Annotated in this window: 87 protein-coding genes and 1 pseudogene; 38 read left to right on the plus strand and 50 right to left on the minus strand. The window is 64.1% G+C overall.

Going from position 1 to position 98,290, the window contains the following annotated elements; translation table 11 throughout:
* Nucleotides 1–54: 54 nt before the first annotated feature.
* The 3 genes and pseudogenes from BGI27_RS02360 to BGI27_RS02370 form a co-directional block, all read right to left on the minus strand.
* A pseudogene (locus BGI27_RS02360) lies at nt 55–321 on the minus strand (molybdate ABC transporter permease subunit); the annotation flags it as partial.
* Nucleotides 322–394: 73 nt separating this feature from the next.
* Nucleotides 395–1,138, minus strand: coding sequence for a molybdate ABC transporter substrate-binding protein (gene modA / locus BGI27_RS02365; protein WP_095523315.1), 744 nt, complete (start codon nt 1,136–1,138; stop codon nt 395–397).
* Between the two features lie 35 nt (nt 1,139–1,173).
* Complete coding sequence (locus tag BGI27_RS02370) at nt 1,174–1,989, minus strand: TOBE domain-containing protein (RefSeq protein WP_095523316.1); 816 nt, start codon at nt 1,987–1,989, stop codon at nt 1,174–1,176.
* A gap of 183 nt (nt 1,990–2,172) precedes the next feature.
* On the opposite strand from BGI27_RS02370, the gene BGI27_RS02375 reads away from it, so the two are divergent.
* The gene (locus tag BGI27_RS02375; protein ID WP_095523394.1) at nt 2,173–2,601 is read left to right on the plus strand and encodes a TOBE domain-containing protein; all 429 of its coding nucleotides are present in this window, start codon (nt 2,173–2,175) and stop codon (nt 2,599–2,601) included.
* Between the two features lie 59 nt (nt 2,602–2,660).
* On the opposite strand, the gene BGI27_RS02380 is transcribed toward BGI27_RS02375, so the two are convergent.
* The 6 genes from BGI27_RS02380 to BGI27_RS02405 form a co-directional block, all read right to left on the minus strand.
* A complete protein-coding gene (locus BGI27_RS02380) occupies nt 2,661–3,359 on the minus strand; it encodes a molybdate ABC transporter permease subunit (protein WP_095523317.1) in 699 nt (232 codons plus the stop codon).
* 16 nt (nt 3,360–3,375) lie between these two features.
* Entirely contained in the window at nt 3,376–4,131 is a 756-nt protein-coding gene (gene modA / locus BGI27_RS02385; RefSeq protein WP_095523318.1) for a molybdate ABC transporter substrate-binding protein, read from the minus strand.
* Nucleotides 4,128–4,523, minus strand: a complete 396-nt coding sequence (locus tag BGI27_RS02390; RefSeq protein ID WP_095523319.1) for a hypothetical protein — start codon at nt 4,521–4,523, stop codon at nt 4,128–4,130. Before BGI27_RS02390 ends, modA (BGI27_RS02385) begins: the two co-directional genes overlap by 4 nt.
* An 84-nt stretch (nt 4,524–4,607) precedes the next feature.
* Nucleotides 4,608–5,453 (minus strand): ModD protein, encoded by an 846-nt coding sequence (gene modD, locus BGI27_RS02395; RefSeq protein WP_095523320.1) that lies wholly within the window; start codon nt 5,451–5,453, stop codon nt 4,608–4,610.
* A gap of 2 nt (nt 5,454–5,455) precedes the next feature.
* A complete protein-coding gene (locus BGI27_RS02400; RefSeq protein WP_095523321.1) occupies nt 5,456–5,995 on the minus strand; it encodes a nitrogen fixation protein NifQ in 540 nt (179 codons plus the stop codon).
* A 269-nt stretch (nt 5,996–6,264) separates the two neighbouring features.
* Nucleotides 6,265–7,143: an NAD(+)--dinitrogen-reductase ADP-D-ribosyltransferase gene (locus BGI27_RS02405; RefSeq protein ID WP_095523322.1), complete on the minus strand. Its 879-nt coding sequence runs from the start codon at nt 7,141–7,143 to the stop codon at nt 6,265–6,267.
* 159 nt (nt 7,144–7,302) lie between these two features.
* On the opposite strand from BGI27_RS02405, the gene nifH reads away from it, so the two are divergent.
* From nifH to BGI27_RS02460, 11 genes are all read left to right on the plus strand, one after another.
* Entirely contained in the window at nt 7,303–8,178 is an 876-nt protein-coding gene (nifH, locus tag BGI27_RS02410; RefSeq protein WP_095523323.1) for a nitrogenase iron protein, read from the plus strand.
* 133 nt (nt 8,179–8,311) lie between these two features.
* Entirely contained in the window at nt 8,312–9,790 is a 1,479-nt protein-coding gene (nifD, locus tag BGI27_RS02415) for a nitrogenase molybdenum-iron protein alpha chain (RefSeq protein ID WP_095523324.1), read from the plus strand.
* A 165-nt stretch (nt 9,791–9,955) separates the two neighbouring features.
* On the plus strand, nt 9,956–11,518 hold the full coding sequence (nifK, locus tag BGI27_RS02420; protein WP_095523325.1) for a nitrogenase molybdenum-iron protein subunit beta: 1,563 nt from the start codon (nt 9,956–9,958) through the stop codon (nt 11,516–11,518).
* Between the two features lie 100 nt (nt 11,519–11,618).
* Complete coding sequence (gene nifT / locus BGI27_RS02425) at nt 11,619–11,843, plus strand: putative nitrogen fixation protein NifT (protein ID WP_095523326.1); 225 nt, start codon at nt 11,619–11,621, stop codon at nt 11,841–11,843.
* An 84-nt stretch (nt 11,844–11,927) separates the two neighbouring features.
* Nucleotides 11,928–12,125 carry a 4Fe-4S binding protein gene (locus BGI27_RS02430; RefSeq protein ID WP_095523327.1) on the plus strand — a complete coding sequence of 66 codons (198 nt, stop codon included), beginning with the start codon at nt 11,928–11,930 and terminating at the stop codon, nt 12,123–12,125.
* A gap of 88 nt (nt 12,126–12,213) precedes the next feature.
* On the plus strand, nt 12,214–12,927 hold the full coding sequence (locus BGI27_RS02435; protein WP_095523328.1) for a dinitrogenase iron-molybdenum cofactor biosynthesis protein: 714 nt from the start codon (nt 12,214–12,216) through the stop codon (nt 12,925–12,927).
* Nucleotides 12,924–13,235: a DUF6129 family protein gene (locus BGI27_RS02440; protein ID WP_095523329.1), complete on the plus strand. Its 312-nt coding sequence runs from the start codon at nt 12,924–12,926 to the stop codon at nt 13,233–13,235. The genes BGI27_RS02435 and BGI27_RS02440 overlap by 4 nt, the downstream gene beginning before the upstream one ends.
* Nucleotides 13,228–13,539 carry a N(2)-fixation sustaining protein CowN gene (cowN, locus tag BGI27_RS02445; RefSeq protein ID WP_170942877.1) on the plus strand — a complete coding sequence of 104 codons (312 nt, stop codon included), beginning with the start codon at nt 13,228–13,230 and terminating at the stop codon, nt 13,537–13,539. The genes BGI27_RS02440 and cowN overlap by 8 nt, the downstream gene beginning before the upstream one ends.
* Before the next feature lie 23 nt (nt 13,540–13,562).
* Entirely contained in the window at nt 13,563–13,763 is a 201-nt protein-coding gene (locus BGI27_RS02450; protein WP_141239686.1) for a hypothetical protein, read from the plus strand.
* 29 nt (nt 13,764–13,792) lie between these two features.
* Nucleotides 13,793–14,359, plus strand: coding sequence for a hypothetical protein (locus BGI27_RS02455; RefSeq protein ID WP_095523332.1), 567 nt, complete (start codon nt 13,793–13,795; stop codon nt 14,357–14,359).
* A gap of 233 nt (nt 14,360–14,592) precedes the next feature.
* Nucleotides 14,593–14,988, plus strand: coding sequence for a NifB/NifX family molybdenum-iron cluster-binding protein (locus BGI27_RS02460; protein WP_095523333.1), 396 nt, complete (start codon nt 14,593–14,595; stop codon nt 14,986–14,988).
* A 344-nt stretch (nt 14,989–15,332) separates the two neighbouring features.
* Here the strand turns inward: BGI27_RS02460 and nirK are convergent, their stop codons facing one another.
* The 10 genes from nirK to rsxA all read right to left on the minus strand — a co-directional run bounded on the left by nirK (nt 15,333) and on the right by rsxA (nt 23,209).
* Nucleotides 15,333–16,493 (minus strand): copper-containing nitrite reductase, encoded by a 1,161-nt coding sequence (gene nirK, locus BGI27_RS02465; protein ID WP_095523334.1) that lies wholly within the window; start codon nt 16,491–16,493, stop codon nt 15,333–15,335.
* 137 nt (nt 16,494–16,630) lie between these two features.
* Entirely contained in the window at nt 16,631–17,092 is a 462-nt protein-coding gene (gene azu, locus BGI27_RS02470) for an azurin (RefSeq protein ID WP_095523335.1), read from the minus strand.
* Between the two features lie 315 nt (nt 17,093–17,407).
* Nucleotides 17,408–17,872, minus strand: coding sequence for a GNAT family N-acetyltransferase (locus tag BGI27_RS02475; protein WP_095523336.1), 465 nt, complete (start codon nt 17,870–17,872; stop codon nt 17,408–17,410).
* On the minus strand, nt 17,872–18,156 hold the full coding sequence (locus tag BGI27_RS02480) for an RnfH family protein (protein ID WP_095523337.1): 285 nt from the start codon (nt 18,154–18,156) through the stop codon (nt 17,872–17,874). Before BGI27_RS02480 ends, BGI27_RS02475 begins: the two co-directional genes overlap by 1 nt.
* 18 nt (nt 18,157–18,174) lie before the next feature.
* A complete protein-coding gene (locus BGI27_RS02485) occupies nt 18,175–18,861 on the minus strand; it encodes an electron transport complex subunit E (protein WP_095523338.1) in 687 nt (228 codons plus the stop codon).
* Nucleotides 18,862–18,863: 2 nt separating this feature from the next.
* Nucleotides 18,864–19,475 carry an electron transport complex subunit RsxG gene (rsxG, locus tag BGI27_RS02490; RefSeq protein WP_095523339.1) on the minus strand — a complete coding sequence of 204 codons (612 nt, stop codon included), beginning with the start codon at nt 19,473–19,475 and terminating at the stop codon, nt 18,864–18,866.
* Between the two features lie 5 nt (nt 19,476–19,480).
* Nucleotides 19,481–20,548 carry an RnfABCDGE type electron transport complex subunit D gene (locus BGI27_RS02495; RefSeq protein ID WP_095523340.1) on the minus strand — a complete coding sequence of 356 codons (1,068 nt, stop codon included), beginning with the start codon at nt 20,546–20,548 and terminating at the stop codon, nt 19,481–19,483.
* Between the two features lie 26 nt (nt 20,549–20,574).
* A complete protein-coding gene (gene rsxC / locus BGI27_RS02500; RefSeq protein WP_095523341.1) occupies nt 20,575–22,074 on the minus strand; it encodes an electron transport complex subunit RsxC in 1,500 nt (499 codons plus the stop codon).
* Between the two features lie 12 nt (nt 22,075–22,086).
* Nucleotides 22,087–22,608 carry an RnfABCDGE type electron transport complex subunit B gene (locus BGI27_RS02505; RefSeq protein WP_095523342.1) on the minus strand — a complete coding sequence of 174 codons (522 nt, stop codon included), beginning with the start codon at nt 22,606–22,608 and terminating at the stop codon, nt 22,087–22,089.
* A 19-nt stretch (nt 22,609–22,627) separates the two neighbouring features.
* A complete protein-coding gene (rsxA, locus tag BGI27_RS02510; RefSeq protein WP_095523343.1) occupies nt 22,628–23,209 on the minus strand; it encodes an electron transport complex subunit RsxA in 582 nt (193 codons plus the stop codon).
* 298 nt (nt 23,210–23,507) lie between these two features.
* Between rsxA and nifL the strand changes: the two genes are divergently transcribed.
* The 10 genes from nifL (at nt 23,508) to BGI27_RS02560 (ending at nt 40,007) form a co-directional block, all read left to right on the plus strand.
* Nucleotides 23,508–25,043 carry a nitrogen fixation negative regulator NifL gene (gene nifL / locus BGI27_RS02515; protein ID WP_095523344.1) on the plus strand — a complete coding sequence of 512 codons (1,536 nt, stop codon included), beginning with the start codon at nt 23,508–23,510 and terminating at the stop codon, nt 25,041–25,043.
* A gap of 52 nt (nt 25,044–25,095) precedes the next feature.
* Nucleotides 25,096–26,631: a nif-specific transcriptional activator NifA gene (nifA, locus tag BGI27_RS02520; protein WP_095523345.1), complete on the plus strand. Its 1,536-nt coding sequence runs from the start codon at nt 25,096–25,098 to the stop codon at nt 26,629–26,631.
* Between the two features lie 277 nt (nt 26,632–26,908).
* A complete protein-coding gene (locus tag BGI27_RS02525; protein ID WP_095523346.1) occupies nt 26,909–28,417 on the plus strand; it encodes a pectate lyase family protein in 1,509 nt (502 codons plus the stop codon).
* A 266-nt stretch (nt 28,418–28,683) separates the two neighbouring features.
* Nucleotides 28,684–28,878 (plus strand): DUF3079 domain-containing protein, encoded by a 195-nt coding sequence (locus BGI27_RS02530; RefSeq protein WP_095523347.1) that lies wholly within the window; start codon nt 28,684–28,686, stop codon nt 28,876–28,878.
* 69 nt (nt 28,879–28,947) lie between these two features.
* Nucleotides 28,948–30,015 (plus strand): DUF475 domain-containing protein, encoded by a 1,068-nt coding sequence (locus tag BGI27_RS02535; protein ID WP_170942878.1) that lies wholly within the window; start codon nt 28,948–28,950, stop codon nt 30,013–30,015.
* 277 nt (nt 30,016–30,292) lie between these two features.
* Nucleotides 30,293–33,634 carry a transglutaminase family protein gene (locus BGI27_RS02540; RefSeq protein ID WP_095523349.1) on the plus strand — a complete coding sequence of 1,114 codons (3,342 nt, stop codon included), beginning with the start codon at nt 30,293–30,295 and terminating at the stop codon, nt 33,632–33,634.
* Nucleotides 33,635–33,767: 133 nt separating this feature from the next.
* Nucleotides 33,768–36,236: a circularly permuted type 2 ATP-grasp protein gene (locus tag BGI27_RS02545; protein WP_095523350.1), complete on the plus strand. Its 2,469-nt coding sequence runs from the start codon at nt 33,768–33,770 to the stop codon at nt 36,234–36,236.
* A complete protein-coding gene (locus tag BGI27_RS02550) occupies nt 36,233–37,198 on the plus strand; it encodes a transglutaminase family protein (protein ID WP_095523351.1) in 966 nt (321 codons plus the stop codon). The genes BGI27_RS02545 and BGI27_RS02550 overlap by 4 nt, the downstream gene beginning before the upstream one ends.
* Nucleotides 37,199–37,377: 179 nt before the next feature.
* Nucleotides 37,378–38,850, plus strand: coding sequence for an efflux transporter outer membrane subunit (locus tag BGI27_RS02555; protein WP_095523352.1), 1,473 nt, complete (start codon nt 37,378–37,380; stop codon nt 38,848–38,850).
* An 8-nt stretch (nt 38,851–38,858) separates the two neighbouring features.
* Nucleotides 38,859–40,007: an efflux RND transporter periplasmic adaptor subunit gene (locus BGI27_RS02560; RefSeq protein ID WP_170942880.1), complete on the plus strand. Its 1,149-nt coding sequence runs from the start codon at nt 38,859–38,861 to the stop codon at nt 40,005–40,007.
* A 55-nt stretch (nt 40,008–40,062) separates the two neighbouring features.
* Here the strand turns inward: BGI27_RS02560 and BGI27_RS02565 are convergent, their stop codons facing one another.
* Complete coding sequence (locus tag BGI27_RS02565; RefSeq protein ID WP_223871554.1) at nt 40,063–41,220, minus strand: dienelactone hydrolase family protein; 1,158 nt, start codon at nt 41,218–41,220, stop codon at nt 40,063–40,065.
* Nucleotides 41,221–41,437: 217 nt separating this feature from the next.
* Here BGI27_RS02565 and BGI27_RS02570 point away from each other — a divergent pair, with 217 nt between their 5' ends.
* The gene (locus BGI27_RS02570) at nt 41,438–42,184 is read left to right on the plus strand and encodes a rhamnogalacturonan acetylesterase (protein ID WP_095523354.1); all 747 of its coding nucleotides are present in this window, start codon (nt 41,438–41,440) and stop codon (nt 42,182–42,184) included.
* A 52-nt stretch (nt 42,185–42,236) separates the two neighbouring features.
* On the opposite strand, the gene putA is transcribed toward BGI27_RS02570, so the two are convergent.
* Complete coding sequence (gene putA / locus BGI27_RS02575; RefSeq protein WP_095523355.1) at nt 42,237–45,947, minus strand: trifunctional transcriptional regulator/proline dehydrogenase/L-glutamate gamma-semialdehyde dehydrogenase; 3,711 nt, start codon at nt 45,945–45,947, stop codon at nt 42,237–42,239.
* 106 nt (nt 45,948–46,053) lie between these two features.
* Between putA and BGI27_RS02580 the strand changes: the two genes are divergently transcribed.
* Complete coding sequence (locus BGI27_RS02580; protein ID WP_095523356.1) at nt 46,054–46,530, plus strand: Lrp/AsnC ligand binding domain-containing protein; 477 nt, start codon at nt 46,054–46,056, stop codon at nt 46,528–46,530.
* A gap of 248 nt (nt 46,531–46,778) precedes the next feature.
* On the opposite strand, the gene BGI27_RS02585 is transcribed toward BGI27_RS02580, so the two are convergent.
* Nucleotides 46,779–47,132 (minus strand): hypothetical protein, encoded by a 354-nt coding sequence (locus BGI27_RS02585; protein WP_095523357.1) that lies wholly within the window; start codon nt 47,130–47,132, stop codon nt 46,779–46,781.
* A 247-nt stretch (nt 47,133–47,379) separates the two neighbouring features.
* Between BGI27_RS02585 and BGI27_RS02590 the strand changes: the two genes are divergently transcribed.
* The 3 genes from BGI27_RS02590 (at nt 47,380) to BGI27_RS02600 (ending at nt 52,539) form a co-directional block, all read left to right on the plus strand.
* Complete coding sequence (locus BGI27_RS02590; RefSeq protein ID WP_095523358.1) at nt 47,380–48,309, plus strand: radical SAM protein; 930 nt, start codon at nt 47,380–47,382, stop codon at nt 48,307–48,309.
* A gap of 837 nt (nt 48,310–49,146) precedes the next feature.
* Nucleotides 49,147–50,403, plus strand: coding sequence for a XylR family transcriptional regulator (locus tag BGI27_RS02595; protein WP_095523359.1), 1,257 nt, complete (start codon nt 49,147–49,149; stop codon nt 50,401–50,403).
* 609 nt (nt 50,404–51,012) lie between these two features.
* Nucleotides 51,013–52,539: a glycoside hydrolase family 140 protein gene (locus BGI27_RS02600; protein ID WP_223871557.1), complete on the plus strand. Its 1,527-nt coding sequence runs from the start codon at nt 51,013–51,015 to the stop codon at nt 52,537–52,539.
* Between the two features lie 324 nt (nt 52,540–52,863).
* On the opposite strand, the gene BGI27_RS02605 is transcribed toward BGI27_RS02600, so the two are convergent.
* From BGI27_RS02605 to BGI27_RS02620, 4 genes are all read right to left on the minus strand, one after another.
* The gene (locus BGI27_RS02605; protein ID WP_095523361.1) at nt 52,864–53,649 is read right to left on the minus strand and encodes a transglutaminase family protein; all 786 of its coding nucleotides are present in this window, start codon (nt 53,647–53,649) and stop codon (nt 52,864–52,866) included.
* A gap of 95 nt (nt 53,650–53,744) precedes the next feature.
* A complete protein-coding gene (locus BGI27_RS02610; protein WP_095523362.1) occupies nt 53,745–54,692 on the minus strand; it encodes an alpha-E domain-containing protein in 948 nt (315 codons plus the stop codon).
* Between the two features lie 2 nt (nt 54,693–54,694).
* Nucleotides 54,695–56,086, minus strand: a complete 1,392-nt coding sequence (locus tag BGI27_RS02615) for a circularly permuted type 2 ATP-grasp protein (RefSeq protein WP_095523363.1) — start codon at nt 56,084–56,086, stop codon at nt 54,695–54,697.
* A 390-nt stretch (nt 56,087–56,476) separates the two neighbouring features.
* On the minus strand, nt 56,477–58,183 hold the full coding sequence (locus tag BGI27_RS02620; protein WP_095523364.1) for a choice-of-anchor I family protein: 1,707 nt from the start codon (nt 58,181–58,183) through the stop codon (nt 56,477–56,479).
* A 198-nt stretch (nt 58,184–58,381) separates the two neighbouring features.
* On the opposite strand from BGI27_RS02620, the gene trmA reads away from it, so the two are divergent.
* Entirely contained in the window at nt 58,382–59,470 is a 1,089-nt protein-coding gene (gene trmA, locus BGI27_RS02625) for a tRNA (uridine(54)-C5)-methyltransferase TrmA (RefSeq protein ID WP_095523365.1), read from the plus strand.
* A gap of 347 nt (nt 59,471–59,817) precedes the next feature.
* On the opposite strand, the gene BGI27_RS02630 is transcribed toward trmA, so the two are convergent.
* Nucleotides 59,818–60,843, minus strand: a complete 1,026-nt coding sequence (locus BGI27_RS02630; RefSeq protein ID WP_095523366.1) for a LacI family DNA-binding transcriptional regulator — start codon at nt 60,841–60,843, stop codon at nt 59,818–59,820.
* 225 nt (nt 60,844–61,068) lie between these two features.
* On the opposite strand from BGI27_RS02630, the gene BGI27_RS02635 reads away from it, so the two are divergent.
* The 4 genes from BGI27_RS02635 to BGI27_RS02650 all read left to right on the plus strand — a co-directional run bounded on the left by BGI27_RS02635 (nt 61,069) and on the right by BGI27_RS02650 (nt 68,689).
* Nucleotides 61,069–63,081, plus strand: a complete 2,013-nt coding sequence (locus BGI27_RS02635) for a hypothetical protein (protein WP_095523367.1) — start codon at nt 61,069–61,071, stop codon at nt 63,079–63,081.
* Nucleotides 63,082–63,217: 136 nt separating this feature from the next.
* Complete coding sequence (locus tag BGI27_RS02640; RefSeq protein WP_095523368.1) at nt 63,218–65,128, plus strand: ABC transporter substrate-binding protein; 1,911 nt, start codon at nt 63,218–63,220, stop codon at nt 65,126–65,128.
* A gap of 155 nt (nt 65,129–65,283) precedes the next feature.
* Entirely contained in the window at nt 65,284–67,197 is a 1,914-nt protein-coding gene (locus BGI27_RS02645; protein WP_095523369.1) for an ABC transporter substrate-binding protein, read from the plus strand.
* Nucleotides 67,198–67,333: 136 nt separating this feature from the next.
* Nucleotides 67,334–68,689, plus strand: a complete 1,356-nt coding sequence (locus tag BGI27_RS02650; protein ID WP_170942881.1) for a glycoside hydrolase family 28 protein — start codon at nt 67,334–67,336, stop codon at nt 68,687–68,689.
* Nucleotides 68,690–68,760: 71 nt separating this feature from the next.
* Here BGI27_RS02650 and BGI27_RS02655 read toward each other — a convergent pair whose 3' ends face one another.
* Complete coding sequence (locus tag BGI27_RS02655; RefSeq protein WP_170942882.1) at nt 68,761–69,873, minus strand: helix-turn-helix transcriptional regulator; 1,113 nt, start codon at nt 69,871–69,873, stop codon at nt 68,761–68,763.
* Nucleotides 69,874–69,914: 41 nt separating this feature from the next.
* Between BGI27_RS02655 and BGI27_RS02660 the strand changes: the two genes are divergently transcribed.
* Nucleotides 69,915–71,930: a TonB-dependent receptor domain-containing protein gene (locus BGI27_RS02660; RefSeq protein ID WP_095523372.1), complete on the plus strand. Its 2,016-nt coding sequence runs from the start codon at nt 69,915–69,917 to the stop codon at nt 71,928–71,930.
* A 37-nt stretch (nt 71,931–71,967) separates the two neighbouring features.
* Here BGI27_RS02660 and BGI27_RS02665 read toward each other — a convergent pair whose 3' ends face one another.
* Nucleotides 71,968–72,234 carry a DUF2917 domain-containing protein gene (locus BGI27_RS02665; protein WP_095523373.1) on the minus strand — a complete coding sequence of 89 codons (267 nt, stop codon included), beginning with the start codon at nt 72,232–72,234 and terminating at the stop codon, nt 71,968–71,970.
* 110 nt (nt 72,235–72,344) lie between these two features.
* Here BGI27_RS02665 and gcvA point away from each other — a divergent pair, with 110 nt between their 5' ends.
* The gene (gene gcvA, locus BGI27_RS02670) at nt 72,345–73,289 is read left to right on the plus strand and encodes a transcriptional regulator GcvA (protein WP_095523374.1); all 945 of its coding nucleotides are present in this window, start codon (nt 72,345–72,347) and stop codon (nt 73,287–73,289) included.
* Nucleotides 73,290–73,350: 61 nt separating this feature from the next.
* Here the strand turns inward: gcvA and BGI27_RS02675 are convergent, their stop codons facing one another.
* From BGI27_RS02675 to ftsY, 3 genes are all read right to left on the minus strand, one after another.
* A complete protein-coding gene (locus BGI27_RS02675) occupies nt 73,351–73,905 on the minus strand; it encodes a hypothetical protein (RefSeq protein WP_141239687.1) in 555 nt (184 codons plus the stop codon).
* Nucleotides 73,906–74,013: 108 nt separating this feature from the next.
* Nucleotides 74,014–75,084 (minus strand): dienelactone hydrolase family protein, encoded by a 1,071-nt coding sequence (locus BGI27_RS02680; protein ID WP_095523376.1) that lies wholly within the window; start codon nt 75,082–75,084, stop codon nt 74,014–74,016.
* The gene (gene ftsY / locus BGI27_RS02685; protein ID WP_095523377.1) at nt 75,074–76,123 is read right to left on the minus strand and encodes a signal recognition particle-docking protein FtsY; all 1,050 of its coding nucleotides are present in this window, start codon (nt 76,121–76,123) and stop codon (nt 75,074–75,076) included. Before ftsY ends, BGI27_RS02680 begins: the two co-directional genes overlap by 11 nt.
* A gap of 92 nt (nt 76,124–76,215) precedes the next feature.
* Between ftsY and BGI27_RS02690 the strand changes: the two genes are divergently transcribed.
* Nucleotides 76,216–77,598, plus strand: coding sequence for a M16 family metallopeptidase (locus tag BGI27_RS02690; RefSeq protein ID WP_095523378.1), 1,383 nt, complete (start codon nt 76,216–76,218; stop codon nt 77,596–77,598).
* 25 nt (nt 77,599–77,623) lie between these two features.
* Nucleotides 77,624–78,928, plus strand: a complete 1,305-nt coding sequence (locus BGI27_RS02695) for a M16 family metallopeptidase (RefSeq protein ID WP_095523379.1) — start codon at nt 77,624–77,626, stop codon at nt 78,926–78,928.
* A 153-nt stretch (nt 78,929–79,081) separates the two neighbouring features.
* On the opposite strand, the gene BGI27_RS02700 is transcribed toward BGI27_RS02695, so the two are convergent.
* From BGI27_RS02700 to BGI27_RS18615, 6 genes are all read right to left on the minus strand, one after another.
* On the minus strand, nt 79,082–80,188 hold the full coding sequence (locus tag BGI27_RS02700) for a beta-ketoacyl synthase N-terminal-like domain-containing protein (protein WP_141239688.1): 1,107 nt from the start codon (nt 80,186–80,188) through the stop codon (nt 79,082–79,084).
* On the minus strand, nt 80,185–80,445 hold the full coding sequence (locus BGI27_RS02705) for a phosphopantetheine-binding protein (protein ID WP_095523380.1): 261 nt from the start codon (nt 80,443–80,445) through the stop codon (nt 80,185–80,187). Before BGI27_RS02705 ends, BGI27_RS02700 begins: the two co-directional genes overlap by 4 nt.
* Nucleotides 80,446–80,467: 22 nt before the next feature.
* Entirely contained in the window at nt 80,468–81,625 is a 1,158-nt protein-coding gene (locus BGI27_RS02710; RefSeq protein WP_095523381.1) for an ABC transporter permease, read from the minus strand.
* 236 nt (nt 81,626–81,861) lie between these two features.
* Nucleotides 81,862–82,758, minus strand: coding sequence for a BtrH N-terminal domain-containing protein (locus BGI27_RS02715; RefSeq protein WP_095523382.1), 897 nt, complete (start codon nt 82,756–82,758; stop codon nt 81,862–81,864).
* A complete protein-coding gene (locus BGI27_RS18420; protein WP_263406596.1) occupies nt 82,755–82,877 on the minus strand; it encodes a hypothetical protein in 123 nt (40 codons plus the stop codon). Before BGI27_RS18420 ends, BGI27_RS02715 begins: the two co-directional genes overlap by 4 nt.
* Nucleotides 82,877–83,578, minus strand: a complete 702-nt coding sequence (locus BGI27_RS18615; RefSeq protein WP_317984272.1) for a 3-oxoacyl-[acyl-carrier-protein] synthase III C-terminal domain-containing protein — start codon at nt 83,576–83,578, stop codon at nt 82,877–82,879. Before BGI27_RS18615 ends, BGI27_RS18420 begins: the two co-directional genes overlap by 1 nt.
* An 8-nt stretch (nt 83,579–83,586) precedes the next feature.
* Between BGI27_RS18615 and BGI27_RS18620 the strand changes: the two genes are divergently transcribed.
* Complete coding sequence (locus tag BGI27_RS18620; RefSeq protein ID WP_317984273.1) at nt 83,587–84,069, plus strand: hypothetical protein; 483 nt, start codon at nt 83,587–83,589, stop codon at nt 84,067–84,069.
* On the opposite strand, the gene BGI27_RS02725 is transcribed toward BGI27_RS18620, so the two are convergent.
* From BGI27_RS02725 to BGI27_RS17815, 10 genes are all read right to left on the minus strand, one after another.
* Complete coding sequence (locus BGI27_RS02725) at nt 84,005–84,991, minus strand: hypothetical protein (protein WP_095523383.1); 987 nt, start codon at nt 84,989–84,991, stop codon at nt 84,005–84,007. The two genes, BGI27_RS18620 and BGI27_RS02725, sit on opposite strands and share 65 nt — an antisense overlap.
* A 106-nt stretch (nt 84,992–85,097) precedes the next feature.
* Nucleotides 85,098–85,595, minus strand: coding sequence for a WbuC family cupin fold metalloprotein (locus tag BGI27_RS02730; RefSeq protein WP_170942883.1), 498 nt, complete (start codon nt 85,593–85,595; stop codon nt 85,098–85,100).
* The gene (locus tag BGI27_RS02735) at nt 85,570–86,124 is read right to left on the minus strand and encodes a hypothetical protein (protein ID WP_095523385.1); all 555 of its coding nucleotides are present in this window, start codon (nt 86,122–86,124) and stop codon (nt 85,570–85,572) included. Before BGI27_RS02735 ends, BGI27_RS02730 begins: the two co-directional genes overlap by 26 nt.
* Before the next feature lie 162 nt (nt 86,125–86,286).
* Nucleotides 86,287–87,066 carry a DUF58 domain-containing protein gene (locus BGI27_RS02740; RefSeq protein ID WP_095523386.1) on the minus strand — a complete coding sequence of 260 codons (780 nt, stop codon included), beginning with the start codon at nt 87,064–87,066 and terminating at the stop codon, nt 86,287–86,289.
* Between the two features lie 528 nt (nt 87,067–87,594).
* A complete protein-coding gene (locus tag BGI27_RS02745; protein ID WP_095523387.1) occupies nt 87,595–88,566 on the minus strand; it encodes an AAA family ATPase in 972 nt (323 codons plus the stop codon).
* Nucleotides 88,563–89,939, minus strand: a complete 1,377-nt coding sequence (locus BGI27_RS02750; protein WP_095523388.1) for a DUF4350 domain-containing protein — start codon at nt 89,937–89,939, stop codon at nt 88,563–88,565. Before BGI27_RS02750 ends, BGI27_RS02745 begins: the two co-directional genes overlap by 4 nt.
* Nucleotides 89,929–91,443: a DUF4129 domain-containing protein gene (locus BGI27_RS02755; protein ID WP_095523389.1), complete on the minus strand. Its 1,515-nt coding sequence runs from the start codon at nt 91,441–91,443 to the stop codon at nt 89,929–89,931. The genes BGI27_RS02750 and BGI27_RS02755 overlap by 11 nt, the downstream gene beginning before the upstream one ends.
* Nucleotides 91,433–92,398, minus strand: a complete 966-nt coding sequence (locus BGI27_RS02760) for a stage II sporulation protein M (RefSeq protein WP_095523390.1) — start codon at nt 92,396–92,398, stop codon at nt 91,433–91,435. The genes BGI27_RS02755 and BGI27_RS02760 overlap by 11 nt, the downstream gene beginning before the upstream one ends.
* Complete coding sequence (locus BGI27_RS02765; protein WP_223871555.1) at nt 92,395–93,078, minus strand: RDD family protein; 684 nt, start codon at nt 93,076–93,078, stop codon at nt 92,395–92,397. The genes BGI27_RS02760 and BGI27_RS02765 overlap by 4 nt, the downstream gene beginning before the upstream one ends.
* 18 nt (nt 93,079–93,096) lie before the next feature.
* Nucleotides 93,097–93,339: a BPSS1780 family membrane protein gene (locus BGI27_RS17815; RefSeq protein WP_223871556.1), complete on the minus strand. Its 243-nt coding sequence runs from the start codon at nt 93,337–93,339 to the stop codon at nt 93,097–93,099.
* 127 nt (nt 93,340–93,466) lie between these two features.
* Here BGI27_RS17815 and BGI27_RS02770 point away from each other — a divergent pair, with 127 nt between their 5' ends.
* Nucleotides 93,467–93,838, plus strand: a complete 372-nt coding sequence (locus BGI27_RS02770) for a hypothetical protein (RefSeq protein WP_141239689.1) — start codon at nt 93,467–93,469, stop codon at nt 93,836–93,838.
* A 41-nt stretch (nt 93,839–93,879) separates the two neighbouring features.
* Here the strand turns inward: BGI27_RS02770 and dnaE are convergent, their stop codons facing one another.
* On the minus strand, nt 93,880–97,401 hold the full coding sequence (dnaE, locus tag BGI27_RS02775; RefSeq protein WP_095523392.1) for a DNA polymerase III subunit alpha: 3,522 nt from the start codon (nt 97,399–97,401) through the stop codon (nt 93,880–93,882).
* 32 nt (nt 97,402–97,433) lie between these two features.
* Complete coding sequence (locus tag BGI27_RS02780) at nt 97,434–97,787, minus strand: Hpt domain-containing protein (RefSeq protein WP_095523393.1); 354 nt, start codon at nt 97,785–97,787, stop codon at nt 97,434–97,436.
* Nucleotides 97,788–98,290: the final 503 nt, after the last annotated feature.

Here is a 98,290-nt window from a genome sequence, read left to right on the forward strand (position 1 = left end):
TGAAAAACAGTATTTCATGAAGCTCGGGGCTGTCTAGGAAACCCGGGGCGATTCAAAGGGCAGCACGCCCAGGCCGAGAGCCTGGGTGATCTTGCCGACCGGGCCGTTGGGGCCCATCAGCAGCAGCAGATAGAAGCCCAGCACCGTGGGGGGCAGCACCAGAGGCATGGAAACCAGGGCGCTGACCACGCCACGCCAGCGCGAGCGGGTATTGGCAAGCCACAGGGCGAGCGGCGTGCAGAAGACCAGCAGAAGGACCGTGACGGTCGTGGCCAGCTTCAGGGTCAGCCAGACGGCTGCAAGATCCTGTGATTCGAGCATCGTTGAATGGAAAGAACGAGAACGGGATGAAAAGGGAGGGGAGGCCCTCCCGCGTGCTTCTGCTGCCGGGCGATCAGTACTCGTAGCCGTAAGACTTGATGACCGCGCGTGCCTTGGCGCCCTTCAGGTATTCCAGGAATGCCTTGGCGGCGGGGTTGTTTTCACCCTTGGTGAGCAGCACGGCGTCCTGGCGGATGGGGTTGTAGTACTCCCCGGGCACGATCCAGGCCGAGCCGTCCTTAAGCTTGCCGTCCTGCCAGACCTGCGACAGTGCGACGAAGCCGATCTCGGCATTGCCGGTGGACACGAAATTCAGCGCCTGGGTGATGTCGGTGCCCTGCACGAACTTCGGTGCCAGCGTGTCATACAGCCCCAGCTTGTTCAGCGTTTCCACGGCAGCCAGACCATAGGGAGCCGCTTTCGGGTTGGCGTAGGAGAGCTTGTTGAAATTGCCCTTCTTCAGAATCTCGCCCTTGTCGTCCACCAGCCCGGGCTTGGCGCTCCACAGCACAAGCTTGCCGATGGCGTAGGTGAAAACGGTGCCCTTCACGCCCAGGCCTTCCTTTTCGGCCAGCGCGGGACGCTCGTCATCCGCCGCCAGGAAGACTTCGAACGGAGCGCCATTCTTGATCTGGGTGTAGAAGCCGCCGGTGGGGCCGGTGGAGATCACCGCCTTGTGGCCCGTGTCGGCTTCGAAATCGGCCGCGATCTTGTTGACCGGCGCGGTGAAGTTCGCCGCCACGGCCACCTTCACTTCGGCGGCGTGCACGGAGGAAATGAGACCGATCGCGGCCAGCAGGGATACCAGGACTTTCATCGCATTACTTTTCTGTATGGCTTAGGGAAGAAAAATCATTCGAAGGAGCACAGCATCACGCTGGAGGCCTTGAACACTGCGCAGGCGCGCGAGCCTTCGCGAAGGCCGAGTTCCTGCAGGGATTCACGGGTGATCAGGGCGGATACCGTGCGCCCTCCGGGCAGGGCCAGCACCACGTCGACCGACACCGGCCCTTCGTGGATGCGCAGGACTTCGCCCCACAACTGATTACGCGCAGAGATACGCAGGGATTCATCGGTCATCAGAATCACCGCCGAGGAATTCACCCAGGCATGCAGCTCGCGGCCCAGCGTGAGCTGCAACTGCTCAGCGCCCTCGCGCGAGATCTGGGCGACGATCTCGTTCATGCCATCGAAGCGGATGCCGACCTCGAAAGTGACTTCGCCCGCGCGCAGCGTGGTGACCGGACCGACAAACTGGTTGCGTGCCGAGGGGGTGATGCTGACGCTGCGCATCAGCCGACGCAGGGTCTGCGGGTTGCTGTCTTCCGCGTTGTCCAGGCTGGCCGCCACACGATCCAGCGCCTGCTGGTATTCCGCCTCCATCGCCCGATACAGCGCCACCACACGCTTGCCATAGGCGGTCAGCGTGGTGCCGCCGCCATGCTTGCCGCCCACCGCGCGTTCCACCAGGGGCGCTTCGGAGAGATTGTTCATGGCATCCACGGCATCCCAGGCGGCTTTGTAGGACAAAGGCACCTCGCGTGCGGCCTGTGAAATCGAGCCAGTGAGCTCGATGGCTTCGAGCAGGCGGATGCGTGTGTCGCCCAGGAAATTGCCAGCGGCGAGATCCATGCCGAAGCGGCCGATCAATCGTGTGCTTCTATTCATTTCTGGCGAATCCATTCATATGAAATTCGCTATATAAGTATTTATATAGCAATCCAGATTTAAAACGGAGTTGAATCGGCTGTCCACGGATTCCGTTATGGTTGTGATATCGCAATGAGCCCGGATAGGATTCAAACCATTATTTTTTCGTTGAAATACAACGGATATCTGAAAGGCCGCATCATGAAGATCAGTGCACGCAATGTTTTCGAAGGCAATATCAGCGCCATCACGGCGGGTCCGGTCAGCGCGGAGGTCGAACTCACCACGGTCGGTGGCGACCGCATCGTGGGCACCATCACCCAGGCCAGCGCCGCTTCGCTCGGGCTGGCCGTGGGCAAGCCGGCCGTGGCACTGGTGAAGGCCAGCAGCGTGATGGTGATGACCGATGGCAGCGATGTGCAGCTTTCCGCGCGCAACTGCCTGGCTGGCAGCGTGAAGAAATATGTGCCCGGTCCGGTCAGTGCCGAGGTGGTGATCGGCCTGCCCGGCGGCGCGGAGATCTTCGCCAGCATCACGCGTGAGGCTGCGGGCGATCTGGGCATCAAGGAGGGCTTGTCCGCCACGGCCGTGATCAAGGCTTCGTCCGTGATCATCGGCGCCAGGCGCTGAGACTTTCTCCGCCTGCCGGAAGCGGGTTTCACTTCCAGCTTTCCGTTGTTCCGGCGATTTCATGCGGGATTCCCCGCCCGCCGCATTGCCGCGAAGACCAGCGCCGAAACCAGACCTAGCAATACCGTCAGCACCATCGCACGGTCGAAATCCCCGCCGCTCACGGCGTTGAAGATCTCCAGCGACAGCGTATTGGTGCGGCCCACGATGTTGCCGCCCAGCATCAGCGTGATGCCCACCTCGCCTAGCGAGCGCCCCAGCCCCAGCGCGAGGCCGGCCAACAGGGCCTTCCTGACGTTGGGCAGCAGCACGAAGAGCAGGATTTCCCATTCGCGCTTGCCCAGCGTGCGTGCCACCTCCGCAAGCCGCGCGGAGAGCGTCTCCATCGCGGCCTGCACCGGTTTGACCACCAGCGGCAGGCCGGCGATGAAACTCGCGAGCACCACGGCCGGCTTGGTGAACACGAAGCCTTCCCCGGCGGCCGCCAGCCACCAGCGTCCCAGCCAGTCCTCGCGCCCCATCAGCAGCAACAGCACGAAACCCAGCGCCATCGGCGGGAACACCAGCGGCAGCGTGATGGCGATATCCAGCAGCGACCGCCCGCGCCAGCCCGGGCGCGACAGCGCGTAGCCCAGCAGCACGCCGGCAACGGCCTGCAGGCACAGCACGTAGAGCGCCACCTCGGCGGTGAGCCGTAGCGCCAGGCGTACGCCCGGATCGGACAGCGTCGTCTGGAACGTGGTGAGGAGGGCGCTCATCGCACGGCATCACGCATCACAGGCCGTAGCGCTTGAAGATCTCCTGCACGGCAGGTGTCCGCAGGTAATCCGCGAAGGCCGGCAGGGCGGGCGAGCTGTTGCCGGAGACGATGCCGGCGGCGATGTTGACCGGGGTGTAGCTCTCCTGCGGCAGTTCGACATAGCCGCCGATCTTGTCCAGCACACCCAGGGCTTCGGTGAGGTTGATGAAGCCGGCATCGATCTCGCCGCTCTGCAGCCAGGCCGCTACCTGAGGCACCGTTGGCGCGGTGATCAACCGGGGTTCCAGCCGGTCGAACAATGCAGCATGGGTGAGACTCTCCCGCGCGGCCTTGCCGAAGATCGCCTGTTTCATGTCTGGGATGCCGATGCGTTCCACACCGGCGGCGAGCAGATCCTGCGGCCCCTTGTAATTGCGGTTCTTCGGCCAGGCCAGAACCAGGCGACCGCGCCCCACGGGCAGCAGTTGCTCGAACCTGACGTTGGGATCCTTCTCCAGCACCGCCTGTTCGCCGAACACCACGGCCACCTTGCCGCTGACGCGCGCCTGGGTCATGACCATCCCCATGTGCCCGTATACGCGCTCCACATGGGCCTTGCCACCGGCTTCGAAGCCATTGGCGATCTCTTCGACCGGCCGCTTGTAGCCCGCGCCCGCAGCCACCAGCAAGGTGGCAGGCTCGGCATGGGCACCGAGGCTGGCGAGACAGCCCCCAGCGACCAGCAGAGACAGGAACAGGCGGCGCATGGAATTCGGGACAGCATGGTTCATCGCGGCATTTCTCCGGAGAAGGTGAAAAAGGATTGCGAGGCCTGACAGTCCTCGCCCTGGAAGATCTGGCGCCGGATCAGCCAGCGGTCGTCGATGAGGCGCCAGCCGGTGAGCTGCTCGCCGTAGAGCGGTGCCATGAACCAGGTTTCGTCGTCATCACTGCGTAGCTCGGTGATCAGCACGTCGTAATGGCAATAGCAGGGGCGATCTTCGTATTCGTAACCGGTGACCCGGGTGGCATCGACCTCGTAGTCACGGTGCGTGGAGAAGAAGACCGGCCGTACCACCTGCGTCAGCCACGCAAGGGGCAGGCCGGTGCGCCATTCGAAATGATCGTGCTTGCCGCATTGCCTGGGACGGAGTGTTTTTTCTTCCGCGCGGGCAGGATTCATGTCTGGATGCATGTTTCGCTCGTTTTCGTTATTTACAACGATATATAGCGAATACCGTGCCAAATTACGGCCGGCCTCCGGCGATCAGTGGGAGAGGAATGTCACCTTCACGTCGCGTGGCGGTGAGAAGTACGGTGCGGAACTGATCAGGAAATCCGCGCCGGCAGCGGCGTAGGCCAGTGCGTTGGCCAGCGTGACGCCCCCGGCCGGTGCCAGTTGTGCTCCCAGGCCCTGCCCGGCGAAGCGTTCCCGGCAGGCCTGCAGGGCTTCGGGGCTGAAACGCTCGAGCTGGATGATGTCGGCGCCGCACGTAGCCAGCCACAGCGCCTCGTCCGCATCGCCCGCTTCGGCCACGAGTTTCTTTTCCGGGTACTGGCGCCGAATCGTCGCGAAGCGTTCAGCCAATGTGGCCTTGTCGACAAACACCCGGTGATCGGGAAACACCAGCAGGGTTTCCGACAAACCCAGGCGGTGCGCCACGGCTCCGCCTGCCGCGACGGCCTTGGCCGCCAGTCTGCGGTTGCCGGGGAAATTCTTGCGTGTGCACGCCAGGGGCTGGCTGAAGCCGGCGTTGCGCAGGGCATCGACAATGGCTGCTGCGCCCGAGGCGAAGCCGGACAGGTATTCGACCAGTGTCTGCGCGGTCTTCCAGGCCAGATGCAGGGCTTCTACATCCCCCTGGGCACGCAGGAAGCGGGTGCCGGCGGCCAGCCGACTGCCGCTGGGCAGGCATTCCAGGATACGGGCGCCGGCCAGCTCGAAAAGGCGTGCGGCTTCTTCGCTGCCGCACAGGCACATGCCGCCACGCGCGGCCATGTCCAGGGTGCCCGGCAGTGCACCGATGCCGAGGGCGCGCGTGGTGAGGTCGCCGAAGGGGGCGTCCTCTTCCAGCATCGCGGTCAGTACCGCGTCGGGCACGCAGGGGCGCATGCTCAGTTCTCCGGTCCGAAGCAGACGGGGTGGTCTACGCAGTCCGTGCAGTTCGGGGATTTGCAGATCGGCACGCCCGCGCGTTCGCAGAGCTGGCGGTAGAAGAATTTCTTCCACTTCATGTCAGCGCTGTTGGCGGCGACAAGCCCGGGGAAGCGTTGACGCAGGATGGCATTGAGCTCGGTGCGCGAGGGCAGGCCCAGGTCCTGCCACAGATGGTTGTCGCGCTGCGCCGCGCTGGCGATGGCGGCGGCCAGCCATTTGGCCATGCGGTCGGCCGGTGTCGCGTATTCCATCAGCAGTTGGTAGAGCTCTTCGAATTCGTCGAAGGTCGTCGATTGCGCCTGCCCGCTGTTGTCCAGATCGATGCCGGCCAGTGTGGTGGCACAGAGTACGGCGAATGACGCTGCGCTGAGACCGCGGATCAGCGGCCGCGCGCCGACGCGTTGCGATTCGGCGAGCATGCAGGCCAGCACCTGGACTTCGAGCGAAGGCGCGCGGGCGGCCAGGCGTTGCAGCGGGGGCAGGTCAGGGGCATTCATGTCGATTCCTCCTGCCCTTGCCTTGCAAGCTTTGCGCCATGAGGCAAGGCCCTTGCCAGCGCTGGAAGTCGTGATTGCGGGTCTGTCGGCTTTGATACAAAGCGCCGTCCTGTCCGGCGGAAGCCGGACCCGGGCGTACGAACCGGCAGAGCGGTTTGCAGTCAGGGCACGCGCTTGCGGCGCGTCGTCCGGCCAAGGAGAGCCTTTGTTTGCGGGTGAATACCGTCCCTTTTCAAGAGGCTGCTGCGCTTCCCGTGCGCACCTCGTACTCAGACCCGCCGGACTGCGTACAGGCCACCGATGGCCAGGGCTTCGCCTTCGCCCTGCAGCTTGCCGGGGAAGACTTCGTCGCAACAGATGATCTTGGCCAGGGGCACGTCGGTGACGATCACCCGGTCGCCGAATTCGCTGGCGCGCTCCGGATCGGTGGAGAAGGAGTTCACGTTGTTGAACAGCACCAGCACCTGGCCATCGCGCTCGCCGAGGCGTTCGTGGGCCTCCCAGCGGTTGATGCCGCGATACAGGCTCAAGTGCTGTTGCTCGGGGTAGCGGCGTGCCAGTTCGATCTGCGTGAAGGTGTAGACCAGATCCAGCTGGGATTCGATGGCATTGGTGTTGTAGAGGCCAGTGGCGCGCTGCTCCAGATAGAGGCGATACGGTTCGCTGGAGAAATCGCGGATCGGTGCGCAGTGGTGGCGCGGCAGCAGGCCGAAGCGTGATTCCGCCCAGGCTTTCATCACCGCGCCCTCGACGCTGTCGGAGTTGAAATGCCAGCCCCGGATGAGCTTGAGGTAATTGAGCTTGCCCCGGTTCTTCGGCGTAGCCGTGCTCAGGCCCGCCTCTTCCAGTGCCTCCAGGCGGAAGCACAGATTCATGTAGCTGTAGAACATGGCCACACGTTCTTCGGCCTGCTGACGTTCGGCGAGCATGCGGAAGAAGTCGCGATGCAGCTCATGCACGCCATCGAGCAGCAGTGGCGAGGGGGATGCCTGGAAGCTGAGGCTGCCCAGGATGATGGCTGGCAGGTTGCAACGATTGATCGGCAATCGGGCCCACGCGGGCAGGGGCGGATTGGCTGCTGGCTTGTCGCCATCCTGACACTGCGTCTGGCCTTTGTCGCATGCCACACGGTTCGTTTGCTCCGGCATGTTTTTAATTTTCCTTGTTTTTCATAGAGTTATGTGTGCGTGCCAGATCCTGGCACAGGCGTTGCGATTAGAGCTGCGAGTTGTCAGGCGCTGCGCAGATGGATGCGTTGGTAGCACAGCTGCCTGACCCGAGCAACGTTCCCCTCAAGGAGAAGCACCATGGCAAAAATGCGTCAATGCGCAATTTACGGCAAGGGTGGCATCGGCAAGTCAACTACGACCCAGAACCTCGTGGCCGCGCTGGCCGAGGCTGGCAAGAAGGTGATGATCATCGGCTGCGACCCGAAGGCCGACTCCACCCGTCTGATCCTGCACAGCAAGGCTCAGAACACCGTGATGCAACTGGCGGCTGACGCCGGTTCGGTGGAAGACCTGGAACTGGATGACGTGCTGCAGGTGGGTTTTGGCGGCGTCAAGTGCGTGGAATCCGGTGGCCCGGAGCCCGGCGTGGGTTGCGCTGGCCGCGGCGTGATCACCGCGATCAACTTCCTCGAAGAGGAAGGCGCTTATGACGACGAACTGGACTTCGTGTTCTACGACGTGCTCGGTGACGTGGTGTGTGGCGGTTTCGCCATGCCGATCCGCGAAAACAAGGCGCAGGAGATCTACATCGTCTGCTCCGGCGAAATGATGACCATGTATGCCGCCAACAACATCGCCAAGGGCATCGTGAAGTACGCCAATTCGGGTGGCGTGCGTCTGGCCGGCCTGATCTGCAACAGCCGCAAGACTGACCGCGAAGACGAGCTGATCATGGCTCTGGCCGCCAAGCTGGGCACCCACATGATCCATTTCGTGCCGCGCGACAACGCCGTGCAGCACGCCGAGATCCGCCGCATGACCGTGATCGAGTACGACCCGAAGGCCAATCAGGCCGACGAATACCGCACGCTGGCACAGAAGGTTCTGAACAACACCAAGTTCGTGATCCCGACGCCGCTGGAAATGGAAGAGCTGGAAGACATCCTGATGGAGTTCGGCATCATGGACGTTGAAGACGAGTCCATCGTCGGCAAGTCCAAGGAAGCTGCCTGATCGATGCCTTTGGCATGGTTCGCCGGCGTTGCCGGCGTGCCATGCCGAGCCCGGCGGACGCCGGGTGCCGTGCGCAAGTCATTCAACATTCTGTGCGCCGTGGCGAGCTATAGCCCGGGGCAAGGAGAAGCTCATGTCCGAAGAACTCACCCGCGAGCGGGCTCAGGCACTCATTGAGGAAGTGCTTGAGGTCTATCCCGAGAAGGCCAAGAAGGATCGCGCCAAGCACCTGATGGTCAATGACAAGGCGATCACTCAATCGAAGAAGTGCATCACCTCCAACCGCAAGTCGCTGCCGGGCGTGATGACCCAGCGCGGCTGCGCCTACGCCGGCTCCAAGGGCGTGGTGTGGGGTCCGATCAAGGACATCATCGACATTTCGCACGGCCCCGTGGGCTGCGGTGCCTACTCGCGTGGTGGCCGCCGCAACTACTTCGCCGGCACTTCCGGCGTGGATTCCTTCTGCGACATCAACTTCACGTCCGACTTCCAGGAAAAGGACGTCGTGTTCGGCGGTGACAAGAAGCTCGCCAAGCTGATCGACGAACTGGAAATGTTGTTTCCGCTCTCCAAGGGGATCTCGGTGCAGTCCGAATGCCCGGTCGGCCTGATCGGTGACGATATCGAAGCCGTCTCGAAGAAGAAGGCGGCCGAAATCGGCAAGACCATCGTGCCGGTGCGCTGCGAAGGTTTCCGTGGGGTGTCCCAGTCGCTGGGTCACCACATCGCCAACGACGCCGTGCGCGACTGGATCCTTTCCGCCCGCGACGAGCAGCCGTTCGAAGGCACCCCGTACGACGTCTGCATTCTCGGTGACTACAACATCGGTGGCGACGCCTGGGCTTCGCGCATCCTGCTCGAGGAAATGGGCCTGCGCGTGGTCGCCCAGTGGTCCGGCGACGGCACGCTGACCGAAATGGAGAACACCCCCAAGGTCAAGCTGAACCTGCTGCACTGCTATCGCTCGATGAACTACATCGCGCGCCACATGGAAGAGAAGTACAACATCCCCTGGATGGAATACAACTTCTTCGGCCCGACCAAGATCAAGGAAAGCCTGCGCGAGATCGCTTCGCACTTTGACGAGAAGATCCAGGAAGGCGCCGAGCGCGTGATCGCCAAGTACACCCCGATCATGGATGCCGTGATCGCCAAGTACCGCCCGCGTCTGGAAGGCAAGAAGGTCATGCTCTACGTCGGTGGCCTGCGTCCGCGTCACACCGTCGGTGCCTATGAGGATCTGGGCATGGAAGTCGTTGGTGCCGGTTACGAGTTCGCCCACAACGACGACTATGACCGCACGATGAAGGACATGAAGGACGCCACGCTGATCTATGACGATGTCACTGGCTATGAGTTCGAGGAATTCGTCCGTCAGCTCAAGCCCGACCTGATCGGCTCCGGCATCAAGGAAAAGTACGCCTTCCACAAGATGGCCGTGCCCTTCCGCCAGCTGCACTCCTGGGACTACTCCGGTCCGTACCACGGCTTCGATGGCTTCGCCATCTTCGCCCGCGACATGGACATGACGGTCAACAACCCCTGCTGGAGCCTCTTCAAGGCCCCCTGGCAGAAGCCGGCCGCAGCCGAGCCAGAGCAGAAGGCTGCCTGACAGACGACGCAGACGTAGGGTGCGCCTTGCGCACCATTCGCCTCAAGCGCACGGATGGCAAGGTGCGCGCGGAGCTCCCTACGCATGACCCGTGGCGCGAAAGTGCCGCGATCGAACAACCTTCCCCCGCGTCCACGGCTGAGTGGCCGGGCAAGGAGATGCAAGATGCAAACCATCGACAAGATCAAGCCTTGTTTCCCGCTCTTCCAGGAGCCCGAGTACAAGGAACTCATGGCCAGCAAGCGTGCCAACTTCGAAGAAATGCCTTCGAAGGAAAAGGTCGCCGAGACTTTTGCCTGGACCACCACGCTGGAATACCAGGAACTGAACTTCAAGCGCGAAGCGCTCTCGATCAACCCGGCCAAGGTCTGCCAGCCTCTGGGCGGCGCCCTGTGCGGCCTGGGTTTCGAAAAGACCATGGTGTACATCCACGGCTCACAAGGCTGCGTGGCCTACTTCCGTACCTTCTTCAACCGCCACTTCAAGGAGCCGATTGCCTTCATCGCCGACTCGATGACGGAAGACGCGGCCGTGTTCGGCGGCCAGAAGAACGTGCATGAGGGTCTGCAGAACGCCACCAAGCTGTATGACGCGAAGATGATCGCCGTCTGCACCACGTGTATCGCAGAAGTGATCGGTGACGACCTGGGCGCCTTCATCGGCAACGCCCGCAAGGAAGGCTATCTGGACAAGGACTTCCCGGTCCCCTACGCCAACACTCCGTCCTTCGTCGGTTCGCACATCACCGGCTGGGACAACATGTGGGAAGGCATCGCCAAGTACTTCACCAGCATGGAAGGCAAGTCGGTCGGCTCCAACGGCAAGATCAACATCGTGCCGGGCTTCGAGACCTATCTTGGCAACTACCGTGTGATCAAGCGCATCCTCAACGAGATGGGCGTCGAGTATTCCATGCTCTGCGATCCGTCCGAAGTGCTCGACACCCCGGCCACCGGCGAATACAACATGTATGCCGGCGGCACCACCATCGACGAGATGAAGGATGCGCCGAACGCCATCACCACGCTCTTCATGCAGCCCACCACGCTCGAGAAGAGCCGCAAGTACGTGGAAGGCGTGTGGAACCACGAAGCGCCCAAGATCAACCCCCCGATGGGCGTGGAATGGACCGATGAATTCCTGATGAAGATTTCGGAACTCACCGGTAAGGCGATTCCCGAATCGCTGAACATCGAGCGCGGCCGCCTCATCGACATGATGACCGACTCGCACGCCTGGTTGCACGGCAAGAAGATGGCCGTCTTCGGCGACCCCGACTTCCTGCTGGGTCTGGTGAAGTTCATGATGGAACTGGGCATCGAGCCCACCCACATCGTCTGCACCAACAGCAACAAGCGTTGGGAAAAGGCGATGAAGAAGCTGCTCGAATCCTCGCCCTACGGTGTGCACGGCAAGACCTACGGTGGTGCCGACCTGTGGCACCTGCGCAGCCTCTGCTTCACCGACAAGCCTGACTTCGTCATCGGCTCCAGCTACGGCAAAACCATCCAGCGCGACACGCTGCACAAGGGCCCCGAGTTCGAAGTGCCGCTGATCCGCCTGGGCTTCCCGATCTTTGACCGTCATCACCTGCACCGCATGACCACCCTGGGTTATGAGGGCGCGATGTACATCCTCACCACGCTCACCAATGCCGTGCTCGAGCGCCTGGACGAGCAGACCAAGTACATGGGTGACACGGATTACAACTTTGATGTGGTGCGTTGAGAGCGGGCGCCACTGAGAGGGGCGAAGGGCGCCGGGGAAACCCGGTCGCCCGGTTGCTCTCCCGGCATCCCTGCTGTCTCCACCCTGAACGGAGCTGTCCATGGCCAACATCATGATTCGCAAGAACGCGGAAGGCGGGTTGGTGTTTTACCTGCCCAAGCGCGACATCGAAGACAACATCACCTCCATTGAATTCGACGCCCCGGAGAAATGGGGTGGCGAGCTCAAGCTGGCCAATGGCGGCGTGTATTACATCGATCCCATCCCCGCGCCTGCGCGCTTGCCCATCTCGCTGAGGGCAAAGCGCCTGGACGGGGTGGAGTAACACCCAGGCAACGGGAATCGGGTATCGGGGCGCACGCCCCGTATCCGTACCCCAGTACCCAAACCCGGTTCAAGGAGAACCATCATGGCAATGAAGATCCTCGTCGCCGAATGCAGCAGCTGTGGTGACTGCGTTTCGGTCTGTCCCACGCAGGCCATCTTTGAGAAGGGTGGCATCGTCAAGATCAAGGCAGATGTCTGCAATGAATGCGAGGACAAGGACGACGGCCCCACCTGCCAGTCCACCTGCCCCTCGGGCGACGGCTGCATCGTTTACATGTAATCAAGATCGTAGGGTGCGCACAGCGCACCGGCATCCGCATGGTGCGCTGTGCGCACCCTACTCCTGCCCCGCTCTTCAGGAGAAAACCATGAACACCTCCATCACCCGCGAAGCCGCTCTGCGCATCGGACTGGCCGCGCTGGAACTCAAGGTCGCCCCGCGCGAACTGACGCTCGCACTGGCCGAAAAGATCGAACTGCCGATCACCGAGGCCAAGCTTGTCGGCTGCTCGGTCGAGTTGCTGCGCGAAGCCATGGATGGTGATGGCGGCGGCATCTGCCAGATGGAGAAGGAAGACCTCAAGCGCGCGGTACGCATCCTCTGGGGCGAAGGCGTGGCCGGCAGCGATCTGCCGGTGCGGCAGCCCTATCAGGAAGGCGACATGCCCGGATCCATCCGCCTGGCCTGTGCCTCCAATGCCGGCGAGATGCTGGATGGCCATTTCGGCTCCTGCGAGCGCTTTCTGGTCTATCAGGTTTCGGCCACCGAGATGCGCTTGATCGAACTGCGCTCCACGCTGGAGGCCGAGTATGCCGAAGACAAGAATCTGGCACGCGCCGAGCTGATTGCCGATTGCGATGTGCTCTACGTCCAGTCCATCGGCGGCCCGGCTGCGGCCAAGGTGATCCGCGCCAACGTGCATCCGGTGAAGATCCCGACCTCCGGCCCCGCGCGCGACAGCGTTGCCCGGCTGCAGCGCTCGCTCGTCAGCCCGCCGCCCTGGCTGGCGCGCGTGATGGGGATCGCGCCCCCCTCGCTGGCGCAGTACGCCAGCGAACTCGCCGCCGAGGAAGAAGCATGAGCGAGGTCTGCGCACCGGATGCCGGCACGGTCACGCCGGCGCTCATCGAGCAGGTGTGCCAGGCATTGGCCGGTGGCAATGCGGCGCGCCCCGACATTGATGCCGAACTGCGTCAGGCCTTCCCCGGCTTCATCTTCTCGTGCTGTCTGGACAACGACATTCCCTCCCGGCTGCGGCCGCTGGCCGAAGGCAAGGGCTTCACGCTCTATGGCATCGCCACGGCGGGCCACTGTGCCCAGCTCACCCCGCATATCGAAGCGGCCACCGGCCTGACCATCGCCCTGAAAGACGACGATGACGATGAATGAACCGCCTTGCCTGTGCCAGGGCAAGACCGAGGAGCAGGACCGCTACGTCAGCTTCATCGGGCTCGACTGCGATGGTCAGGCTCGCCGGTTGGTCGGGATGCTGCGCCCTTACATGGAAGACGAAGCGCGCAGCAATGCCTTCTGGCAGCTTCTCGCGCGCAAGCTCAACCCCGTGAGCGGCCCCCGGCACGACGAGCTTTTCCTGATCCATGCCCACCTCAACATCCTGCGCGATCAGCTCGAAGCTGCGGACGATGTCGAGGCACTGCTGCTGCTCGACAAGATCGAGCTCGAATGCTGCTGATCATCCATCAAGGAGGCGTTGCCATGTGCCAGGGTCATCTCACCACCGAACCGCGCAACCTGCATGAGAAGTTCTGCCATGCCACCCAAGGCATCCCCTGTCGTGCGGCCCATGCGGTGCGCTCCTTGCTGGCATTGATCGTGGGCCGCAGTGCGCCGGCCCGGGATTGCTGCAGCGGCGAAGAGGGGCATTCCTGTGGCTGCGGCAGCGCCGAAAAGACCTGAAGATTCAAACACCACACAGGAAATACACCATGCTGCTCAAGAACTACGAACAGGCCGGTCTGTTCTTCAACATGAACTTCCTCGAAGCCACCGAGGATGCCAAGGCGGTGGCCTATCGCGGCGAGCTGATCGTCATCGAAGGCGAGATCGGGGATGCCTCCGGCCGCCGCAAGCCGCCGGTCAAGGTGCTCACCCAGGTCAATGCGCTGTCCGACGGCGAAGGCCTGGTTTTCCTGGCCGGTCTGGTGGACACGGTTGCCGACGTGCCGGACATCGTCGTGAAGTATGGTCAGGACATCCGCGCCGCGACCAGCGTGCTGCTGTTCGTGCCCGATATCACCCAGGCCACGGTGGTGGAAGCGAATGGCGCCCGTTTGGTGCTGCTGCCCATCGATGAGGGGCTGGTCTGGACAGAGCTGATGGACCTGGCCGCGCTGGAAAAAGGCGACCTGAAGAGCCTGTCGAGCGCCGACAAGATCCGCGCCGTGGCCGCCGAGCTCACCAGCTACCAGCCGCGCAAGTCGGCAGCCGCCGAGCTCTCCGGTCTGGCCGCGCTGAGCAACGGCAAGTTCCGCGAAACGCGCGGCGCGGTATGAGTGGCCGGGCCCGTTCTTGCGGCGATACCTCGGCACGAGCGGGTTCGTAGGGCGTCAATGAGCGAAGCGAATTGCGCCGGATGTTTCGTTTTGCCGCATCCAACCGGCGCAATTCGCTTCGCTCATTGTTCCCTGCGGCGCCCTACACATGGCCGACGCACTCCCCGGGCTGGGACACAGAATTCGTCGGGTGCGCAATGCGCACCAGCACCTGGAAAGCATCCGAGGTTTGCATGAAGATCGCCATTCCGACCCGTGATTTCGTCAGCCCCGCCGGGCATGCCGGCAAGTCCCGCAAATGGCTGGTGTATTCTCTGCTGGAGCCGCTCGATGCTTCCGCGCCCGTGCCTTCGCCCGAGCGCATCGAGCTCACCAACCAGCAGGTGATCCACAATTTCGAGGGGGATGGCCCGCATCCGCTGGATGGTGTGCAGCTGATCCTGACCTACAGTGCCGGCGACGGTTTTTTCCGCAAGATGCAGCAGCGCGGCTGTGAGGTGCTGCTGACCGGCGCTGCCGATCTGGCCGGGGCCGTGCGCGCTTGGCTTGCCGGCGAGCCGCAGCCCGAGCCGCCGTTCGATATCACCGCCAAATTCTGCTGGGTGCATGACCTCTTCTCGCGCCATTGAGCAGGCACGGCGGCGATCCCGCTCACGTCAGACAACGCTGTCATTCCGGCGCAAGCCGCAATGACGCAGATTTGAGAGGGCTAGGGCTTAATTGAACGGCATTACGGGCACGGCAGGATTGTCAAACCTGCGGTCAAATGACTGAAGCCCTGATTGGCCCACGCCTCGAATCCGCTGCGCGACGCTCAGTGTGAGCGGATTCTGGTGGGCAAGGGCGCATCGCCCCGACCCTCCAAAGCCACTCGTGCTGAGCCTGTCGAAGCATGGGCGGGTTCAATCCGGCGCGAACCGCCCTGTTTTTGCCCGGCCCGAATGGCTTGACCCGACACAGCTGCGCCTGCCGCTTACTTCTCCGCCGGCAGCGACAGGTCCGTCGACGGTCTGATCGGTCCGACAGGCGACGGCGTGGTCATCAGGTCGTGGTTCCACTGTTTGCCCTCGACCTGGATATGCGCGGCCGCGCCGAGCAGGATCGCCTCGATCAGGTTGTGGTTGAGATACACATGCAGACCGGGCTGGCGAAAGGTGTACAGCGCGGCGCCGGCGGAGCCGCCGCGGATGAACCACGTCTCCAGGTCGCGCAGCGGCGGGTTGTTGAACTTTCCTTCCTCCCACACGTAGTCGCCGTGGCCGCCGATCAGGTGCGGACGGCTGTCGCGGTTGGCCTGCGAATGCACCAGCAACACCGTTTCGCCGACCTTGCTGGTCAGTGCGCGCTCGCCGGTCAGTGCGCCGACCGCGCCGTTGAAGACAACGTGAGAGGGCGTCAGCCCGCGCATCGTTGCCAGGGTATCGGGCAGGGCTTCGGCATGCGAACCGTAGGATTTGAAATTGCCTTCCGCATCGCGCGGGATGTAGAACTCGGTTTCGCCGATGTAGTAGGCGCGGTCATAGCGCAGCGGCTTGCCGTTGCCATCCTTCAGACCGCCGCGCGGCAACACCATCACCGTGCCGTGCATGCCGGCCACCACGTGCCACGGCGTCATCGGGCCGGCCGGTGCGCAGTGATAGACGAAGGTGCCGGGCCGGGTGGCCTTCCAGCGCAGGGTGACTTCTTCACCGGGGGCCACGAGGGTGAGATCGCCACCGCCCAGGGCACCGGTCGCGGCATGGAAGTCGATGTTGTGCACCATGGTGTTGCCAGCTGGATTTACCAGGGTCAGCTCCACGTAATCGCCTTCATGCACCACCATCAGTGGCCCGGGGATGGAGCCGCCGAAGGTCATCGCGTGCATCTTCGTGCCCAGCTCGTCGATGACGATTTCCTTCTCCACGATCGGCAGCGTGAACTGCACGACCTTGGGCCCGCCTTTTGCCACCTGCTCATGTTCGTGTACGAAAGGCGGGCGTCTGAGCTTGACCTGCTGGCGGGGCAGTCTGGCGAGATCGGGAGCCTGTGCAAGGCTCTGGCCGACCAATTGCAGCGCGTCGGTGGCATGGGCTGGAACGGCCATGAGGCAGAGCACCGCAATGGCGGCGGACAGCGACCGGATGAAGGCATTCATGATTGTCTCCTTGTCTGTTCGTGTTGTGAGCCGGACCGCGCGCCGCATCGGCGCGTGCCGGCACCACCACGGACCGTCGTGGGCGGTCCGCGGGGGGTATTCCTGATGGGGCTGGATGCGCTTGTGCGGCTGCGCCGTCAGGGCGTGACGACGAGCTTGCCGCGCATCAGCATCGAATGACCGGGGAAGGAGCAGAAGAAGCTGTAGTCCTCACCGGCTTTCAGGGCCGTGCCTGCGAGCGTGGTACTGGTTGTCTGGCCGCCGCCGATCATCTTCGTCGCCGTCAGCACGCGCTTGTCGCCCGCTTGCAGATAACCGGCCACCGCGCCGGCCTTGAGGCCATCCCGCGCCACCGCGTCGGCGTCGGCCGTGCGGCTGATGACAACGTTGTGCCCCATCGCCGCCACCGGCAGCTTGCCGGTGTGCGTCAGTTTGAGGGTGATGCTCTCGCAGGCGGCAGATACGGTCAGGGTCTTCTGGCTGAATTGCATCTGGTCATTGGAACCAAGCCTGATCGTGCAGTCCGGCGCGGCCTGTGCCCATCCGGCGGTGCCGAGCAAGGCCAGTCCGAGGAAAATCGCGTGGGTCTTCATCTGCATGTACCTCCGTGACGGATCGGAAAGCTGCGTTGTGGCAGCATGATTCCGCGCGGGGTCCGGCCGGCGCCTTGATTTCGATCATTTTTCAAAAACCGTCCCCAATGCCGATGTCTGATCAGGCAGAGACCGATTTTTCAGAATGGACGTCATTCCGGCGAAGGCCGGAATCCAGCCCGGTAGGGTGCCGCAATACGCACCGCGTCCGGATGCAGGCAGGAGTTCGGGGCGTCTCCCCATGCAGCCCATTCGTGGATTCCGCGCCATCGATGCGCCTGCGGTCCGAGGAGGCCGGGATTGCGCGATCGTGGCTGCGCTTCAGCCGCGCAACCGTTTGCGCCAGTTGCCCAGTTGCGTTTCCTGCCAGCCGAGGTGGCGGTAGAAGGCGAGTGCCGGCGCATTGTCCTGATCGGCCAGCAGTTGCAGCCGCAGCATGCCGCGGCCAAGCGCCCAGGCTTCGGCCGCGGCGAGCAGCGCACGCGCGATGCCCTTGCCACGATGCGTAGCGGCCACCACCACATCCTCGATCACGCCTGCCGGGCCGCCTTCAGCCGTGGAGATCACGGTTTGCACCGAACAGAAGCCCACCACGGCGCCATCGAGTTCCGCCACCTGCAACAGGATGTCGGCCCGGTCCAGCATCTGGCTGAGCGCAGCCTGCTGGCGGGTGCTGTCAGCGCTGAAGTCGGATTCGATGGCGAACAGCGCAGCGAGCAAGCCGGCGATGGCCGGGATGTCCTCGGCGCGCGCCGGGCGCAGCAGGGGCAGGGCCGGTGCGGACATCAATCGTCGTCGCTGTCGAGCTCGAAGCCGGGGCGGCGTGGCACGCTCAGCGGATCGCAGGTGATCTGGCGGTAGATTTCCACGCGGTCTCCTTCGCGCAGGGCGACGTCCGGTTTGGTGGGCTTGCCGAAGATGCCGATGCGCTGGCTGGCGAGGTCGATATGGGGAAATTGCTGCAGCACGCCCGAGGCATCGATGGCCTCGCGGACGGTGACGCCCTCGGGCAGATCCAGCATCTTCCAGGCCTGTCGGCTGCCTTCGGTGTAGGCGACGGATACGCGCATGATGTTTTCTCTCGGGAATCAGACGGTACAGCAAGCGTTTTCGGTTTGGCTCGGGGCATTGCGTCTGGCCAGGCGGGCGTCGAGCTTGCGCTTGGCCACGAGCAGGAAGCCCAGCACGAGGAAGCCCCCCGGCGGCAGGATCATCATCAGCACGCCGCCATACTGGGGAATCACGGTGATCTCCAGGAAGGAGAAGGCCGGGCCGAGCAGCAGGCTGGCCTGGGCGAACAGCGTGCCGCTGCCGATCAGTTCGCGCATCAGGCCCATGACCGTCAGCGACAGCGTGAAGCCCAGGCCCATGGCGAGACCATCGAAGGCCGAAGCCACTACGCCATTCTTCGAGGCGAAGGCCTCGGCACGGCCGAGGATGGCGCAATTGACCACGATCAGCGCGATGAACAGGCCCAGCACCTTGTGCAGCTCGTGCAGCCAGGCGTTGAGCGACATGTCGACCAGGGTCACGACGGTGGCGATCACCACGATGAAAATGGGAATGCGGACCTGATCGGGCACCAGATGCCGGATGGCGGAGAGCAGGATGTTCGTCACCGTGAGCACGGCGGTGGTCGCCAGGCCCATGCCCAGGCCGTTGGTGCCGGAAGTGGTCACCGCCATGGTGGGGCAGAGTGCCAGCAATTGGGTGGTGACGACGTTCTGGTCCCACAGGCCGTCACGGAAGAGTTTGCGGATGTCCGGGCGGTTCATGGTCATTCTCCTGCGATCTCGTTGGCATGGGCGGCATAGAAATCCAGCCCCAGCTTGACGGCCTTGACCACTGCGTGCGGCGTGATGGTGGCGCCGGCGAACTGATCGAAGATGCCGCCGTCCTTCTTCACCGCCCAGCGCTCGGGTGCCAGGTTCTGTAGCGATTTGTGCTCGAAGCCGCGGATCCAGCCGGCCTTGGCGATCTCGATCTTGTCACCCAGGCCGGGGGTCTCGGCGTGCTTGAGGACGCGCACCCCCATCACCGTGCCGCCGGCGTCCACGCCGATCAGCACACGTATTTCACCGGCATAGCCGATGGCGCTGGATTCGAACACGGCCGCCGCGTATTGGCCGGCCTTGCTGCCGCGATATACGGTGACCGACGCGCCGTTCTCCGTCAGGATCTGGCGGGCATCGCGCAGCATGTCGTTATCCACCATGCCCTCGGGTAGCACCTGGGTCAGCGAGGATTGCAGGTCGGCCCGTGCGGCGCGCTCGATCGCGGGCGCCGTGAGCTGGTTGGAGAACACCAGCGCGGCGCTGGTAATCAGCAGGCAGGCGGCCAGTGTGCCGGCCTGGTAGGGAATCCGTTCGCGCAGGAGTGCAAGCTGCATGATGCTCAGTCCTTTTTCTGCAGGCGGGGGTTGCCGCGCCAGTCGCGGCCATAGATGCGCGGCTGGATGAAGCGGTCGATGGCGGGTGTCAGCGCGTTCATCAGCAGCACGGCGAAGGCCACGCCCTCGGGATAGCCGCCGTAACTGCGGATCACCCAGGTGAGGAAGCCGCAGCCGGCGCCGAACAGCAACTGGCCGGCGCGCGAGGCGGGCGAGGTGACGTAGTCCGTGGCGATGAAGAAGGCGCCCAGCACAGCGGCGCCCGAGAGCAGGTGCGTCGTCGGGTCCAGGTAGCGCGCGGGATTGAGCGCATGGCCGATGGCCGCCGGAATGGCGAGGGCGAGCAGCATCGCCAGCGGGATGTGCCAGCTGATCACGCCCATCAGGATCAGCGCGATGCCGCCGAGGGCGAGCAGCAGTACGGCGGTCTCGCCCAGGCTGCCGGGGCGCTCGCCCTGCCAGCTGGTGGGCAGCCCCTGGCTGAAGGCCTGGAACAGATCGGCGCCGCGCGCCAGCTCGGTCTTGGCGTGACCGAGCAAGGTGGCACTGGTATAGGCATCCGGCACCGGCGCGCCGAAGGTGATGCCGAGGCCTTCGCGCAGGCCGGGTTCGGCTTCGGGCGAAGCCCAGGCCGTCATCAGCACCGGGAAAGAGACCAGCAGTGCCACACGGGCCACCATGGCAGGGTTGAAGAGGTTGCAGCCCAGACCGCCGAACAGTTGCTTGGCGATCATGGTGGCGAACAGGCCTCCCAGCACGCCCAGCCACCAGGGTGCCCAGGGCGGCAGCGACATCGCCAGCAGCCAGCCGGTGAGCAGCGCCGAGCCATCGCGCAGCGTGGCGAGGATGGGCTTGCCCATCAGGCGCAGGCAGATCGCCTCGCCGGCCAGTGCGCTGGCGCAGGTCAGCACCCACAGCAGGACGGCCGGCAAACCGAAGAACCAGAAGCCGCACAGGGTGGCGGGGGTCAGCGCGGCGATCACCTTGAGCATGATGCTGCTGACGCTGTCCTGCCCGACGGCATGGGGAGAGGCGGCGACGCGTGTGAGGGTGGCGCTCAAGGGGGTGTTCATGCGGACTCCTTGTGATCTGCTGGCGCTCAGGCGCCTGTTTCCTGAGGTCTTGCGGCAGCGGCCTTTTCGGCGGCCAGCTGGGCGGCGCGTTCGGCCTTGCGCCGGGCGGCGGCTTCGGCGCGTTCGCGCGCTTCGCGCGCCTGACGCTCGATGCGTGCCTGCGCCAGCTGCTTGGTGAATTCGTTGCGTTTCTTCTGCTGCGCGCGTTTCCAGATCTCGCCCTTGGCATGCGAGAAGGCGTGAACCAAGGGCAGGTTGGAGGGGCAGACGTAGGCGCAGCAGCCGCAGGAGAGGCAATCGTCGAGCTGCAGCTTTTCCGCGCCGTCATAATCCCGCGCTGCCACGCGTGCGGCGATTTCCATCGGCAGCAGGCCCATCGGGCAGGCGCGTGCGCAGCTGCCGCAGCGCACGCAGGGCGAGGGCTCCGGCTTGGCGATCTCGGCGGCAGTGAGCGCGAGGATGCCGCCGCACCCCTTCACGGTCGGCACCGCGCCATGCGGCAGGGCTGCGCCCATCGTCGGGCCGCCCATCACCAGGCGCGCGGGTGTTTCCTTGAGGCCGACGAAGGCGAGCAGATCTTCCACCAGCGTGCCCACTGGCACCCGCACGTTGCCGGGCCGGGCCACGGCCCCGCCGTTGATGGTGACGATGCGGTGTATCAGGGGCTCGCCCAGGCGCAGCGCGCGATGGATAGCGGCGCAGGTGCTGACGTTGTTGACCAGCACGCCGATGCTTGCAGTGCGTGCGCCGGCAGGTACTTCGAGCCCGGTGAGCACTTGTACCAACTGCCGGTCGGAGCCCATCGGGTAGCGTGCCGGTACAGGGCAGACGCGGATTTGCTGAATACCTGTGGCAGCCGCCCGCATCGCGGCGATGGCTTCGGGCTTGTTGTCCTCGATGCCGATCAGGGCTTCGCTGGCACCCGTGGCATGCAGCAGGATGCGCACGCCATCCACCACCTCGTTGGAGTTGCTGCGCATCACGCAGTCATCGCTGGAGAGATAGGGCTCGCACTCGCCACCGTTGATCACCAGCGTGCGTACCGCATGTTTGCGCCCCAGCTGTGCCTTGGGCGCAGAAGGGAAGGTGGCGCCGCCGAGGCCGACGATGCCGGCTTCGGCAATGCGGCGGGTGACTTCCTCGGGCGCCAGCATCAGCGGATCTTCCACGGCCGTGAATTCGACGGCGCGGTCCTCGCCATCCAGATCGATCGTGATGGCGTCGAAATCCAGGCCGGATGGATGTGGCGCGGTGACCGGGCCGATGGCGCTCACCACGCCCGAGCTGGGTGCATGGATCGGCGCGGAGACGTTGCCCTGTGCAGCGGCGATCAACTGCCCGCGCAGCACCTGGTCGCCTACCGCCACCAGCGGCTTGGCCGGTGCGCCCACGTGCTGCAGCAGCGGCACGGCCAGGCGCTTGGGCAGGGGAAGCCCGCGCAACGGGACGTCGGCTGCCGGGCGCTTGTGATCCTCGTGCGGATGCACGCCCCAACTGGTCTTCAGGAATTTGTCCAGGATGCCCATGTCGATCTCCGGTCAGGCGGCGAGCGGATGCGCCCAGTTCCAGTTCTGCAGCGTCTGGGCCTGTGGTTGCAGCGCAATGGCCCCGGTGGGGCACAGGTCCAGACAGCCTCCACAACCGGTGCAGGCCTCGTCCAGTACGCCGTGGATCTGTTTGGCTGCGCCCAAGATGGCGTCGGTCGCACAGGCCTTGGCGCACTTGCTGCAGCCAATGCAGATGTCTTCGCTGATGGTGGCTACCTTGGGACCGCTGTCTTCCATCGCGCCGAGCGGGATACCCAGCCTGGCAGCGATGGCCTCGGCCAGTGCCGCGCCACCCCCGGGGCAGACGGTGGCCGGGGCCGTGCCCTCGATCAGTGCGTCGGCCGCCGCCTGGCAGCCGGCCAGGCCGCACTGACCGCAGTTGGTGCCCGGCATCATGGCTACGATTTCGGCGGTCACGCTGTCGCTCTCCACATGGAAGACGCGGGCGGCGATGCCGAGCAGGGTTCCCAGGATCAGGCCGAGCAGGGTGAGGCTGGTGATCGCGATGAACATGGCGTTCTCCTCGGTCCTTTCAGTGGAAGTTCAGGCCGGCGAAGCCCATGAAGGCCAGCGCCAGCAGACTGGCAAGGATGAAACTGGCGGGAACGCCATCGAAGGCGACCGGCACGCGGATCAGTGCCAGCCGCTCGCGCAGGCCGGCGAACATCACCATTGCCAGCGTGAAGCCGAGCGACGAGCCGAAGGCGTTCACCAGACTGGTGAGCAGGCTGCTGCCTTCCTGCACGTTGAGGAGGGCCAGCCCCAGCACCGCGCAATTGGTGGTGATCAGCGGCAGGTAGATGCCCAGGGCCTTGTAGAGGGCGGGCACGCTTTTCTTGATCACCGCTTCGATGAACTGCACGGTGGCTGCGATCACCACGATGAAGGTGAGGATGCGCAGGAAAGTGAGGTTCAGTGGGGTGAGCAGCAGGTAGTCGAGCAGCCAGCTGGCGCCTACGGCAACGGTGATCACGAAGGTGGTGGCCAGCCCCATGCCGACAGCGCTGTCGAGATCCCTGGAAACGCCCATGAATGGGCATAGGCCCAGGAACTTCACCATTACAACGTTATTGACCAGCGCGGTGGTCACGATCAGGGCCAGGTATTCAGTCATCAGGCATGTCCTCCTGACCCACTTTGTGCAGGGAATGTGCCAACTGCCCACAGGTCTGCCCCCCGACGGTGCCATCCGGGTTGTAAACACTCAGTAAATGAAGCGCAAACGGCATTTCATTGCGTCCGTCGTGGCAAGGCCTGTCGCCTTCGTGGCTTGTCACGAAGGCGACAAAGCCATGGCTACTTGCAACATTGCGGTACAGCGCATTTGTTGCAGATCAACGGGCTTTGTCGCTTGAATCCAGGGAGGCATGGTTGCTGCATGTATCTCCCCTGACCGCATAACGGAACCCGCCATGACCAGCACCAAGCCATCCGCCCGTGTCGCGCCGCTCTCAGCCGACCTTCTGGCCTCTTCGCTGTTCCGTGCCGCCGTGGAACAGGCCGATATCGCCATCTCGATCACCGATGCCCGCGCGGTGATCGAATACGTGAATCCTGCCTTCACGCGCACCACGGGCTACAGCGCCGCCGAAGCGGTGGGGCGCAACCAGTCCATCCTGTCCAACAAGACCACGCCGCCGGACGTCTATCAGGCGATGTGGCGACAGATCACCGCGTGTGAAACCTGGCATGGCCGTCTGGTTAACTGCCGGCGCGACGGTAGCCGCTATCTGGCGGACCTGACCGTCACTCCGGTGCTCGACGAGACCGGCGGAATCAGCCATTTCCTTGGCCTGCACCGAGACGTGACCGAGCTGCACGGCCTTGAATGCGCGGTGCGCAACCAGAAGGCGCTGATCGAATCGGTGGTCGACAGCGCCCCGCTGGTGATGGCGCTGCTCTCGCTGGAAGATCGCGTGGCGCTGGACAACCAGGCCTACAAGGCACTGATGGCGGATCTGGGCATGCAGGAGCCTGCGCCGGTGCTGCTGGAAGCCGTGCGCGATCAGCTCGGCAGCGGCTTCGGGCCTTTCCGCCCGGGCGCCTATGCCTTCGTCGAACAACAGGTGCGCCTGGACTGTCCGCTGTGGCACTCGCCGCGCTGGTACGCCTGCTCCGGTGTCTGGGTGGCGGCGGATCGCAGCGATGCCGATGCGTTCTACGAGGCCCGCAGCGAACCCTATCTGTTACTGGTGGCGAACGATGTGACGCGCCAGACCGTGGAGCAGGAGAAGGCCCGCGTGGCCGCGTTGCAGGCGGTGATGACCGAAGAGGTGCGCCAGCAGTCCCTGCGCGAAAGTCTGGCAGCGGCGGCGTATCAGATCGAGGGGCCGCTGAACGTGATCGATTCGGTGGTCACCCTGATGGGGCGGCGCGGCTGCGATCCTGCCCAGGCGGCGCTCACGGAAGCCCTGCGCGCCGGGCAGGCGGCCGTCGAGGCGCTCAAGTCCGCCTTGCCGCCACCGCCGCCGCAGCGTTCCACCTCGGTCAATCTCAACGAAGTGGTGCGTGACGTGCTGGATCTCTCTGCCTATGCCTGCCTGAACGCTGGCGTGACCGTCACCTGGCAGCCGCAACTGGTGCTGCTGATGCTCACCGGTGCGCCCACGCGGCTGCGTATCCTGCTCAAGGCGCTGGTCGACAACGCCATCGAGGCCATGAACACCAAGGGCTGGCGCCAGCGCGAACTCACCATCACCTCGCGCACCAGTGACGGCAGCATCGTCATCGATGTGGCCGACAGTGGCCCGGGGCTGGACACCACCTTGCGCTTGCGGGCCTTCGAGCCCTTCTTCACCACCAAGAAGGGGCGTGGCCAGCATCTGGGTACCGGGCTGGCCTCGGCGCAGCAGATCGCCGTGGAGCACGGAGGAGGAATCGAGTTGCTCGAGGCGCCGGGCGGAGGGTGCCTGGCGCGTGTGAGCCTGCCCTTGAGGCGGCAGGCCTGAGCCGGTGTTTTTTCCTCCGCAACCCGAATGGCAGCAAACAAGGTAAATCACCATGGCTCTCGATGCAGAAGGCGCCCTGAACCGCACCCTGATGGAAACGCTCTATTCCGTGAGCGTGATCCTTTCGCGTGCGCTGGACGTGAAGCAGGCGCCGCACGAAATCCTGCGCGTACTCGAAGAATCCGCCGGGCTGACGCGCGGCATGATCAGCGTGCTGGACCCGGAATCCGGCGAACTGGTCGTCAATGCGGTCCAGGGGATCGAACCCGAAGATTTTGAACCCGTGCGTTACCAGAGCGGCGAAGGCGTGCTCGGCCTGATCCTGGAGGAAGGCAAGACGCTTGCCCTGCCGGCGGTCAGCAGTGAGCCGCGCTTTCTCAACCGCTTGGGCATCTATGAGCGGCGCCTGCCTTTCGTGGCCGCGCCTATCCACGTAGGGGGGGCTCTGCAGGGGGTGCTGGCGGTGCAGCCGAACCGGCTTGATGACGGTCTGTTGCCGGTGCGTGCGCGTTTCGTCGAGATGGTGGCCAACCTCATCGGCCAGAGCGTGAAGCTGTCGCTGGACGTGGCCGAGGAGAAGAAGAACATCGCCGAGGAGCGCGATACCCTGAGGCGTACGGTGCGTGCGCAGCATGGTTTCGACAACATCGTCGGCCACTCGATGGGCATGCGTAAGATCTTCGAGCAGATCCGCATGGTGTCGAAATGGAACACCACGGTACTGATCCGCGGCGAGACCGGTACCGGCAAGGAACTGATCGCCAACGCCATCCACTACAACTCGCCGCGCGCGCGTGGTCCTTACGTGCGGCTGAACTGTGCCTCGCTGCCCGAGAATCTGCTCGAATCCGAGCTCTTCGGCCATGAGAAGGGGGCCTTCACGGGGGCCGTGGCGCAGCGGCGCGGGCGCTTCGAGATGGCCGATGGCGGCACGATCTTCCTTGACGAGATCGGCGAAATCTCACCGGCCTTCCAGGCCAAGCTGTTGCGCGTGCTGCAGGAAGGCGAGCTGGAACGCGTGGGTGGCGGGCGCACGCTGAAAGTGGATGTACGCGTGATCGCGGCAACCCACCGCGATCTGGAGGATGCGGTCGATGCGGGCAAGTTCCGCGAGGACCTGTATTTCCGGCTCAACGTGATGCCGATCAAGTTGCCGGCGCTACGCGAGCGTCTGGAGGATGTGCCCGAGATCGGGCGCCATCTGCTGGTGCGTATTGGCCAGATGCAGGGGCGTGCGCTGAATCTCACCGAAGCGGCGCTCACCCGCCTCACGCAATACACCTGGCCTGGCAACGTGCGGGAGCTGGAGAACTGTCTGGAGCGGGCTGCGGTGATGTCGGAATCCGGTCACATCGATGCCGATCTCATCCGCATCGACCGCCAGCGTGAGGTGGCGGGGGGCGCGATGAGCAGCGCGGCGAGCCGCATCGATCTGGAAGATCCCAGCCTGGACGAGCGCACACGCGTGATCGCGGCACTGGAGCAGGCGGGCTGGGTGCAGGCCAAGGCCGCACGTTTGTTGAACATGACGCCCCGGCAGATCGCCTACCGCATTCTGACTCTGGGAATCGAGGTCAAACAGTTCTGAAATTCATGAATCATACGGAGAAGCCTGTCCTGCAAGGGCTTCCGCGGCCAGCCCGGCGTGGTCAGTCAGACCCTGCTGACGGGGCGATTACAGCGGCAATTAGTTCGTAAGAAAAACACTCGTGCCGTCTGTAAGAACTACCGATGCAAACTGCCCAATCGGGTGCTAATGTGTTCCGGATGTCCTTCGAACGAGGGGCATCACGGAGGCAGGGTCCGGTTGTTCCATCCGGACGGCAGGGCTAGCCAAAACAATATGATTCATGGAGACAAACGTCATGCAATACCAACTCAAGGGTTCCGTTGCCGTGCTGGCAATGGCCCTCTGTGGCAGCGCTTTAGCTGCGCAAACCGGTGGTTTCGCCACTACCGACGGCGGCAATATTTCGGGAGCCCAGTCGTTTACGGCCTCGACCTATACCGAAATCAACACCATCATCGCCAACGCGTTTCTTGATCCGAGCACCGGCAAGAAAGTCAGCGGCGGCGCCTACCCGGTGATCATCACCTACACGGGGAACGAGGATTCGCTGATCAACCAGATCATCAAGGATCACACGGTCGACTCTTCCGGCAATTGCCCCAAGGCGCACTGGAACGATACCTACCGCGAAGTGCAGATCAAGGAGTTCACCAAGGGCATCACCATCCAGGGGGCTAATGGTTCCTCGGCAAACTTCGGCATCACGATGATCAAGAGCGCCAACATCATCGTCAAGAACATGAAGATCGGTGCGCTGGGCGGAGCCAACAACGATGCGGACATGCTGCGCATCGACAACAGCTCCAACATCTGGGTCGATCACAACGAGCTGTTCGCGGTCAATAACGAGTGCAACGGCTCCCCTGACGGTGACCTGACCTTCGAGAGCGTGATCGACATCAAGAAGGACGCGCAGAACATCACGGTTTCCTACAACGTGATCCGCGACAGCAAGAAAGTGGGCCTGATGGGCCACACCCAGAGTGGCGGCACGACTGACTACCAGCGCACCGTGACCTATCACCACAACATCTATCGCAACGTCAACGGCCGTCTGCCGTTGCAGCGCGGTGGTGTGGCCCACATGTACAACAACCTGTACGACCAGATCACGGGCTCGGGTATCAACGTGCGTGCCAGCGGCAAGGCGATCGTCGAACGCAACTGGTTCGAGAACTCCAAGAATCCGCTGACCTGCCGGTTCGATACCAACGGTTGCGGTACCTGGCACCTGATTGCCAACAACACGACCAGTTCTGCCAGCAATGCGACCTACGGCATCACCTGGGATGATCCGGGCTCGGGTGGCATCAACGCCGACACTTGGACCTCCACCCTGGCCGCCAAGCCCTCGCTGTCCTACACCTACGAGCCGGTGACGGCCCAGTGCGTGAAGGACAAGCTGGCAAGCTACGCCGGTGTGGGCAAGAACGGCGCACAACTGACGGCTTCCGTCTGCGGCAGCAGCGGCAGCTCGTCGAGCAGCAGTTCGTCCTCGAGCAGCAGTTCGAGTTCTTCGTCCAGCAGTTCCTCGTCGAGCAGCAGCTCCTCCAGCAGCTCGTCGTCGAGCTCCAGCGGCGCACCGACGCTGTCGGGGACCGGTAACTATCCGAGCGGTTTCTCGAAGTGTTCCGATGAAGGCAGCACCTGCTCTGTCACCAAGGGGACCGGTTGGGTGGCCTTCGGTCGCAAGGGTAGCTGGGTGGCCAAGTATGTGGGCGTGGGCAACAGCATCGCCTGTACCGTGGCAGCCTTCGGCTCCAATCCTGCGGGCAATCCCAACAAGTGCTCGTACCAGAACTGAGCTGTGCTGAAAGGCCGGCCTCTCCTCCGGCCTGACTGACCGAACCCCCGCTCCGTGCGGGGGTTTTTGTTTCCGGGGATCGTCCCGAGATTCCATCTGTATACTTGCAGGAGCGCGCCGCCAATCCAGCGGCATGTATCAGGGATGTTTTGGTTGACTGTCTGATACGGGAGTTGCTGGAGACCTTTCCTGTGGCTTTGCTGTGGCTTTGTTAGACTGCTTCCAGCAGCTGTCCGGTCCGGCGGCTGCATGCTGGAGTGATCCAAATGGCCAAGAAATTCCCCATCCATCCCAAGCATCCGGAGCGCATCTGCTGGGGTTGCGACAAGTACTGCGCCTCCACTGACATGTCCTGCAGCAATGGCTCTGAGCGCACGCCGCATCCCGTCGAAACCTTCGGTGACGACTGGTTCGAGTGGTTGCAGGCCTCCGAGGCGTCTGCCGGTTCCGTGGCGAACTGATCCGACGGGCAGCTCTCCGCGAGGAGTCATCCCGGCGCAGTCCGGATGAGGCAGACTAGGTGCGTCCAGGTGTCTGCACGCATCCGTCCGCCGATCATGCTGCTCAAGTACTTTGGTAGTTCCCTGCTGTTCTCGGCCGTCTGCCTGATACTGGCCGTGGTTGCCGGGGCCTTCTACGGCGGGCCCGTCACCGCGCTGGCCTACTTCATCAGCTGCCTGACCCTGGGCATCCTCGAAACCGCGGTGTCGCTGGACAATGCCGTGGTCAATGCGAAGTATCTCCAGCACATGAACGAGCGCTCACGCCGCTGGTTCATCACTTGGGGTATGGTGATCGCCGTGTTCGGCATGCGCCTGGTGTTCCCCGTGCTGATCGTTTGCCTGGCTGCCTGGACCGATCCGGTCAGTGCCGTGAGGATGGCGCTTTTCCAGCCGGATGAGTACGCGTACCACATGGAGGAATCGCACCACGAGGTGATGGCCTTCGGCGCGGCCTTCCTGTTGATGGTGGCGATTGACTTCTTCTTCGACCCTCGAAAGAAGATTCACTGGATTCCCGGCCTGGAGCACATCGCGGCCCTGATCGGCCGTTTTCCGCAGGCGGAAGTGCTCATTGCTACGCCGCTGATCCTCTTGGCCGCGCTGCTGGCGCCCACCGAGAATCGGGAGATCCTGCTTTCAGGATTCGGCGGCATGCTTTCCTTTTATCTGGTGCACGGCGTCAAGGATCTGCTGGAGGAGCTGGACGAGGGCATGAAGCAGGCCGTGCCGGACGCTGGCCGGCTGATGGTGGGCTCACTGCTGTTTCTCGAAGTACTGGATGCCAGTTTCTCTTTCGATGGCGTGGTCAGCGCTTTCGCGATCACCAACAACTTCATCCTCATCGCGTTAGGCCTGGGCATCGGTGCGATGTTCGTGCGATCGATGACGATCTATCTGGTGGACAGGAACACCATGTCCAAACTGCGCTTCATCGAGCATGGCGCTTTTTTCGGCATCGCCTGGCTGGTGGCCGCCATGACGCTAAGCCTGTACGGCGTAGCGTTGGGCGAGGTGATCGTGGCTGGAGTGGCAGCCACGATCATCGTCATCTCCGTGATCCATTCTCTGTTCCACCGCTCGCAGGTGGAGGGCTGACGCCTTGCGCCAGGCTGGTGCGCGATGTTTGGCCCCATGCTGGAGCATGCCCGCCACTGGTGCCGCTGTGGCGGTTTTCCGCCGGGTGATACGGCTAGGCGCGGGTTGCACGCTCCTTGCTAAGAACCCGCTCATAGTCTTGCTGCGCTGCTCGGCATCCTCATGTATTTGCATACACTCCGGTTTCCGTGCTGCTCTTCACCTGCTGAGAGCCTCTCGCGACAGACTTTGAACAGGTTCTAAGTGGCTCAGGTCTCCATTTGCCAGGAAACCGATAATGTCCATCCATGTTGCGCTGAACCACGTTACCCATTATCGCTATGACAGGCCGGTGACGCTGGGGCCGCAGGTGGTGCGGCTGCGGCCCGCACCACATTCGCGCACACGGGTGCTTGCCTATTCGCTGCGCGTGGCGCCGGAACAGCATTTCATCAACTGGCAGCAGGATCCCCAATCGAACTATCTCGCGCGGCTGGTCTTCCCGGAGAAGACACGTGAATTCCGCGTCGAGGTCGATCTGGTCGTCGAAATGGCGGTGCTCAACCCCTTCGACTTCTTTCTCGAACCCGAGGCGATGCACTACCCCTTCGCCTACAACGCCCAGCTCGCCACCGAACTCGCCCCCTATCTGGTCAAGCTGCCACTCGAGTCACGCTTCCGGACGCTGCTCGATTCGGTGCCGCGCGAGCAGGCGGCCACCATCGATTTCCTGGTCGCGCTGAATCAACGCCTGCAACGCGAGATCCGCTATCTGGTGCGGCTGGAGCCTGGCGTGCAGACGCCCGAGGAAACACTGCAGAAGGCTTCCGGCTCCTGCCGCGATTCGGCCTGGCTGCTGGTGCAGCTGTTGCGTCATCTGGGGCTGGCGGCGCGTTTCGTCTCCGGCTACCTGATCCAGCTGAAACCGGATGTGAAGTCGCTGGATGGCCCCTCCGGTACCGAAGTCGACTTCACCGACCTGCACGCCTGGTGCGAGGTCTACCTGCCCGGCGCCGGCTGGATCGGTCTGGATCCCACTTCGGGTCTGCTTGCCGGCGAAGGTCACATTCCGCTGGCTTGCTCGCCGGAGCCTTCGTCGGCCGCGCCCATCGAGGGCGGGCTGGAGCCATGCGAGGTCTCATTCGAGCATCACATGCGCGTCGACCGCATCTGGGAGGCCCCGCGCGTTACCCGGCCTTATACCGAGGAGCAATGGACGGCGATCAATCGGCTCGGCGAGCGTATCGACGGCGATTTGAAGGGCTGCGACGTCCGGCTCACCCAGGGGGGCGAGCCGACCTTCGTGTCGGTCGATGACCGCGATGGCGCCGAATGGAATACCGAGGCGCTGGGGCCTACCAAGCGTGGTCTTTCCGCCGAGTTGCTGGAAAAGCTCAAGGCGAAGTACGCACCGCAGGGTCTGCAGCATTTCGGCCAGGGCAAGTGGTATCCGGGCGAGCAGTTGCCGCGCTGGTCGCTGAACCTTTTCTGGCGCAAGGATGGCGAGCCACTCTGGGCCAATCCGGCGCTGTATGCCGACGAGAAACAGGATTACGGAATCTCCGAGGCGCAGGCGGGGGACTTTCTGCGTGCGGTAGCCGAGCGCTTGGGGCTGGCACCCCGATACGCTTTCCCGGCCTTCGAGGATGTCTGGTACTACCTGTGGCGCGAACGCAAGCTGCCGGCCAACGTCGATCCCCTCGATGCACGCCTGGAAGACCCGCTGGAGCGCGAGCGTCTGCGCCGCGTGTTTGCACGGGGGCTGGACAAGGTCGTCGGCTGGGTACTGCCGATCGCGCGCGATGCTGCCGGCCAGCAATGGCAGACCGGCCCCTGGTTCCTGCGCGATGAGCGCTGCTACCTGGTCCCGGGCGATTCGCCCCTGGGCTACCGTCTGCCGCTGGACAGCCAGCCCTGGGCCTCGGCTGGCGACTACCCCTGGCTGCATCCGGCAGACCCGTCGCAGCAGCGTGCGCCATTACCTGCCCATGCCGCCCTGCGGCACCAGGATGTGCGTGGCAGGGCCGCCTCTGTCGCGGCATCGAGACCGGAATCTGCGGGAAGCGAATCGGCGACGGATCGCCGTCCCGGTGCCTTCGAATCCGCAGGCTGGATCATGCGTACCGCAATGTGTGCACAGCCGCGCGAGGGCAAGCTCTATCTCTTCATGCCCCCCACGCGTGCGTTGGAAGACTACCTGGAGGTCGTTGCCGCCATCGAGGCCACGGCCGAGGCCATGCAGCTGCCCGTGGTGCTGGAAGGCTATGAGCCGCCCAGAGACCCACGTCTGCAGGTGTTGCGCGTCACGCCCGACCCTGGCGTGATCGAGGTGAACGTCCACCCGGCCTCGAGCTGGCCCGAGCTAGTCGAGCAGACCACGCACCTTTACGACATCGCTCACCACACGCGGCTATCCACCGAGAAATTCATGCTCGATGGCCGTCACACCGGCACTGGTGGCGGCAACCACTTCGTGCTTGGCGGGGCTACGCCAGCCGATTCGCCTTTCCTTCGGCGGCCGGATCTGCTTGCCAGCATGCTGGCCTACTGGCACAACCACCCCTCGCTGTCCTACCTCTTCAGCGGGCTCTTCATCGGTCCGACCAGCCAGGCCCCGCGCATCGACGAAGCACGTAACGACTCGGTCTACGAGATCGAAGTTGCGCTGCAGGAGATGCGTCGTCAGAACGAACGGTCCGGTTCGCGCCTGGGGGCCGTGCCGCCCTGGATGATTGACCGCCTGATGCGTAACCTGCTCATCGATGTCACCGGCAATACCCACCGCGCCGAGTTCTGCATCGACAAGCTGTACTCGCCCGATTCCGCTTCCGGCCGCCTCGGGCTACTGGAGATGCGCGGCTTCGAGATGCCGCCGCATGCCGAGATGAGTCTCGCGCAGCAACTGCTGATGCGGGCGCTGCTGTCGCGCTTCTGGCAGCAGCCCTACGCGCCGCGCCGCCTCAAGCGCTGGGGCACCGAACTGCACGACCGCTTCATGCTGCCACATTTCGTCGAGGATGATTTCCGCGACGTGATCGAGGAACTGCAGGATTTCGGCTACCCCATCGAAGCCGGCTGGTTCTCGCCGCACCTCGAATTCCGATTCCCCAAGCTGGGGGATTTCGCCGCGAAGAATGTCGACGTGGAGCTGCGGCTCGCGCTGGAGCCCTGGCATGTGATGGGCGAGGAGGGCATGACCGGTGGTACGGTACGTTTCGTCGATTCTTCGGTCGAACGTCTGCAGGTCAAGGTGCAGGGGCTGGTGGACGAGCGCCATGTGCTCACCTGCAATGGCCGTGCCGTGCCGCTGCAGCCCACCGGCAAGATCAGCGAGTTCGTTGGTGCGGTGCGTTACCGTGCCTGGCAGCCGCCTTCCTGCCTGCATCCCACCATTGGCGTGCACGCACCGTTGAGCTTCGACCTCGTCGATGGCTGGATGCAGCGCTCTCTGGGGGGCTGCCAGTACCACGTGGCGCATCCGGGCGGGCGCAATTACGCCACCTTCCCGGTGAATGCCTACGAGGCCGAAGCCCGGCGGCTGGCGCGTTTCTTCCGCTTCGGGCACACCCCTGGACGGATCGCTCCGCCGGACGAGGAGCGCAATCCGGATTTCCCGTTCACCCTGGATCTGCGCAAGTAACATGAGCCGCCCCCGGGCAGGGGAAGGGTCGTCAGCACCGCGCGACGTCGTATCATCGGCGTCGCGCAGGGTCGAGCGGGTGTGGTTTCCCCCTGACCGCGCGGTGTATCAAAGTCCAGAAAAACAGATATCCATGCCAAGACAGATCCTCGCCGAATACTCGGACGACGACGCCCGCTTCGACGAAATGTTTGCCGCGCGTGGCGAACCACGCCCGCATTACGGGGCGCTTTACGAACGTCTGCTGAAGCAGACCGCGCCCCAGTTGCGTGAGCTGTTCGACGATGTCGATCGCCAGATTCGCAACAACGGTGTGACCTACAACGTCTATGACGACGAGGAAGGCGCAGGTCGCCCCTGGGCCATGGACCCGCTGCCGCTGATCATCCCGGCGGCCGAGTGGGCCGGCGTCGAGCGTGGCGTGGCGCAGCGTGCAAAACTGCTCAACAGCCTGCTGGCGGATTTTTACGGGCCGCAGACGCTGTTTCAGAAAGGCCGGCTGCCGCCCGCGCTGATTCTCGGCCATCCCGGCTTCCAGCGCCCGGCTTTCGGCATCACGCCGCCCGGTGGCGTCTTCCTGCATGTCCTCGCCGTCGATCTGGCGCGCTCGCCCGACGGGCAATGGTGGGTCATCAACGACCGCAGCCAGTCGCCATCCGGCATGGGCTACGCGCTGGAGAACCGCCTCATCACCTCGCGCCTGTTTCCGGATCTTTTCTGTGAGCTGCGCGTTACCCGGCTGGCCAACTTCTTCGCCGCGCTGCGCGATGCCATCGCCACCTATGCGCCACGTGACGAAGGACGCACCAACACCGTGGTGCTCACGCCGGGGCCGTACAACGAAACCTATTTCGAGCATGCCTATCTGGCGCGCTACCTGGGTTTCCCGCTGGTCGAAGGGCAGGATCTGATCGTGCGCGATGGTTGCGTATGGCTGAAGACCCTCTCCGGCCTGCGCCGCGTACACGCCATCCTGCGCCGCATGGATGACGACTTCTGCGATCCGCTGGAGCTACGCGCCGATTCCGTGCTGGGCGTGCCCGGCCTGATGGATGTGGTGCGGCGCGGCAACGTGCTGCTGGCTAACGGCATCGGTGCCAGCGTGATCGAGACCGGCGCACTGGCGGGCTTCCTGCCCGGCCTGTGCCAGCATCTGCTGGGCGAGGAAATGCTGATGCCCAGCGTGGCCACCTGGTGGTGTGGCGAAGGGCCGGTGATGGAGGATGCGCTGGCAAAGGCCGACCATCTGGTGTTCAGGAGTGCGGTGCCACATCCGCAGGGGCGCCGAGTGGAGCCCGTGTTCGGCGAGGATCTGGACGAAGACGGCCTGGTCCGCCTGGCCGCCCGTGTGCGCGCCAATCCGCGTGACTGGTACGCGCAGGAACTGGTCGCCCTCTCGCGCGCCCCGCTGCTCGATCGTGGCCATGGCCGCAAGCTGCTGGGCCGCCCCGTGGGCCTGCGTGTGTATGCCGTGGCCACGCCCGAAGGCTATATGGTGATGCCCGGCGGGCTGGCGCGTACTGCCAGCGAGCGCGACGTGCGCATCCTTTCCAATCAGCGCGGCGGTGGCAGCAAGGACGTGTGGATCTGCGGCAGCGCCGTGGCGTCCAGCGTCTCCCTGTTGCGCCGGCCAGTGGATGCGGCCGACCTGGTGCGCAGTGGCTCGGGGCTTTCCAGCCGCGTGGCCGAGAATCTCTTCTGGTTCGGCCGCTATGCCGAACGTTGCGACAATCTGGCGCGTTATCTGCGAGTGACCCTCAATCGCCTCTCCGACAGCCTCGACAATCCCGGCGAATGGAAGGCCTTGTCGGCACTCGGGCGCACCATCGGCCTGCTGCCGGAGGACTGCAACGAGCGCGAAGCGGTGCGCCCGCTGCTGCGCGCCACCTTCGACGCGCAGCATCACGGCGGCCTCGCTTCGCATGTGCTGCATCTGTCGCGAACCGGTTTCCAGTTGCGCGAGCGGTTGTCGCTGGACAATTGGCGCACCCTCAACGCACTGGCGCAGCAGATCGGCAGCAAGCCTTTCGAGCGCGTGGGCATCTTCGAGGCGCTGGCGCAACTCGATGAGTACATCACCAGTTTCATGACGCTGGCGGGCTTCGCGCTTGACGGCATGACACGCGACCACGGTTGGCGCTTCCTGTCTCTGGGGCGGCGCATCGAGCGTCTGCAGTTCCAGACCGAGGCCATCGAAGCCGCCATGAAGATGGGCGTACGCGGCAACCCGGAATGGCTGCTCGAAGTCTCGGACTCCATCGTCACCTATCGCGCGCGCTACATGGCGCGCCCGGAGTGGATCGCCGTGCTGGATCTGCTGATCGCGGATGACACCAATCCGCGCGGCATCGTCTTTCAGACCACCGGCCTGTGCGACTACATCGAGCGCTTCAACGCCTCGCTGGGGGACATGCCTGACTGCGGCCTGGAAGCCCTGCACCGGCGCCTGCTGGCGCTGGACCCCGGGCTGGACTTCCATCCCGGCTCGCAGGCGCTGAGCGAGGCCCTGGGGACGTTGCGCACGGCGGCTGCCAGTCTTTCGGACCAGATCAGCGTGCATTACTTCAGCCACGCCGAGGAGCGGGCGAGGGTGATCGCATGAACGCTGCTGCCCAGGCTTCGGTGCGCTACCACGTCATCCACGAGACGCTGTACCGCTACGGCTCTCCGGTGAGCCTCTCGCAGCATCTGCTGCATCTGGCGCCACGCGAATGCAATTTCCAGCATGTCGAGAAGCATCAGATCGAGATCACGCCGGAGCCTTATCGCTGCGAGGCATTGACCGACTGGTTCGGTAATCCCGGGCGCTGGCTGGCCATCCGCCAGCCGCACGAGATGCTGCGCCTGATCGCGGCGAGCACTGTCGAGGTGCTGCCGCGCCCGGCGCAGTGGCGCGAGGCCTCCGGCCCGGCCTGGGAAACGGTGGCCGCGATGCTGACGGCCTTCCCTTCCTCCGCGCCGCTGGACGTGCAGGAGTTCGCGCTTGCCTCGCAACATGTACCGCTGCTCGAGGAACTGCGCGAATGGGCGCTGGTGAGCTTCTCGCCGCAGCGCCCCTTGCTCGAGGCTTGCCGCGCGCTGACGGCGCGTATCTTCAAGGAATTCGAATTCGATCCGAAGGCCAGCAGCATCGCCACGCCAGTGGTCAGGACTTTCGAGGCGCGGCGCGGCGTCTGCCAGGATTTTGCCCACCTGATGCTTTGCGCGCTGCGCTCGCTGGGGCTGCCCGCCCGCTACATGAGTGGCTACATCCTCACCCACCCCGCGCCCGGTAAACCGCGCCTGATCGGTGCCGATGCCTCCCATGCCTGGGTGGCGGTGTGGTGCCCCGAGAATGGCTGGGTCGGCTTCGACCCCACCAACAACCTGCAACCGCACCTGGAGCACGTGATCCTTGGCTGGGGGCGGGATTTCAACGACGTCAGCCCGATGCGCGGGGTGATCCTCGGTGGTGCTGCGCACGAGGTCGAGGTGCAGGTCACCATGATGCCGACCGGGCTGCGCTCGTTCGAGGATCTGCTGGCCGAGGTGCAGGCACGTTCGCTGGAAACCGAGGAAAAATAGACTGCGCGGTCAGCCGCCTCGTGGCATCGTGCGTTGCTGCCACGAGGGAACCGCCGTGCGGCTGTGCCGGTCCGAGGGGCTTGCGGACGGGCTTGACATGCCGGTGCCGCCGCCGCATCTTCTCCGGCCAGTGTTCCGGGTGCGGGCGCCCACACCCGTCCGGAAGAAAAGGATCAAGCATGTTCAGCTGTATCGTGCGCCAGCCAGTCTGGTGCGCGCTCTGTCTTCCCCTCCTCCTTTATGGATGCAAGGTCATGGGCCCGGATTACAAGGCGCCCGTGCTGTCGGAAACCGATGTACCGGCGCAATGGACTTCGCCTGCCAATGCCGGTGAGCATCAGGTGCCAGCCGCGCGCTGGTGGACCGAGCTCTCCGACCCGGTGCTCGACCGCCTCGTCGACCAGGCCTTTCTTGGCAGCCCCACGCTGGAAGCTGCCATGGCCAGGCTTTCGGAATCGCGGGCCTATCACGTTCAGGCCGATGCCGCTGGCCGGCCGGATGTGAGTTCCGGCGCGGGCACGCAGCGCACGGGGCAGACGCGGGATGCCACACCCGGGGGCTATTCCTGGCTCTCGCTGAGTTCTTCCTGGGAGCTGGATCTGTTCGGTGCGGTCAGCCGTGGCAAGGAAGGCGCCACCGCGCGCGAGGAAGCCAAACTGGCGACGCTGGGCGATGCGCGGGTCAGCCTGGCGGCCGACGTGGCCGATGCCTACCTGAGCTATCGCGCCTGCCAGTCGCAACTGGCGCTGCGGGAAAAGGATACGGAATCCCGCGACGCCACGCGCAAGCTCACCGAAGAAAGCGTGGAGGCCGGTTTCACCGCGCCGTATGAAAGCATCCGCAGCACGGCCTCGGTGGCCGAGGCGAAGACCCGTCTGGCTAGCACCCGTGCTGAATGCCAGCAACTGGAGAACCTGATCACGCGGCTCACCGGGATTCCGCGCCCGGTCCTGGCGACCATGCTGCTCGACCGACCGATCGGTCTGGATCGCCTGCCGGAGCCCCGGCATTTCGACGTGGCGATTCCGGCTCAGGCCGTGATGCAGCGTCCGGATGTACGCGCGGCGGAGCGTGCGCTGGCCGCCGCGTCGGCCGACATCGGTCTGGCCGAGGCGGACCGCTATCCGCGCGTTTCGCTCAACGGCAGTTTCGGCTATTCGACCACCACGTCCAGCAGCAGCGGCTCGGTGTCGCTGGGCTCCTGGTCATTCGGCCCGTCGATCAGCCTGCCGATCTTCGATGGTGGTCGTCGCGTGGCAGCCGTGCAGGCCGCGCAGGCCCGCTATGACGAAGCGCTGGCGGCCTATCGCGCCAGGGCGCGAAGCGCCATCCAGGATGTCGAAAACGCGCTCACTCGTTACGCAGCCGCCAACGACCGTGCCGAGAACGCGCGCATCGCGGCCAGCCAGTATCAGCAGTACTTCGACGCCGTCGAATCCCGCTATCGCGAAGGCGCCAGCAACCTGCTGGCGCTGGAGGATGCCCGCCGCGTCATGCTGGATGCGCGCCAGACCTTGCTGGGCGTGCAGAAGGAGCGGCTGCAGGCCTGGATCACGCTGAACCGCGTCACCGGCGGCGGTGCGCAGTACGTGCCCGAATCTCCGCAGATGCAGCAGGCCGTCGCAGCCCGCCCCGCATCCGCCAACCCATGAGCCCCGTCATGCCCCTCTTCGCTGAATTCCCACCGCGCGCCGGTCAATCCGTCGGCGGCCTGTGCAGCCTGTTGTCCATGGTGCTCTGCCTGGCGCTGCCGGCCCAGGCCGCAGGCACGGCGCCCGTGGCGGAGCAATCCGCTGCCGCCGTGCCTGCCGCACCAATCCAGCCGGCCGCGCCGGTCGTGCGCGCCGTGAGCCTGGTCAAACCGCGCTTCGAGCAATGGTCCGAGCGGGTCGATGTGCAGGGCAACGTCATGCCTTGGCAGGAAATCCGCATCAATACCGACACCGGCGGCCTTCGGCTCACCAGTGTGCAGGTCAATATCGGGGATTCCGTCACGCGCGGGCAGACGCTGGCGCAACTGGACACCACCAGTGTGGAGGCCGAACTGGCGAGTGTGAATGCCCAGCTTGTCGAGGCGGAGGCCACTTTTGCCCAGGCCGATGCCACCTTGAGTCGTGCCAACCGGCTGGCGACCTCGGGCGGTGTCAGCAAGCAGGAACTGACGCAGTATGAAACCCAGAAGCAGACCGCCGGTGCACGGCTGGCCGTGGCCCAGGCACGCGTCAAAACCCAGCAGATCAAGCTTGCGACGGCCAAGCTGGTTGCCCCCGACGATGGCGTCATCTCCGCGCGTTTCGTCGATGAGGGCGACATCGTGCGCTCCGGCAGCGAATTGTTCCGCCTGATCCGCCAGGGCAAGCTCGAATGGCATGCGGAAGTGCCGGGTGAAACCCTGCTGCGTATTGATCCCGGGCAGGAAGCCGTGATCATCAGTCCGCTGGGCGACGAGGTCCGCGGCCACGTGCGCCGCATCTCGCCGACCATCGATATCAAGACACGCACCGGCCTGGTCTATGTCGAATTGCCGGCCAGCGCACGTTTCAAAGCTGGTCTGCTCGTCTCGGGCAGCCTCACCATCCAGCGCCGCGCGCTGGTGTTGCCCGCCAAGGCCGTGCAGCAAAGTGAAGGCAATGCGGTCGTGTTCACCGTGGGCGCCGACAACAAGGCCCAGGCGGTTCCCGTGAAACTCGGCCGCAGCCAGGACGGCAAGCAGGAGGTACTTTCCGGTGTGAATGACCGCAGCCGTGTCATCCAGGACGCCACAGGGCTTCAGGCTGGTGTGCCGGTCAAGGAAGCGGCGGGGTCATAGTCCGGGAGGGCCGGTTGCCCGGCCTCGGTGTCGCAAGCGGTTGCAGCCAGCCGTTTCAAGGCTGGCGCTTGAACTGGCGATCGAGCCAGTTGTACGCGTAATCCTGCTGATCGGCCTCGAAGACATGGCCGCCCGGCCAGACCTTGCTTTCGAAGCGGTCGTCCGCCTGCCAGGCAGACCAGACGCGGCGCATGCCGGCAAAGGCCGTGCGGACCGAGTCGAGCGGGAACAGCGCATCCTTCTCGCCAGCGTAGATCAGCATCGGCCCCGGTGCGGCCAGGCTGGCGACATCCGGGTAGTCCAGGTAGGCCAGGATCCCCGGGTGCAGCATCTGCCAGGCCGAACCGCCGCGCAGCTGGTTGTTGCCTGGCACCATCAGCCTTTCGGCGGTCGCCATCCAGTTGACGGCTACCGTGGCGGTCACCGCGTCGGTGAGCGCTGCCGCCTGCCAGGCGCGGAAGGCTCCCATGGAAAAACCGATGGCTGCCACCCGGCGCTTGTCCACCTGTGGCAGGCTGGCCAGGAACTCGGCTGTGCGTGCATCTTCGAGCGCCATCAGACCGGCCAGCGAGGAGCCCATGTTGAACATGTTGGCAGCCAGTGCCTGCTGCATATCGTAGGTCATGCCGCCCCGGTCTCCCCAGCCGAGCGCGTCAGTGGCCAGCACCACGTATCCGCGCCGCGCCAGTTCATCGCCGGGAAAGCGGCTGGAAAAGAATTTCGCAGCCCATCCCTTGGCGGAAGCCAGCCGGGCATCATCGCCCCAGGGCTCGATCCACTTTTCCTTGCCGATGTCGAACTTGGAGCCGTGGTCGTGATACATCACTGCGGCGGGAAACGGCCCCTGGCCCTTGGGGACCAGCAGCAGCGCCGAGACGCGGCTGTCCGCCGTGAGATTGAAGCTCACCTTGCGGGCGAGGTAGCTGCCGCGATCGATCTCGTCGATCAGCTGCAGATTGAACGGCGTGTGGTCCGGCGCCTGCCAGGTGAGTTCCCAGAGTTTTGCGCGCCCGGCCTTGCGCCAGGTGGCGAGATCCTTGACCTGGGGTGTCCAGGCCAGTCTGGCATTCAGACGGCTTTTGATCTGACCGGCGATGATCGGCAGGTTGTCCTTGGTTACGCCCATTTGCTGATAGTCGATGTCTGTCGCGTGGCCCGTTCCCATGGTCGCGACGACCATGGCAGCAGCCAGCAGCGGGTTGCGGATATTCATGGATGTCTCCTCAAGTCTTGTTTTGTGGTACAGCACACGAATGGTGTTGTTACCGGTAACTTGTGGCCGCCAAGATACCTCAGACCATCTCCGGAAAACAGGGGGATAAGGGAATCTCCGAAGGGGCGGAAGAAGCTTCATCTTGAGCAATCCCCGTCAGGAGGCGAATTCCGTTCCGCGCTAGAGTGCCGGCTTCCATGATAAGGAGAAACACAGCATGTACCCGATTGCGTCCCTTCCTTTCCGCCAGCTCGTCTGCGCCGCCCTGCTGGGGCTTGCCGGTTTTGTTCAGGCTGCTGAACTCAAGCCGATCAGCGTCGCCCTCATCGGGGATTCCACCCAGACCGAGCGCCAGGGCTACGGCACCGGTTTCTGCGCCAATCTGGTGGAGGAAGTCACCTGCATCAACGAGGCCAAGGGGGGCGCCAGCACCAGGACCTATCGGCGCGATGGCCTGTGGGACAAGGCGCTCGCACGCAAGCCGGACTGGATGCTGATCCAGTTCGGCCATAACGATGTCGAAAGCAAGGCGCACGCGGATCGCGAAACCAAGCTTGAAACCGAATATCCGGCCAATCTGCGTCGCTTCATCGAGGAAGCCCGTGCAGCCGGCATCCGGCCGGTTCTCGTCACCTCCATCGCGCGCCGTTACTACCAGCCGGACGGCAAGATCCAGGATGATCTGATGGGCCACGTGGCGGCCATGAAGAAGGTGGCCGAAGAGATGCAGGTGCCGCTGGTCGACCTGCATACCGTCAGCCAGGCCCACATGGAAAAGCTTGGCGAGGTCGAAGGGCACAAGCTCGGCCCCACCAAGCGCGACCCCGAGGGCAACACCGTGCCGGACAAGACCCACTTCAACCGTGCCGGCTCCTTCGTCTTCGGTCGCATCGCGGCAGAAGCCGTGGCGGACGCGGTGCCCGAGCTGGCGCCCTATGTGAAGGCCGAGGCCGCCCAGCCTTGAGTCCGGCCTGCCAGCGTGGGCCGGCAAGGTTCGCGCTGGCAGGAAGGGATCACTACATGGTCATCAGGCTTGCATTTCCTCCCGCCGCCGTGGTGTTGATGCTGACGACGCGTTCGATGACCAGGCGCTCCAGCGGGATGGCGGCACCTGCTGGCAGGTGCGTGATGCCCACCACTGGCCCCGGGCGTTGGGCCAGAACGCCCAGCCAGTGGCGAAGCTCCGCCTCGCTGCCCTGGTGCAGTACGGCATCGAAGCTGGCCCTGGCGAGATCGGTGGCCAGGCTGACGTGCTCGCGCAATGCTTCCGGCAGGCGGTCACGCAATGCGGCTGCCTGTGAATCGTTGGCAGGCCATATCGCGCGGCTGCCCACGGCCAGGATGGCGGCAAGCTGGGCGAGTCTTTCCGCATTTTCCGTGGCGAGGCTCAGCACCGCCTTGCGCGGCAGCACCTGATAGTGATTGCTCTCGCCCGTGGGGCCGGGCAATGCAAGACGCGCGCCGCAGAAGAAGGGGACCGGTGCAGGCAGCCTGCTGCCTCGGGCCTCGCGCCACTGCTGCAGGATCTGCAAGGCTGGGCGCTCGGGGGCTGCCTGCAACTCGGTTTGTGTGCCGAAAGGCCTGGCGAGTGCGGCATCCGGCCGGCTGGCCAGCAGGCGATACAGGTAGAGCGGCCCGCCGGCCTTGGGACCGGTGCCCGAGAGACCTTCGCCACCGAAGGGCTGGACGCCCACCACCGCACCCACGATGTTGCGGTTCACATACAGGTTGCCGACCTGCGCATGGTTGGCGACCTGAGCGACGGTTTCGTCGATGCGCGTGTGCAGGCCCATGGTCAGGCCGTAGCCGAGGGTATTGATGCTTTCGATCAGCGCGGGCAGCTGGTCGCAGCGATAGCGCACGAAGTGCAGAACCGGGCCGAACACCTCGCGGGTGAGCCCGGCGAGATCCGGCAGCTCGATCAGCGTGGGGGGCACGAAGTGGCCGCCGCCTGTATCGGTGTTCCGCGGGCCGGGCTGATGGACAGGACGGCCCTGGGCGCGTTGCATTTCGATGTGACGCTGGATGCTGGCCATGGCATCGGCATCGATCACCGGGCCGACATCGTTGGCCAGTTGTGCGGGATTGCCCAGGCGCAGTTCGGCCATCGCTCCCTTGAGCATGGTGAGCACGCGATCGGCGGCCTCTTCCTGCACGCACAGTACGCGCAGCGCGGAGCAGCGTTGGCCGGCGCTGTCGAAGGCCGATGACAGTGCGTCGATGACCACCTGCTCGGTCAGTGCCGAGGAATCCACGATTATGGCGTTCTGGCCGCCCGTCTCCGCGATCAGCGGGATCGGCAGGCCGGCAGGAGACAGGCGCTGCGCGAGCATGCCCTGCAGCAGGCGGGCGACTTCGGTCGAGCCGGTGAACATTACGCCTTGCACCCGGGCATCGCCTGCGAGCTGTGCGCCTACGCGCTCACCCCGGCCGGGCAACAACTGTAACGCGGCGAGCGGAATACCGGCCGCATGCAACAGACGGACCGCGCATGCTGCGATCAGCGGAGTCTGCTCGGCCGGTTTTGCCAGCACGGTATTGCCGGCGGCCAGGGCGGCGGCGATCTGGCCTGTGAAGATGGCCAGCGGGAAGTTCCAGGGGCTGATGCAGACCACCGGGCCGAGCGGGCGATGCGTGGCGTTGTCGAAACCGGCCTGTACCTGAGTGGCGTAATAGCGCAGGAAGTCGATGGCTTCGCGCACTTCGGCAACGGCGTTGCCACAGGTCTTGCCGGCTTCGCGCGCCAGCAGGCCGAGGAGCGACTGCTGCTCGGCCTGCAGGGCGTCTGCCGCGCGCAGTAGCGCCGCGGCACGCTCGGCCGGCAGCACGGCAGCCCAGTGTGGTGCATATTCATGCGCCGTTTGCAGGGCAGCCTCCACCTCGGCAGAGGATGCTTCGCGCATATGGCCCACCACGTCACCGTGGTCGGCCGGGTTGAGGATGGTATGTCCGGCCTCCGTCGTCGCGATCGGCGTGGCAATCATCGGTTCTGCGTATCGGGTCGTCGGGCCATTCAGCAGTGTCTGTGCCAGCGTACGCAGGGCCTGTTCGTCGTTCAGATCCAGCCCTGTGGAATTTTGCCGCGCGCTGCCGTAAAGATCGCCTGGCAGGGCAATGCCAGGATGCGGCAGGCCTGCCTGGCCATCGTGGGCGGCCATCGCTTCGACCTGCTCGACCGGGTTCTGCACCAGGGCTTCCAGTGGTACGGCCTCGTCCGCGATCTGGTTCACGAAAGAGGAATTAGCGCCGTTTTCCAGCAGGCGGCGCACCAGATAGGCGAGCAGGGTCTCATGCGTGCCGACCGGGGCGTAGATCCGACAGGGGCGGCCGAGGCGGCCTTCACTCACGGGGCCCACCACCTGTTCGTACAGGGGCTCGCCCATGCCGTGCAGGCACTGGAATTCGTATTGCTCGGGGTGGAAATCCTGTGGGCCGGCCATCTCGTGGATGGTCGCCAGCGTGTGCGCGTTGTGGGTGGCGAACTGCGGATAGACTGCGTCCGGGGCGGCCAGCAGCGTGCGTGCGCAGGCGAGATAGGCCAGATCGGTATAGGGCTTGCGCGTGTAGACCGGGTAATCCGCCAGGCCAGCTTCCTGACTGCGCTTGATCTCACTGTCCCAGTAGGCACCCTTGACCAGACGGATCATCAGCCGGCGGCCGCTGCGCCGCGCCAGATCGATCACATGCCCGACCACGCCGGGGGCGCGCTTCTGGTAGGTCTGAATCACGAAGCCCAACCCCTGCCAGCCTGTCAGTGAAGGTTCGGTGCAGAGCCTTTCCAGCAGGTCCAGCGAGATATCCAGGCGGTCCACTTCTTCTGCGTCGATGCTCAGCCCGATGTCGTACTGGCGCGCCTGCTGGGCCAGGGTCAGCAGGCGCGGATACAGTTCGTCCATCACGCGCCCGATCTGTGCGCGGCAGTAGCGCGGGTGCATGGCCGATAGTTTGATCGAGATCCCCGGTCCGGCATACACCCCGCGCCCGCCCGACGCGCGACCAATGGCTTCGATCGCCTGGGTGTAGTCGCGGAAGTAGCGGTCGGCATCCGCCGCGGTCAGCGCGGCTTCGCCGAGCATGTCATAGGAATAGCGGAAGCCCCTGGCCTCTAGCGAGCGTGCATGGGCCAGCGCCTCGGGCATGGTTTCGCCGGTGACGAACTGCTCGCCCATCATGCGCATGGCCATGTTCACGCCCTGGCGGATCAGTGGCTCGCCACCCCGCGCGATCAGCCGCCCGAGCGAGCCCGCCATGCCTTCCTGGCTGTGGCTGGAAACGAGCTTGCCGGTCAGCATCAGCCCCCAGGCTGCGGCATTCACGAACAGCGAATCGCTCTGGCCCACATGCCCCTTCCAGTTGCCTTGACTGATCTTGTCGCGGATGAGCGCGTCACGCGTGGCGCTGTCCGGGATGCGCAGCAGCGCCTCGGCCAGACACATCAGGGCAATGCCTTCCTGTGACGACAGCGAGAACTCCTGCAGCAGGCCCTGCACCATGCCGGCCTTGATGCCGCTGGCCTTGCGCGTACGCAACGTGCCTGCAATGCGCAACGCGAGCTGGCGACTGCGTTCGGCCAGTTCCTGCGGCAGGCGGGCCTGTTCCAGCAGGCACGGAATCAGCTCGATTTCTGGCGTGCGGCAGGCAGCCGTGATGGCTGCACGCAATGGCATTTGCTCAGGCAGTGGCGTGAGCTGTGCGAACGGCGAGGGGGCAGGCTGCGGTGCGTTCATGATGTGTTGGCCGGAAATGCAAGGTTGTTGAATGTTTGCTAATCATTTCAAAATTCATGATAAATAATTCGCTATATTTGTCTGACTGACTGGTGAAATATTCAGCATGGCCGCCTCGCAAATCGATCTCGACCGTACCGACCTTCGCATCCTCAAATTGCTGCAGGAAGATGGCCGCCTCTCCAATCTCAAGTTAGCCGAAGCCGTGGCTCTATCACCCACGGCAGTACTGGCGCGCGTGCAGCGGCTGACGCGCGACGGCTACATCCTGGGGTACGAGGCGCGGCTCAACCCGCTGAGGCTGGGCGCCGGCATGCTGGTGTTCGTGGAGGTGCTGCTCGATCGCACCACGCCAAACGTATTCGAGCAGTTCAAGGTGGCGGTGCAGCTGCGCCCGGAAATCATGGAATGCCACATGGTGGCGGGGGGCTTCGATTACCTGATCAAGACACGCACGGCCGACATGGCAGCCTACCGGGCCTTTGCCGGCAACGTGCTTTGGCAGTTGCCGGGGGTGCGCGAAACACGCACTTATGCCGTGATGGAGGAGATCAAGAACACCTCGCGCCTGCATCTGGGCTGAGCCGGCGTGGCTGCCGTTCGCGCGAATGGAGGGCTGATGGGCATCGACTGCGTGTCTGGATTCCGGCCTGTTGCCGGGATGACGCCTGTCGGCAGGTGATCTTGCATCTGGCGTGATGGTTGGGCGGCCAGGGCGGAGAGCGAAAATTTGGCGCCGTAATGCCCGGCATGAGGCGCTGATTCCTTCGCTTCGGCGTTATCCCGGCGAAAGCCAGGATCCAGAGGAACCGGACAGCATTACATCCAGGTTCAGCGCCGTGTTTCTTCTTCCGGTACTTCGCGGATCACTTCGCCTTCGAGCACGATGCCGTCGTCTCTGGCTTCCGGCTTCGCATCGCTGGATGCACGCTGACGGAACACAGCTTCCGCCATGCCGGCCTGTTCGCGCATCTGACGGCGCAGTGTGCGGGTTTTCCACCACAGATAGGCCCAGGCGATGGCGCCGCCCACGACGCCGACCGCCAGCACGACGACCGAGAACATCAACGAAAGGGCGAGCAAGCCCAGCGCGGCGACGGTTGCCACCACTTTGCCGAGCAGACCGGTTGAACGGCCGCTAGGGCGGGAGAGTCGCGCGAAGCGGATGTTTTGTTGTGAATACATGCTTTTCCTTGCGGCAGCGTCCGGCTGCATGAAGTGATCGTGCGGGTCTGAGCCCGAAATGGCGGAAAGATTCCCGGCGGGCGTCGGCGTGCTGCGAGGGAGGCGGGTTTTATCCCTCGGATATGGGGTGACTCTGCCGGGTTTCAATGCCTGCGCCGTGTCGGCCAGTCGTGGCTTCGATCTGAAACAAGGCGCTGGCGCCTGTTGCGCGGCAACATGGTTGTTTGCAAGCTGAAGTCCTGCCGCCATGAAATACCTGTTTGGTCCGGTCAACTCCCGCCGTCTCGGCAGGTCGCTGGGCATCGATCTGCTCCCTTTCAAGACCTGCTCGCTCGACTGCATCTATTGCGAATGCGGCTGGACCACCACACGCACACTGGAGCGGGCTGAATGGGTGCCTACGGAGGATGTGCTGGGCGAACTCGACAGCGTGCTCGCCGACGCTCCCGAGCTGGATTACGTTACTTTCTCAGGCTCCGGTGAGCCCACGCTACATCGGGGCATTGGCCGGGTGATCAAGCATCTGAAGACCCGCTATCCGCAGTACAAGGTGGCCGTGCTCACCAATGCCACGCTGTTGGGCGACAAGGCCGTGCAGGCCGAGCTGATGGCCGCGGACCTGGTGTCTCCCTCGCTGGACGCTGCTACACGCAAGGCCTTTGCGCGCATCTGCCGCCCGGTGCGCGGTGTGCACATCGATTCCTTGATCGAAGGCATCACGGATTTTCGCAGGAATTACACCGGGCAGTTGCTGCTGGAAGTGTTCATCGCTCCCGGCATCAATGATTCCGACATCGAGCTGGCGGCACTGAAAGCCGCCCTGGAGCGCATCGAACCCGATGCCATCCAGCTCAACCGCCTTGACCGCCCGGCTCCCGAGCCAGGATTGGTAGCGATCGCCAGCAACGAACAACTGGAAGCCATCCGCGCGTACCTGCAACCGCTGCAGGTGCAGATCGTACGCCAGCGTCAAGCCGGCGAGCCCGCGCCCTGGGACAGCACAGCGCTCTTCCGCGAAATCCTCGCCGTGATCGACAAGGGCATCACCCGGCTCACGCCCCTGTCAGTCGCCACCGGCATCCGCGAAGGCGACCTCGCCAAGACCCTGCAACGGATGGCTGCGCAGCAACTGATCGTGGTCGACGGGGAAACAGGTGCGGTGCGAGGCAGGTTTTAGCCATGATCTAGGAACCTGTTCAACGTCTTCCATATGCCATGTAAACCTCTCCCCACCCCTTAATCCCGTTCGCTCAAGACGATGCCGTCATTCTGGCACTAGTCGGAGTCTCGTGTCTTGGGGCGCATCCGGATCCCGGTTTGCGCCGGGATGACGTTGATTTGACAGGGTTTCGGCTTGAGTGACCGGCATCCCGCCGCAGCCCTCCCGTTATCAGAATGAGGTCGGGAGGGGGGCAAAAAAGGCTTATGCCATCGCTGGCTTTATGCCATTAAAAGCAGCTTCCGAGCCTTGATACGCTGCTTATCTCCACGGTTGCGGCCGTCTCCCCGTGCTGCGATCCGACTGAAACCGGACCTGCAAGGCGTGTGCGGTCCCGGCGGGCGGGCCTTGCGTGGCGAACCGGCTGCGGCAGCACAACGCAATGTGCTGCTGTTTGCCCTCCACGTTGATGGTCTCTCACGACAGATCGCAGACAAATCCTGCGTCCAAGCACCCATTGAACCTGGGCTGCGTGTGTCGAGAGTCTTGCCCGGTAATCGTTGCAGGGACGCTGTCTGCAGCGAGCCGATGCCGGGGGCTCCGTACGTGCTTTTAGATCAGTCGTTCCGGACGTCGCATGCAGGAGGGCAGGGTGAGGCGGTGCTGCATCACGTACGGTCGGTGATCCGCCAGGAGACCTCTTGCGTCGCTACGCCCCGAACTGCTCAAAGCAAGACTGGGCAAGGTTCTCGGTTTGTTAATACCTTTTTACAACTAATATCGGTTGAGCCGGTTTAGCATGAATTGTCAAGTTGGCTGCACCTTTCGCCATTTCACGTACTTTGTTCCTGCGACATGCCCAAGCTCACAGATCTTGCCGTCGATCCACAGGTGGGAGTCATCCCGAAGAGGTGCCGCCGCGCTTGCCATGGGCTGACGCAGTCTTTCCGTGTGGTCCTGTTGCTCAAGGCGAAAGGGCGTTATGGTCGCAGCATCATCGAAGGAGTCTGTGACTATGTGAAGTCGACCCGCTGTGGTTGGGAAGTCCTGCTCGAGGAGGACTTCCGCTCGCACGTGGAATGTATTTCGGATTGGGATGGCGATGGTGTCATTGCCGACTTCGACGATCCCGAACTGCTCGACCTGCTTGTGGGTGGCCATCTTCCGGTGGTGGGAGTCGGCGGCTCTTACCAGAGCAATGCGGCGTACCTGAAAGGCATTCCTTATGTCGCCTCCGACAACCCAGCATTGGTCAGGATGGCGTATGAGCATCTGATCGATATGGGCTTGTCGCATTTCGCCTTTTATTCGATCGTGCCGACCTCCCACAATCGCTGGGCGGGAGAGAGGGAAAAGGCTTTCAGCTGCCTCGTGACGGCAGATCGGCACGAAGTGCTGGTCTATAGAGGGATTCCGACCTTCGCCCCAGACTGGACCACCATTCCCGAAAATCTGGCTGACTGGATCAAGACTCTGCCGAAGCCCGTGGGCATCATTGCAGTCACTGATTCGCGCGCACGACAGGTCATGCAGGCATGTGCTTCATTGGGGCTTTCCGTGCCGGAAGAGGTGGCCGTCATCGGAATTGACGATGACCCTTTGATGAGCCTGCTGAACCGTATTCCTCTGAGTTCGGTCGCACAGGGTACGCATGAGATGGGACGCATCGCCGCCCAGATGCTGCATCGGCGTCTGACCAGCACACTACCAGTCGCGCCTCACCAGACGGTGTTGCCTGAAGGCGTCAACGCGCAAGCATCAAGCCTTCACAAGCCGCTGCACGACCCCTATGTGATGCGGGCGAAGCACTTCATCCGGCAGTTTGCCGCTCAGGGTATCCGCGCCCCTCAGGTTGCGGACTATGTCGGAGTGACCCGCACGACGCTTGATGCACATTTCCTCCGGGAGTTAGGGCATACCGTGCATGAAGAGATCTTTTCCTTCAAGTTACGCCAGTCTCAGATCCTGCTCAAGGCAGGCATGCTGAGCTATTCGAAAGTTGCGCAGTGCAGTGGATTTACCTCGCTTCAGTACATGTATGCCGTATACAAGCGGGAATTTGGATGCACGCCTGTTGAATACCAGATGCGTCATCAGGGGAACTCCCTTTGATAAAGATGCCAAGGGTCTGTTGACTCTGCTGGCCGTGCTCGTCCGAAAGCGCGGACAGGGCAGTATCTGGCAACGAAGGCAGGTGCACGATCATCGCGTGTCTTGCTGGCGCTCTCCTGACAAGGAAAGGCCAGGGGCACAGGGGCATGGCCCAACCCCTTTCGGCCAAGACATGGCCGTCCTCCGGCGCAAGCAGGAATCTAGTGTGTTTTCGAGTGCCTTTGAATCCCCCGTTGACCAGGGGATTCATCCCCCAAGCCGCAGGATCCAGGTGAGCGGCATTAGAGGTCGGGGTGGGGCGGAGTAAAGCTGGGCCGTGGTCGGTTTCAGGACGCAGAAAAGAGCGCCAACAGGCCCCTCCTACTTGCATGGCAACACATCACGCCGGCTGATCGCCGCGGATGCAATTCGCAGCCAGAAAAAACATAAAAGCGATTTGTATGGCAACCGAGCCAGTATTTGGCATGCGTGTCAGGCAATTTTGGGCGCGAGGGGGATTGTTGTCAGGCAGTTTTGGCAACGTCTGGACATATCGGGCGTTTTCAACGTGGAAGCGCCAAGCAATAAATCAAAACCACAACAAAGGAATGATCAATGCGTAATCTGGCAATGCTTCTCTGTGCGGTCCTCACTCTGGGGGCCTGCGGTGGGGGTGGCGACGGCGGAGATGAGGTCGCGTCTTCCCCGCTGCCTGTATCGCCGTCTTACTCCTGGCCCTTGGAGGTCTCGAGCAACGGGCGTTTTCTCGTTCACTCGGAGGATAACTCCCCGTTCTTTTGGCTGGCCGATACGGCGTGGTTAATGTCTTACAAATTGACCCGCGAGGAAATCAATACGTATCTCGAAAATCGTCGCGACAAGGGCTACAACGTGCTGCAGATCTCGCCCTTGCACAGCATGTTGAAGCCGAACGTTTATGGCGCAACGCCGCTGAAAAAAGGTGATCTTGCCAAGATCAATACCACGCCAGGAAGCGATTTCGGCGACGCAGCCCAATACGATTACTGGGACAATCTCGATTACCTGATCGATAAGGCTGCCGAGTACGGGATTTACGTGGCCATCGTGCCGATCTGGGGCTCCAACGTCGTCGCCACCACGTCAAGCGCCAATGTTCCTGTTGTGGTCACGGTAGATTCCGCCACGGCGTATGCCAAGTTCCTCGCGGATCGCTACAAGAACAGGCCCAATATCGTCTGGTTCGTGGGCGGTGACCAGAAGGGGAGTATCCGGAGTGAGATCTGGGATGCGATGGGGCAGGCGTTCCGCGACAACGACCCTAATCACCTGATCTCCTATCACCCGCGTGGCCGCTGGAATTCCTCGGAATGGTTCCACAACAAATCGTGGCTCGATTTCAACATGTTCCAGTCGGGGCACCGGACCTATGCGCAGGACACACCGGAAAACAATCCGGGTGAGCATAACTACGGCGAGGACAACTACAAGTATGTGCAGGCGGACTACCTCTTGTCGCCCGTGAAGCCGACGCTCGATGTGGAGCCTTCCTATGAGGACTACCCCAAGGGGATCAGCAAGAATACCGATGGCACGCGTTGGCAACCGGAAGATGTACGCCGTTATGCCTACTGGGCCGTGTTTGCCGGTGCCTTCGGCCACAGCTATGGGCACAATTCTCTGATGCAGGTCTACCGCGTGGGCGATGGAACCGATGGAGCCTTGTTCTCGGCAGACGATTTCCCCCGTGATTACTGGAATGTAGCGCTGGAGGCGGCGGGTGGAGTGCAATTGCCGATCCTCAAGAAACTCATGCTGTCGCGCTCATACCTGACCCGTGTGCCAGACAACAGCATGGTGGCCGACCAAGGGACGCAATACGACTACGTTGCGGCAACCCGAGGCGAAGGCTACGCATTCTTCTACACGTACACCGGGCGCAACTTCACGGTCAATCTTGGTGTTATCGAAGGTACCCAGGTTAAGGCGACATGGTTTGACCCGCGTAGCGGCCTGACTCAGGTTGCCAGTGCCTCCGGCAATGCCACGGGCATTTACGCGAATACCGGCACGCAGACCTTCGACCCGCCGGGAACGGCTGCGTCTGCCGCACCGACGCGTCCGGCCGGATTGGCCTATGGCAATGACTGGGTACTGATCCTCGACAGCGTCAAGTAAGCAGGCAGGGTTCAGACGTTCTTGCAAGGGGCTTCCCTCGCGAAATGCGGGGAAGCCCTTTTTGTATCCTTCCTTTACGGTTTTCTGCTTGTACAGTCACACAAAGTGAGACCGTCCGAAGTGTTCTGCGCAATGCTTTAACGCCGGGCTAGCACGATGCTTCTGTCCTTCAGGACAGTATTCCGGTTCGCCACCGGTTGATAGCGGAAGGCGGCGTTTGAGTGTGCATGCTAATGGCCTGCTGAAGCGCCGCTTGTGGAGCCTGTGTACGGTGCCTGCCGGCTCACGTCGTGATGGAGCGCTTACCCATCGTGTCCCCAGTAATCACATCATCCGCACCGTCACCCGAACCTCTTCCTGGCCGCCCCCTTGATGCATGCTGCGCATCGGGCAGGCGTCGAGATAGTCGCGGCCGACGGCAAGGCGGATCTGGTGGCCGCTGGCGAGTTCGCCACGGCGGGCGTCGAAGCTGACCCAGCCGCCGGCGGCTTCGAGCCAGATGCCGGCCCAGGCGTGTTCGCGCACGCGTTCGCCGAGCTGGTAGCCGCTGACGAAGCGGGCGGGCAGGCCGACTGCACGGCAGGCGGTGAGCAGCACATGGACCTGGTCGGGCAGGGTGGCTGCCTGGCGGGTGAAGCTTTCGGCTGCGCCGCGCAGGGGCTCGCCGCCGGAGGGCGTGGGGCGCAGATGAGCGCGCAGGGCTTCGAGCAGGGCGAGCACGTCGGCGATGTGCTGTGGTGCCCGGCCCAGGTGCGTCCGGGCGAGTGCGGAAAGTGCGGCATCGGGCTGGGTGAGGCTGGTACTGGCAAGGTAGATCGGCAGTGTCAGGCCATCGCAGTCGGTGCCGATCAGGGCTTGTCCCTGGTCCGGAATCTCGACTTCGCCGGTGACCACGATGCGTACATTTTCGTGGGGTGCGGTGAGGCTCAGCAGGTGCGTGGTATTGCCCCAGGCATCGACGCTGCGGCTGCTGCGCGCCGGGGTGTTCACCTCCCAGCGTGAGATCTTCACGCCTCCTTCTTCCCGCGGAGTGATGCGCAGCTTGCGGATGGAGTAACTGGCCGGGCTGTCATAGTGGCAGCGGGTTTCGTGACGGATGCTGTACTTCATTTCGAAACCTCCGGTTGTTCAGGACAGGGCAACCAGGACTCAGGATTGCGTGCATTCACGCGCCTGCAAAGCTGGCGAAAATGCTGCCTCGGACCTCAGGTTGTAACAGGTACCAGGAAGTCGCTGGCGATGCGGTTGCCGATGTCGTTGATGCGGATGATGAAGCGGGTCAGGTAGCTGTGGACGCCCGCTTCCAGCACGTCGTCGATGCGGCCGTAGCGCAGGCTGGAGGCGAGCTCGCCGGCACGGCGTTGGGTTTCGTCCGAACGCGTGTTGGCGACTTCGTGCAGGAAGCTGAGCATCTCGTCGGTGCAATAGGCGAGCGAGCGGGGCATGTCCCGCCGCAGGATCAGCAGTTCGGCCACGCGCGAAGGGGTGATCTGGTCGCGATAGACCTTGCGGTAGATCTCGAAAGCGGACACCGAGTGCAGCAGTGAACTCCACTGGTAATACTCGCCGGCATCGTTGCGGCGTGGCGCTTCGTTGATGAAGTTGTACTTCACGTCGAGGATGCGGGCGGTATTGTCGGCACGCTCGATGAAGGTGCCCAGGCGCAGGAAACAGTTGGCCTCGTCGCGCATCATGGTGGCGAAGGAGACGCCGCGGAACTGGTGCGAGCGCAGTTTCACCCACTCGAAGAAGGCATCCAGTTCGTCGGCGCCCATGCGCGCGATGTCGAACTTGCCCAGATCGAGCCAAGTGGCGTTGATGGTTTCCCACAGTTCGGCGGTAAGCGTGCCGCGCACGGCGTGTGCGTTTTCCCGCGCGGCGCGCAGGCAGGAGTAGATGCTGCCGGGGTTGGCGCGGTCCAGTGCCATGAAGTGCACCACTTCGGCTGGCACGAGCTTCTCGCCGTGCGTGTTGAAGTAGGTCTGCAGCAGCCCGATGGAGTCCAGCGTTTCGCGCCACAGGCGCACGTTCTCGCGGTCGCTCTGAGGCATCAGCAACATGCGGTTGTTCACGTCCAGCATGCGCGCGAGGTTTTCGGCGCGCTCGACGTAGCGGGCCATCCAGTACAGGTGATCGGCGGTACGCGAAAGCATGCTCAGTCCTCCAGAACCCAGGTGTCCTTGGTGCCCCCGCCTTGCGAGGAGTTCACCACCAGCGAGCCTTCCTTGAGCGCCACGCGCGTGAGCCCGCCCGGCACGAAGCGCACTTCGTGGCCCGAGAGCACGAAGGGGCGCAGGTCGATGTGGCGCGGCGCGATGCCGGTATCCACGAAGGTGGGGCAGGTGGAGAGCGAGAGCGTGGGCTGGGCGATGTATTTCTCGGGGGCGGCGAGGATGCGTTTGCGGAAATCCTCGATCTCGGCCTGGGTCGATGCCGGGCCGACCAGCATGCCGTAGCCGCCAGCACCGTGAACTTCCTTCACCACCAGCTCGGGCAGGTGCGCCAGCGTGTAGGCGAGGTCGTCAGGCTTGCGCAGCATGTAGGTGGGCACATTGTTGAGAATGGGCTCTTCGCCGAGGTAGAAGCGCACCATGTCGCCCACGTACGGGTAGATGGATTTGTCGTCCGCCACGCCGGTGCCGATGGCGTTCGACAGCGTGACGTTGCCGGCGCGGTAGGCCGAGAGCAGGCCCGGCACGCCGAGCATCGAATCTGGGCGGAAGGCGAGAGGGTCGAGGAAGTCGTCATCGATGCGGCGGTAGATCACATCCACGCGCTGCGGGCCTTGTGTGGTGCGCATGAAGACCTGCTCGTCGCGCACGAAAAGATCCTGCCCTTCGACGAGCTCCACGCCCATCTGCTGGGCGAGGAAGGCGTGTTCGAAATAGGCGCTGTTGAAGCTGCCCGGCGTGAGCACGACCACGGTGGGATCGAGTACGCCCTTGGGCGCCACGGCACGCAGGGTGTCGAGCAGCAGGTCGGGATAGTGCTCGACCGGGGCAACGCGGTTCTTGGCGAAGAGTTCGGGGAAGAGCCGCATCATCATCTTGCGGTTTTCGACCATGTAGCTCACGCCGGAGGGGACGCGCAGGTTGTCTTCCAGCACGTAGAACTCGCCCGCGCCAGCCCGCACGATATCCACGCCAGCGATCGCCGCGTAGATGTTGTTGGGCACATCCACGCCTTGCATCTCGGGGCGGTACTGCGCGTTGGAGATCACCTGTTCGGCTGGAATGCGGCCGGCCTTCAGGATCTCCTGGCCGTGGTAGATGTCATGGATGAAGGCGTTCAGCGCCTTCACGCGCTGGCGCAGGCCATCGGCCAGCGAGCGCCATTCATGTGCGGGGATGATGCGCGGGATCACGTCGAAGGGGATCAGGCGCTCGGCGCCGGCTTCGTCACCGTAGACCGCGAAGGTGATGCCGGAGCGCCGGAAAAGTGCGTCGGCCTCGTGGCGCTTGCGCCCCGTGCGCTCGGCGCTCATGCCGTCGAACCAGTCCACGTACGCCTGATAGTTCGGACGCAGCTCGCCGCTGGCGCTGCTCATCTCGTCGTAAAACCGCGTATTGCCTGCCCGGGTCGGGAATTGCTCTTTTGTATCTTTTGTCGGGGCCACGCTGATCTCCTGCTGGCTGGGTGCCGTCGGTGGACAGGCTGTCTTTGCGAGAAGCGTGCTATGTACGCGCAAGCCGGGTTTTGTGTTCGCCCGTTGATGCGCATGCTCCGTCGTGGTGCATGCCGGCAGGATGCCGCTCAGGCTGGTGCGGTCATCGGGGGCGTCTCTTCCCGACACCGATCAGGGGAGGCAGGTGGAGGCAAAGGTTGGCGTTTCAGGCCTTTTGTGGGGCACCCGGTGAGGACGGGGGATGCAAATCGGCCGACGGCCAGTCCCGGGAGGACTGGTCGTCGGCCGATGTTGTCTTTTCCGGAGCGACGGTCAGTAGCTCAGGTCGATCTGGTAGATCGCGGTGCTGCCGCTGGTTTCGTTGCCGACGATGAGCAGCGGCTTGCCATTCGGCGAATCCGCCGCCGGAACCACGGCCAGGCCTTCGGGGCCGCGGTCGCCGGTTTCACCTGCGCGCGGATTCACGTAGGTGACGAAAGCGGGGGCGGCAGGCGTGGTGATGTCATACACCATCACGCCGCCTACGCGCTCGAGGCCGATGAAGGCGTAGGTCTTGCCACCGAAATGCCCCAGTACCACGCCTTCAGGTTCGGGGCCCTTGGCCGTGCTGCGTGCATCCAGCTTGTCGTTGTCGTTGCTGGCATTGAAATTCACGTTGCTCAGCGCCTGGGTGCGTTGCTCGAATTCGTCGCCGGAGTCATAGACCTGTCTGGCATCGGTCTTCCAGATCGAGAAGGAGCGTGCTCCGAAGGAATACAGGGCGGTGCAGGTGCCGCTGGTGTCCTTGCCGGTGTCGATGCTGCCGCCGTTGTAATTGGCGGTGATCTTGAGGCGACCCAGATTGCTGTCACGGATCGCGTTGGCGGCATCGGCGAAAGCCGTGGCATCCAGGCTGTCGCAGTGCGCACGCACGCGAACTTTCTCCGCGAATCCGTCGTACTCGCGGGCATCGCCCTCGTTGGCCGTCACCAGGTAGGTCTCGCCGCCCACGGTGTAGGAGGCGATGGCGTCCGGCATGTACATCCCCTTCACAGGGACCGTGCGGATCTTGATGGCGGGCGTGCCGTTGTTGGTGTTCTCGCCCCCATCTTCGTCGCTGACGTCCATGCCGTTGCCGGCGAGGCTGTGGTCCTTGAGGCCGAAGGGGCGGATCGCGGTGATGGTCTTGCTGGCGATGTCCAGTTCGGCCACGGCATTGTTTTCCTGCAGCGTGATCCAGGCCTTGCTGCTGTCCGCAGCAACGGTGATGTACTCGGGCTCGAGATCCTGCGCCACGCTGGCATTCGGGCCGAAGATGCGTACGCCGGCAGCGCGCAGGCTGTCGATCTGGCTGTTGTAGGCCGTGAAGCCGGCTTGTGTGGCGGTCATGCTGACGCTGGTCACGGTCGGGCCGAGAGGGCCTAGCGCGATCACGCTGATCGAACCTTCCGGGTCGATGGAGTCCGACTGGTCGTAGCTGCTCGGTTCGCCTTCGTTGGCCACCAGCAGGGTCTTGCCGTCGGGCGTGAAGGTGAGCATGTCGGGCAGCGCACCGACGCTGGCAGTGCCGAGCGTGACGAGGTCCGAGGCTCGGAGCAGGGCGGCGATGCCGTTGCTGGTTTTGGGGTTGGCTTCGATGGTCAGCGCCACCACGCCATCATGCACGGCGACGCTGTTGACGCCGCCCAGGCCGCTGCCGAAGCTGGCCGTGCTGATCGAGCTGATCAGTGTGGGGGCGGTCGGGTCGGCAAGATTCAGTACGTCCACCGTGCCCAGCGCGCCATTCACCACGAACAGGCGTTTGCTCAAAGGGTCGTAGGCGGTGATTTCCGCCGAGCTTGCGCCGCCATCGTGCTGGAAGCCGCCAATCTTGCTCAGCGTCAGCCCCGTAGGCGTGGGTTCCACGCTGCTTGCAGAGCTGCTGGAGGCGCTGCTGCCTGACTGTGTCGTGTCGCTGTCCGAGCCACCACAGGCGGCAATGAGGATTGCGCTGAGGATCAGCGAGCCGGCGAGGGCTGCGCGGAATTTAGGTTTGTTCATAGGCTTTGCGGTCCATGCGGCCTTGCCTTCAAACGCATGACCGTGCCGGGGCGCCCCCGTCTTGTCCTGCGCGTGCCTGCAAAGCCGCATCCGTAGTGGAAGGGAGTCCCGGATTCTCGTTGCGGGGTGTGACATCCCCATGACGCCGCTGCCGGGTGCGCTATCCTTGCGCCCCCAATACGCAGTAATCGTCCGTTCATGTCCCTGCAGCCCGACCCCGCGCAATACGAATCGCAGCTTGCGATCAAGCTCGCTGCCTTCGAGGCCGACTTCGTGCCTTTCGGCGTGCCTGCGCCTGCGGTGTTCCGTTCCGCGCCCTTGCATTTCCGCCAGCGGGCGGAGTTCCGCATCTGGCATGAGGGAGATGCCATCGCGTACGCGATGTTCGATCCGGCCGAGCCGAAACGCCCGGTGCTGATGGAGGACTTTCCGGTGGCTTCCAGTGCCATCTGTACGCTGATGCCCCGATTGCGCGCGGCGCTGCAGGCGGATGCCGAGCTCAGGCGCAAGCTCTTCCAGGTGAATTTCCTCAGTACGCTTTCCGGCGAGATGCTGGTGACCCTGCTCTACCATCGCAAGCTGGAAGCCGCCTGGGAAAAGGCTGCGCGTGCCCTGGCGGCGGAGCTGGGCATCCTGCTGATCGGCCGTAGCCTAAAGCAGAAGATCGTGCTGGCGCGAGACTGGGTGCAGGAGGAGTTGCTGGTCGGTGAGCGCCGTCTGCGTTATCAGCAGATCGAAGCTTCCTTCTCGCAGCCGAATGCTGGCGTTTGTCAGCAGATGCTGGGCTGGGCCTGCGAGCAGGCGAGCGGTCTGGGAGGTGACCTGCTGGAGCTGTATTGCGGCAACGGCAATTTCACCGTGGCGCTGGCGCCACAGTTCGGGCGTGTGCTGGCAACCGAGATGAGCAAATCCTCGGTGCGTGCGGCCAGTCACAATCTCGCCGCCAATGGCGTGGACAACGTGACGATGGTGCGCATGGCAAGCGAGGAGATCAGCGATGCACTGGCGCGTGTGCGGCCCTTCAATCGGTTGCGCGACGTGGATCTGGACAGCTACCGCTTCTCCACGCTGTTCGTCGACCCGCCGCGTGCCGGGCTGGACGATGGCACGGTGGCATTGGCGCGCAACTTCCGGCACATCCTCTACATCAGCTGCAATCCGCAGACCCTGCGTGACAACGTGGCTGCGCTGGCCGACACCCACGCGATCAGCACCGCCGCCGTGTTCGACCAGTTTCCCTATACCCACCACCTGGAGTGCGGGCTGCTGTTGAGCAGAAGATCCTGAACGATCCTCGCCAATGCGCCCCGGATTCCGGCCTGCATCCGGGCTATGGACCCACGGTGTGGTAAGCGGTGCGCATTGCGCACCTACATAACCATGCATCCTGCCATCCCGTAGGGTGCGCACCGCGCACCACCGATATTGGTTTGCAAGCTCCGGCTGACGAACCGCGAAGACGCGACGCGCGGGCCCGGGCTCACCGCGTACGGCGCCAATCCCCGTAGGGCGTCAATGAGCGCAGCGAATTGCGCCGTAGGTCACCTCTTGCCCCCTCCTTACGGCGCAATTCGCTGCGCTCATTGACGCCCTACTTTCGCAAGCTGGGGCAGACGCGATGCGCGGGCCCGGGCTCAGGTGCTTTCGCGTTGTACCAGCTGGTGCCTCAGCGGCGGCAGTTCGATGTGTGGCGGCTCTTCGCCGTACAGCGCAGCAACCTCGCGCACCAGTGCCAGTACCGCATGTTCGCCGTGACGGTGCTTGTCCTGGATCACGGTCGTCAGCGGCGGATGAAAGCAAGCGCTTTCGAGAATATTGTCGAAGCCCACCATCGCCAGATCCTGCGGCACCGGGATACCACGACGGTGCGCCGCAAGCAGAGCGCCCAGCGCCATGCGGTCGTTGCCGACGAAGACGGCATCCAGGTCCGGTACGCGATTCAGCAGACGTTGCATGGCGGCCTCCCCCGAGAGGGGAGACCAGTCGCCCGCCTCGACCCAGGCATCCAGTGCGGGCAGGCCGGCTGCTTCGAGTGCCGTGCGCCAGCCCCGGATACGCTCGCGTGCTACCCACCAGCCTTGCGGCCCGCTAACGTGGCCGATGCGTGTGCGCCCGGCCGAGATCAAAGCCTGCGTGGCGACAAAGGCGCCCTCGGCGTTGTCGAAACTCACGGTACTGATGCCCGGACGCGGTTCGGTGGACATGAACAGCACCGGCACACCGATGCGGCGCAGCCGCTCGGCATTGATCCAGTCGCTGCGGCCGTCGGCATCCGGGATGGCCCACAGCACGCCGTCGATTTCCATGTCGGTGAGGCCGAGCAGCAGTTTCTCGACGGTTTCGGCGCTGGGGTTGGCCAGCGTGCGCAACATCAGCGAGTAGCCCAGGGCCTGTGCCTGTTGCGCTGCGCCCTGGTAGAGCTCGGTGGCGAGGAAGCCCGTATTGGAGCCAACTACGGCCAGCGTGTGGCTGCGCCCGTGGCAGAGCGTGCGGGCTGACACGCTGGGGCGATAGCCGAGCTGCTCGATGACGGTCAGCACATGCTGGCGGGTTTCCTCGGCCACATCCTGGCGACCGTTTACCACGCGTGACACCGTTTGTTTCGAAACCTGGGCGGCCGCAGCCACATCCACGAGCCTGACCCGGCTTTTCTTGAGCACCTTGTTCCCTCTGTTCGTGTTGCTTCAGGCTGGATTGTGCCTTGAGTTGGTTAGGTTTTGGCAAGTGTCGTGCCAGTTGCTGGACAGACTCACTATAAAACTTTCCGTTCCCGGGAACGGTTTTCTTTAAATAGGGTGTAGTATGAAAAAACGGATTCAGCGGGAATGATTGTTGAGAATTGTTCCCGGGAACGAAAGTCTGTAAAAGACTAAAGAAAGTGAAAAATGAGCACCCAAACGATATTCAGCGACCATTTCGACGCGTTCCGCATCGGCCCCTTCCCTTATGACCCGAAACACTCGGCCATCGGCGAGTATCACTACTGGCCCACCGAGGGCTTCAAGGGTGCCTGGCACGACCCCGTCGTCTGGTATGGCTGGCTCGGTCCGAGCTGGATCGTCACCGAGAACGAGGGCGCCAAATACATGGAGCAGACGCGTCTGCAAGTGGCGATCACCGACCACTGGCCGACGCTCACCGCTGGCGAGACCAGCTGGCGCGACTATACCGCCGGCGTGACGATCCGTCCGCTCGCCACCGATTCACACATCGGTCTTGCCTTCCGCTACGTTCATGCACGCAGCTATTACTTCCTGGGATTCGAAGGAGGCCAGCTCCGCTTGCTGCGCCGCGACCAGGAAGTGGTGCATGAATTGGCTTCAGTGCCCTGCGCCATCGACAGCGACACCCATTACCGGTTGGAGGTTCGTTGCGAGGGATCGCGGCTTGTGGGTGTCCTCGACGGCGTGGAGTATCTCGCCGTCGAGGACAACGCCCTCGATGCCGGCAAGGTCGCGCTGATCGCCCGGGTGCCTGCGCAGTTCACGGCCGTGGAGGTCGGCATGGGGCCGGCTGCGCATCAGGCCTGGCTGACTGCCGAAGCGCAGGCTGCATGCGAGCTCGCCGAGCTACGTGCGCACTATCCGCAACCCCGTCTGTGGAAGACCATCGACCTGCAGGATTTTGGCACCGGGCGCCAGATCCGTTTTGGCCACCTGACTGGCGACGGCACGATGCACATCGTGCTCGCCCAGCATCAGAAGCGCGGCTACAAGGATGCCTATGCGCACATCAGCTGCCTCACCGCCATCGATCTCGATGGCCGGGTGCTGTGGCAGATCGGCACGCCCAGTACCGAGCCGGATCACGCCATCGTCTCCTGCGACCTGCCGCTCCAGCTCCACGACATCGATGGCGACGGCGCCGACGAGGTGATCGTTTCGCGCGACTTCAAGCTGATGATCCTCGACGGGGCGACGGGCAAGGTGCGCCGCTCCATTCCCACGCCGCGCTCGGATGTGCCGGATGAATCGCTGCACAGCCTGCCGCACAAGCACTATGCCTTCGATCGCGTGAATATCGATGCCATCCGCATCTGCAATTTCCGCGGGCTGGACAAGCCGCGCGACATTCTCGTCAAGGATCGCTACAGCCGCCTGTGGGCCTATGACGATCAACTGAATCTGTTGTGGCATTTCCACGAAGGCATCACCGGCCATTTCCCCTATACCGCCGACATCAATGGCGACGGGCGTGAGGAAATGTTCGTCGGCTACCACCTCGTGAATGCCGATGGCCAGTTGCAGTGGACGTTGCCTGTGCCGACCGACCACACCGACGAAATTCTGATCGGTCGCTGGAATCCTGCCTGCCCGGCAGAGCAGATCGCCATCGCTTCAGGGGACGAAGGCTTCATGATCGCCAGTCTGGAAGGCGAGATCCTGGTGAAGGAAATGATCGGCCACGCCCAGCGCATCAGCACCGGCAACTATCGGCCGGATCTGCCCGGGCTGGAGCTGAGCGTGACGACCTATTGGGGCTACCAGGGAATCATCTATCTCTACGACTGCGAGGGGAATTTGCTGCACGCGTTCGAGCCCACCAGCAACGGCAATCTGATCACCCCGGTCAACTGGACCGGCGACGGGCACGACCTGCGCCTGCTGCATGGCAACCGCGATCACGGCGGGCTCATAGATGCTTGGGGACGCCGCGTGGTGGTGTTCCCGGATGACGGTCACCCGGATCTGTGCGCCGAGGTGGTCGGCCTCACCGGTGACGCACGCGACGAGATCGTGCTGTGGGATCAACGCCGGATGTTCATCTACACGCAGGATCGGCCCGCCAAGGGGCCTGTCTGCACCCCGAGGAAATATCCCCATTACAACGCCTCGAACTATCGCGGCGAATACCACTATCCGCAGCCTGTCGCGGGCGAGGCGGAGGCCGGGTCGTGAGGCCTGACCCGGTTGTTGTGCGGCCCGCGGACGTATTGCATGGGGCGAAAGCAGCCTGAGAGCTGTGCCCGAGCTGTCTCCGGCAGATCAGAGAGGCCGGAGACCTGTTCAAGCATCGACAACAAAGGAGACGTTCATGAGCATCATCCGAACACAGGGCGTGGCCCTCGGGCTGCTGGGCTGTCTTGCACTGTCCGCACCCGCACTGGCCTACCAGGAGGCGCCGCTGCTCGGGCAGCGTGTGAAGGCCGGCGAGTTGCCCGTACTGGCCAGCCGCCTGCCGGCACAACCCGAGGTCGTCAAGCCGCTGGACCGCGTCGGTAGCTTCGGTGGCACCTTGCGCACCGCGATCCGCGCCAGTGGTGACCACAACGCCATCCTGCGCCTGGTGGGCAACCAGGGGCTGCTGCGCTGGAGCACGGACTTCAACGATGTGGTGCCGAATGTGGCCGAGAGCCTGGCGATCAATGCCGACGCCAGCGAATACACCTTCAAGCTGCGCCGTGGCATGAAGTGGTCCGACGGCTCGCCCTTCACGGCGGATGATGTGCTGTTCTCCATGAAAGATCTGATCGGCAACGAGGAGTTCATCTCCAAGCCGCCCTCGGCCTACGTCACCAACGGCAAGTTCGCCGAAATCACCAAGATCGATCCCTATACCGTGCGCTTCAAGTTCGCCGCGCCCTACCTGGCGTTTCGCGAAGCGCTGGCGTTGCCGGTGAATCAGCATCCCACGCTGTATCAGAAAAAGTACTGCTCGCAATTTCACCCGAAGTACAACCCGAGCGTGAGCCAGCAGTTCCGTGGGGCCAACGTGCAGGACTGGGCGGCGCTGATGCGCATCAAGTGCGGTGACATCGAACTGCCCACGCGCTGGGGCAACGTCGAGCGGCCCACGCTGGATCCGTGGATCATCAAGGAAGCCTACGGCGGTGGCGTGACCCGCGTGATCATGGAGCGCAACCCGTATTTCTGGCAGGTCGATACGGCCGGCAACCAGCTGCCCTACATCGATACCCTGCACATCGCCATCATCTCCGAGGTGGAGGCCATCCTGCTGGCGGCCATCAGCGGCCGGCTGGATTTCCAGCACCGCCACATCTACGCCATCCAGAATCGTCCCGTGCTGGCGGAAAACCAGCAGAAGGGCGGCTACAAGCTGATGTCCTTCACGCCGTTGGGCGCCAACTCGGTCGGCATGTTCTTCAACTACAGCACGAAGAATCCGACCCTGCGCAAATACCTGCGGCAGAAGGATTTCCGTGTCGCCTTGTCCCTGGCCACCGACCGCAAGGAGGTCAACGAGATCGTTTTTCTCGGTCAGGGCGCGCCCTGGCAGATCGGACCCGCCAAGGAGTCGAAGTGGTACAACGAAAAGCTGGGTACGCAATACACCCAGTACGACCTCAAGACCGCCAACGAACTGCTCGACAAGCTCGGGCTCGCCAAGCGTGACAGCGCTGGCTTCCGCCTCTATCCCGAAGGTGGTCGGGTATCGGTCAACGTGATCGCTTCCATCCAGCTGGCACAACAGGTCGAAGCGCTGGAGCTGGTGGGCAGGCAATGGGCCAAGGCTGGCGTGGAGCTGGTGATCCAGGCATCCGAACGCTCGCTGTTCTACGACCGTGCGCTCAACAATGAATACGACATGAGCGTCGATCTCGTTGCTGGCGGCCTGGACATCACACAGAACCCGCGCGCCATCCTCGCCGTGCATCCGCAGGAGTCTCGCCAGAGCCTGCCCTGGGTGCAGTGGTACAGCTCGGGGGGCAAGACCGGCGAAGAGCCTACCGAGAGCATGAAGAAGCGGCTGGCGCTGTATGACCAGTGGAAAGCCGCCAGCACCCAGAGCGAGGCGGACCGGCTATTCAAGGAGATTCTGGCGCTCGCGGCCGACGAATTCGAGGTGATGGGGCTGGTGAAGCCGCCACGCGATCCGGCGATCCGCAACACCAAGCTGCTCAACGTGCTGGAGAACATGCCGGCGGGATGGAGTTATCCGACTCCGGCGCCTGCATTGCCGCAGACCTGGTTCTTCACCCGATAGATTTTCAAGTGCTGTCCCTCCCCTGAAAAAAAGGGTGGCCCTTCGAGGGCCACCCGACAAGCCCGAACCGACACACCCGCATTTCCGTATCCGATGCCGCCATGCGGTACCGGACGGCCTGTTTCACGCATTGACCATAAAGAAGGAGACTGTCCATGAGCTGTACCCGATCAACCGGCATGGCCCTGGGCCTGCTTGCCAGCCTCGCGATTTCCGCGCCGGCCCTGGCTTTTCAGGAAGCACCGATGTTCGCCGCCGGTGTCAAGGCGGGCAAACTACCCGCTGTCGCCAAGCGGCTGCCCGAGAAGCCTGAGGTGGTGAAGCCGCACACCCGCGTCGGCAGCTATGGCGGCGAGCTGCGCACCGCCATGCGCAGTTCCAACGACCACAATTCCATCCTGCGCCTGGTGGGCAACCAGGGACTGGTGCGCTGGTCGCCCGACTTCAACAACCTGCAGCCGAACATTGCCGAGCGCTGGGAACAGAACGCCGACGCCTCGGAGTACATCTTCCATCTGCGCAAGGGGATGAAGTGGTCCGATGGCACGCCCTTCACGGCCGATGACGTCCTGTTCTCCATGAATGACCTGACGCTGGGGGGGCAGTACTACTCCACGCCGCCTGCGGCCTACATGCAGGGCGGCAAGCCGGTGGTGGTCAGCAAGATCGACGAGAACACCGTCAAGTTCAGTTTCAACGGCCCCTACCTGGGCTTCATCGAAGCGCTGGCGTTGCCGATCAACCAGCATCCCACGCTGTTCCAGAAGAAGTACTGTGGCCAGTTCCACCCGGCCTACAACAAGACCAACCTGCAGCAACTGATCACGGCGGACAGCGCGACCGACTGGCGCCAGCTCATGCGCAACAAGTGCGGCGATATCGAACTGCCCTCCCGCTGGGGCAACACGGAGCGGCCGACGATGGATCCGTGGGTGATCAAGGTGCCTTACACCGCTGCGGCCACCGATGTGGTGCTGGAACGCAACCCGTACTTCTGGCAGGTCGATACCGCTGGCAACCAGCTGCCCTACCTGGATCGCGTGCGCTTCCGCGTGATTTCCGAGGTGGAAACCATCCTGCTTGCAGCGATCAACGGCCAGCTGGATTTTCAGCACCGCCACATTTACGCCATCCAGAACATCCCGGTGCTGACGCAGAACGCAGCCAAGGGCAACTACAAGGTACTCGGGCTGCCCACGCTGCAGGCCAATTCCGTCGGCCTGTACCTCAACTTCAGCACCAAGAACGACAAGCTGCGCAAGCTGATCCGCAACAAGGATTTCCGCATCGCCCTCTCCACGGCCATCGACCGCAAGAACATCAACGAAGTGGTGTTCCTCGGTCAAGGCACGCCCTGGCAGATCGGGCCGGTGAAGCAGTCCAAGTGGTTCAACCCGCAACTTGGCACGCAGCACCTGGCTTTCGACGTCAAGAAGGCCAATGCGATGCTCGACAGTCTGGGGCTGGAAAAGCGTGACGACGCCGGCTTCCGCCTCTACCCGGAAGGCGGGCGCCTTTCCCTCGGTGCCAACATCGCCATCCAGCTTGAGCAGCAGATGGGGGCGCTGGAGCTGATCCGCGAACAATATGCCAAGCTCGGCATCGAACTCGTGATCCGTGGCATGGAGCGTTCGCTGGCCGCGGCCCGCACCGCCAGCAATGACTATGACCTGGTCGTTGACGTGGTACCGGGGGGGCTGGACATCACTGCCAACCCGCGTGCAGTGCTGGCCATCCATCCCACCGAGTCGCGCATGAGCCTGGGCTGGGTGCGCTGGTACATGACCAAGGGCAAGGACGGCGAGGAACCTTCCGAGTCGATGAAGAAGCGTCTGGCGCTGTACGACAAGTGGCAAGTGGCAGGCAGCGAGAAGGAGGCCGAGGCCTATTTCCGCGAGATCCTGCAACTGGCGGCTGACGAGTTCGAAGTGATCGGCGTGGTGCTGCCACCGGCATCGCCGGCGATCCGCAAGAACAATCTCGCCAACGTCTTCGATACCATGCCCGCTGGCTGGACCTATCCGACCCCGGCACCGGCACTGCCGCAGACCTGGTTCTTCACGAAGTAGGCATTGCCTGCAGCCGCCCTCCCGACCCGTGTCGGGAGGGCGGTATCACCAACCTTGCAGGGTGCCTGGCGAGCGCCCGATGCATTACATCGCCAAAACGGCCCGCGGTGGGCCGTCCGTTTCCTGGAGTTCATCGATGCAACAACAACCCTCTTCCTCTCCTTCCGACCCCTGGGATCAGGTGCCTGCCATCCTGGCCCGCATCCAGCCGCCCACCATTCCCGCGCGGGATTTCCGGCTCGATGTCTTCGGCGCCGTCGGTGATGGCGTGAAGGACTGTACAGAGGCTTTCCGTGCCGCCATCGCTGCTGCGTCAGAGGCAGACGGCGGGCGTATCGTCGTACCTGCGGGGGACTGGCTGACCGGCCCGATCCATCTGCGCAGCAACATCGAACTGCATGTAGCCGAAGGCGCCACGGTGCGCTTCCGTACCGATGCCGAAGCCTATCTGCCGATGGTGCTCACGCGCTGGGAAGGGGTGGAGCTCTACAACTATTCGCCGCTGATCTACGCCTTCGAGTGCGAAAACGTCGCCATCACCGGCAGCGGCACGCTCGATGGCCAGGGCAGCAACGACACCTGGTGGAAATGGCGTGACAAGGTGAAGTTCGGCTGGCAGCCCGGCACGCCGCAGCAGAAACCCGCGCGGCTGATGCTCTTCATCCTCGGCGAGCATGACGTACCGGTGGAGGCCCGCCGCTTCGGCGAGGGCTACTGGCTGCGGCCCAACATGATCCAGCCCTATCGCTGCCGCAACATCCTCATCGAGGGCGTCACCATCCGCAATTCGCCGATGTGGCACATCCACTGCGTGCTGTCGCAGAACATCACCATCCGCAAGGTTACGGTGATCGGCCACGGTCCGGAAACGGATGGTGCCAATCCCGAATCCTGTCGTGACGTGCTGATCGAGGACTGCTACTTCGATACCGGCGACGACTGCATCGCCATCAAGTCTGGCCGCAACGGCGACGGCCGCCGCATCAATGTGCCGTCCGAGAACATCATCGTGCGCAATTGCGTGATGCGTGATGGTCACGGCGCCATCGTCATCGGCTCCGAACTCACCGGCGGCGTGCGCAACGTGTTTGCCGAGAATCTGGAGATGGACAGCCGCAATCTCGATCGCGCGCTGCGCATCAAGACCAACTCCCATCGCGGGGGGCTGGTCGAGAACATCCACATGCGCAATTCCGTGGTGAAGAGCCTCGGTGGTGAAGTGGTGCAGGTCAACCTCGACTACGAGGAAGGCGATACCGGCAAGTTCACGCCCATCGTGCGCCATATCCACGTGGACAACCTCGTCAGCCAGGGTGGCAAGATCGGTCTGCAGCTCAAGGCCTATGAGCGCAGCCCGGTGCAGGATGTACGCATCACCAACTGCCGTTTCGACGGTGTGGAGCAGCCCTTCGAACTGCGTCACACCCAGGACCTGCATCTGGCCAACGTCACCATCAACGGCATCACCTACAACGGCGAACCCGAGGCTTGAGCCTTTTCGCTTGAGCCACCGCCCGACATCTGCGACAGCGGGTGTCGGGCATGGGGCTACTGTCGATCCGGCTATTCCTGGCTGGGCTGGATGTTGACGGGCAGTATTGCCGGGCCCCCGGGATGAGGTCCGGCCGTTCTGGTCCGCAGCAGGCTGGGCGGAAAGCCGAAGTGTTTGCGGAAGGCGGTCGAGAAATTGGCCTGGCTGTGATAGCCCGCGATCTCTGCTGCCTGGCCGACGCTCAGCCCGTGTTGCCGCATGGCTTCTGCCGCCCGATTGAGCCGCCGCTCGCGCAGGTAGTCGAAAATCGTCGTGGCGAAGGCCTCACGGAATTCGCGCTGCAGCGTCGTCGGATTGCAGCCCATGGTCTGGGCGATTTTGTTCATATCCAGCGTGTCGGCCAGGCCACTGTCGAGAAAGGTGCGCAAACGCCAGACACGTTGCCGGGATTCCCGGCTGTCAAATGGCACATCCTCAACGGTTGCGCTCAGCGCTTCCTGGACCAGCATCAGGGCATGGTGTTCCTGGTGCAGGCCGAGCAGCAGCGGATCAAGGATGTCGGTCGCGAACAGCTGTCGGCCACTGTCGGCTGCAGCCTCTGACGGCAGCCATTCTCGCCAGGTCAGGTGGCTGGTAAAGCGTGCAGGATCGAGCGTTGCCGAAGCGAACCACGCCGAGGTCAAGGTGATCACGATCATCTGCTCGCGCATGCCGGGCTGGTATTCGAGGACGAAGTCTGCTGGCGGCTCCACATGGATCAAGGCGCCGCACGGTCGAGCTGTTTCACCGCAACCGGCATCAAGCCTCAACGACTGCCCCCCGATGCTGACCTGGCCAGCACCTTCGAGCTTGAGAATGAGCTTGAGGCCGGCGTTTGGGACCGGGAAGGTGAGGGTTGTGGCGTCGTGATGGGTGACCGCCGAGCAGTGCAGGAAGAACCCCTCCCGAATCCGGGCCAATGTCAGCTGGCCGGCCTCTATCGTTGATGCACCTCGTCGCTCTGCCGCCAGAACCTGAGGACTGGTGGCCGGGCAGAACAGCGGGGCGGGAACGTCCGCTTCGCTGGGTTGCAGGCGACCGGGAGAGAATTTATTTGTAACAGCAAACATTTTGCTTGCTTCGGGAAAAATGGTCCTGAGGTGATTTTGCAATACTAATTCCCTTTCATTAAAAACGACAATCATTCTCATCTTCGGGTTGTCGTGGTTTCGAGGGGAAGCATCAGATGAAGCACAAACAGATCCGCCGGCGTCATGCGCGGGCTTTGGCCCTGGCCATGGCCGGGGTATTCCAGGGGAGCCATGCGCTGGCCGATGATCAGGTTCTGGCGCCGGTCACCGTGACAGACAGCGTGCCCAGTGAGGCGAGCAGCACGATCCCGGCGGAAGTCATCGAAGCGCGAAGGGCGCGCAACCTGAATGAACTGCTGCAAGGCGAAAACGGCGTCACTGTCGGCAGTGGAACGGCGATCGCGCAGAAGATCTATCTTCGTGGCATCGAGGATTCGATGCTGAACACCACGCTTGATGGTGCTGCGCAGAGCGGGCGGGCCTTCCATCACCAGTCACGGTTGTTGCTGGATCCGGAACTGATCAAGCAGGTCGAAATCGATCGCGGCAGTTCCCCGGCCAGCGCCGGGCCGGGCGCACTGGCCGGCTCCTTGCGGCTGACGACCAAAAATGGTCGCGATCTGTTGCGCAGCGGGCAGACCTTTGGCGGCATCGTGCGCGGTGGTGTCGCCAGCAACGAGGGGAGCCATTACGGTGCATCGCTCTACGGGCTGGCTGGCGAGACGGTCGACTTCCTGTTGTCCGGCAACCGGGCCGACAACAAGGATTATGAAGACGGGGGCGGTCAGCGCCAGCACTACAGTGCGGCGACCGAAACCAGCGGCCTGGCAAAGTTCAACTGGCGTCCGGCACAAGGGCATGAGCTCAGTCTCGGTTATCAAAGTGTCGAGAACGAGGGCACGCGCTACCTGCGCCCGAATTTCTGGGAGGGGCAGGGCAATTCACTGATGCCGCAGACGACGCAGCGTGACACGCTGACCGCCGCCTACCGTTTCGCGGGTGACGATGTGCGGCCCGCGCTCGACATCAATGTTTTCGCTGATGAGATGCAGGTCGAGCGGACCGCCGAAGCGGCGATGCCGCAGTTCAACAAACCGCTGGGCTATCGTTTCGGCGAGAAACTGAGTTCGGACGGCATCAATGCGCTGGCCATCTCGAAGATCGCCGGCAGCACGCTGCGTTACGGGCTGAATCATCACACCTACCGGATGTCCGCGATCAATCCGCGCCCGCCGGTGATTTCCGGCAGCAGTGGGCAAGAGCGCAGCAAGGTGACCGGCGTCTTCGCCGAGAGTGAAACGCCATTGCTCGGCCATTTCCTGCTTGGGCTGGGCGCACGTTACGACTGGTACGGCTATACCGACAATCACGGTCAGGAATTTTCCAGCGATGGCCTGAGCCCGAATGCCAGCCTGACCTGGCTCGCCACCGACGCGCTCAGCTTCCGCCTGGCCTCCTCCCGCACCCTGCGTGGGGCGGGTCTGAAGGAGGGCTTCTATGTCGACAACATGCGCTGGCGCAATGCCGCGGATCTCCAGGAAGAAACCGCGAAGAACCACGAGATCGGCTTCACCTACGCGGAGGGCCCGTGGCACTTGAAGGGCGCGCTGTTCCGGATGCAGATCGAGAATTTCATTACGACCACGACCGGTTCGTCATGGTTGATCGACAATGTCGGGACGATGAAGTCGAACGGCTATGAACTCGGTGGGGGTTGGCAGCAGGGCGACTTCCGGACCGGCCTGTCGGTCGCGCATGCCCGGCCGAAGCTGAATGGCTACGACCTCGGCGACGAAGCATACGGCCTTGGCGTGTCGACCGGCCGCAGCTGGCACTTCAATTTCGGCCACACCTGGCAGGCCTGGAATCTGGATCTCGAATGGATGACGCGTGTTGTCGAGCGACACAAGACGACCGAATACCTGATCTCCGAAAGCAGGGCGGTGACCAAGAACAAGGCGGGCTATGCCGTGCATGACCTGTATGCCAACTGGCATCCTCTCGGCAAGGATCGCGTCCGGGTGACTTTCAGCGTACGTAACCTGTTCGACAAGTCCTACTACGATCAGGCCAGCTTTGCCTATTACGTCGACGCTGCCGGAATCCAGTCGAACCGTGGCTTTGCGGAGCCTGGCCGGGATCTCCGTCTGGACCTGAGCTGGAAGTTCTAGCCTCGCAGCCCCCGGCACGGTCGGGGGCTGCTCCACGTCAGGCGGCTATGCCGTCCAGAGGGCGCGTCTTCACGGATTCATCGATACCCGGACGGATCTCGACTCGCGCCTCATCCTGCGCATCGAGCAGCAGCTTCCCGGCATTGCGCGTCCGGTGCTCCGCGCCCGCCTCAAGCACGAAATCCTCCGGGCGTCCCGTTTCCGTGAGCCATACCTTGCCGCTGAGAAGCCTGAGCTGACTGTCGGCCGGTAGTTCCAGCACGCACAGTTTTCTGCTGACGACAATGGTGAGCTGTTTTGTCATGATATGTCTCTCGCGAAATTCGTCGGGGCAGCGGATGGTTTTGATTCTGTGTGCTCCGGGTGCCTGCGACAAACGACATTTATTTCACGACTTGTGAATGGGGCTCACCTATGGAAACGCCGGTCAGACTTCCTCCGCTGAGCATGCTGAAGGTGTTCGAGGCTGCCGCCCGCCAGGGGGGCTTCAGTCTGGCGGCCAAGGAACTGCAAGTGACGCACAGCGCGGTCAGCCACCAGATCCGCGCACTGGAGGATCTGCTCGGCTTCGCGCTGTTCCATCGCAGCGGGCGGGGCGTGCAGCTCACTCCCGCCGGTCTGGAGCTGGCGACCAAGCTCAACGACGTGCTGTGCGATCTGGGGCGCACGCTGACCCGGCTTTCCCAGCGCACCAATCCACGCCGCCTTACGGTGACCACCATGCCTTCGTTCGCCGCGCGCTGGCTGGCACCCCGTGTCGGAGAGTTCATCGAGCAGGAGCCCGGCATCGAACTCAACATCCTGACCACGTCCGAAGTCCTCGATTTCGCGCGCGATGGCGTCGATGTGGCGATCCGTTTTGGCTTCGGCGAATATCCCGGACAGCGGGCCGATCTGCTGATGCGCGACGAGATGCTGGTGGTGGCAGCACCGGGTTTGCTGCAAGGGCATCCACCGATCGTGCCCGAGGCCCTGCGTGACTGGTCCTTGCTGCGTTCAGACGGGGAATTCTGGCGGGCATGGTTCGAGCGTGCCGGGCTGGACTGGCCGGAGCCGCGTGGCGGCCTCTTCTTCAACGACTCTGCGCTGGTATTGCAGGCCGCGATCGATGGCCGCGGCATCGCCTTGACGCGGCGCAGCCTGTGCCAGCAGGAGCTGGACAATGGCCGCCTGATTCAGGTCTTCACCGAAACCCTGCCCAATGCGCGAGCCTATTGGTACGTCACACCCGGCGGGGTACAGGAATCAGCGCTCGCCGCCCGATTCCGCGCCTGGGTCTTTGCCCAGGCCGCAGCCTGCCCGCCTGTGGCGGACGGCATTCCGGTGGATGACAGGGCGCTGGAGCGCTGCATCCATTGAAAACCCGCCGGAATATCCCCACAGGCGCGCATCTAGGTGTTCGAAACCGGGGGGGCTTTGTTTAGAAGGTATTGACTCGGTAGCTGCAGCCGGCCAGCACCTTGCCCGGATGCGTGATCACTGTCGACACCTCCAGGCTGATCACGGTATTGATCGTCTCCTTCACGCCTGAGACCTGCTCCAGGGTGTGATGGACGACGCGCATGGCCATGTACTTGAAGGCGTCGTCGCGGATCGGTTCCTCGATCTTCAATCGCTCTGCGATGGTCTGCGGTTTCACATCATCCAGGGCTGCAAGCAGGGCGCCGGAGGCCATGGCGATGCGCCGGGTTTCCAGACCGAACACCTGGATCGGGGTCGCAAGCTCGTATTCGTAGAGGAAGGGGTTGTCCGATTCGAGTTTCCGCAGGCCGAGGGTTTGCGGATCCTTGCTGACCACCGAGGCGTAGTCGAGATAGGTCGGCACGTCGTAGGCACATTCGATCATGCGGACCGGGTCCACGCGGGCGGGGTCGCGTTCGCGCACCTGCTCCTGAGCCCAGGACGCCGAGGATTGGAAAAGACAAAACAATGGCAGGAGCGTTGCTGCCAGGTGGCGCTTAAGGACTGGTTCCATGTTTGTAACCGGGGGATGAAGGAAAAAAAGGATGGGCGCTCGAAGGCTTGTGGGCCTTCGCTTGCCTTCAGAGCGGGTGGGTGCAAGGCATGGCTGCCTTGCGTGGGCTCACCCGAGGGTGTTGTCCAGCCAGGCCCACGCCGCCGCCTGTTGTTCGGCGGTGAAGGTGTGGCCGCTGGGCCAGGCCCTGTGGGTGAAGTGCTCGGTGGCGCCCCAGGCCTGCCACACGCGCGCCATGCGCGCGGCGGCAGCTTCGACCGAAGCGAGTGGAAAGAGTGTGTCGGCGTCGCCCGAGTACAGCAGAAAAGGCTTGGGCGCGGCCAGGCTGGCCAGATCCGGGTGGTCCAGTTCGCGCAGCAGGCCGGGGTGGATCATGTGCCAGGCCGAGTTGCCGCGGATGCTGTTGTTGCCCGGGCTCATCAGGTCGGTCGCGCGCGCCATCCAGCAGACGGCCACGCAGGCCTGGATCGCATCGCTGAGCGCCGTGGCTTGCCAGGCGCGGAAGGCGCCGAGTGAGAAGCCGACGGCGGCGAGCCGGCGCGCATCGATCTGCGGCAGGCTGGCAAGGAAAGCGGCGGCGCGCGTGTCCTCCAGCGCCATCAGGCCGGCCAGCGAGCTGCCGAGATTGAAGAAATTGGCGGCCAGCGCCTGCTGCCGTTCGTAGTCGAGGCCACCACGCTCGCCCCAGCCGAGCGCATCGGTGGCGAACACGGCATAGCCGCGCCGTGCCAGCGCATCGCCAGGCATGTGGCCTTCGAACACCTTGGCGGCCCATTGCTGCGAGGACGCGAGCCGGGCTTCATCCTGCAGCGGGCTGATCCACTTCTCCTTGCCGATGTCGAAGCGCGAGCCGTGGTCGTGGTACATCACCACGGCGGGGAAGGGGCCGTCGCCCTTGGGCAGCAGCAGCAGGCCGGTGACGCGTGCATCGCGCGTGAGGTTGAAGGCGATGCGCCGGGCGAGGTGGTCGCCACGGTCTTCCTCGGCCAGCACTTCAGGCGCGAACGGAGTGTCGTCCGCCAGCTGCAGCGTGAGTTGCCAGACGTGCGCACGCGCCTGTTCTCGCCAGGCAGCAAGATCGGGAGTGCCGGGGCGCCAGGCGAGCGGATAGTCCAGCCGGGCCTTGAGGGATTCGAAATGCGCCGGCAGGCCGTCGGCGCGGACGGCGTCAGCCGGCATGCGGCGCCTCCCGGGGTTCGTCGCCGTACACGATGGCGGCGACGAATTCCCTGGCGTCGAAGGGTTGCAGGTCGTCCATGCCTTCGCCGACGCCGATGAAGCGCAGCGGGCGTGGATGCTGACGCGCGATGGCGGCGATCACGCCGCCCTTGGCGGTGCCGTCGAGCTTGGTGATGATCAGGCCGGTGACGCCGATGGCGGCATCGAAGGCCTTGAGCTGCGCGAGCGCGTTCTGGCCGACGTTGCCGTCGAGCACCAGCAGCACCTCATGCGGGCCGCTGGGTTCGGCCTTCTGGATCACGCGGCGCACCTTGGCGATCTCTTCCATCAGGTGCAGTTGCGTGGGAAGTCGCCCGGCGGTGTCGACCATCACCACGTCGATGTTGCGTGCCTTGGCAGCATTGATCGCATCGAAGGCGACAGCGGCGGGGTCGCCGCCATCCTGGGCGATCACCCTCACGTCGTTGCGTCTTCCCCATTCCTGCAACTGCTCGCGCGCTGCGGCGCGGAAGGTGTCGCCGGCTGCCAGCAGCACGCTCTTGCCCTGGCGCTGGAAGTGATGGGCGAGCTTGCCGATGGAGGTGGTCTTGCCGGCGCCGTTCACGCCCGCGAGCATCAGGATGCAGGGTTTGTGGCCGTCGACGCCGAGTGGCTGCTGCAGCGGAGTGAGCAGCTTTTCCAGCGCTTCGGCCAGGGCCTGTTGCAACTGGGCGCCGGTTTCCAGTTTGTCGTGCTTCCAGCGCCTGCGCAGCTCGGCGATCAAGGTGTTGGTGGCCTCCACGCCGCAATCGGCCATCAGCAGCGTGGTTTCCAGTTCTTCGAGCAGATCCTCGTCGATCTTGCGGCGCGAGAAGATGTCTCCCAGCGCGCCGATCTGTTCGCGGGTACGTGACAGGCCTTTCTTCAGACGCGAGAGCCAGGATGTCTGCACCGGGGCGTCGGTTGCGGCAGGGCTGGTCTGCGGTGCCGCGGGTGCGGCAGGCGTTTCGGTGGTGGTGGGCGTGTCGGCGGGGGAATTCTTCTTGAAGAAACTAAACATCGGTGGGTCCGGTCAGAGCGCTGTCTGCGTTGGGCTATGATGCGGCGCGGCCGTCTGCCAGCCGCCAGAAAAAACACAGGAAAGTCTATCAGATGAGCCTCTTCCCTCTTGCTTTGCGGGCCCTGCTGGGTGCCTGCCTGCTCGCCGCATTGCCGGCGCTGGCCAATCCGTTCGAGACCACGCTGGATAACGGTCTCAAGGTGATCGTCAAGGAAGACCACCGCGCGCCTACGGTGACGCACATGGTCTGGTACCGCGTCGGCAGTCTGGACGAGTTCAATGGCACCACGGGTGTCGCGCATGCGCTGGAGCACATGATGTTCAAGGGCACCGCGCAACACGGCCCGGGTGAATTCAACAAGCTGGTGGCCGCTGCCGGCGGGCGCGACAACGCCTTCACCAATCAGGACTACACCGCCTATTTCCAGCTCATCCCGCGCGAACGGCTGGCGCAGATGATGGCGCTGGAAGCCGACCGCATGGCCAATCTGGTGATCCAGGACGATCTCTTCGCCAAGGAGATCGAGGTCATCAAGGAGGAGCGCCGCTGGCGCACCGACGACAAGCCCCGCGCCAGGCTCTACGAGACGCTGATGGCCGCCGTCTACAACGCGCATCCCTACGGCCGCCCGGTGATCGGCTGGATGCCGGATCTGGACAACATGAGCGCGCAGGATCTGCGTGACTGGTACGCACGCTGGTACGGCCCCAACAACGCCGTGCTGGTGGTGGTGGGCGACGTCGATCACGAAACCGTGTTCAGACAGGCGCAGGAAACCTACGGCAAGCTGCCGGCACGTGTGCTGCCGGTGCGCAAGGCGCAGACCGAGCCGGCACAGGCCGGTGTGCGGCGTGTCACCGTGAAGGCGCCCGCCGAGCTGCCCTATCTGATGCTCGCCTGGCGTGCGCCGGCGCTGACTTCCTTCGACAGCCAGAATCCCCAGGTGCGTCAGGCCATGGCATTGCAGCTGCTCTCCGCCGTGCTCGACGGTTATGACGGCGCACGCCTGAACCGGGGCCTGGTGCGCGAACGCAAGCTGGCGGTGTCGGCCGGCGCAGGGTATGACCCCGTTTCGCGCGGACAGCAGAGCCTGTTCCTGCTCGAAGGTGTGCCAGCCAAGGGGGTGAGCGTGGCCAGGCTGGAGGCCGCCTTGCGCGGCGAGATCGCCCGTGTGGCCAAGAATGGCGTAACGAGCGCCGAGCTCTCGCGCATCAAGGCGCAGATGCTGGCCGGCAAGGTGTTCTCGCAGGATTCCAACATGGGGCAGGCGATGCAGATCGCCTCGCTGGAGATGGGCGGTTTTTCGTGGCGCGATGAGGACACCTGGTTCGAAGCCCTGCGCGGCATCCGTGCGGACGAGGTGCAGGCCGCGGCGAAGCTGCTGCTCGGCGACGACACCCTGACCGTGGCCGAGCTGGTGCCCCAACCCGTCGATCCCAAGGCGCAACAACAAGCGCCGGACTTCAAGTACTGAGCCGGAATTGAACTGGAAGAAAGCCATGAAACTGTTCCTGACCTGCCTGTTCTCCCTTTGCACGGCTGCTGCCCAGGCTGCCGTGCCGATCCAGCACTGGACCACACCCAACGGCGCGCGCGTGCTCTTCGTCGAAAGCCGCAACCTGCCGATGCTCGATGTGCAGCTTGATTTCGCCGCTGGCTCGGCCTTCGACCCGGCTGGCAAGCCCGGCGTGGCCTCCTTCACCCACAGCCTGCTGGATGCGGGGCTAGGGCGCGGCAAGCAGGCGCTGGACGAAAATGCCATCACCGATCGCTTTGCCGACGTGGGCGCGCGCTTTGGCGGCGGGCTGGACGACGACCGCGCCAGCCTCGGCCTGCGCGTGCTGAGCCACGCGCAGGAGCGCGATGCCGCGCTGGCCCTGATGGCCCGCATCGTCGCGGAGCCTGTGTTCCCGGAAGCGGTGCTCGAGCGTGAGCGCAGCCGCGCCATCGCCGGCCTGCGTGAATCGCTGACGCAGCCTGCCGCGATCCTCGAGCGGCGTTTTGCACAGCTCACCTATGGCCGTCATCCTTACGGCGTCACGCTGGCGGAAAAGGATCTGGCCGGCATCAAGCGTCAGGATCTGGTAGATTTCCACCGCCGCTACTACGTGGCGGACAACGCGCAGGTCAGCATCGTGGGTGACGTTTCACGCGAGGAAGCCGAGCGCATCGCCAGCGCGCTGGTGGCCCGTCTGCCGGCCGGCAACGGCGCGCCCGCGCTGCCGGAAGTGCTCCCCTCTGCCAGCGCCACCGAGCGCATCGCGCATCCGTCCGCGCAGGCGCACGTGGCCATCGGCATGCCGGCGCTCAAACGTGGCGATCCGGACCAGATGGCACTCTCCGTCGGCAACTACACGCTCGGAGGCGGTGGTTTCAACGCCCGCCTGATGAAGGAGATCCGCGATCAGCGCGGGTTGGCCTATGGTGCTTACAGCTATTTCGCCCCGATGAAGGCCGAGGGCCTGTTCCGCATCGGGTTGCAGACCAAGGCCGAGCAGGCCGAGGAGGCCGTGCGCGTGGCGCAGGAAACGCTGGCGAAATTCCTTCAGGAAGGCCCCAGCGAGGCCGAGCTGGCCGCCGCCAAGGCCAATCTGATCAACAGTTTCGCACTCAGCCTGGACAGCAACTCCAAGCTGCTCGGCCAGGTGGCGGACATCGGCTTCTACCGCCGGCCGCTGGATTCGCTGGATACCTACGCCGCCCGCGTGCAGGCCGTGACGCTGGAGGACATCCGCGCCGCCTTCGCGCGTCACGTGAAACCGGAAAACCTGGTGACGGTGATCGTGGGGGGCAAGAGTCGATAGCAGGGAGTGTGGAGTCGGGCGTTGGTCTCGCCGCCGGGCCGTGGGTCGGGCTTTAGCCTGACACCGCCTCTCGCCCACCTGCCCAGCGAGTAGGGTGCGCCATGCGCACCGATTCGGCCGATGCACACGGCAATCTGGTGCACGTGGCACACCTTACAGATCGTCTTGCAGCCGGAAGTCCGTGAGTTGCCGGTCAGCCAGTGCGGCGAAGTCGGTCAGCACGGGCAGGTCCGTCTCCTCGTAGGCCTGCAGGCGTAGCCAGTCGCTGCGCTTGCCGCCCTCATCCACCCAGCCCAGCAGCAGTTCCGTAGCGCCGCTCTGGCAGACCAGGCGGAGCGATGCCAGCGTTTCGCGGCTCGTCAGGCAACAGGCGTCGCCCTGCCAGCCGAGCGCTTTCGCAAGATGGGCCAGCGCCTGATTGGGCTGGCTTTGCAGGAACCCCAGGGGCAGCGGCTGGCCGTCCGCCCGGTATTCGGCCAGTGCCGTTTGCAGTGCCTGCGTGGGGCCGGCGATGCTGGACAGGCGCAGACGGGCCTGCGCGGGCAGGCTGGATTCGCCGGCATCCTCCAGGCAGTGCAGCGCACCGAAAAGCGCCAGCTCGGCCCATTCACCGAGGCGGCGCGGCCTGCCGCCCAGGCGTTGCGCCAGCTGCGCGCGCCAGTCCGCCGGCAAGGGGCCGAAGTGGCGGCCGAGGATGCGCCAGGGGCGCAGGGTGGGTCCGGCTTCAGCCGGACGCAATGCGGCAGCTTGGTGTGTCGGGCTGAAGTCCGACCTACTGTTTGGGCGACGCGCACAATCTTCCAGCACCAGCGTGGCATGGCCGCCGCGGAGATGCTCGGTGGCCTGCAGCAGGGCGGCGCTGGCCGAGGTGCAGGCCGTGGAAAACCAGAACAGCGGGCCGCGCCAGTCCAGCCACGCTGCGATGGCTTCGGGCAGACGCAGGCAGTCGTGCGCTGGCGGGATGCCTTCGGGCAGGGTTTCGAGCGCGCCGATGTCGAGCGAGCAGGAGGCGATGAACAACGGCGCCTCGTGGTCCAGCGGCCCGCACTGCGTCACGGCCTGGCGCACGAGGCGCTGCGCGCGGGCCTGCCAGTCGGCGTCTGCGTCGGCAATGGCGAAACAAGGCCAGGCGGGGCCGGTCTCCGGGCGGGCGGGTTCGACGCCGCCGCTGCGCAGGCATTCCAGCGCGGCGGGCAGGTCGGCGCCGAGCGCGCAGACCAGGCCACGCCCTTGGATGAAGACCGGGGCCTTGCCGCTCATGCGGCGCGTGTCTGGAGGTAAGCCTCCAGTGTTGCCAGCGAGGCCATGGCGCGGCGCGTTTCCTTGCTGTCGGCGATGCGCACGCCGAGCTGCTTGTGGATCGCCACCGAGATCTGCAGCGCGTCCAGCGAATCCAGGCCGAGGCGGGATTCCGGCCCGAAGAGGATTTCGTCCAGGGCGAGGCCGCCGGCGGGCTCGTCCTTGTCGCAGGTGGTGAGGATCAGGGTCTTGAGCTTTTCGGAGAAGGCTTGCGTCATGGCGGGAGCGGAGCAGAGGGAGTCAGCGCAGGGTACGGCGCCGGAACAGCAGGATCGCCACCAGCCACATCAGCGCCGCGAAGGCGGCAAGGCGGGCGACGAAGGGCATCGCGGCAGCGAGGCCGCCTTCGCGTAGCAGCACTTGCAGCAGTCCTTCGAGCGCCCAGTTCATGGGCGAGCAGCGTGCGGCGGCCTGCATCACGGCCGGCATCACGAAACTGGGCATCATGATGCCGCCAATGGCGGCCATCAGCAGGTTGCAGGCCGCCCCCAGGGCCGAAGCCTGCGCATGGGTGCGCACCAGGCAGGCCACCGCGAGCGCGAAACCGATGGCGGCAAGGCTGGTGGCGGTGAGCATCAGCAGCAGCGCCGGCCAATGGATGCCGGCCAGTTGCAGGCGTTGGCCGCCCAGCAACGGCACCAGCCAGACGCCGACGGCGAGCATCAGCATGGCCTGCACGGCATTCACGCCAAGATAGGGCGCGGCCTTGGCGAGGATCTGCGTGCGGCGCGGCACACCCAACGTCTGCAGGCGTGCCAGTGTGCCGTCGCGCGCCTCCTGCACGAACAGGCTGGCGATCGCGGTGACGACGAAGAACATGCCGAACACCAGCCAGGCCGGCACGCTCTGCTGGACGGCGGTGGGGCGCACGGCGCTGGCGATGCGCTCGGCGACGACGAGGCGGCCGATGGCGTTGGCCCCCTGGCTGACCAGCCCGGTGAAGCGTTCCTGCACGGCGTTGGCACGCAATTCGCCGACGCTGGCGGCGAGCTCCGCCTCCAGCGTACGGAACAGCGCGGTTTCCAGACCGGGCTCGGTGAGCAGGCGGACCTGCACACCAGGTGGCGATCCGGGAGCAGCGATGACGGTGTTGAAACCGGGCTCGAAAGCCAGCACGTAGCGCAGTTGCCCGCGCCGCAGGGCCCCACGCCAGTCTTCCGGCAAGGCCTGGGGCGCGCCACTGCGGGCCTGCCATTGCGCGAGCAGTTGCTGGCCCGGCCCGTCGGCGGGTGCACCGGCGACGGCGTACATCAGTGTCTGCGTGGACGGGTTGAACTGGTTCTGCAGCGCCAGCGACATGATGACGATGAAGGCCACCGGCATCAGGAACAGCGCCACCAGCCCGTGCGGGTCGCGCAGCAGGGCGAGGAGCTCCTTGCGGATCAACGCGGCGAGCATGGTCGGCTTTCCGTTTGTCGGTTGCGACTGTTGGGCGCCCGCTCATGCTTCGACAGGCTCAGCACGAACGGGGTTGGATCAATTGGCGCATACGTTCCGGAATCCGTTCGTACCGAGGTATCGAAGTGTGAATGGATTCCGAGCGTGACCGCGCTTCGCTGCTGGCGTTGTCGTGCGATTGTCGGGGGCGGTATTTCATTCGCGTAACGATGGGGGGCGGCCATGTTCTGCAGCATCTATTCGTCCCTCAGCGTGCGGTGGGTGAGCTGCATGAACAGCCGCTCCAGATCGTGGCTGCCGTAGCGCGCCGCCTGAAGCGGCAGGCCGGCGGTTTCCAGTGCCTGCAATACTGCGGCAGGCGTGGCGGCAGGCGCGAGTGCGAGCTGGATTTCGCCATCGGCCAGCAGACGTGCCTCACCAAAGCCGGCGAGCAATGCCAGGGTGGCCTCGGCGGGGGCGGCCAGGCGCAGGCTCATCTGTGCGCCGCCCTCGGCCAGCAACTCGGACAACGGGGCCGCACGCAGCACCTGACCATGGTTGAGAATCGCCACGTCGTCGGCAATGGCCTCGATCTCCTCGATGTAGTGCGAGGTGTAGAGCACCGTGGTGCCGGCCTGCGCAAGGCTTTTCACGGCATCGAGCAGGAAGGCGCGCGATTGCGGGTCGACGCCCACCGTGGGCTCGTCGAGCAGGACCAGCTCTGGCTCGGGCAGCAGCGCGATGGCGAGATCATCGCCTTCCTTGCCGTAGACCAGCAGGTTGTGGGCGTTGAAGTGGAAACGCATGGTTTCCGGGAAGTACGGCAGCCAGAATACCGAGGTCTGCGCACCGACGACCTTGCCCTGGGCGAGCAGTTCGTCCAGCCGGCGTTGGCCGGCCTCGGGCGTACGGAAGGTCTCGAAGCGCAGCCGCGTGCCGAAGGCCTGGCCGGTGCCGCGCAGGATGCTGCGCGGCAGGCTGCGGTAGGCGATCAGCGGCAGGCCGTTGATGCGCACGAAGGGCAGGTAGGCGAAGGAGAGGCCGGCCGCGATGCCGAAAGCCAGCGGTTCGGAAACCGCCGCGCCGTGGTGGCGCAGCAGGTTGGCGATAGTGCCGCTTTCGCAGTGGGCGGCGTGCTGGTGCTGGTAGTTCATGGCGGCGTGTGCAGTTGGTCCACGGTCAATCCAAGCGCATCGGCATAGCGCGCATACACCGCCTTGCGGTGGCCGCCGAGGGTGTAGTTACTTTCCTGCGGGACTTCGTCGACGCGCATCAGACGGCCTCCAGCATCGCGAAGCCGGACGAGAAGCGGCCGCTTTCGGGCACGAACATCAGCAGGCGCTGGCCGCGCCGGATGCGGCCGGAACGGAACAGCTCGTCGAGCATGATGTAGGCCGATGCGGAGCCGGTGTTGCCCTTGGTGGCGAGGTTGGTGAACCAGCGGCTGCGCGGGATCGGCAGGCCGATGTCGCGCAGGGCCTGCTCCACCGGATCAGCAAAGTACATCGAGGAAATGTGCGGCAGGAACCAGTCGATGGCGTCTGCCTGCAGCGCGCGCTTGGCGATCAGCGCGGCCAGTGGCTCGGCCAGGGTGGCGCGTACGATGTGCTCGTTGAGCAGTTTGACGTCCTGCTTCACGGCGAAGATCGAGCGCTGACCCCATTCGGCATGGGTGGCGTTGCGCCAGCTGGCCAGCGTGCCGTCGGTGTTCTGCTCCGCGCCCATGTACATGCAGGCCGGCAGTTCGTGCGCAGCGGAAGAAAGCTCGATCCATTCGATGCGCAGGCTGAGCGGGCCGCGTGGGGCGTTTTCCAGCAGCATCGCGCCGGCGCCGTCGGAAAGCATCCAGCGCAGGAAATCCTTTTCGAAGGCCAGTTGCGGCGTGTTTTCCAGCGCGGCGAGCTGGGCCTTGGTCTCGGGCTGGTAGAACTCGCCACGCAGACCGGAGGAGGCCAGTTCCGAGCCGGTGGCCACGGCGCGCGTTGCGCCTCGCCGCTCTTTACCGCCAGCCAGGCGTGCTTGAGCGCGGCGGTGCCGGCCAGGCAGATGCCGGCGAAGGACAGCGCCTCCAGGCGCGGCCAGCCCAGTTCGCCATGCACCATCACGGCGTGGCCGGGCATCAGCTGATCGGGCATCGAGGTGCCGGCGGCCAGGCAGTCGATCGCGCCGAAATCCTCGCCGAGCGCGCGGATCGCGGCGGCGGTGAGCTGCGCGTTGCTCATCGCGTTGCGGCCGGTGGCGCGGTCGATGGCGTAATGGCGGTGCTGGATGCCGTTGCTGCGCAGCACCAGGCGGAGGGCCTTGGAGGGTTTGCCGCCGACCAGACCGAGTACGTCCTCCATCTCGTCGTTGGAAACGGGGTCGAAGGGCAGGAAGGCGGCGGTACGGGTGATGAAGACTTCAGTGCTCATATTGCGACAGACGCTCGGTGCCCGAGCCCGAGGGGAGTTCAAGGAGCCGCTTGAGTGTGGCGAAGCGCTGCGCCAGGAAAGGGCGCAGCAAGGCTTGCGCCATCAGGCTGAACGGGACGACGGCGAGGATGATGGCGATCAGGAAGATCACGTAGAGCACCAGCAGCGGGCGCCGGGATGCTGCGCCGGAGCCTCCTGCGGCACGCAACAGGCGACCCCAGAGCTGAAAACTGCGCGTGCCTGCGCGTTCGCTGGCGAGCAGGCGTGGATTGGCTTGTACGGCGGCCAGACCGGTCAGCAATGCCTGGTCGCCGCGTTCGCGGTCTTCGAGCAGGGCATCGCGCAGTGCGCGGCCGAAACGGGCGCAGCGCGCGATTTCGGTGCTGGAAACGCCGGCGGGTGGCAGGCCGAACCAAGCCTTCTTTCCCGTGAGCAGCCACAGCGGTGTGGTGAGCAGGGTCACCAGCGTGGGCGCGCGGTCGGTGAGTACGACATTGTCGAGCAGGCGGGCGCCGGTGGTGGCGAGCAGCGCCTTGAATTTCTCGTGCGCCAGCAGCCACATGTTGCGGCAGCCTATCACGCTGACCACGGGCCGGCCGGCGAGCAGGCGTGCCGCCACCGGATGCCTGAGGAAGGCGGTGACGGGCTGGCTGGGCGCAAGGGACCAGACCTGCCAGGGCAGGATCACCAGGTCGAAATCTTCTTTACCGGACAGACCCAGCGGGGCCAGCGGTGGCGGCACGAGATGTGCGGACTCCGGGAACGCATCGAAGAAGCGATGCAACGACCATGGATAGGGAAAGGCCGGTTCGGGGTGCAGGCGTTCGACGTGGATGGCAAAACGTTCGTCTTCGCGCAACGGCGCCAGGATGCACTCAACGATGGCGTCGAGCTGCCCGCTCTGGGAATAGGCCAGCACCAGGATGCGCTTGCGGAGCGCAACGCCTGTTGGCGCGGGTGCGGAGCTGTTCGACATGGGATGCGCGGGACTGGGGACCAAAAGCGCGCGATATTAGCATTGCGCCCTGTGGATCGCCCTCCCCGGGCGCCCCGCGCGCGTATGGCAAAGCCATTTGTTCCGCTCAGGATGCGGCGAAAAGCGCGGACAGCATGGCTTGGTAACTTGAGGCATCGGCAGTGTTTTCCATGGGGGCCCAGGGCGCGCGCTCTGCCGTCGTGAGCGGCACATAGGGCCCGGCCTTGACCTCGAGGAAGAGCGTGCCGGGGGCCAGCGCCACCACGCTGTGCCACAGGCCCGGCTGCAGATGTACGCCGGCGCAACCGCCTGCGGAGAGCTCATGCACCTGGGTGATCCGGCCGGCATCGTCGAACAGGATGACGCCCAGTCGCCCCCGTAACATCAGCAGCGTTTCGGCTTTGTCCGCTGCGAGATGGCAATGCGGTTGTACGTAGCTGCCGGGCTCGATGGCGTTGAAAAGGCGCTGCACGGCCTCGTCGGTACTGGCGTGCAGGTTGCGGTTGCGACGCAGCCGGGAAGACTGGCGTGCTTCGGCGCTGAGCGCGTCGAGCAAGGTGTGGTCGAACCAGACCGCGTCAGTTGCCGAAGCGGTAGGTGGCACCGAAGCTGACGTAGGGGTTCAGATGCAGGCCGCTGCCGCGCGCCTCGGGATTCAGACCCAGCGAGCCCGGAGTCTGACAGGCCTGGCCGATGCCCGCACATTTGCTGCCTGCCGAAAGCGCGGTGCCCACGCCGGCGGAGAAGCTCCAGTTGCTGGAGGGGAGGAAGCTGCCCTGCCAGCCCAGCGCAAAATGAGAGCTGCTGATGCTGCCGTTGTCTGCCAGGTTACGCTTGCCCGTCCAGCTCAGGCCGGTACTGCCGTAGAAGCCCTGCATGGGCAAGGCCCACTCGGCGCTCAACGATTGCAGGGGGACTTCTGCGGGGAGCGCTGCCGGCGTGCTGGCGGTAGCCGGCTCTTGTGTGAAGCGCAGGCGGAAGCCCGGTTCCTCACGCTTGAGCGAGAGCCCTTCGCCATGCCCCTTGAACAGCAACAGGCCGGAGGGTTGTGCTTGCGCCATGAGCGTGGCGGCACTCAGACTGAGTGCAGCCAGTAGACGCAACAAGAGGGGCAGTGGGCGTGAAACGGACATCGAAGCAGCAATCGTGACAGGCGTGGTGATAGGTGAGGAAGGACAGAACCGAGTCTTCATGATAGGTGGGCATGGAGGCGTCGGAAAGTTCCGACAACGCTTTGCCGCGGCCGTTCAATCCAGCGTGTTGCCTTCTTGCCACGGATGCTTGCCATGCGCTTGTTACAGCATCGTGGCGGCCTTGATGGCAAGGTAGCGGTTGATGCTTTCCACGGCGAGCTTTTCCGGCTGTACGTCCAGGCACAGCACACCTTCCGCGCGCAGGCGGCGGAGGCTGGCTTCCCGGCGCTGGGCGTAACCGCTGGCTGCGGCAAGGTGTGAGGCTTCCAGCGGTGTGCCGATAGCGGCGTGGCGCGCCTGGTCCAGCGCTGCTTCGCGCAGGCTGGCGACCAATACCAGGTGACGCGCGCGCAGCAGGCGCGTGGCGGCGAGCAGGTTCTGGTCATCCTCGTCGCGCAGGTTGGTGAGCAATACCACCAGGGCGCGTTTGCGCTCGTGCATCAGCAACTGCTGGGCTGCGCGCTCGAAATCGCTGACCTGCAGCGTGGGCTGCAGGTCGTAGGTTTCACGCAGGATATGGTTGAGCGTGCTGCCGGCGTGCTGGGCAGGCAGGTAGCGTTGTGGGCCACCCAGCGTCATCAGGCCGACGCGGTCGCCATGGTTGAGGCCCACGTAGGCGAGCAGCAGCAGGGCATCCAGGGCGTGATCGAAGTGGGAGAGTGAGCCTCCGGTGTGATCCGTGTGGGGTACACCGCTCCCCGAGGGGGCCATGCCCAGCTCCGGGCGATCGGGAGTCTGATCGGGATCGTTGTCGCGTGCACCCATGCGGCGGCCGCAATCGAGCAGCAGCAGGATGCGCTGGTCGCGCTCGTCCTGGTATTCGCGCGAAATCCATGCCCTGGCCGCGTCGGCGGCGCTGGCGTTGACCGATGCGTGCGTCACGGGTGTGCTCTGCCTGCAGTGCATGACGTGTCAGAGGTGCAAAGTTCGGATAGACGCGAACGCTGGCGGACGCTTCGCCCACCGTCATCTGGCGCAGCCAGGCATGCCAGGGCGAGCGCACGCGCAGCGCGATGCCGGCGAAATGATGTTCGCCACGCAACAGCGGGCGCACGCGGTAGCGCAGGTTCCAGTGCGCGGCAGCTTCTCTTCGGGCCAGCGCAGGCATGCCTTCCTGCGCGAAATGGGCCGGCAGGTGATCGAAGAGGTCGACATGATAGGGAATCCAGCCTTGCCAGTGCAGCATCAGTTCGACTGGCGACCATACCCCCAATGGCAGCGTCTGGCGTATCCGCCGTTCAGCCTGTGGCGGTGTCAGCCTGCGAACCACCAGGAGGTCGGCGCCGGCCCAGCCGGCCAGCAGAAGGCCCAGCCCGGCCACCAGCAGCTGCAACGGTGGCCAGAAGGCCGCGGCGATGGCCGTGGCGAGCCAGACGCCAAGCGCCTGGAGCAGGGCTCTGGCGGGCAGGATCATGCGCGTGGCGCCGGGGTGCGGACGAGCAGGGCTTCGAGCACGCTGTCGGTGGTGAGCCCCTCGATCTCTGCTTCGGGCATCAGGCTGACGCGGTGGCGCAGCGCGGGCAGGGCGATCTGCTTGATGTCGTCCGGTGTGACGAACTCCCGCCCGGCCAGCAGGGCTGCGGCACGGCCCGCGCGCAGCAGTGCGATGCCGCCGCGCGGGCCGGCACCGATGGCGATGGCCGGGTTCTCGCGCGTGGCACGGGTGATGCGTACGGCGTAATCGAGTACGGCGTCGTCCACCTGCAGCCCGGCGGCCAGCCCCTGCATGGCCTGAAGCTGTTCCGGCGTGGCGACCTGGCGCACGGCATCGACTTCCAGGCGATCACCGGTACGGCCGCTGGCGGAGGTGGCCACCAGCGTCCGTTCTTCCTCCAGCGTCGGGTAGTCGATCAGCAGCTTGAGCAGGAAGCGGTCCAGTTGCGCTTCGGGTAGCGCGTAAGTGCCTTCCTGTTCGATCGGGTTCTGCGTGGCAAGCACCAGAAAGGGCGGCGGCAGCGCGTGCGATTGCCCTTCGATGGTGACCTGGCCTTCCTGCATCACTTCCAGCAGCGCGGCCTGCGTCTTGGCCGGCGCGCGATTGACCTCGTCGGCCAGCACCAGGTTGGCGAATACCGGGCCGCGGCGTATCACGAACTGGCTGCTGCGGGCATCGAACAGGGTGTGGCCGGTGATGTCGGCGGGCATCAGGTCCGGCGTGAACTGGATGCGCGCGAACTGGCCGCCGAAGGTTTTGGCCAGCGCCTTGACTAGCAGGGTTTTGCCCAGGCCGGGCACGCCTTCCAGCAGCACGTGGCCGCCGGCAAGAAAGGCGCACAGGGCGTGGTCGACCACGGCACGCTGGCCGACGAATACGCGTTCGATCTCGGCGCGCAGCAGCTGTGCCAGGGCGGTGGCGTCGGCGGGAGTCTGGGGCAGGTTCATGGGCGTGTTCCGGCAGAAGGGATGGGACGTGAAGCGGGACGGAAATGGCGGATCGCATCGCGCAGGCGTACGAGCTGCATGCAGATGCGCTGGAATTCATGGGCATTCGCCGGCGTCGCCTGCAGGGCGTGGCTGACCTGGGCAGGCGACAGGCCGCTGGCGAGTGCGCCGAGGGCGGCGGCGTCTTCCAGCTCGGGATGGCGCTGGCGCATCAGCTGCAACAACTGGCGTACTTCCTCGCGTAGCGGTGCAAGCAGTGCCGTGTGGCTACCCTGACGCAGCAGGAACTGGCCGCTGGCGGCAATGTGCTCCCGCAGGCTGGGGCGACTGGCTTCGCGCGGCGGCAAACGCGGCCCGAAACGTGGCATCGCACGCCACAGCAAGGCAGCCACCAGCACGAACGCGATCAGGATTGCCGCTGGCGCGTGCTGCCATAGCCAGGCCGGCAGCGAGGGATAGTCGGGGTCGATGAGGAAATACACCGGGCGGGCGTCACCGGGCAGCGTGGCCAGGTGCAGGAACAGGCGGGCGTGGTCGTATTCGCCGATACCCTCGTTGTCCATTAGGTCGAGATTGCCGGTGGTGACCAGCCCCTTGCCGTAGTGGAAGCGGGCATAGACCGCCAATGGTAGCGCTTCCGTTTCATCAGCTTGCGCGACATGGAAGACAGGCAAGGGGCGATAACGCGTGCGCGACATCGTGGGTTCGTCGTCTTCCTCGTCTTCTGCGCCGTCTCCATTTTCCTTTTTGACAGGAGCGAAGCGACCGTGCGTCAGCGCGGTCCAGACCTCCTGTGCAGGTTGCCGGAAGACCAGGCCGCGCTGCTTCAGCTGCAGTGCGTCGCCTTCGATCTGGAGACTGGCCGGTGGCGTGACGCGGCAGGCCTGAGCGGGAGCAGGATCACTGCTGTCCTCGCCTTCGTCTTCATCCTCTTCATCTGCCTGTTTTTCCGGCATGGGCCGGCTGCTGTACCAGCCAGCCACTTCGATGCCGAGGGCATCATGAAGTGGATAGGCGTCGACGTCATTGTCCAGTGGCAGCAGCAGATGCCCGCCGCGTGCCACCCAGTCCAGCAGTTCGGTGCGGTGTGCGTCGTCGCGCAGTGCGCCCGGGCGCAGCAACACCAGCGTGCTGTGCCCTGGAAGGGCCGCCAAGCGTTGCCCGGAGGGCAGGATGGATGCTTCATATTTCCCCGCCTGCAGCAGTAGCAATCCTGCATGCAGCGGATTGTCGCGGGCAGCCTTGCCGGCTTCCGTGGTGCGGCTGGTTTCCACCCATTCGTAGTTGCGCATCAGCCAGAAGGCGGCCGCGGCCAGGAACAGGGTGCCCAGCAAACCAAGCAACAGCCATTGCGCGCGCGTGCTACGTGCCATGCGGCACCTCCACGCTGAATTGCTCGCGCCATTGCTCACACAACTGGGAGATCTCGCCGATGTCGACCGACTGGTGCGCATAGGCCAGGCGCTGCCAGCAGCCCAGCAGGCGGGCGAGATAAGGCGCATGCGCGCGCGCCTGGCGGTGTACCCGCACCAGACAGTCTCCCTCGGTGTCACCGGCCGCGAAGCGCACACCTTCATCGTGTGCCAGGCGCGACAGGCTGCTGCGAAACAGCAGGCCCAGAGCGGCGCGCAGATCTCCGCGCCCGGCCAGCAGCAACGCGGCTGCGGCAGGATCGTCGGGCAGGGATTCCGGACGGATGTCGAAGCCGGCGAGTTCGGCAGGTGGTGCGGCCTGTCTGGCGTACCTGGCGGGCAGGCGCGTACGCGCGACGAGCCAGGCCAGCAACACGACTACGACGGCGATCAGCAGCCAGCCGATGATCCGGCCCAGGCTGGCGAAGAATCCGATCAGGTCCGCGAGGGCCTTGCCGAGCCCTTCAAGATCCAGCCAGCGCATCAGACCCTCCAGCCACGTTCTGCCGGGCTGGTCGTCCGTGCTTGCGGGGCGGCTGCGCTTTTGCAGCTTGTGTTCGGTGATGGTTTCGCCGAAGACCGGATCTTCGAGGATCTGCTGGATGCGTACGTCCGCTTGCTGCAAGACGGCTTCTCGTTGACTGTCGGCTGCCTGGGCCGGCGAGGACTGCCAGAGGAAGCCTGCGAGCAATATGGCCAGCACTACCGGCAATGTCCGTGCGAGACGGCGGAACTGCAACTCCACATCCCAGGCTTCGAGATCGGTGCGGCGTTTCAGGTACAGCGCGAAGCCGCCTGCGACATACAGTGGCTCCAGCAGGCAACTGCCGGTCTGGAAGGCCAGGTAGTAAAGCCAGATGAACCAGTATTGACGGCCTTCGTCCCACCACAAAGCTTCCCAGTCCAGTTGTTCCAGCAGTTCGGAGGGCAGCAGGATCAGGCTGAGGCTGAACACGCTGAGCACGAACAGCGTTTCGAGCAGCGGCCACAGCCCGGTCTGCAGCAGGGCGGTGCCACTGACCTGCCGCAGGATCAGGCTGCGCCGGCGGCGCGCTGCCTTGCCACCCAGGCCTTCGAGCAGGCTTACCGCAAGTACCGTCGAACGATAGGGTGAGAGGCGTGCCAGCGTGAGTTCGCGCAGCAAGCCGCCGCGCCACCACAGGCCGGGCAAGGCACGCCAGAGTGCGCGCGGCCCGAGCTGGTCGCCGAAGACCGCGTGGCCGAGCAGATGCAGGGCGACGCGGTCGAACGCTGGCTTGAGCCACCACAGCAGCAGGGCCGGCCACCAGGGTTCGATCCCCGTCAGTGCGGCAATGCCGTAACAGAGCAGGGCCAGCGGGAGTGCCACCGAGAGATAGCCACGGTAGAGCGTGCGGGCATTGGCGACGCCGAAACGGATACCCAGGTCGATGGCTTCCCAACTGCTGCGGGGGCGCAGCGCCAGGGCGAGGCGCTCAAGTTCCATGGCGACGCCCCGCGAAGACGAAGTACAGCATGGGCAACAGGCTCAATGCGCCGCCCACGCCCAGTTTTACGGGGAAAGGCAGGCGCAGCGGTGACCAGAAGGCTTCGATCAGCGCAGCAATGACCAGCATCACGGCCAGCCCACAGACCATGCCGATCAGGCTGCGGCCCGTTTCGCGCAGGGCGTCGCTCCGGCTGCGGCGTCCGGGTGCGAGCAGTGCTGCACCCAGGCGCAGGCCTGCCGCACCGGCCAGAACGATGCCTCCTAGCTCGAAGCCGCTGTGGCCTACCACGAAGGAATAGAAGTTTTCGCCCAGCCCGGCCTGCACCAGGCGCATTTCGACCACACCGAAGAGCAGGCCGTTGAACACCAGACTGAACACCGTGAGCACGCCGCCGAGCAATCCACCGGCAAAGCAGCGGAAGGCGATGCTGACGTTGTTGAAGATGTAGAAACCGAACATGGAGAAATCGGTGCCGGCATCCCGCGCTGTACGGCCCAGCGCGGTGGTGCCATCGCGGTACATCTCGACGAAGCCGCGCACCTGTTCTGGCGAAACCACGAGGTAGGCGAACTCGGGATTCAGATGTACCGCCAGCATCATCAGTAGCATTGGGCCGAACAACAACAATGCCGCTGCCAGTACCCAGACACGGTGCGCACGCACATCGGCCGCAAAGCCGCCGCCGGCATAGCGCCGCAAGCGTCGCCAGAAATCGCCGTCGCCACTGTAAAGATGATCATGGCCTTGCTGGACCAGATCGTGCAGCCGCTCGACCAGGGCCAGACTGTAATCACGCTCGCGCGTGAGTGCGAGTTGCTGGCACAGATTGCGATAGCGTGCGGGCAGTTCTTCGGGCGGGAAGGGGGGCTGCGCGCCGCGCCGTTTCTTCAACCAGTCGGCGAAGGCCTGCCATCCGGTTTCGTGCAAGGCTTCGAACTGGGCCTGTTTCACGCTTGCCGCCCGATCAGGTGATTGGCCAGCCTCAGCAAGCGCGCCGCGCCTTGAGGTGGTTGCGCACCGTGAGCCAGCGTGGGCAGCAGTGCGGCGAGTTCCTCCTGACGCTCGGGTGTCAGGCGTGGTGCGCGTTCGGCGAAAGCCAGGATGGCCCGTTGCGCCTCGCGACCGAGCGGGGCGGTGGGCGGGATTGGTGTGGCCGTGGGGATGAGGGTGGCCGGTGTGGTGTGGCGATAGACCACCAGCGTACCGGCGACGATATCGCCCAGGCGGCGGAATTCGCGGTGCAGCAGCATGCTGACGGCGCCGAGCGCGTAACCGAAGGGGAGGAAGTCCGCCGTGCGCAGCAGGTTGCGCGTCAGCGAGGCGCCCCAGCCGACTGGCGTGCCGTTGTCGTTCAGCACCAACAGCCCAAGCGCGCACTTGCCCGGCGTGCTGCCGCGCCAAAGCACTTCGAAAAGCACCGGGTAGAACCATTCGATGAGGAAGAACAGCAGCAGCCACAGACCGCTGCCGAACTCCCCCAGCAGGCTGAACAGGTTGCCGGCAAGGGCCAGCAGCATGAAGCGCAGCATCAGATCGATCAGCCAGGCCAGCGCACGTGGCAAAAGCCCGGCCGGGTGCAGGCGGATTTCGATCAGTTCGGGTGTCGTGACCGGGCGCAGGGTATCGAGCATCGGAGACCGGCGTCGATATCAGTCGGCGTGATAGATGTCGCGATAGCTCACGTACATCGAGGCGAAGCTCAGCGGGAGGACTACCAGCAGCCCGAGCCCCAGTGGAACCAGGCCGAGAGTCAGCAGGACAAGCATCAGCAGGCTGTAGATCAGGAAGGGTAGCCAGTTGCGCAAACAGCCGATGAAGCTCGCCTTCAGCGCTTCGATGGGGTGCATGTTGCCTAGCACGATCAGGGGGGGCGCGAACCACAGGGTTGCCATCACGGGTGTCTTCTCCACCGCCGAGGAGCATGGACAGCATCGAGCCGCCGGGAATCAGGATCATCGGCAGCATGCTCACGAAGTAGGCCAGTACGCCGATCAGACCGACGATCAGCAGCGGTATGGCATGGCTGGAGAAGGCTGCGAACAGATCTCCGATGCTGAGCTCGCCGGTACGGCGTTGGCGATCAGCGGCGAACAGCAGGCCAGCCATCAGGAAGACGTTCAATACGCTGCCAAACAGGTTCAACAGTGGAATCAGCGACACCACCACCATCATCAGCCCACCCCAGATCAGGGTGAGGCCGATCCAGGTACCCGGCTCCTGCTTGAAGAGATCCCAGCCGCCGCTTATCCAGACCGCACTCTGGCCCGCTTCCACGGTACGTCCGCGTGGCAGGGCAATGTCGCCATCCTGCGCACCCTCGGAAAAATCCAGCGACGCTTCGGGCGGGGCGTAAGGGTTGGTGGTCATGATTTATTCCATGCGGATCGATAGGAGTGCGCGAGCATGCCGGATGTCATGGGGTGCGACAAGCGTCAGCCATAGACGATATCCACGGATTCCGGCGCCAGCCATTCGCGCAATCCTTCGAGCAGGCTTTCGTCCAGGCGTACGCGCCAGCCCTCGCCGAAAGGCAGCTCGCCTTCGGCGCGGCCGTTGCGATAGCTGACGCGAATCGGGCAGCCGCCATCCTCCCGCGTGGCACGGTAGGCTTCCAGCAGGTGCAGGAGGCGCTCACTGGCTGCGCGTGCGCCGGCCTTGCGGGCGACTTCTTCGGCGATGCGGATGCGCAGCAGCCGGGCATGGCGGCTGCGCGCCTCACCCAGCGTCATCAGACGCTCGGCGATGATGCGCAGGGCATCTTCTCCGGCGAAGTCATCCGGGCTGGCCTTGCCTTCGACGATCAGTACTTCGTCCTGGTTGATCTTGCCCTTGCTGGCTTCCAGCACTTCGGCATAGATCGTGATGTCGCGTGCGCGCGAACCATCGTCGATCGTGACGAAAGCGACCTTGCCGCGCTGCCCCATCTTCACCCGGATGCCGGTGACCACGCCGGCCATCATCTGGGGGTCCTTGCGTGGTTCGAGGCGGGACAGTGGCGTGCGCACGAAGCGACGCACCTCGGCAGCGGAACTGTTGAAAGGGTGGCCGGAGAGGAAGAAGCCGATGGCGGTCTTCTCTTCGGTGAGACGTTGCTTTTCGTTCCACGGACGAGCGTCGATGTATTCGGGCGCGATGGCCGAGCGGCCACCGTCATCCAGATCGAAAAGGCCGCCCTGGCCGGCATTGGCTGCTGCCTGTTCGGCGGCCTCCATGGCGATACCGACGGTGGCGAGCAGCTTGGCGCGATGCGGACTGCCATCCGGCGCCTTGGGGGCGATGGTGTCCAGGGCGCCGGCGCGCACCAGGGCTTCGACGACACGGCGGTTGGCCGCGCGGCGATCGATGCGGGCGCAGAAATCGAACAGGTCGCGGAACGGCCCGTCCGCCTCCCGCGCGGCAAGGATGCCGCGCACGGCAGGCTCGCCGCAGCCTTTCACGGCGCCAAGGCCGTAGCGGATGGTTTTGGCGTCGGTCGGTTCGAAGCGGTAGTTGGAGTGATTCACGTCCGGCGGCAGGATCTTGATGCCGTTGGCGGCAGTGTCTTCGTAGAAGATCTTGACGGTATCCGTGTTGTCCAGGTCGGACGACAGGGTGGCGGCCATGAAAGCTGCGCAGTGGTGCGCCTTGAGCCAGGCGGTGTGGTAGGTGACAACGGCATAGGCTGCGGTGTGCGACTTGTTGAAGCCGTATTCCGCGAACTTGGTCATCAGGTCGAACAGATGCTCGGCAAGCTGAGGGTCGTAGCCTTTCTTGGCCGCACCTTCCGCGATCGTGGCGCGGTGCTTGGCCATTTCCTCGGGCTTCTTCTTGCCCATCGCGCGGCGCAGCATGTCCGCGCCACCGAGCGTGTAGCCGCCGATGATCTGCGAGATCTGCATCACCTGTTCCTGATACACGATCACGCCATAGGTAGGTTCCAGGCAGGGCTTGAGATCCGGGTGGAAGTAATCGATCGCTTGCTGCCCCTTCTTGCGCAGGATGAAGTCATCCACCATGCCCGAGCCCAGCGGGCCCGGACGATAGAGCGCGAGCACGGCGATGATGTCTTCGAAGCGGTCCGGGCCGAGCTTCTTCAGAAGCTTCTTCATGCCGTCCGATTCCACCTGGAAGATTGCCGTGGTGTTGGCGTCTTTCAGGATCTGGTAGGCGGCCGGGTCTTCGAAGCCCAGTCCCATGAGGTCGGGCCGCTCGCCGGTGAGGCGCTGCACGTAATCGAGCGCGAGATCGATGATGGTGAGGTTGCGCAAGCCCAGGAAGTCGAACTTCACCAGGCCGATCTGCTCGACGTCGTCCTTGTCGAACTGGGATACGGTGACTGCGTCGTCGCCATCGGCGAGATAGATCGGGCAGAAGTCCGTGATTTTGCCCGGCGCGATCAGCACGCCGCCGGCGTGCATGCCGACGCCGCGGGTCATGCCTTCGAGGGGTAAGGCGAGTTCCCACAGTTCGGTGACGGATTCGCCATCGGAAGAGTCCGTCATCATTTCGTTGATGGCGGGTTCGGCCTCGCGCGCTTCCTCCAGACCGAGCGGCTTGTTCTGTACCACCGGAATGGCCTTGGAAAGGCGGTCGCAAAGGCCGTAGGGAAGATCCAGTACGCGGCCGACGTCGCGTACTACGGCTTTTGAAGCCATGGTGCCGAAGGTGGCGATCTGGCTGACGGCGTCGTGCCCGTAGCGGTCGCGCACATAGTCGATGACCATGTAACGCTTTTCCTGACAAAAATCGATGTCGAAGTCGGGCATCGATACGCGTTCAGGGTTCAGGAAACGTTCGAACAGGAGGGCGTAGGCCGTGGGGTCGAGGTCAGTGATCTTCAGCGAGTAAGCCACCAGCGAACCCGCACCGGAGCCCCGGCCCGGGCCGATGGGCACGCCATTGTTTTTTCCCCACTGGATGAAGTCGGCCACGATCAGGAAGTAGCCGGGGAAGCCCATCTGGATGATGGTATCCGTCTCGAATTTGAGGCGTTCCAGATAGCGGGGGCGCTCGCGATCCCGATCGGCGGGATTAGGGTAGAGCTGAACAAGACGTTTTTCCAGCCCTTGGTGCGCTTCCCTGATAAGGAAATCATCCAGAGTCATGCCGTCGGGCGTTGGGAACTGCGGCAGGAAGTTCTTGCCCAGGGTTACCGTGAGCGAGCAGCGGCGTGCGATTTCGACGGCGTTTTCCAGCGCTTCAGGAATGTCGGCGAACAGCTCGACCATCTCGGCCTGGCTCTTGAAATACTGCTCTTCGGTGAAATGCTTAGGGCGGCGCGGATCTGCCAGTACATAGCCCTGCGCGATGCAGACACGCGCTTCGTGAGCGCGGAAGTCCTCCCGCTTCAGGAATTGCACCGGATGTGTGGCGACTACGGGCAGGCCAAGTTCGCCTGCCAGGTGCAATGCCTGCTGCAGGATGTTTTCGCCGCCAGGGTGGCCTGCGCGCTGGATCTCGATATAGAAACTGCCGGGGAAGCGCGCAGCCCAATCCTGGGCCAGGGCTTCGGCGGCCTTCTGGTTGCCGGCGGCGAGCGCTGCGGCGATGTCGCCTTGCTGGGCACCGGACAGGCAGATCAGATCGGAAGCGCTGGTGGTGTCCAGCCATTCGCGGCGCAGTTCGGCGCGGCCGCGTAGCTTGTTTTCGATGTAGGCCCGCGTGATGAGCTCACACAACTGGCGGTAACCAGTAGGCGTGCGCACGAGCAGCAGGATGCGATGAGGTTTGTCACGCTCGGCATCGTTGGTGAGCCAGGCATCTACACCGATTACCGGTTTGATGCCTTTGCCACGACAGCCTTTGTAGTGCTTGACCATGCCGAACAGGTTGGCAAGGTCGGAGATGCCAAGAGCAACCTGGCCATCTGCAGCGGCAGCCGCGATGACGTCGTCGACGCGGGTGATGCCGTCCTCGATCGAGAACTCGGTATGCAGGCGCAGGTGTACGAAACGGGGGGAAGCGGTGGAATCCATGAGCAGGATTCTACCCCGTGGTCTTTCCTGGCTTAGCGCAACTCGTTTTGCAATGCCTGTTCGACACGTTGCAGCTCTGTACAAAGCTGCTCTGTCAGCCGGCCGAGGTTGGAGTGGTCGTCTGCCTTGGCTGCGGCTTCCAGTGCCAGTGCAGCGTCTACAGCGGCACGTACGCCGAAATTGCTGACGGCACTCTTGGCGCAGTGGGCCACTGCATGCAGACGCTGTGCATCACCGGCGGCGAGTTCATTCAGCAGGCTGGCACGGAGGGATTGGCTGTCCGTGATGAATACAGCGGCGATGTCGCGCAACAGGCCTTCGTCCCTCCCGATTTGCTCGAGTACCCAGTGGCGGTCATAGACGGTGTTCGGATCGAATTGGATCATGGTCGTTTGAAGTCACAAGAGTTTGCATATAAGAGGCGGGCAGGCGACACCGAGCAAACTGTCGCTTGACCCACGGGAGGAATAACGGATGGTTTCGGTATTTTTCGAGAGGAGTCCGCGTGTCAATCGTCGCATCTCGTTACTGCGGCGATTTGCCGCGAAGAGTCAGTAGCCGGACAGGGTGCTTCGCAGTAATCCCCTGGTGTATCAGGGGAATGTCGTGCCGATGAGGCTATCAAGCAATAGGGAGGCTTTGCTGACAAGCGTTCCTCCCTTCAGAGCACATGTGGATGCGCTCATCAGGACAGGATGGATATCGAGCTGCTGCGCGTTGTATTGCTGTAATGCAACATGCGCCACAGTGTGGTGTTTTTACAATCTCTAGGGTAAACCCTGAGAAAGTTCTGGCAGAATTGATGTGGCACAAGTCTGGGTCGGATGGAGGGGGTGAATCGCCCCGGGTTTCCTAGACAGCCCCGAGCTTCATGAAATACTGTTTTTCA

This window comes from Candidatus Dactylopiibacterium carminicum (genome assembly GCF_014736495.1).
Taxonomy (GTDB): domain Bacteria; phylum Pseudomonadota; class Gammaproteobacteria; order Burkholderiales; family Rhodocyclaceae; genus Uliginosibacterium; species Uliginosibacterium carminicum.

What these genes read in the sequence shown, in the direction of transcription:
- BGI27_RS02480 (WP_095523337.1), bottom strand. Translation starts at nt 18,156, where the DNA reads ATGCGCGTATCCGTCGCCTACACCGAAGGCAGCCGACAGGCCTGGAAG.
- modA (WP_095523318.1), bottom strand. Translation starts at nt 4,131, where the DNA reads ATGAACCATGCTGTCCCGAATTCCATGCGCCGCCTGTTCCTGTCTCTG.
- BGI27_RS02540 (WP_095523349.1), top strand. Translation starts at nt 30,293, where the DNA reads ATGTCCATCCATGTTGCGCTGAACCACGTTACCCATTATCGCTATGAC.
- BGI27_RS02545 (WP_095523350.1), top strand. Translation starts at nt 33,768, where the DNA reads ATGCCAAGACAGATCCTCGCCGAATACTCGGACGACGACGCCCGCTTC.
- modD (WP_095523320.1), bottom strand. Translation starts at nt 5,453, where the DNA reads ATGCGCCCCTGCGTGCCCGACGCGGTACTGACCGCGATGCTGGAAGAG.
- modA (WP_095523315.1), bottom strand. Translation starts at nt 1,138, where the DNA reads ATGAAAGTCCTGGTATCCCTGCTGGCCGCGATCGGTCTCATTTCCTCC.
- gcvA (WP_095523374.1), top strand. Translation starts at nt 72,345, where the DNA reads ATGGAAACGCCGGTCAGACTTCCTCCGCTGAGCATGCTGAAGGTGTTC.
- BGI27_RS02530 (WP_095523347.1), top strand. Translation starts at nt 28,684, where the DNA reads ATGGCCAAGAAATTCCCCATCCATCCCAAGCATCCGGAGCGCATCTGC.
- BGI27_RS02440 (WP_095523329.1), top strand. Translation starts at nt 12,924, where the DNA reads ATGAGCGAGGTCTGCGCACCGGATGCCGGCACGGTCACGCCGGCGCTC.
- nifK (WP_095523325.1), top strand. Translation starts at nt 9,956, where the DNA reads ATGCAAACCATCGACAAGATCAAGCCTTGTTTCCCGCTCTTCCAGGAG.
- BGI27_RS02475 (WP_095523336.1), bottom strand. Translation starts at nt 17,872, where the DNA reads ATGTCCGCACCGGCCCTGCCCCTGCTGCGCCCGGCGCGCGCCGAGGAC.
- BGI27_RS02555 (WP_095523352.1), top strand. Translation starts at nt 37,378, where the DNA reads ATGTTCAGCTGTATCGTGCGCCAGCCAGTCTGGTGCGCGCTCTGTCTT.
- putA (WP_095523355.1), bottom strand. Translation starts at nt 45,947, where the DNA reads ATGAACGCACCGCAGCCTGCCCCCTCGCCGTTCGCACAGCTCACGCCA.
- BGI27_RS02460 (WP_095523333.1), top strand. Translation starts at nt 14,593, where the DNA reads ATGAAGATCGCCATTCCGACCCGTGATTTCGTCAGCCCCGCCGGGCAT.
- BGI27_RS02620 (WP_095523364.1), bottom strand. Translation starts at nt 58,183, where the DNA reads ATGAACAAACCTAAATTCCGCGCAGCCCTCGCCGGCTCGCTGATCCTC.
- BGI27_RS18420 (WP_263406596.1), bottom strand. Translation starts at nt 82,877, where the DNA reads ATGCGCGTCGACGAAGTCCCGCAGGAAAGTAACTACACCCTCGGCGGC.
- nifD (WP_095523324.1), top strand. Translation starts at nt 8,312, where the DNA reads ATGTCCGAAGAACTCACCCGCGAGCGGGCTCAGGCACTCATTGAGGAA.
- BGI27_RS02430 (WP_095523327.1), top strand. Translation starts at nt 11,928, where the DNA reads ATGGCAATGAAGATCCTCGTCGCCGAATGCAGCAGCTGTGGTGACTGC.
- BGI27_RS02505 (WP_095523342.1), bottom strand. Translation starts at nt 22,608, where the DNA reads ATGTTCATCGCGATCACCAGCCTCACCCTGCTCGGCCTGATCCTGGGA.
- BGI27_RS02635 (WP_095523367.1), top strand. Translation starts at nt 61,069, where the DNA reads ATGAGCACCCAAACGATATTCAGCGACCATTTCGACGCGTTCCGCATC.
- nifA (WP_095523345.1), top strand. Translation starts at nt 25,096, where the DNA reads ATGGCTCTCGATGCAGAAGGCGCCCTGAACCGCACCCTGATGGAAACG.
- BGI27_RS02435 (WP_095523328.1), top strand. Translation starts at nt 12,214, where the DNA reads ATGAACACCTCCATCACCCGCGAAGCCGCTCTGCGCATCGGACTGGCC.
- rsxA (WP_095523343.1), bottom strand. Translation starts at nt 23,209, where the DNA reads ATGACTGAATACCTGGCCCTGATCGTGACCACCGCGCTGGTCAATAAC.
- BGI27_RS02580 (WP_095523356.1), top strand. Translation starts at nt 46,054, where the DNA reads ATGGCCGCCTCGCAAATCGATCTCGACCGTACCGACCTTCGCATCCTC.
- nifT (WP_095523326.1), top strand. Translation starts at nt 11,619, where the DNA reads ATGGCCAACATCATGATTCGCAAGAACGCGGAAGGCGGGTTGGTGTTT.
- BGI27_RS02645 (WP_095523369.1), top strand. Translation starts at nt 65,284, where the DNA reads ATGAGCTGTACCCGATCAACCGGCATGGCCCTGGGCCTGCTTGCCAGC.
- BGI27_RS02590 (WP_095523358.1), top strand. Translation starts at nt 47,380, where the DNA reads ATGAAATACCTGTTTGGTCCGGTCAACTCCCGCCGTCTCGGCAGGTCG.
- BGI27_RS02615 (WP_095523363.1), bottom strand. Translation starts at nt 56,086, where the DNA reads ATGAGCAGCGCCAGCGGCGAGCTGCGTCCGAACTATCAGGCGTACGTG.
- BGI27_RS02690 (WP_095523378.1), top strand. Translation starts at nt 76,216, where the DNA reads ATGAGCCTCTTCCCTCTTGCTTTGCGGGCCCTGCTGGGTGCCTGCCTG.
- BGI27_RS02765 (WP_223871555.1), bottom strand. Translation starts at nt 93,078, where the DNA reads ATGCTCGATACCCTGCGCCCGGTCACGACACCCGAACTGATCGAAATC.
- BGI27_RS02380 (WP_095523317.1), bottom strand. Translation starts at nt 3,359, where the DNA reads ATGAGCGCCCTCCTCACCACGTTCCAGACGACGCTGTCCGATCCGGGC.
- BGI27_RS02705 (WP_095523380.1), bottom strand. Translation starts at nt 80,445, where the DNA reads ATGACGCAAGCCTTCTCCGAAAAGCTCAAGACCCTGATCCTCACCACC.
- cowN (WP_170942877.1), top strand. Translation starts at nt 13,228, where the DNA reads ATGAATGAACCGCCTTGCCTGTGCCAGGGCAAGACCGAGGAGCAGGAC.
- BGI27_RS02560 (WP_170942880.1), top strand. Translation starts at nt 38,859, where the DNA reads ATGCCCCTCTTCGCTGAATTCCCACCGCGCGCCGGTCAATCCGTCGGC.
- trmA (WP_095523365.1), top strand. Translation starts at nt 58,382, where the DNA reads ATGTCCCTGCAGCCCGACCCCGCGCAATACGAATCGCAGCTTGCGATC.
- BGI27_RS02600 (WP_223871557.1), top strand. Translation starts at nt 51,013, where the DNA reads ATGCTTCTCTGTGCGGTCCTCACTCTGGGGGCCTGCGGTGGGGGTGGC.
- ftsY (WP_095523377.1), bottom strand. Translation starts at nt 76,123, where the DNA reads ATGTTTAGTTTCTTCAAGAAGAATTCCCCCGCCGACACGCCCACCACC.
- BGI27_RS02780 (WP_095523393.1), bottom strand. Translation starts at nt 97,787, where the DNA reads ATGATCCAATTCGATCCGAACACCGTCTATGACCGCCACTGGGTACTC.
- BGI27_RS02655 (WP_170942882.1), bottom strand. Translation starts at nt 69,873, where the DNA reads ATGATTGTCGTTTTTAATGAAAGGGAATTAGTATTGCAAAATCACCTC.
- nifL (WP_095523344.1), top strand. Translation starts at nt 23,508, where the DNA reads ATGACCAGCACCAAGCCATCCGCCCGTGTCGCGCCGCTCTCAGCCGAC.
- BGI27_RS02455 (WP_095523332.1), top strand. Translation starts at nt 13,793, where the DNA reads ATGCTGCTCAAGAACTACGAACAGGCCGGTCTGTTCTTCAACATGAAC.
- BGI27_RS02675 (WP_141239687.1), bottom strand. Translation starts at nt 73,905, where the DNA reads ATGGAACCAGTCCTTAAGCGCCACCTGGCAGCAACGCTCCTGCCATTG.
- BGI27_RS02715 (WP_095523382.1), bottom strand. Translation starts at nt 82,758, where the DNA reads ATGAACTACCAGCACCAGCACGCCGCCCACTGCGAAAGCGGCACTATC.
- BGI27_RS02370 (WP_095523316.1), bottom strand. Translation starts at nt 1,989, where the DNA reads ATGAATAGAAGCACACGATTGATCGGCCGCTTCGGCATGGATCTCGCC.
- BGI27_RS17815 (WP_223871556.1), bottom strand. Translation starts at nt 93,339, where the DNA reads ATGGCAACCCTGTGGTTCGCGCCCCCCCTGATCGTGCTAGGCAACATG.
- BGI27_RS02450 (WP_141239686.1), top strand. Translation starts at nt 13,563, where the DNA reads ATGTGCCAGGGTCATCTCACCACCGAACCGCGCAACCTGCATGAGAAG.
- BGI27_RS02570 (WP_095523354.1), top strand. Translation starts at nt 41,438, where the DNA reads ATGTACCCGATTGCGTCCCTTCCTTTCCGCCAGCTCGTCTGCGCCGCC.
- BGI27_RS02405 (WP_095523322.1), bottom strand. Translation starts at nt 7,143, where the DNA reads ATGCCGGAGCAAACGAACCGTGTGGCATGCGACAAAGGCCAGACGCAG.
- BGI27_RS02610 (WP_095523362.1), bottom strand. Translation starts at nt 54,692, where the DNA reads ATGCTTTCGCGTACCGCCGATCACCTGTACTGGATGGCCCGCTACGTC.
- BGI27_RS02375 (WP_095523394.1), top strand. Translation starts at nt 2,173, where the DNA reads ATGAAGATCAGTGCACGCAATGTTTTCGAAGGCAATATCAGCGCCATC.
- BGI27_RS02745 (WP_095523387.1), bottom strand. Translation starts at nt 88,566, where the DNA reads ATGAACCTGCCCCAGACTCCCGCCGACGCCACCGCCCTGGCACAGCTG.
- BGI27_RS02595 (WP_095523359.1), top strand. Translation starts at nt 49,147, where the DNA reads ATGCCCAAGCTCACAGATCTTGCCGTCGATCCACAGGTGGGAGTCATC.
- BGI27_RS02550 (WP_095523351.1), top strand. Translation starts at nt 36,233, where the DNA reads ATGAACGCTGCTGCCCAGGCTTCGGTGCGCTACCACGTCATCCACGAG.
- dnaE (WP_095523392.1), bottom strand. Translation starts at nt 97,401, where the DNA reads ATGGATTCCACCGCTTCCCCCCGTTTCGTACACCTGCGCCTGCATACC.
- nifH (WP_095523323.1), top strand. Translation starts at nt 7,303, where the DNA reads ATGGCAAAAATGCGTCAATGCGCAATTTACGGCAAGGGTGGCATCGGC.
- BGI27_RS02525 (WP_095523346.1), top strand. Translation starts at nt 26,909, where the DNA reads ATGCAATACCAACTCAAGGGTTCCGTTGCCGTGCTGGCAATGGCCCTC.
- rsxG (WP_095523339.1), bottom strand. Translation starts at nt 19,475, where the DNA reads ATGCAGCTTGCACTCCTGCGCGAACGGATTCCCTACCAGGCCGGCACA.
- BGI27_RS02680 (WP_095523376.1), bottom strand. Translation starts at nt 75,084, where the DNA reads ATGCCGGCTGACGCCGTCCGCGCCGACGGCCTGCCGGCGCATTTCGAA.
- BGI27_RS02605 (WP_095523361.1), bottom strand. Translation starts at nt 53,649, where the DNA reads ATGAAGTACAGCATCCGTCACGAAACCCGCTGCCACTATGACAGCCCG.
- BGI27_RS02485 (WP_095523338.1), bottom strand. Translation starts at nt 18,861, where the DNA reads ATGAACCGCCCGGACATCCGCAAACTCTTCCGTGACGGCCTGTGGGAC.
- BGI27_RS02585 (WP_095523357.1), bottom strand. Translation starts at nt 47,132, where the DNA reads ATGTATTCACAACAAAACATCCGCTTCGCGCGACTCTCCCGCCCTAGC.
- BGI27_RS02750 (WP_095523388.1), bottom strand. Translation starts at nt 89,939, where the DNA reads ATGGCACGTAGCACGCGCGCGCAATGGCTGTTGCTTGGTTTGCTGGGC.
- BGI27_RS02390 (WP_095523319.1), bottom strand. Translation starts at nt 4,523, where the DNA reads ATGAATCCTGCCCGCGCGGAAGAAAAAACACTCCGTCCCAGGCAATGC.
- BGI27_RS02665 (WP_095523373.1), bottom strand. Translation starts at nt 72,234, where the DNA reads ATGACAAAACAGCTCACCATTGTCGTCAGCAGAAAACTGTGCGTGCTG.
- BGI27_RS02710 (WP_095523381.1), bottom strand. Translation starts at nt 81,625, where the DNA reads ATGCTCGCCGCGTTGATCCGCAAGGAGCTCCTCGCCCTGCTGCGCGAC.
- BGI27_RS02650 (WP_170942881.1), top strand. Translation starts at nt 67,334, where the DNA reads ATGCAACAACAACCCTCTTCCTCTCCTTCCGACCCCTGGGATCAGGTG.
- nirK (WP_095523334.1), bottom strand. Translation starts at nt 16,493, where the DNA reads ATGAATGCCTTCATCCGGTCGCTGTCCGCCGCCATTGCGGTGCTCTGC.
- BGI27_RS02725 (WP_095523383.1), bottom strand. Translation starts at nt 84,991, where the DNA reads ATGTCGAACAGCTCCGCACCCGCGCCAACAGGCGTTGCGCTCCGCAAG.
- BGI27_RS02660 (WP_095523372.1), top strand. Translation starts at nt 69,915, where the DNA reads ATGAAGCACAAACAGATCCGCCGGCGTCATGCGCGGGCTTTGGCCCTG.
- BGI27_RS02770 (WP_141239689.1), top strand. Translation starts at nt 93,467, where the DNA reads ATGGCTGGAGAAGGCTGCGAACAGATCTCCGATGCTGAGCTCGCCGGT.
- BGI27_RS02755 (WP_095523389.1), bottom strand. Translation starts at nt 91,443, where the DNA reads ATGGAACTTGAGCGCCTCGCCCTGGCGCTGCGCCCCCGCAGCAGTTGG.
- rsxC (WP_095523341.1), bottom strand. Translation starts at nt 22,074, where the DNA reads ATGGGCATCCTGGACAAATTCCTGAAGACCAGTTGGGGCGTGCATCCG.
- BGI27_RS02495 (WP_095523340.1), bottom strand. Translation starts at nt 20,548, where the DNA reads ATGAACACCCCCTTGAGCGCCACCCTCACACGCGTCGCCGCCTCTCCC.
- BGI27_RS02695 (WP_095523379.1), top strand. Translation starts at nt 77,624, where the DNA reads ATGAAACTGTTCCTGACCTGCCTGTTCTCCCTTTGCACGGCTGCTGCC.
- BGI27_RS02400 (WP_095523321.1), bottom strand. Translation starts at nt 5,995, where the DNA reads ATGAATGCCCCTGACCTGCCCCCGCTGCAACGCCTGGCCGCCCGCGCG.
- azu (WP_095523335.1), bottom strand. Translation starts at nt 17,092, where the DNA reads ATGCAGATGAAGACCCACGCGATTTTCCTCGGACTGGCCTTGCTCGGC.
- BGI27_RS02700 (WP_141239688.1), bottom strand. Translation starts at nt 80,188, where the DNA reads ATGAGCGGCAAGGCCCCGGTCTTCATCCAAGGGCGTGGCCTGGTCTGC.
- BGI27_RS02565 (WP_223871554.1), bottom strand. Translation starts at nt 41,220, where the DNA reads ATGAATATCCGCAACCCGCTGCTGGCTGCTGCCATGGTCGTCGCGACC.
- BGI27_RS02735 (WP_095523385.1), bottom strand. Translation starts at nt 86,124, where the DNA reads ATGTCCGTTTCACGCCCACTGCCCCTCTTGTTGCGTCTACTGGCTGCA.
- BGI27_RS02640 (WP_095523368.1), top strand. Translation starts at nt 63,218, where the DNA reads ATGAGCATCATCCGAACACAGGGCGTGGCCCTCGGGCTGCTGGGCTGT.